Source organism: Burkholderia sp. LMU1-1-1.1, from assembly GCF_040675865.1.
Lineage (GTDB): Bacteria > Pseudomonadota > Gammaproteobacteria > Burkholderiales > Burkholderiaceae_D > Rugamonas.
On record NZ_JBEGHG010000067.1, the window covers coordinates 228,976 to 344,318 of the forward strand.

89 protein-coding genes, 4 tRNA genes and 1 pseudogene (2 of these 94 only partly in view) are annotated in these 115,343 nt (G+C 63.9%); 49 read left to right on the forward strand and 45 right to left on the reverse strand.

Features of this window, described 5'->3' with window-relative positions; translation table 11 throughout:
- The 4 genes from MRBLMU1_RS28630 to hmpA form a co-directional block, all read right to left on the reverse strand.
- Positions 1 to 477 carry the 5' portion of an ABC transporter ATP-binding protein gene (locus MRBLMU1_RS28630; protein ID WP_363509228.1) on the reverse strand. Its footprint begins 264 nt before the window's first position, so the window shows 477 of its 741 coding nt (coding positions 1-477); the start codon lies at positions 475 to 477; the stop codon falls past the left edge of the window.
- On the reverse strand, positions 474 to 1,346 hold the full coding sequence (locus MRBLMU1_RS28635) for an ABC transporter permease (RefSeq protein ID WP_363509231.1): 873 nt from the start codon (positions 1,344 to 1,346) through the stop codon (positions 474 to 476). Before MRBLMU1_RS28635 ends, MRBLMU1_RS28630 begins: the two co-directional genes overlap by 4 nt.
- 13 nt (positions 1,347 to 1,359) lie before the next feature.
- Positions 1,360 to 2,352: an aliphatic sulfonate ABC transporter substrate-binding protein gene (locus MRBLMU1_RS28640; RefSeq protein ID WP_363509234.1), complete on the reverse strand. Its 993-nt coding sequence runs from the start codon at positions 2,350 to 2,352 to the stop codon at positions 1,360 to 1,362.
- Positions 2,353 to 2,445: 93 nt separating this feature from the next.
- A complete protein-coding gene (gene hmpA / locus MRBLMU1_RS28645; RefSeq protein WP_363509237.1) occupies positions 2,446 to 3,627 on the reverse strand; it encodes an NO-inducible flavohemoprotein in 1,182 nt (393 codons plus the stop codon).
- A gap of 207 nt (positions 3,628 to 3,834) precedes the next feature.
- Here hmpA and MRBLMU1_RS28650 point away from each other — a divergent pair, with 207 nt between their 5' ends.
- Both MRBLMU1_RS28650 and MRBLMU1_RS28655 read left to right on the forward strand, forming a co-directional pair.
- A complete protein-coding gene (locus tag MRBLMU1_RS28650) occupies positions 3,835 to 5,880 on the forward strand; it encodes a TonB-dependent receptor family protein (protein ID WP_363509616.1) in 2,046 nt (681 codons plus the stop codon).
- Between the two features lie 247 nt (positions 5,881 to 6,127).
- A complete protein-coding gene (locus MRBLMU1_RS28655) occupies positions 6,128 to 6,901 on the forward strand; it encodes a Crp/Fnr family transcriptional regulator (RefSeq protein WP_363509240.1) in 774 nt (257 codons plus the stop codon).
- A gap of 10 nt (positions 6,902 to 6,911) precedes the next feature.
- On the opposite strand, the gene MRBLMU1_RS28660 is transcribed toward MRBLMU1_RS28655, so the two are convergent.
- Positions 6,912 to 7,139, reverse strand: coding sequence for a hypothetical protein (locus MRBLMU1_RS28660; RefSeq protein ID WP_363509243.1), 228 nt, complete (start codon positions 7,137 to 7,139; stop codon positions 6,912 to 6,914).
- A gap of 204 nt (positions 7,140 to 7,343) precedes the next feature.
- Here MRBLMU1_RS28660 and MRBLMU1_RS28665 point away from each other — a divergent pair, with 204 nt between their 5' ends.
- Positions 7,344 to 8,792, forward strand: a complete 1,449-nt coding sequence (locus tag MRBLMU1_RS28665; RefSeq protein WP_363509246.1) for a SulP family inorganic anion transporter — start codon at positions 7,344 to 7,346, stop codon at positions 8,790 to 8,792.
- A 113-nt stretch (positions 8,793 to 8,905) separates the two neighbouring features.
- Here MRBLMU1_RS28665 and MRBLMU1_RS28670 read toward each other — a convergent pair whose 3' ends face one another.
- From MRBLMU1_RS28670 to MRBLMU1_RS28685, 4 genes are all read right to left on the reverse strand, one after another.
- On the reverse strand, positions 8,906 to 10,345 hold the full coding sequence (locus MRBLMU1_RS28670) for a catalase (RefSeq protein ID WP_363509248.1): 1,440 nt from the start codon (positions 10,343 to 10,345) through the stop codon (positions 8,906 to 8,908).
- 147 nt (positions 10,346 to 10,492) lie between these two features.
- The gene (gene pal / locus MRBLMU1_RS28675; RefSeq protein WP_363509251.1) at positions 10,493 to 11,026 is read right to left on the reverse strand and encodes a peptidoglycan-associated lipoprotein Pal; all 534 of its coding nucleotides are present in this window, start codon (positions 11,024 to 11,026) and stop codon (positions 10,493 to 10,495) included.
- 113 nt (positions 11,027 to 11,139) lie between these two features.
- Positions 11,140 to 13,311 carry an ATP-dependent helicase gene (locus MRBLMU1_RS28680; protein WP_363509254.1) on the reverse strand — a complete coding sequence of 724 codons (2,172 nt, stop codon included), beginning with the start codon at positions 13,309 to 13,311 and terminating at the stop codon, positions 11,140 to 11,142.
- 3 nt (positions 13,312 to 13,314) lie between these two features.
- The gene (locus tag MRBLMU1_RS28685; protein WP_363509257.1) at positions 13,315 to 14,451 is read right to left on the reverse strand and encodes a LacI family DNA-binding transcriptional regulator; all 1,137 of its coding nucleotides are present in this window, start codon (positions 14,449 to 14,451) and stop codon (positions 13,315 to 13,317) included.
- 240 nt (positions 14,452 to 14,691) lie between these two features.
- Between MRBLMU1_RS28685 and MRBLMU1_RS28690 the strand changes: the two genes are divergently transcribed.
- From MRBLMU1_RS28690 to MRBLMU1_RS28700, 3 genes are all read left to right on the forward strand, one after another.
- On the forward strand, positions 14,692 to 15,942 hold the full coding sequence (locus tag MRBLMU1_RS28690) for an Hsp70 family protein (protein ID WP_363509260.1): 1,251 nt from the start codon (positions 14,692 to 14,694) through the stop codon (positions 15,940 to 15,942).
- Positions 15,943 to 15,976: 34 nt separating this feature from the next.
- Positions 15,977 to 16,597, forward strand: a complete 621-nt coding sequence (locus tag MRBLMU1_RS28695; protein WP_363509263.1) for a 3'-5' exonuclease — start codon at positions 15,977 to 15,979, stop codon at positions 16,595 to 16,597.
- Between the two features lie 116 nt (positions 16,598 to 16,713).
- Positions 16,714 to 18,111, forward strand: a complete 1,398-nt coding sequence (locus MRBLMU1_RS28700; RefSeq protein ID WP_363509266.1) for a tetratricopeptide repeat protein — start codon at positions 16,714 to 16,716, stop codon at positions 18,109 to 18,111.
- A gap of 14 nt (positions 18,112 to 18,125) precedes the next feature.
- On the opposite strand, the gene MRBLMU1_RS28705 is transcribed toward MRBLMU1_RS28700, so the two are convergent.
- Complete coding sequence (locus MRBLMU1_RS28705) at positions 18,126 to 19,925, reverse strand: GGDEF domain-containing protein (protein WP_414646132.1); 1,800 nt, start codon at positions 19,923 to 19,925, stop codon at positions 18,126 to 18,128.
- A 202-nt stretch (positions 19,926 to 20,127) separates the two neighbouring features.
- On the opposite strand from MRBLMU1_RS28705, the gene MRBLMU1_RS28710 reads away from it, so the two are divergent.
- The 6 genes from MRBLMU1_RS28710 to MRBLMU1_RS28735 all read left to right on the forward strand — a co-directional run bounded on the left by MRBLMU1_RS28710 (position 20,128) and on the right by MRBLMU1_RS28735 (position 30,589).
- A complete protein-coding gene (locus tag MRBLMU1_RS28710; protein ID WP_414646125.1) occupies positions 20,128 to 20,769 on the forward strand; it encodes a methylamine utilization protein in 642 nt (213 codons plus the stop codon).
- 15 nt (positions 20,770 to 20,784) lie between these two features.
- Positions 20,785 to 23,190 carry a putative bifunctional diguanylate cyclase/phosphodiesterase gene (locus tag MRBLMU1_RS28715; protein WP_363509272.1) on the forward strand — a complete coding sequence of 802 codons (2,406 nt, stop codon included), beginning with the start codon at positions 20,785 to 20,787 and terminating at the stop codon, positions 23,188 to 23,190.
- Positions 23,191 to 23,315: 125 nt separating this feature from the next.
- Entirely contained in the window at positions 23,316 to 24,398 is a 1,083-nt protein-coding gene (locus tag MRBLMU1_RS28720) for a DUF5694 domain-containing protein (RefSeq protein ID WP_363509275.1), read from the forward strand.
- Positions 24,399 to 24,487: 89 nt separating this feature from the next.
- Positions 24,488 to 26,692: a prolyl oligopeptidase family serine peptidase gene (locus tag MRBLMU1_RS28725; RefSeq protein WP_363509278.1), complete on the forward strand. Its 2,205-nt coding sequence runs from the start codon at positions 24,488 to 24,490 to the stop codon at positions 26,690 to 26,692.
- Positions 26,689 to 29,193 carry a zinc-dependent metalloprotease gene (locus tag MRBLMU1_RS28730; RefSeq protein ID WP_363509281.1) on the forward strand — a complete coding sequence of 835 codons (2,505 nt, stop codon included), beginning with the start codon at positions 26,689 to 26,691 and terminating at the stop codon, positions 29,191 to 29,193. The genes MRBLMU1_RS28725 and MRBLMU1_RS28730 overlap by 4 nt, the downstream gene beginning before the upstream one ends.
- Before the next feature lie 193 nt (positions 29,194 to 29,386).
- Positions 29,387 to 30,589 (forward strand): ammonium transporter, encoded by a 1,203-nt coding sequence (locus MRBLMU1_RS28735; protein WP_363509284.1) that lies wholly within the window; start codon positions 29,387 to 29,389, stop codon positions 30,587 to 30,589.
- A 96-nt stretch (positions 30,590 to 30,685) separates the two neighbouring features.
- On the opposite strand, the gene MRBLMU1_RS28740 is transcribed toward MRBLMU1_RS28735, so the two are convergent.
- Positions 30,686 to 31,261 carry a helix-turn-helix domain-containing protein gene (locus MRBLMU1_RS28740; RefSeq protein ID WP_363509287.1) on the reverse strand — a complete coding sequence of 192 codons (576 nt, stop codon included), beginning with the start codon at positions 31,259 to 31,261 and terminating at the stop codon, positions 30,686 to 30,688.
- A gap of 191 nt (positions 31,262 to 31,452) precedes the next feature.
- On the opposite strand from MRBLMU1_RS28740, the gene kbl reads away from it, so the two are divergent.
- The 3 genes from kbl to MRBLMU1_RS28755 are packed head-to-tail and all read left to right on the forward strand — an operon-like array spanning position 31,453 to position 35,080.
- Entirely contained in the window at positions 31,453 to 32,658 is a 1,206-nt protein-coding gene (gene kbl / locus MRBLMU1_RS28745; RefSeq protein WP_363509289.1) for a glycine C-acetyltransferase, read from the forward strand.
- A 17-nt stretch (positions 32,659 to 32,675) separates the two neighbouring features.
- Positions 32,676 to 33,644, forward strand: a complete 969-nt coding sequence (locus MRBLMU1_RS28750) for an NAD-dependent epimerase/dehydratase family protein (protein WP_363509291.1) — start codon at positions 32,676 to 32,678, stop codon at positions 33,642 to 33,644.
- A 44-nt stretch (positions 33,645 to 33,688) separates the two neighbouring features.
- Positions 33,689 to 35,080 (forward strand): L-serine ammonia-lyase, encoded by a 1,392-nt coding sequence (locus tag MRBLMU1_RS28755; RefSeq protein ID WP_363509294.1) that lies wholly within the window; start codon positions 33,689 to 33,691, stop codon positions 35,078 to 35,080.
- Between the two features lie 9 nt (positions 35,081 to 35,089).
- Here MRBLMU1_RS28755 and MRBLMU1_RS28760 read toward each other — a convergent pair whose 3' ends face one another.
- Positions 35,090 to 38,236, reverse strand: coding sequence for a bifunctional diguanylate cyclase/phosphodiesterase (locus MRBLMU1_RS28760; protein ID WP_363509297.1), 3,147 nt, complete (start codon positions 38,234 to 38,236; stop codon positions 35,090 to 35,092).
- Positions 38,237 to 38,498: 262 nt separating this feature from the next.
- Between MRBLMU1_RS28760 and thrC the strand changes: the two genes are divergently transcribed.
- Genes thrC through moaD form a run of 3 tightly spaced genes read left to right on the forward strand, consistent with a single transcriptional unit; the run spans position 38,499 to position 41,478 of the window.
- Positions 38,499 to 39,977 (forward strand): threonine synthase, encoded by a 1,479-nt coding sequence (gene thrC, locus MRBLMU1_RS28765; protein WP_363509300.1) that lies wholly within the window; start codon positions 38,499 to 38,501, stop codon positions 39,975 to 39,977.
- A gap of 2 nt (positions 39,978 to 39,979) precedes the next feature.
- Entirely contained in the window at positions 39,980 to 41,224 is a 1,245-nt protein-coding gene (glp, locus tag MRBLMU1_RS28770) for a gephyrin-like molybdotransferase Glp (protein ID WP_363509303.1), read from the forward strand.
- A complete protein-coding gene (gene moaD / locus MRBLMU1_RS28775) occupies positions 41,224 to 41,478 on the forward strand; it encodes a molybdopterin converting factor subunit 1 (protein WP_363509305.1) in 255 nt (84 codons plus the stop codon). Before glp ends, moaD begins: the two co-directional genes overlap by 1 nt.
- 69 nt (positions 41,479 to 41,547) lie before the next feature.
- On the opposite strand, the gene MRBLMU1_RS28780 is transcribed toward moaD, so the two are convergent.
- Positions 41,548 to 41,796: a hypothetical protein gene (locus MRBLMU1_RS28780; protein WP_363509307.1), complete on the reverse strand. Its 249-nt coding sequence runs from the start codon at positions 41,794 to 41,796 to the stop codon at positions 41,548 to 41,550.
- Between the two features lie 23 nt (positions 41,797 to 41,819).
- Between MRBLMU1_RS28780 and MRBLMU1_RS28785 the strand changes: the two genes are divergently transcribed.
- Positions 41,820 to 43,091, forward strand: coding sequence for a TIGR03862 family flavoprotein (locus MRBLMU1_RS28785; RefSeq protein ID WP_363509310.1), 1,272 nt, complete (start codon positions 41,820 to 41,822; stop codon positions 43,089 to 43,091).
- Between the two features lie 89 nt (positions 43,092 to 43,180).
- Here the strand turns inward: MRBLMU1_RS28785 and MRBLMU1_RS28790 are convergent, their stop codons facing one another.
- The 4 genes from MRBLMU1_RS28790 to hpnD form a co-directional block, all read right to left on the reverse strand.
- Entirely contained in the window at positions 43,181 to 43,987 is an 807-nt protein-coding gene (locus tag MRBLMU1_RS28790) for a head GIN domain-containing protein (RefSeq protein WP_363509313.1), read from the reverse strand.
- 11 nt (positions 43,988 to 43,998) lie between these two features.
- Positions 43,999 to 44,802: a DUF1700 domain-containing protein gene (locus MRBLMU1_RS28795; protein WP_363509316.1), complete on the reverse strand. Its 804-nt coding sequence runs from the start codon at positions 44,800 to 44,802 to the stop codon at positions 43,999 to 44,001.
- A 129-nt stretch (positions 44,803 to 44,931) separates the two neighbouring features.
- On the reverse strand, positions 44,932 to 46,335 hold the full coding sequence (hpnE, locus tag MRBLMU1_RS28800) for a hydroxysqualene dehydroxylase HpnE (protein WP_363509620.1): 1,404 nt from the start codon (positions 46,333 to 46,335) through the stop codon (positions 44,932 to 44,934).
- A 7-nt stretch (positions 46,336 to 46,342) separates the two neighbouring features.
- A complete protein-coding gene (gene hpnD / locus MRBLMU1_RS28805; RefSeq protein WP_363509319.1) occupies positions 46,343 to 47,176 on the reverse strand; it encodes a presqualene diphosphate synthase HpnD in 834 nt (277 codons plus the stop codon).
- Between the two features lie 108 nt (positions 47,177 to 47,284).
- Between hpnD and MRBLMU1_RS28810 the strand changes: the two genes are divergently transcribed.
- Entirely contained in the window at positions 47,285 to 47,695 is a 411-nt protein-coding gene (locus MRBLMU1_RS28810) for a VOC family protein (RefSeq protein ID WP_363509321.1), read from the forward strand.
- Here the strand turns inward: MRBLMU1_RS28810 and MRBLMU1_RS28815 are convergent.
- Positions 47,670 to 47,897, reverse strand: coding sequence for a hypothetical protein (locus MRBLMU1_RS28815; protein ID WP_363509324.1), 228 nt, complete (start codon positions 47,895 to 47,897; stop codon positions 47,670 to 47,672). The genes MRBLMU1_RS28810 and MRBLMU1_RS28815 overlap by 26 nt on opposite strands.
- A gap of 256 nt (positions 47,898 to 48,153) precedes the next feature.
- Between MRBLMU1_RS28815 and MRBLMU1_RS28820 the strand changes: the two genes are divergently transcribed.
- On the forward strand, positions 48,154 to 49,284 hold the full coding sequence (locus tag MRBLMU1_RS28820; RefSeq protein WP_363509326.1) for an FIST signal transduction protein: 1,131 nt from the start codon (positions 48,154 to 48,156) through the stop codon (positions 49,282 to 49,284).
- A gap of 3 nt (positions 49,285 to 49,287) precedes the next feature.
- Positions 49,288 to 50,382 carry an ATP-binding protein gene (locus MRBLMU1_RS28825; protein WP_363509328.1) on the forward strand — a complete coding sequence of 365 codons (1,095 nt, stop codon included), beginning with the start codon at positions 49,288 to 49,290 and terminating at the stop codon, positions 50,380 to 50,382.
- A gap of 38 nt (positions 50,383 to 50,420) precedes the next feature.
- On the opposite strand, the gene MRBLMU1_RS28830 is transcribed toward MRBLMU1_RS28825, so the two are convergent.
- Complete coding sequence (locus MRBLMU1_RS28830; RefSeq protein WP_363509331.1) at positions 50,421 to 52,397, reverse strand: glycoside hydrolase family 97 protein; 1,977 nt, start codon at positions 52,395 to 52,397, stop codon at positions 50,421 to 50,423.
- Positions 52,398 to 52,639: 242 nt separating this feature from the next.
- Here MRBLMU1_RS28830 and MRBLMU1_RS28835 point away from each other — a divergent pair, with 242 nt between their 5' ends.
- Genes MRBLMU1_RS28835 through MRBLMU1_RS28845 form a run of 3 tightly spaced genes read left to right on the forward strand, consistent with a single transcriptional unit; the run spans position 52,640 to position 54,079 of the window.
- On the forward strand, positions 52,640 to 53,176 hold the full coding sequence (locus tag MRBLMU1_RS28835; RefSeq protein WP_363509334.1) for a dihydrofolate reductase family protein: 537 nt from the start codon (positions 52,640 to 52,642) through the stop codon (positions 53,174 to 53,176).
- Positions 53,173 to 53,730, forward strand: coding sequence for a TetR/AcrR family transcriptional regulator (locus MRBLMU1_RS28840; protein ID WP_363509337.1), 558 nt, complete (start codon positions 53,173 to 53,175; stop codon positions 53,728 to 53,730). Before MRBLMU1_RS28835 ends, MRBLMU1_RS28840 begins: the two co-directional genes overlap by 4 nt.
- A gap of 25 nt (positions 53,731 to 53,755) precedes the next feature.
- A complete protein-coding gene (locus MRBLMU1_RS28845) occupies positions 53,756 to 54,079 on the forward strand; it encodes a hypothetical protein (RefSeq protein ID WP_363509340.1) in 324 nt (107 codons plus the stop codon).
- Between the two features lie 136 nt (positions 54,080 to 54,215).
- Here the strand turns inward: MRBLMU1_RS28845 and hpnC are convergent, their stop codons facing one another.
- Positions 54,216 to 55,058 (reverse strand): squalene synthase HpnC, encoded by an 843-nt coding sequence (gene hpnC, locus MRBLMU1_RS28850; protein WP_363509343.1) that lies wholly within the window; start codon positions 55,056 to 55,058, stop codon positions 54,216 to 54,218.
- A 156-nt stretch (positions 55,059 to 55,214) separates the two neighbouring features.
- Here hpnC and MRBLMU1_RS28855 point away from each other — a divergent pair, with 156 nt between their 5' ends.
- The 12 genes from MRBLMU1_RS28855 to MRBLMU1_RS28910 all read left to right on the forward strand — a co-directional run bounded on the left by MRBLMU1_RS28855 (position 55,215) and on the right by MRBLMU1_RS28910 (position 69,101).
- Positions 55,215 to 56,357 carry an efflux RND transporter periplasmic adaptor subunit gene (locus MRBLMU1_RS28855; RefSeq protein WP_363509345.1) on the forward strand — a complete coding sequence of 381 codons (1,143 nt, stop codon included), beginning with the start codon at positions 55,215 to 55,217 and terminating at the stop codon, positions 56,355 to 56,357.
- Positions 56,354 to 59,458, forward strand: coding sequence for an efflux RND transporter permease subunit (locus tag MRBLMU1_RS28860; protein WP_363509348.1), 3,105 nt, complete (start codon positions 56,354 to 56,356; stop codon positions 59,456 to 59,458). Before MRBLMU1_RS28855 ends, MRBLMU1_RS28860 begins: the two co-directional genes overlap by 4 nt.
- A 233-nt stretch (positions 59,459 to 59,691) precedes the next feature.
- Positions 59,692 to 59,778: transfer RNA gene (locus MRBLMU1_RS28865), tRNA-Leu, on the forward strand.
- Positions 59,779 to 59,810: 32 nt separating this feature from the next.
- Entirely contained in the window at positions 59,811 to 61,151 is a 1,341-nt protein-coding gene (gene tig / locus MRBLMU1_RS28870; RefSeq protein WP_315219062.1) for a trigger factor, read from the forward strand.
- A gap of 96 nt (positions 61,152 to 61,247) precedes the next feature.
- The gene (gene clpP, locus MRBLMU1_RS28875; protein ID WP_209712779.1) at positions 61,248 to 61,874 is read left to right on the forward strand and encodes an ATP-dependent Clp endopeptidase proteolytic subunit ClpP; all 627 of its coding nucleotides are present in this window, start codon (positions 61,248 to 61,250) and stop codon (positions 61,872 to 61,874) included.
- Between the two features lie 172 nt (positions 61,875 to 62,046).
- Positions 62,047 to 63,315, forward strand: a complete 1,269-nt coding sequence (clpX, locus tag MRBLMU1_RS28880; protein WP_090319072.1) for an ATP-dependent Clp protease ATP-binding subunit ClpX — start codon at positions 62,047 to 62,049, stop codon at positions 63,313 to 63,315.
- Between the two features lie 276 nt (positions 63,316 to 63,591).
- Positions 63,592 to 66,003, forward strand: coding sequence for an endopeptidase La (gene lon / locus MRBLMU1_RS28885; RefSeq protein ID WP_363509352.1), 2,412 nt, complete (start codon positions 63,592 to 63,594; stop codon positions 66,001 to 66,003).
- Positions 66,004 to 66,215: 212 nt separating this feature from the next.
- Positions 66,216 to 66,488, forward strand: a complete 273-nt coding sequence (locus MRBLMU1_RS28890) for an HU family DNA-binding protein (protein ID WP_090319067.1) — start codon at positions 66,216 to 66,218, stop codon at positions 66,486 to 66,488.
- A 60-nt stretch (positions 66,489 to 66,548) separates the two neighbouring features.
- Positions 66,549 to 66,624 (forward strand) — tRNA-Val (locus tag MRBLMU1_RS28895).
- Positions 66,625 to 66,671: 47 nt separating this feature from the next.
- A tRNA-Asp gene (locus MRBLMU1_RS28900) sits at positions 66,672 to 66,748 on the forward strand.
- Positions 66,749 to 66,776: 28 nt separating this feature from the next.
- Positions 66,777 to 66,853: transfer RNA gene (locus MRBLMU1_RS28905), tRNA-Asp, on the forward strand.
- A gap of 337 nt (positions 66,854 to 67,190) precedes the next feature.
- A complete protein-coding gene (locus MRBLMU1_RS28910) occupies positions 67,191 to 69,101 on the forward strand; it encodes a SurA N-terminal domain-containing protein (RefSeq protein WP_363509354.1) in 1,911 nt (636 codons plus the stop codon).
- Between the two features lie 65 nt (positions 69,102 to 69,166).
- Here MRBLMU1_RS28910 and MRBLMU1_RS28915 read toward each other — a convergent pair whose 3' ends face one another.
- The 3 genes from MRBLMU1_RS28915 to MRBLMU1_RS28925 form a co-directional block, all read right to left on the reverse strand.
- Positions 69,167 to 71,644, reverse strand: a complete 2,478-nt coding sequence (locus tag MRBLMU1_RS28915) for a TonB-dependent receptor plug domain-containing protein (protein ID WP_363509357.1) — start codon at positions 71,642 to 71,644, stop codon at positions 69,167 to 69,169.
- Positions 71,645 to 72,201: 557 nt separating this feature from the next.
- Positions 72,202 to 73,263: a tRNA 2-selenouridine(34) synthase MnmH gene (gene mnmH, locus MRBLMU1_RS28920; RefSeq protein WP_363509360.1), complete on the reverse strand. Its 1,062-nt coding sequence runs from the start codon at positions 73,261 to 73,263 to the stop codon at positions 72,202 to 72,204.
- Positions 73,260 to 73,922, reverse strand: coding sequence for an arylesterase (locus MRBLMU1_RS28925; RefSeq protein ID WP_363509362.1), 663 nt, complete (start codon positions 73,920 to 73,922; stop codon positions 73,260 to 73,262). The genes mnmH and MRBLMU1_RS28925 overlap by 4 nt, the downstream gene beginning before the upstream one ends.
- Here MRBLMU1_RS28925 and MRBLMU1_RS28930 point away from each other — a divergent pair.
- Complete coding sequence (locus MRBLMU1_RS28930) at positions 73,921 to 74,691, forward strand: ABC transporter ATP-binding protein (RefSeq protein ID WP_414646126.1); 771 nt, start codon at positions 73,921 to 73,923, stop codon at positions 74,689 to 74,691. The two genes, MRBLMU1_RS28925 and MRBLMU1_RS28930, sit on opposite strands and share 2 nt — an antisense overlap.
- A 27-nt stretch (positions 74,692 to 74,718) precedes the next feature.
- On the opposite strand, the gene MRBLMU1_RS28935 is transcribed toward MRBLMU1_RS28930, so the two are convergent.
- A complete protein-coding gene (locus MRBLMU1_RS28935; protein WP_363509365.1) occupies positions 74,719 to 76,242 on the reverse strand; it encodes an NAD(P)H-hydrate dehydratase in 1,524 nt (507 codons plus the stop codon).
- A 106-nt stretch (positions 76,243 to 76,348) separates the two neighbouring features.
- Between MRBLMU1_RS28935 and MRBLMU1_RS28940 the strand changes: the two genes are divergently transcribed.
- The gene (locus MRBLMU1_RS28940) at positions 76,349 to 79,957 is read left to right on the forward strand and encodes a hydantoinase B/oxoprolinase family protein (RefSeq protein WP_363509368.1); all 3,609 of its coding nucleotides are present in this window, start codon (positions 76,349 to 76,351) and stop codon (positions 79,955 to 79,957) included.
- 10 nt (positions 79,958 to 79,967) lie between these two features.
- Here MRBLMU1_RS28940 and MRBLMU1_RS28945 read toward each other — a convergent pair whose 3' ends face one another.
- Together MRBLMU1_RS28945 and MRBLMU1_RS28950 are read right to left on the reverse strand one after the other, a co-directional pair.
- Complete coding sequence (locus tag MRBLMU1_RS28945) at positions 79,968 to 81,962, reverse strand: acyltransferase family protein (RefSeq protein WP_363509371.1); 1,995 nt, start codon at positions 81,960 to 81,962, stop codon at positions 79,968 to 79,970.
- A gap of 421 nt (positions 81,963 to 82,383) precedes the next feature.
- Entirely contained in the window at positions 82,384 to 84,024 is a 1,641-nt protein-coding gene (locus tag MRBLMU1_RS28950) for a response regulator (RefSeq protein ID WP_363509374.1), read from the reverse strand.
- 278 nt (positions 84,025 to 84,302) lie between these two features.
- Here MRBLMU1_RS28950 and purL point away from each other — a divergent pair, with 278 nt between their 5' ends.
- Positions 84,303 to 88,358 (forward strand): phosphoribosylformylglycinamidine synthase, encoded by a 4,056-nt coding sequence (gene purL, locus MRBLMU1_RS28955; RefSeq protein WP_363509377.1) that lies wholly within the window; start codon positions 84,303 to 84,305, stop codon positions 88,356 to 88,358.
- Positions 88,359 to 88,418: 60 nt separating this feature from the next.
- On the opposite strand, the gene MRBLMU1_RS28960 is transcribed toward purL, so the two are convergent.
- Both MRBLMU1_RS28960 and MRBLMU1_RS28965 read right to left on the reverse strand, forming a co-directional pair.
- The gene (locus MRBLMU1_RS28960; protein ID WP_363509380.1) at positions 88,419 to 89,051 is read right to left on the reverse strand and encodes an FxDxF family PEP-CTERM protein; all 633 of its coding nucleotides are present in this window, start codon (positions 89,049 to 89,051) and stop codon (positions 88,419 to 88,421) included.
- A gap of 199 nt (positions 89,052 to 89,250) precedes the next feature.
- On the reverse strand, positions 89,251 to 89,919 hold the full coding sequence (locus MRBLMU1_RS28965) for a DNA alkylation repair protein (RefSeq protein ID WP_363509383.1): 669 nt from the start codon (positions 89,917 to 89,919) through the stop codon (positions 89,251 to 89,253).
- Between the two features lie 154 nt (positions 89,920 to 90,073).
- Between MRBLMU1_RS28965 and MRBLMU1_RS28970 the strand changes: the two genes are divergently transcribed.
- Complete coding sequence (locus MRBLMU1_RS28970) at positions 90,074 to 90,508, forward strand: YeeE/YedE family protein (protein WP_363509622.1); 435 nt, start codon at positions 90,074 to 90,076, stop codon at positions 90,506 to 90,508.
- An 11-nt stretch (positions 90,509 to 90,519) separates the two neighbouring features.
- Positions 90,520 to 90,939, forward strand: coding sequence for a YeeE/YedE family protein (locus tag MRBLMU1_RS28975; RefSeq protein ID WP_363509386.1), 420 nt, complete (start codon positions 90,520 to 90,522; stop codon positions 90,937 to 90,939).
- 82 nt (positions 90,940 to 91,021) lie between these two features.
- Here MRBLMU1_RS28975 and MRBLMU1_RS28980 read toward each other — a convergent pair whose 3' ends face one another.
- The 6 genes from MRBLMU1_RS28980 to MRBLMU1_RS29005 form a co-directional block, all read right to left on the reverse strand.
- Positions 91,022 to 91,798 (reverse strand): peptidylprolyl isomerase, encoded by a 777-nt coding sequence (locus MRBLMU1_RS28980; protein ID WP_363509389.1) that lies wholly within the window; start codon positions 91,796 to 91,798, stop codon positions 91,022 to 91,024.
- 99 nt (positions 91,799 to 91,897) lie between these two features.
- Positions 91,898 to 92,674, reverse strand: coding sequence for a peptidylprolyl isomerase (locus MRBLMU1_RS28985; protein ID WP_363509392.1), 777 nt, complete (start codon positions 92,672 to 92,674; stop codon positions 91,898 to 91,900).
- A 120-nt stretch (positions 92,675 to 92,794) separates the two neighbouring features.
- Positions 92,795 to 93,067, reverse strand: coding sequence for a BolA family protein (locus tag MRBLMU1_RS28990; protein ID WP_363509394.1), 273 nt, complete (start codon positions 93,065 to 93,067; stop codon positions 92,795 to 92,797).
- Positions 93,064 to 93,693 carry a septation protein A gene (locus MRBLMU1_RS28995; RefSeq protein ID WP_363509397.1) on the reverse strand — a complete coding sequence of 210 codons (630 nt, stop codon included), beginning with the start codon at positions 93,691 to 93,693 and terminating at the stop codon, positions 93,064 to 93,066. The genes MRBLMU1_RS28990 and MRBLMU1_RS28995 overlap by 4 nt, the downstream gene beginning before the upstream one ends.
- A 22-nt stretch (positions 93,694 to 93,715) precedes the next feature.
- Positions 93,716 to 94,114 (reverse strand): peptide-methionine (R)-S-oxide reductase MsrB, encoded by a 399-nt coding sequence (msrB, locus tag MRBLMU1_RS29000; protein WP_090319019.1) that lies wholly within the window; start codon positions 94,112 to 94,114, stop codon positions 93,716 to 93,718.
- Between the two features lie 15 nt (positions 94,115 to 94,129).
- Positions 94,130 to 95,599 carry a protein adenylyltransferase SelO gene (locus tag MRBLMU1_RS29005; RefSeq protein WP_422653183.1) on the reverse strand — a complete coding sequence of 490 codons (1,470 nt, stop codon included), beginning with the start codon at positions 95,597 to 95,599 and terminating at the stop codon, positions 94,130 to 94,132.
- A gap of 206 nt (positions 95,600 to 95,805) precedes the next feature.
- On the opposite strand from MRBLMU1_RS29005, the gene MRBLMU1_RS29010 reads away from it, so the two are divergent.
- The gene (locus MRBLMU1_RS29010; protein WP_363509626.1) at positions 95,806 to 97,431 is read left to right on the forward strand and encodes a 3-(methylthio)propionyl-CoA ligase; all 1,626 of its coding nucleotides are present in this window, start codon (positions 95,806 to 95,808) and stop codon (positions 97,429 to 97,431) included.
- Positions 97,432 to 97,554: 123 nt separating this feature from the next.
- Here the strand turns inward: MRBLMU1_RS29010 and MRBLMU1_RS29015 are convergent, their stop codons facing one another.
- The 3 genes from MRBLMU1_RS29015 to MRBLMU1_RS29025 all read right to left on the reverse strand — a co-directional run bounded on the left by MRBLMU1_RS29015 (position 97,555) and on the right by MRBLMU1_RS29025 (position 99,854).
- Positions 97,555 to 97,983 (reverse strand): DoxX family protein, encoded by a 429-nt coding sequence (locus tag MRBLMU1_RS29015; protein ID WP_363509401.1) that lies wholly within the window; start codon positions 97,981 to 97,983, stop codon positions 97,555 to 97,557.
- A gap of 89 nt (positions 97,984 to 98,072) precedes the next feature.
- Positions 98,073 to 98,498 carry a winged helix-turn-helix transcriptional regulator gene (locus tag MRBLMU1_RS29020; protein WP_363509404.1) on the reverse strand — a complete coding sequence of 142 codons (426 nt, stop codon included), beginning with the start codon at positions 98,496 to 98,498 and terminating at the stop codon, positions 98,073 to 98,075.
- Positions 98,499 to 98,738: 240 nt separating this feature from the next.
- Positions 98,739 to 99,854 carry an NADH:flavin oxidoreductase gene (locus tag MRBLMU1_RS29025; protein WP_363509407.1) on the reverse strand — a complete coding sequence of 372 codons (1,116 nt, stop codon included), beginning with the start codon at positions 99,852 to 99,854 and terminating at the stop codon, positions 98,739 to 98,741.
- A 99-nt stretch (positions 99,855 to 99,953) separates the two neighbouring features.
- Between MRBLMU1_RS29025 and MRBLMU1_RS29030 the strand changes: the two genes are divergently transcribed.
- Positions 99,954 to 100,355, forward strand: a complete 402-nt coding sequence (locus tag MRBLMU1_RS29030; protein ID WP_363509410.1) for a winged helix-turn-helix transcriptional regulator — start codon at positions 99,954 to 99,956, stop codon at positions 100,353 to 100,355.
- An 85-nt stretch (positions 100,356 to 100,440) separates the two neighbouring features.
- On the opposite strand, the gene MRBLMU1_RS29035 is transcribed toward MRBLMU1_RS29030, so the two are convergent.
- The 6 genes and pseudogenes from MRBLMU1_RS29035 to MRBLMU1_RS29055 all read right to left on the reverse strand — a co-directional run bounded on the left by MRBLMU1_RS29035 (position 100,441) and on the right by MRBLMU1_RS29055 (position 105,847).
- On the reverse strand, positions 100,441 to 101,142 hold the full coding sequence (locus MRBLMU1_RS29035) for a DUF4197 domain-containing protein (RefSeq protein ID WP_363509413.1): 702 nt from the start codon (positions 101,140 to 101,142) through the stop codon (positions 100,441 to 100,443).
- A gap of 65 nt (positions 101,143 to 101,207) precedes the next feature.
- Positions 101,208 to 101,744, reverse strand: a complete 537-nt coding sequence (locus MRBLMU1_RS32705) for a chemotaxis protein CheW (protein WP_414646133.1) — start codon at positions 101,742 to 101,744, stop codon at positions 101,208 to 101,210.
- 45 nt (positions 101,745 to 101,789) lie between these two features.
- Positions 101,790 to 102,746 (reverse strand): annotated as a pseudogene (locus MRBLMU1_RS32710) (chemotaxis protein CheW); the annotation flags it as partial.
- Positions 102,733 to 103,308 (reverse strand): chemotaxis protein CheD, encoded by a 576-nt coding sequence (locus MRBLMU1_RS29045; protein ID WP_363509419.1) that lies wholly within the window; start codon positions 103,306 to 103,308, stop codon positions 102,733 to 102,735. The pseudogene MRBLMU1_RS32710 and the gene MRBLMU1_RS29045, both read right to left, overlap by 14 nt.
- A complete protein-coding gene (locus MRBLMU1_RS29050; RefSeq protein ID WP_363509422.1) occupies positions 103,305 to 104,150 on the reverse strand; it encodes a CheR family methyltransferase in 846 nt (281 codons plus the stop codon). Before MRBLMU1_RS29050 ends, MRBLMU1_RS29045 begins: the two co-directional genes overlap by 4 nt.
- Positions 104,150 to 105,847, reverse strand: coding sequence for a methyl-accepting chemotaxis protein (locus MRBLMU1_RS29055; protein ID WP_363509425.1), 1,698 nt, complete (start codon positions 105,845 to 105,847; stop codon positions 104,150 to 104,152). Before MRBLMU1_RS29055 ends, MRBLMU1_RS29050 begins: the two co-directional genes overlap by 1 nt.
- A 293-nt stretch (positions 105,848 to 106,140) precedes the next feature.
- Between MRBLMU1_RS29055 and MRBLMU1_RS29060 the strand changes: the two genes are divergently transcribed.
- The gene (locus MRBLMU1_RS29060; protein ID WP_363509428.1) at positions 106,141 to 108,228 is read left to right on the forward strand and encodes a 3-hydroxyacyl-CoA dehydrogenase NAD-binding domain-containing protein; all 2,088 of its coding nucleotides are present in this window, start codon (positions 106,141 to 106,143) and stop codon (positions 108,226 to 108,228) included.
- 208 nt (positions 108,229 to 108,436) lie between these two features.
- A complete protein-coding gene (locus tag MRBLMU1_RS29065; protein ID WP_363509429.1) occupies positions 108,437 to 109,072 on the forward strand; it encodes a PEPxxWA-CTERM sorting domain-containing protein in 636 nt (211 codons plus the stop codon).
- Between the two features lie 71 nt (positions 109,073 to 109,143).
- Here the strand turns inward: MRBLMU1_RS29065 and MRBLMU1_RS29070 are convergent, their stop codons facing one another.
- Positions 109,144 to 110,376 carry a lipase family protein gene (locus MRBLMU1_RS29070; protein ID WP_363509431.1) on the reverse strand — a complete coding sequence of 411 codons (1,233 nt, stop codon included), beginning with the start codon at positions 110,374 to 110,376 and terminating at the stop codon, positions 109,144 to 109,146.
- A 126-nt stretch (positions 110,377 to 110,502) separates the two neighbouring features.
- Here MRBLMU1_RS29070 and MRBLMU1_RS29075 point away from each other — a divergent pair, with 126 nt between their 5' ends.
- Entirely contained in the window at positions 110,503 to 111,525 is a 1,023-nt protein-coding gene (locus MRBLMU1_RS29075; RefSeq protein ID WP_363509433.1) for a helix-turn-helix transcriptional regulator, read from the forward strand.
- A 206-nt stretch (positions 111,526 to 111,731) separates the two neighbouring features.
- On the opposite strand, the gene MRBLMU1_RS29080 is transcribed toward MRBLMU1_RS29075, so the two are convergent.
- A complete protein-coding gene (locus MRBLMU1_RS29080) occupies positions 111,732 to 113,429 on the reverse strand; it encodes an MFS transporter (RefSeq protein ID WP_363509435.1) in 1,698 nt (565 codons plus the stop codon).
- A 191-nt stretch (positions 113,430 to 113,620) separates the two neighbouring features.
- On the opposite strand from MRBLMU1_RS29080, the gene MRBLMU1_RS29085 reads away from it, so the two are divergent.
- Both MRBLMU1_RS29085 and MRBLMU1_RS29090 read left to right on the forward strand, forming a co-directional pair.
- Positions 113,621 to 114,799, forward strand: coding sequence for an acetyl-CoA C-acyltransferase (locus tag MRBLMU1_RS29085; protein WP_363509437.1), 1,179 nt, complete (start codon positions 113,621 to 113,623; stop codon positions 114,797 to 114,799).
- A 4-nt stretch (positions 114,800 to 114,803) separates the two neighbouring features.
- Positions 114,804 to 115,343: the 5' portion of an acyl-CoA dehydrogenase gene (locus MRBLMU1_RS29090; RefSeq protein ID WP_363509438.1), read on the forward strand. Its footprint extends 1,398 nt past the window's final position; only the first 540 of its 1,938 coding nucleotides appear in the window; its start codon is at positions 114,804 to 114,806; the stop codon falls past the right edge of the window.

The following is a 115,343-nucleotide window of genomic DNA, read 5'->3' on the forward strand; positions in this document are numbered from 1 at the left end:
GGAAAACGGCTCGTCGAGCAGCAATACCCTTGGATGGCTGAATAGCCCGCGCGCGATCGCGGCCCGTTGCGCCTGGCCGCCGGACAGATGTTTTGGCAGCGACAGCGCTTGCTCCTGCAAGCCAACCTCGGTCAACAGGCGGGCGGACAGTTTTTGGGCGGCGGCGTCGTTGTCGCTGTCGAAAGCGACGTTTTGCGCCACCGTCAGCCAGGGAAACAGGCGCGGCTCCTGAAAGATGAAGCCGATATCGCGGTGCACGCCATCGAGCGGCTGGCCATGCAGCTTGATCCCTCCTTGAAAATCCCGATCAAGGCCGGAGGCGATCGACAGCAGGCTGCTTTTGCCGCAACCGCTGGCGCCGATCAGGCTGACCACTTCTCCTTGCCGCAGGGCGATGTCGACGTCGCGCAGCACCGCGCGGGCGCCATAGCGCTTCTCGGCGATGCGTATATCCAGTGCGGGGCTGACGTGCTTCATGCGCCACCCGTGCTGGAAAAGCTGTCGCGCCAGGCCAAGCCGCGCCGTTCGATGGCCGCCATCAGGCTATCGCTGATTTTCCCCAGTATCGCCAGCAGCACGATCGCCGCCAGAACGATGTCCGCGCGGCTGGTTTCACGCCCGTCGGACAGCAGGTAGCCCAGGCCCTGGCTGGCGGCGATCAGTTCCGCCGCCACCATGAACATCCACGCCAGGCTTAATCCGTTGCGCAGCCCTGTGAGTATGGACGGCATGGCGGCCGGCAGCAGCACGCGCCGTGTCAACGCGACACCGCGCAGGCGGTACAGGCGCGCCACTTCGATCAGTTTGCGGTCCACGCCGCGTATGCCGGACGACACCCCCATGTAGACGGGGAAGAAGGCGCCGATGGCGATCAGCACCACCTTGGGCGCCTCGTCGATGCCCAGCCACAGGAGCAGCAGCGGCACCCAGGCCAGCGAAGGAATGGCGCGCAGCGCCTGGAATGTCGGATCGAGTATCGCTTCGGCGCGCCGATTCAGGCCGACGGCGGCGCCCAGCAGCACCGCCAGCGCGGCGCCGATGCCGAAACCCGCCGCCACGCGCAAGGTGCTGGCGCCGATGTGGCCCAGCAGTCCGCGCGCGCCGAGATCGGCCAGGGTTTCCAGTATCTGGGTCGGGGCGGGCAGCAGGTTGGACGGAATCCAGCCGGCGCGCGCGCCCACTTCCGCGCCGATCAGCACCGCCGATGGCAGCAATAGGCCAAGCAGGCCGCGCGAAATGTGGCGCGGGCGACGTTCGCGAGGGGAGGGCGCCGCCGCTGGCGGCGCGGCCACCGCGCCAGGGCCCTCAAAATCGGATTGCGCGCGCGCCGCCAGTTGACTGCTCATAACCGGAGCGCTCCTAGACGCGGGCGATGAAAGGCTGGGCGAAGCGCGTGTCGACCAGATCGAGTATGGTGCGGTTCAGGTCCGTGCCGCTCTTGACCAGCGCCTCGTCGCGCAGGATGGGCGCGGCGACCTGCAAGGCCTTCACATGTTCGCTACCCGGCTGCGGGTTGGTGAAATCCGTGCGCAGCTTGATTTGCAGTAGCGCCACCGGCAGCGACACCTTGGCTTCCTCCGACAGTATCTTGGCCGCTTCCGACGGATTGGCCCTTATCCACGCGCGCGCCTTTTCGTAGGCCTTGATCACGCGGCCTACCTCCGCCGGATGCGTGGCCAGGAAGTCTTCGCGCACGTTGAGAAATCCGTAGGTGTTGAAGGCGACGTTGCGGTAGATAAGGCGCGAGCCGCTCTCCAGTTCACTGGCTGCCATGTGCGGGTCGAGCCCCGCCCACGCATCGACCTTGCCTTGCTCCAGCGCCGCGCGGCCGTCCGCGTGTTGCAGGCCGACGTGTTCGATATCGCTGCGTTTCAGTCCCGCCGTCTGCAAGGAGCGCAGCAAGAACAGATAGGGATCGGTGCCCTTGGTGGCGGCGATCTTTTTACCCTTCAGATCCGCCAGCGTGCGCAGGTTCGAATCCTTGCGCACCACCAGCGCCGTCCACTCCGGACGGGAGAATATATAGGGTGTTTTGATGGGATTGCCGTTGGCCTTGGCCAGCAACGCGGCCAGGCCCGCGCTGGAGCCGATGTCGATGCTGTTGGCGTTCAGGTATTCGAGCGCGCGGTTGCTGCCGGCGCTCAGTACCCAGCGCACGCTGGTGCCGTCGGCCTTGAATTCGTCTTCGAGCCAGCCGAAGCGGCGCAGCACCAGGCTGGCCGGCGAATAATAGGCGTAGTCCAGGCGCAGCTCCTTGAGCGGCGCGGCGCCGAACACCAGCGGCGAGACACCGCCAAGGGAGGCAAGGGCGGCGCCATTGGCCGCCAGCTTTAATACAGTCCTGCGCTTCATGGTTTCCTTCGGATAGGCGTGATGCAAGCAGTATTGCATCGGCGCCTTCCGTCGTACACGAAGATATCCGGCTTTACATATCCGGAAAACGCATCAGGCCAGCGCCTCGGCCGGGCCGAAGAACTCGTAGTGCGTCTGCGCCTGCGGCACGCCCAATTCCAGCAGATGCGATTTGACGGCCTTCATGAACGGCGTCGGTCCGAGGAAATAGGCGTCGACGTCGCGCGTCGCCGGCAGCCATTCTCCGAGCTGTTGCCGATTCAAGTAGCCGGTGGCATGCGGTTGCGGGCCGGTGTCGCTGGCGGTTTCGTAGCAGTAGAAACGCTGAAGCTGGGGATGTTCGCTCGCCAAGGCGTCGATCTGGTCGCGGAAGGCGTGTACGCCGGCGTGGCGCGCCGCGTGGATGAAGTGGATGGCGCGGCCGGTGGACAGGGCCGCCGTCAGCATCGCCAGCGTCGGCGTGATGCCGACGCCGCCGCTGATCAGCACCAGCGGCTTGTCGCCGTCTCTCAGCGTGAATTCGCCCGACGGCGGGAACAGCTGGATGCTGTCGCCGACGTTGACTTGATCGTGCAGGAAGTTCGATACCGCGCCACCGGCCTCGCGCTTGACGCTGATGCGGTAGCTGGCGCCATTGGCGGCCGCCGACAGCGAGTACTGGCGGCGCGCCTCCTCGCCGCCGATGTTGACGCACATGCCGATGTACTGGCCCGGCTTGTGGACGACGACGGCGCGGCCGTCGGCCGGCTCCAGCACGAAGGAAGTGATCTCGTCGCTTTCGGCCTTTTTGGAGGCGACCTTGAATTCGCGGGAGCCGCTCCAGCCGCCCGGCGCGCGGGCGTTTTCGTCGTAGACGTTTTGTTCGGCGCCGGCCAGGATGTCGGCCAGTTGGCCATAGGCGGCCGCCCAGGCGTCGATCACGGCGTCGGTCGCGGTTTCGGCGCCGAGCACTTCGCGGATCGCCTTGAGCAGCGACGCCCCCACCAGCGGATAGTGTTCGCGCTGGATTTGCAGCGAGACGTGCTTGTTGACGATGGTCGACACCAGCGGTCCGAGTTGTTCGAGGCGATCGATATTGCGCGCATACATCAGCACCGCGTTGGCCAGGGCGCGCTGCTGGTTGCCGTCCTGTTGGTTGGCCTGGTTGAAAAACGGCTTCACATGCGGGAAGTCGCGGAACAGCGTCAGGTAGAAATGGCGCGTCAGCGCTTCGCCACCCTGTTCCAGGATGGGTACGGTCGCGGTGATGATGGCTTTTTGTTCTGCGCTCAGCATGGTGGTCTTTCGTCGTTGGGAAGTTGCGATGTAAAGAAGTATAACGCATACATCTTTAAAATGGTTAGGTCATTTTGCCCAGTTGGTCGCTGGCCAATGAGAATGAGAAGTGTTATCATCTTGCGTTTTAACGCCAACCAGATCCCGTCCATGTCCGATTTCGCCTTGTCCGCACCGCGCCCCGGCGCGCATTTCCCCCTGACTGCGATGGCCGCCGCCATTTCCCTGCTGCTGGCGCCGTCGTTATCGCGCGCCCAGGAGGGCGGGGCCGCCGCGCCGATCGAGTCGATTCAGGTGACGGGCAGCTGGCTCGGTTCGGGTTTGCAGAACAGCGTGAAAAACTTCCCGGGCGCGCGCACCGTCGTTGGCAAGGAGGAAATCGAGAATTCCGGCGCGCTCGACATCGGCGACGTGCTGCGCCGTATTCCGGGCGTACAGGCGACCGACAACTCCGGCACGGCCGGCAGCGCCATTTCGCTCAACATCGGCGTGCGCGGGCTGACCGGACGCTATTCGCCGCGTTCGACCATCCTGCTCGACGGCATCCCGCTGGCGGTGGCGCCGTACGGCCAGCCGCAACTGTCGTTCGCGCCGGTAAGCCTGAACAACATCGAATCGATCGACGTCGTGCGCGGTGGCGGCGCGGTGCGCTACGGCCCGCAGAACGTCGGCGGCATCATCAACTTCCGCAGCCGCGCGATTCCCGAAGGTCCGGGCATCAGCGGCGATGTCTCGGTGCGCTACAACGATTTCAGCGAAACCGGCCACAGCCGCCAGTACAGCGCCTTCGTCGGCAGCACGCTCGATAACGGCCTCGGCCTGGCGCTGATGTACTCGGGCATGGACGGCTCCGGCTGGCGCGTTGGCAGCGACGAAAAGGTCAACGATGTCGCGCTCAAGTTCCGTTACAAAATCGATCCCCAAAGCGAGGTGTACGGCAAGCTGACATACTTCGACGTCAACTCGCGCACGCCGGGCGGCCTGACGGTGGCGCAGTACAACGCCAACCCGTTCCAGAACACCCGTCCGACCGACTTCTGGAGCGGCGACCGCAAGGGCGCCGACGTCGGCTACCTGAACACCTTGTCGGCCACGCAGGAAGTCGAAATCAAGGCGTACTACAACGAGAGCTTCCGCCAGAGCGCGCTGATCAACGCCGCCCGCACGCAGCTGACCTACCAGCCGCGCAACTACCAGGTGCTCGGCATCGAGCCGCGCTACACGCAGCGTTTCGCCGCGTCCGGCATGACGCACGACGTCACGGTCGGCTACCGCTTCCTGCGCGAGCGGGGCGACGACAACAACTACGTGCAAAACGTCGCCACCGGCGTCAACGGCGCGACCGCGACCTTCGTCAACAGCACCGACGCGCACGCCGTCTACATCGACGACCGCATCGCGCTGGGGGCGTGGCGCGTCACGCCGGGCGTGCGCTACGAGCGCATCCGCTCCGAGCGTGACGACGTCAGCGGCAAGAACACCTTCGAATCGAACAACAACAAAGCGCTGCCGTCGCTCAATGTCGCCTACCTGGTGAACAAGGCGCTGACGGTGTTCGCCAACTATACGACCTCGTTCGGACCGGTGCAGAACACGCAGCTGAACTCGCAGACGCCGTCCAATCCGCTCAAGCCCGAGCTGGCGAAAACGGCCGAAGTGGGCGCGCGCTGGAAGACCGGCGCCGTCAGCGCCGAACTGACCGCGTTCAAGCTCAAGTTCGACAACCAGATCATCCAGGTGCCGGGCGTGACGCCGGCGACGTTCCAGAACATCGGCGCGACCGACCACGAAGGCATCGAAACGGCGGCCGACTACACCTTCAGCGACGCCAGCGCGCTGGCCGGGCTGAACGTCTACGCCAACTACACCTACACCAAGGCGATCCAGGAATCGGGCGCGACGTCGGGCATGGACGTGCCGTTCTACTCGCGCAACACGGACACGGTGGGCGCGCGCTACCGCGTGGGCGCATTCACCGCCAATTTGTCCAGTACGCATCAGGGCAAGCAATACTCGGACGCCGCCAACACGGTGGCCGAGTCCGCGAACGGCGGCGTGGGGCAGATCCCCGGTTTCCGCCTGTGGAACGCGCAGCTGGGCTGGAAACTGCCCGGCAAGCCGGGTTACGAGGTGATGGCCGGCATCAACAACCTGTCGGACAAGCGCTACTACACGCGCAACGTCGACGGCAACGCGGGCCGCATGGTCGGCGCACCGCGCACCGCCTACCTCCAGCTGCGCGCGACTTATTGAGCAACTGCGTAAAGCAACTCCGGCAATTCCACATCCCCTTTTTTGCCCGGGATGTGCGGTGACCCGCTTTGCGTAGGACAAAGATGACATTTTGCAATGTTCACAGCCTACATAGGACTACAAGGTGGTCCTATACCGCAGAGTTAGTCCCCTGGATATAGTGTCATCAACGGTGAGGCACAAATAAGCCACCGCGATCCACACGACATTATTCGAAGGATCAACACGATTTCCAGGGGCATAGACCATGAACGCTTTTGACACCACCACCTCCGCAACCCGCTCCATCAACGTTGGCGCCGCAGCACAACCGATCAGCTTGATCGGGGCGCAACAGAACGATTTGCTGCGCGCCTTGTCGCGTGATGATCTGCTGGCCCTGTTTAGCGATCTGGAGTTGGTGGCGTTGCCTGCTGGTAAGCACTTGTTCGACTACGGTGACAAGGTCGAGTACACCTACTTCCCGACCAATGCGATCGTTTCGCTGCAGTACGTGATGGAAGACGGCGCGACCACCGAGATCGCCGTCGTCGGCCGCGAGGGCGTGGTCGGCGTTGCCCTGTACCCCACCGAGCGCGCCAGCTACTCGGCCGTCGTGGAGGCCGACGGCTACGGCTACCGCCTGCGCACCGAGGTGCTGCGTGAAGCGTTCTACGCCGGCGGCCCGCTGGCCCAGCAACTGATGCGTTACACCAGCGCGATGTTCGCCCAGCTGGCGCAAAGCGTGGCCGGCAGCCGCCACACCAGCATCGAGCAGAAGCTGTGCCGTTGGCTGTTGGAGCGTCTCGACCGCTCGATGACCAGCGAACTGAAGGTGACCCAGGAAATGATCGCCAACATGCTGGGCGTGCGCCGCGAGAGCGTCACCGGCGCGGCCGGCAAACTGGCTGAGGAAGGGTTGATCATGTACCGCCGTGGTTGCGTGACGGTGCTGGATCGTGCGGGAATGGAACTCCGCGCGGGCAGTTGCTACCAAGCCAGCCGCAACAAGGCGGCAATGGTCGAACAGCGCGCGGCGTAAGAAGAAGGAATTAGTGCAGGACGCGGGAGGCCGGCGGCGTCACGATGAAGCCGCTGAAGTCCACCCGCGAAGCAGGACGGGCAGCCATATGATCTAACTTGCGCTGCACCAATTTATGCCAGGCGCTGGCCCAACGGGCGGCCAGCTGCGATTCCTCGGCGGAACGCGCATACAGCGTTCTTTCCACAGCGATTTTTTGTCTGTTCAGGGCGCGGGTGGCGGATGTCAGAGTAGTCATGGCGGTATGTCTTGCGGGCAAGTGGTTGAGAAGTTCGCAAGGTTATTTTGCCGCGCTCGCCGCATTTTGAATGTGCGCCAGTTCACCCATAACGATGAGAAACCGAACGCGGCCGTGTAAAATACGCGGACTGTTGCGTTTTTACCTCGCTTACGACGGCGTTCCCGCCCGACGTCGGCGCGTTTCCACCTCTTTTTCTCTCCTATGTGGTCATCCAATCTTTCTAAAAACGCACTAGCGGGCCTGACCACGTCCTTCGCTTTAGTTCCAGAATGCATCGCTTTCGCGCTGGTTGCGCACCTCAATCCGCTCACCGGCCTGTATGGCGCCTTCTTTATTTGCACACTGACGGCCATTTTCGGCGGCCGTCCCGGCATGATTTCGGGCGCCGCCGGCTCGATGGCGGTGGTGATCGTTGCCCTCGTGGCCCAGCATGGCTTGCAGTATTTCCTGGCGACGGTGGTGCTGAGCGGCTTCATCATGCTGTTGTTCGGCGTGCTCAGGATGGGCAAACTGGTCGGCATGGTGCCGCATCCGGTCATGCTCGGCTTCGTCAATGGTCTGGCCATCGTCATCGCTTGGTCGCAACTGCAGCACTTCAAGGCCGACGGCCAGTGGTTACAGGGCACCTCGCTGATGTGGATGTGCGCGCTGGTTGCGCTGACCATGCTGGTCGTTTATCTGTTGCCCCGCTTGACCAAGGCCGTGCCGCCCGCGCTGGTGGCGATCGTCGGCGTCGGCCTGCTGTCCGAGGGCTTGCACCTGCCGGCGCGCACCCTGGGCGACATGGCGCGCATCGCCGGCGGCCTGCCTGTCTTCCACATTCCCGAATTGCCGATGACGATGGAGACGCTGCGCATCGTGCTGCCGTACGCGCTGCTGATGGCGGTGGTGGGTTTGCTTGAGACGCTGCTGACCTTTAACCTGACCGACGAAATCACCGAAACGCGCGGCCTGCCGAACCGGGAGTGCGTGGCGCTTGGCGCCGCCAACGTGACATCGGGCCTGTTCGGCGGCATGGGCGGCTGCGCGATGATCGGCCAGACCATGATCAACCTGGGTTCCGGCGGCCGCACGCGCGTCTCCGGCGCCGTCAGCGGCATCATGATTTTATTATTTATACTGTTTCTGTCGCCGCTGATCGAGCGCATTCCGCTGGCGGCGCTGGTGGGCGTGATGTTCGTGGTGGCCCAGCAGACCTTCGCCTGGGGCTCGCTGCGGGTGCTGGGCAAGGTGCCCAGGCATGACGCGCTGTTGATCGTGGTCGTCACCTGCATCACCGTGGCGACCGACCTGGCGGTGGCGGTGCTGTGCGGGATCGTGATCGCGGCGCTCAGCTTCGCCTGGCGCCACGCCCGCGAAATCCGCACCGACGTGGCGCAGGGCGCAGACGGCGTCAAAACCTATACGCCGCACGGCACCTTGTTCTTCGCTTCCATCGCCCACTTCAACGATCTGTTCGATCCGCAGGGCGACCCGCGACAGGTGGTTCTCGATTGCCGGTATCTTCGCCTCGCCGACCACTCGGCGGTGGTCGCGGTGTCGACCTTGAGCGAACGTTATGCCAAAGCCGGCAAGACGCTGCAGGTTCGGCACCTGTCCAAACGTTGCGAACAATTGCTGGTGCGCGCCGGCGTTACGGTCGCCGCGTAACCCGCACGGCCAACCGGGGTCGGACCCCGCGGGTCCGCCCCCTTAAGGGGGCAGGGCATGCGTATCGCTGAAAGCATGGAGGGTTGCTGTGCGATCCGCCTCCCACCTGTCTTTTACTTCGCTTCCAGCGCGGCGATCGCCGCCGCCACGCCGGCGCCGTAGGCCGGATCGGCCTGGGTGCAGTTGAAGATGTGGCGCTCCTGCACCGGCTTCGACACGCCATGGATTGCGCGCGCCGTGTTCTCGAACAGCAGCCGCTTCTTCTCGTCCGTCAGCAGCCGGAACAGGTTGCCCGGCTGCGAGTAGTAGTCGGTGTCGACCCGGTGGTCCCAGTGCGCGGCCGCGCCTTCGAGCGACAGCGGCGGTTCGGCGAACTGCGGCTGCTGCACCCATTCGCCACGGCTGTTCGGTTCATACGAAGTGCCGGCGCCGTGGTTGCCGTCGGTGCGCATGGCGCCGTCGCGGTGGTAGCTGTGGAACGGGCACTTGGGCGCGTTGACGGGAATCGCGTGGTGGTTGACGCCCAGGCGGTAGCGCGCCGCGTCGCCATACGAGAACAGGCGCGATTGCAGCATCTTGTCCGGCGAGAAGCTGACACCGGGGACCACGTTGGCGGGCGAGAAGGCCGACTGCTCGACGTCCGCGAAGTAGTTCTCGGCGTTGCGGTTCAGTTCCAGGATGCCGACGTCGATCAGCGGATAGTCCTTGTGCGGCCAGATCTTGGTCAGGTCGAACGGGTTGTATGGCACCTTGGACGCCTCGTTTTCCGGCATGATCTGCACCGCCAGCTTCCAGCGCGGGAAGTCGCCTTTTTCGATGGCCTCGAACAGGTCGCGCTGCGAGCTTTCGCGGTCGTTGGCGACGACCGCCGCCGCCTCGGCGTCGCTGAAATTGGCGATGCCCTGCTGGCAGACGAAGTGGAACTTGACCCAGAAGCGCTCATTGGTGGGGCTGATGAAGCTGAAGGTGTGGCTGCCGAAACCGTGCATGTGGCGGTAGCCCTTGGGGATGCCGCGATCGCTCATGACGATGGTGATCTGGTGCAGCGCCTCCGGCAGCAAGGTCCAGAAATCCCAGTTGTTTTCCGCGCTGCGCAAGTTGGTCTTGGGATCGCGCTTGACGACGTGGTTCAGGTCCGGGAACTTGAGCGGGTCGCGGAAGAAGAACACCGGGGTGTTGTTGCCGACCACGTCCCAGTTGCCTTGCTCGGTGTAGAACTTGACGGCGAAGCCGCGGATATCGCGTTCGGCGTCGGCCGCACCGCGCTCGCCGGCGACGGTGGAAAAGCGCATGAAGATCTCGGTCTTCTTGCCGATCTCGGAGAACAGCGCCGCGCGCGTGTATTTGGAGATATCGTGGGTGACGGTGAAGGTGCCGAAGGCGCCCGAGCCCTTGGCGTGCATGCGGCGCTCGGGGATCACTTCGCGCGCGAAGTGGGCCAGCTTTTCAAGGTGCCAGACGTCCTGCAGCAGCACCGGGCCGTGCGGGCCGGCGGTCTGGGTGTTCTGGTTGTCGACGACCGGCGCGCCGGCGGCCGTGGTGAGGTTTTTCATGGAAGTCCTTCAGTGATTCGAAGTTGAATGGAGACTTCCAGCATAACTAACACGTTGCCTGCGCGCAGCTCTCTTTCGGGAGAGCCCAAAGTAAAAAGCCCGGCTATGAAGCCGGGCTTTTCATCACGCTACTGGTACTGCAAGCAATTACTTGCTTGGGTAGGCCAGGTCGGCGCGACGGTTCTGGGCGCGCGACTCTTCGTCGGTGCCGGCCGCTTTTGGCTTCTCTTTACCGAAGCTGACGGCTTCCATCTGGCTGTCTTTCACGCCTTGGGTTTTCAGGGCGGTGATGACGGCTTGGGCGCGCTTCTGGCCCAGGGCCAGGTTGTACTCGGCGCTGCCCTGGTCATCGGTGTTGCCTTCGACTTTGATCGACACGTTCGGGTTGGCGGCCAGGAATTTACCGTGGTCGGCGACAACGGCGTCGAACTCTGGCTTGACGGTGTACTTGTCGAAGTCGAAGTAGACGCTACGGTTTTTGTAGATCGAGCTGTTTGGGTCCAGGTACGCTGGCAGGGTGGCTGCCGCTGGAGCGGCGACTGGCGCTGCCGCTGGAGCTGGTGCCGCCGCTGGCGCAGGCGCAGGGGCTGGTGCCGGTGCTGGGGCTGGAGCAGGGGTGGAGCAGGCGCTCAGCAGGGCTACGGTGCAGGCTGCCAGCAGGGTGTTGATTTTTACGTTCATGGAAATACTCCCGAATTGTATTTTGTTATTGACACATTGGTGTAGTGAGGCTGTTCAGCCAGCCGCGAGCGGTATTATATAAGCATTTCTCTATTAGAAATTGGCGCAATGCATTATTTTTTCAGCCAGCGTGAGAATGGTGACATATCCCGGCCCGATTCGACATACCAGGCGCGCCGCGCGATGTCGAATTGCGCCCCCAGCGCCTTGACTTCGTCCTTTTCATGGAAGGTTGCGGTCAGATAGTGACGGCCCGGCGCCGCGGCCGGCTGGGCCTCGTTGCGGGCGATGGCCGCTTCGGCCGCCGCCGCCGATTGCTGCAGGCGCATATTGGCGATGAAGCCGCTGCGCAGCGCCGGGTCGGCCGGCGACAGCAGCGTCAGGCGGGCGCGGGCGCGGGTGGCGCCGACGTAGAACAGGTTTTCCTCGTCCCGCTTGGGTTGCATCGGGTGCGGGAACTCGTCGGCCTGCAAAAACGGCAGGATCACGTGTTCGAACTCCTTGCCCTTGGCGTTGGCCACGCATTCGATCAGCACCGCCTTGCGTTCGCGCTTGCGGCGGATGAAGGCTTCGCGGGCGTTCATCGCGGACCAGAACTCGCGCAGGCTCTGGCCGGAGGCGGCGGCCGATTCCAGCAGGCCGGCCACCGATTTATTGACGACGCCCGCCTCGTACGGCCGCACGAAGATGCGGCGCGCGGTCGCCACCAGCTTGACGCGCTCGCACAGCTCCGTCAGCACGGCGGCGGCCGGCGTGGCCGGATCGAGCGCCGACAGCCAGGCGATGGCGTCGATGACGGCCTTCTTGGTGGCCTGGCTGGCGACGTCGCGGTAGCTGATTTCCTCGCCGTCGCGGCGGTCGTCCTCGATCATGAACAATTCGCCCAGCAGCGCCGGGTCCTTGATGATCTGCGTCTTGAAGTTGTCCATGCGGCGCGCCGAGAATTTCATTTCGCTGAAGGCCGTCATGGCGTCGACGATGGCGGAGCGCACCTGTTCCGATTTGACGGCGGCGAAGTCCTTGAGGGCGATCGCCAGCATGCCGCGCAAGAACAGGATCTCGTCGCGCTGCAGGTAGCCGGCCATGGCCGGGGTGCGGTAGTCGATGTCGGCCTCGATCAGCGCGTTCTCGATCGCCATCGACTGGTGGCGGTCGCGGATCAGGATGGCGCAGCCGTCGTAGGCGTAGCCGTCGGCCTTCCATTGGCGGATCGCGGCGATCGCCTGTTGCGCGCATTCGGCCGGGGTGGCGTAGTGCGCCTGGCGGATCTGCGTGTGCACCGGCAGGCTCGATTCGACCGCCTTGTGCTTGAATTCGGCCATGGCGTAGGCCAGGTGCGGGCCGTGGCGGTAGCTGTAGGTCAGCGGGTAGCGCACCAGCTTGGGATGGCGTTCGGCGAAGCGGCGGTTCAGATACTCCTCGCTGGCGCCCAGTTTCGCGTGGATCACCTGGTCCTTGTCGCCGGCGCCGACGAAAAAGCACTGCGGGCGGCTGATCAAGGCGTCGAGGATGCGGAAGGCCGCCTCGTTCAGATCGTGCAGTTCGTCGCACAGCACCAGCCGGTAGTCGGGAAAGTGCTCGGCCAGGCGCGCGCCGGCGTCCAGATTGCAGGCCAGGTCGTAGGTGGCGTCGAACGGGCCGCGGAACACCGCCCCGGCGCCGCCGTCCAGGCGCAGGGTTTCGTATTCCACCGTCGTCAGGTAGTCGGCCAGCGGCACGCCGAGCAGCTCGGCGATCTCCTCGAGGCCCATGAAGTCGACGTCGGCTGCCAGCGCCATCGTCGCCTTCAACCCCAGCTGGGCGTCGAGGAACTGGCTCAGCGCGATGCTGTGGGTGTGCAGTTCCAGGCCCTCGAGCCGGCCGGCGTAGCGCGCGCCGACCCGGTCGACGGCGGCCAGCGCGTATTCCTTCAACTGGCGCGCCTCGCCGCAGCGGCGCAGGTTGTCGCCGTCGATGGCGTCCAGCCGCCAGGCGGCGAAGTCCTCGAACGTCATCACGGCCAGGCGCGCCACCAGCGCCTGCGGCACGCCGACATCGATCAGGCGCTGGCGCATGACGTCGCGCGCCTCCGGCGTGAAGGTCAGCGCGAGGATCTGTTCCGGGGGGAGCTTGCGCGCCAGCGCCTCGCCGATGCGGATCGCCAGCGTGGTGGTCTTGGCCGCGCCGGCGTTGGCGTCGACCTGCACCACCTTGTTCTGGGACAGCTGGATGGCCGTCTGTTCCGGCGTCGGGATCAGGCCTTGTGGCGTAAATCGGATGGGGTTTGGAGGTTGGGCTGCGTTCATCCGCTACATTATAGCGACCAGCGTGCGCGCGCCGGTCCCCAATGTGCCGGCGAGCGCCGGCGCCGGCGTCAATCTGGCCGTCGCGCCCTCGATGAACTGGGCGCTGAAGACGCGCCGTTCCGGCCGCGCGTCGCGGCTGTATTCCTGGCCGTCGATGACGGCGCACAGCAGGTCGGCCGCCGCCGTCGCCATCTTCGGCATCGGCTGGCGCAAGGTGGTGAGGTTGTAGCTCAACCAGTTGGACGGCTCGACGGCGTCGAAGCCGGCCACCGACAGCTGTCCCGGGACGTCGATGCCCAGCTCATGGCGGGCGCAATCGAGGCAGCCGATGGCCATCACGTCGCTGCCGCAGATGATCGCGTCGGGCACCTTGCCCATTTGCGCGATGATGGCCTTAAGGCCGGCGCCGCCGCTGCGGTAGTCGGATTGGCCGGGCACCACCACCGGCGGCGGCAGTCCCAGTTCGGCCAGGCGCTCGCTGGCGCCGCGCCGGCGTTCGTTGGCGACCGAGGAGTCCTCGGTGCCGGCGATGATGCCGAAGCGGCGGTGGCCGGCGGCGGCCAGGCGCGAGACCAGCATGCGGCCGGCCTCCAGGTGGTCGCAGGTGACCGTGTTGACGACGCGCTCGCGCAGGGTGCGGTTGAACAGCACCAGCGGCATGTGGCGGCGCTCGAATTCGGCGATGTGCTCGTCGCTCAGGCGGGCGGCGGCGATCACGCCGTCGACCTGGAATTGCCAGACGTCGGTCAGCACCCGGTCGACGTCGGTTTCGCGCGCCAGGGTGAACAGCAGCACGCGCTTGCCGCGCGCGGTGATTTGCTGGCTCAGCTCGGCGAGCAGCTCCGGATAGTACAGGTTGGCCTGGTTGGTGATGATCACCGCCACCATGTTGGAGCGGCGGGTGATCAGGCTGCGGGCGGCGGCGTTGGGGATGTAATCGAGCAGCGAGGCAGCTTTCATCACCCGGGCATAGGTCGCCTTGGAGACGCTGGCGCCCGGCTTGAAGCAGCGCGAGACGGCCGATTGCGATACCCCGGCCACCTGGGCGACATCATACGAGGTGACGCGGCGGGATTCGCGGGCGATGGTGGCTTTGTGTTCGGTGGCGCTGATCTCAACTGTCGGCTTGGATTTGGTCATTATCTCGTTATCGTCGTGGTGACCGCCGGTGTTGCCCAATGTGCTGGCCTTGCCGGCTTGGCATCGCCATTGTGTCGATTTGGCAGTCATGTCGAGGATAATCAAAAACTTACTCTAGGACAACAAATATCGTGTTTCCGTGTGGAAATTACTTACGTGGTGTGGCGGCACAGCAATTTTCCCTGATGAGGACGTTTTTCTGATAGCATAACGCCCCTTTATCACGTGTGAAGGGTCGACATGGCCAATGCTTGCGGCGTCGATTTCGGCACGTCAAATTCCACGGTCGGCTGGGTGCGTCCCGGCCAGGCCGTGATGTTGGGACTTGAGGACGGCAAGGCCACCTTGCCGTCGGTCGTCTTCTTCAACGCGGAAGACGAGCAGGTCACCTTTGGACGTGCGGCGCTGGCCGAATATCTGGCCGGCTACGAGGGGCGCTTGATGCGCTCGCTGAAGAGTTTGCTCGGGACCAGTCTGATCGACGGTCAGACCGAGGTGGGTGGCCGCGCGCTGCCGTTCCGCATGTTGCTGGCCCAGTTCATCGGCGAGGTCAAGCGCCGCGCCGAACAGTCGGCCGGGCGCCAGTTCACGTCGGCCGTGTTCGGCCGGCCGGTGCATTTCATCGACGACAGCAAGGAAAACGACCAGCTGGCCGAGGATACCTTGGCCGAGGTCGCCCGTTCGGTCGGCTTCAAGGACATCGCCTTCCAGTTCGAGCCGATCGCGGCCGCGTTCGACTACGAGTCGCAGATCGACCGCGAGGAACTGGTGCTGATCGCCGACATCGGCGGCGGCACCTCGGACTTTTCGCTGGTGCGCCTGTCGCCCGATCGCGCCCAAAAGACCGAGCGGCGCGACGACATCCTGGCCAACGGCGGCGTGCACATCGGCGGCACCGACTTCGACAAGTACCTCAGCCTGTCCTCGGTGATGCCTTTGCTGGGCTACGGCAGCCGTCTGCGCAACAACAGTGAAGTGCCGTCCAGCTACTTCTTCAACCTGGCGACCTGGCATACGATCAACCAGGCCTACACCAAGAAGATGTGGACCCAGCTGTCGGACCTGCTGCGCGACTCGGCCGAGCAGGAAAAGCTGGGCCGCCTGCAGCGGCTGATCGACGAGCGCGCCGGCCACTGGCTGGCGATGAAGGTGGAGGAGGGCAAGATCGCCTTGTCCGACGACGTCAAGGTGCGGCTGGAGCTGGACCGGCTGGCGCCGGGGGTGAGCCTGGAGCTCGACCGCGCCCAGTTCGACGCCTCGATCGACCACCTGGTCGGCTCGGTCGAGAATACGGTGCTGAGCCTGTTGCGCGACGCCGGCGTGGGGCCGGCCGATGTCGATACGGTATTCTTCACCGGCGGTTCGAGCGGCGTGCGCATGCTGCGCGAGCGCATCGGCGCGCTGGTGCCGGCCGCGCGCAAGGTCGAAGGCGACCTGTTCGGCAGCATCGGCGCCGGCCTGGCGCTCGACGCGGTGCGCAAATTCGGCTAACTTGGCGGTCTAATCAACAAGGGTAGGCAAGCAAATGCTCGACAAATCCATCGTCATGCTCGACTTCGAGACCACCGGCCTGTCGCCCGACATGGGCGACCGCATCACCGAGGTGGCGGCGTTGCGCATCGTCGGCGGGCGCGTCGTCGAGCGTTACGTCTCCCTGATCAACTGCAATGTGCGCATTCCTTCGTTTATCACCGGCCTGACCGGCATCACCCAGGCCATGGTCGACAACGCGCCGCCGGTCTCGCGCGTGGTGCCCGACCTGCTCGATTTCATCGGCGGCGACGCGCTGTCGGCCCACAATGCCAGTTTCGATGAGAAGTTCCTGCGCGCCGAGGCGGCCCGGCTCAACCTGACGCCTGGCCATCAAGCGCTGGTGTGCTCGCTCAAGCTGTCGCGCCGGGTGTTCCCGAACCTGGCCAGCTACAAGCTCGGCAATTTGTCCGGGCAACTGGGCATCCGTTTTAAAAGCGCGGCCCACCGGGCCGAGTCCGATGCCGAAGTGGCGGCCGAAGTGCTGATACACATCGGTAAGCACATCGGTTCGACCTACGGCATCGCCGGCGTCGATCCTGCTCTGCTCGTCTCGGTAAACAAGCTGGCGGCTGCGAAAGTGCACCAATTCCTGCAAAAACAGTCCCCCCAGTAAGTTCAGGCTTAAACGATAGCATTTCATCATCACTCGTTTGACGACGCTCAAATCTGAAGTCACTACGAGGCTTACACTTTAGTCAACATAGTTGGAGTGTTGGCAAGGGGTGCGCGATGAAAAACCAGAGCTCCGCCAGAGATGGCTACGACAGTTATCTGTGGTACAAGGAGGCGGCCGAGCGAGGTAATCCCTACGCGCAATTCAACCTTGCCATGGTCTATAAAAAAGGCCAGGGCGTGGCGCGGGACGACAACCGGGCCTTCCACTGGATGCACAAGGCCGCGGAGCAGGGGCTGGCATTCGCCCAGAACCATCTGGGCGCGATGTACTACAACGGCCGTGGCGTCGCCAACAACGACAAGGAGGCCGTGCGCTGGTTTCGCGCCGCCGCCCAGCAGGGCGACGCCTCGGCCCAGCAAAATCTCGGACAAATGTACAAAAAGGGGCGCGGCGTCGCGCGCAGCGACGAAATAGCGCTGTCATGGTTTTACCGCGCCTCGGAGCAGGGCATCGCCAGCGCGCAGACCTTGCTGGGCGAAGCCTATGTGCATGGCACCGGCGTGCGCCGCAATTATCCGTTGGCGCTGGCGTGGTTCCGCAAGGCCGCGCTGCAAAACGACGCCAACGCCCAGCTCAATCTCGGACTGATGTACAAGCACGGCCACGGCGTCACGCGCAGCGACACGCAGGCGCTGGCGTGGTTCCGGCAGGCCGCCGCGCAGGGGGACGCGGTGGCCCAGCGCCTGGTCGGCGTCGCCTATTCGGAAGGCTTGGGCGTGCCGGCCGATCAATTGCGGGCCTACGCGTGGTTGTCGCGCGCGGCCGAGCAGGAAGACGCCGACGCCCAGTTCAATCTCGGCATCATGCTGGCCAACGGCAAGGGCGTCGACCGGGACGACGAGCTGGCCTTTTCCTGGTATCGGCGCGCGGCCGAGTCCGGCCATGTGCTGGCGCAGTACAACCTGGGCGGGATGTATGCGCGCGGGCGCGGCGTGGGCCGCGACGAGCAGCGCGCGCTGGAATGGTATCGGATGGCGGCCGAGCAGGGCGCGCCGAACGCGCAGTTCAATGTCGGCGTGATGTACGCCAACGGCCATGGCGTGGCCAAGGACGAGGCGCGCGCCGTGGCCTGGTACCGCAGCGCCGCCGATCAGGGCGACGCCAGCGCGCAGAACAACCTCGGCGTGATGTACGCCAACGGCCTGGGCGTGGCGCAGGACGATGTGCAGGCGGTCAAATGGTACGGCAAGGCGGCCGAGCAGGGCCACGCGCTGGCGCAGTTCAATCTGGGCGGAATGTATGGCAGCGGGCGCGGCGTCAAGCGCGACGACGTGCGCTCCTTCATGTGGCTGACGTTGGCGGCGGACGGCGGCGATGTCGCCGCCGCCAGCAACCGCAAAAAGGTGGCGCTCGACATGACGCCGGCGGCGATGGCCGAGGCGCAGGAACTGGCGCGCCGCTGGCGCGCGCAGCACCGCAGGACGGTGGGGGTGCGCGAGCGACCGCGATGATGTGATCGCTGTAGCTAGTTCTGCGGCTGCTGCCGGCGGTCGAGGAACAGGCTGTTGCCGTGGATTTTCTTGGCCTGGCGCTTCGATTCGGCCGCCGCCGTGGCGATCTGGTGGTGCGAGTAGTACTGGCGCGGATCGACGCGGATCACGCCGATCGACAGACTCATCAACGAATAAAACACCTTCTTCCCCTGGCGGTCCTCGCTCAGATAGCCGCCGCGCTCGCGGTCCTCGATGCTGTAAAACTCTTGCACGTTCTGCTCGAAATCGGCCAGGATGCCTTCGCAGCGCGCCTCCCAGTCCTCGCTCTGGAACAGCACCATGAAGTCGTCGCCGCCGATGTGGCCGACGAAATCGCGGTTGGCGTCGCAGCGCTCGCTCAGCATGTTGCCGGTCAGCTGGATGACGTCGTCGCCCCGGCGATAACCGTAGACGTCGTTGAACGGCTTGAAGTGGTCCAGGTCGACATAGCAGGCCCAGAAACGCGTGCCGCTCTCCAGCAGCCGGTCGATGTGCTCGTTGATCGGCACATTGCCCGGCAGCTGCGTCAGCGGGTTGGCGTAGCGCGCCGCGTTGATCTGCATCTGCGTGATCTCGCGCATCAGGTCGTGGCCGGTGCCCAGGCCCAGATAGCGGCCCTGGTCGGTGATGATGAAGCCGTTGAACAGGTGGTGCGCGTCGGCCTGCACCATGCGGAAGCTCAGCTCTTGCAAGGTGGTGTCCTGCTCGGCGATCAGCGGCTTGGCGTCCATGAATTGCCGGCACGATTTCTTGCCGTACAACTCGCGCTGGTAGGGCCGGGCGAAGTGGTCGATCATCTCGAAGCGGCTGATCAGGCCCAGCGGCTGATCGCCGTCGACCACCGGAATGATCAGCAGCTTGGGCTCCTTCAGGAAGATCTCGTAGACCTCGTTGTTCGTCATTTTGGACGGCACGGTCTGCACCTCGTTCAGCAGCTTGAGGATGGTGGCGGCGTTCTTTTCCGCGCCGCGCTGCGGATACACGGCGACGCCGGTGCGCGCCAGCGCCTTGATCACTTCGGCCGAGGCCGCGCGCGCCGGCTGCGGGTGCGGCCTTCCCAGATGATAGCCCTGGCCGTAGGCGACGCCGACGTCGCGTATCACCAGCAGCTCGGCCTGGGTTTCTATGCCTTCGGCGATGACCAAGGTGTTCGATTTCTCGGCGATCTCCTGGATCGAGCGGACAAACTGCAGCTTCACCGGATCGTGGTTGATACCCTGGATGAAATGCATGTCGATTTTGACATACTCCGGCCGCAGCTCGGACCACAGCCGCAGGCTGGAGAAGCCTTCGCCCAGGTCGTCGATGGCGATCTGGAAGCCCATCTCGCGGTAGTGCCGCACCGCCTCGCGCATCAGCTCATAGTCGTAGGTCGGCTGGTTCTCGGTCAGCTCGATGATCACGCGGTCCGGGTTGATGCCGATGTGGTGGATGTACTCCAGCGTTTCGCCGTGGCGCGCGTCGCGCTGCAGCAGGCATTCCGGGCTCACGTTGAGAAACAGCTTGCCCGGCAGTTCGAGCTCGGCGAAGCGCTCGAGGATCACCCGGCGGCACAGGTGCTCGACCTGCACCGTCAGCCCGCTGGCGCGCGCCACCTTGAACAGGTTCATCGGCGCGTGCAGGGGGCTGTCGGACGGCCCCCGTATCAAACCTTCGTAGGCGATGATGTCGCCGTTCTGCATGTTGACGATCGGCTGGAACAGCGCGCTGAGCTGGCGGCGCGCAAGGATGTCGTACAAATGGGCGCGCAACACTGCCTCCTCGTCCTCGAGTTCGGGCCTGATGTATGTCACCGCAGCCGGTGCGGCGTTGCTACGGTGCAGCGGTTTGCTGGCAGTTTTCACGATTATCGCTTGCGAAATGTGGGTTTAACTGTACGATTCTATGACGTGTTTGTGACGGCATCATGAAATTCATCCTGTGGCGCAATTAGTATTTCCATGTAACATTGTTGTCGCGCTACAATAGTAAGACCACGTGCTTCCCGGGCCCACCATGTATTGTTTCAACAGCCGTCGCCTTGTTTTCAGCCTGATATGTGTGTGCGCCGCCTCGGCGGGCGCGACCGGCGTCGCCGTGCAGGTGCAGGACGCGGCTGGCAATCCGCTAGCCGATACGGTGGTCTATGTCGAAGCCGACACCACTCCGGCCGGCGGCAAGGCGCCCGCCAACGCGGAGATCGAGCAGAAGGGTTTGAAGTTCCTGCCGCTGGTCACCGTGGTGCAGACCGGCGGCAAGGTGTTCTTCCCGAATAACGACAAGGTCCGCCACCACATCTATTCGTTCTCGGCGGCCCACAAGTTCGACCAAAAACTGTATTCGGGCCAGTCGGCGGCGCCCCAGGTGTTCGACAAGGCGGGCACCGTGGTCCTGGGCTGTAATATTCATGACAAGATGCTCGCCTACGTCAAGATCGTCGACACGCCTTACTTCGCCAAGACCGACGGCGCCGGCGCGGCGCGCATCACGCTGCCGGCGGGCGGCAAGTACGTGGTCAAGGCCTGGCACTACAACACCGCCGGCGGCGCCACCCCCGAGCAGGTGTTGACGGTGAAGGCGGGCGACGCGCTATCGACGGCCGTCTTCAAACTGCCGATGAAGCCTGCGGCGGCCGACGCCGCTTCGTCGCTTAATTAAAGGATCGTCCCGAGCATGCGTATGCGTTTTCGCAGCCTGGAAAGCCGGATCGTCGCGCTGTTCCTGGTCCTGATCGTCGCCGTGCAGCTGGTCGGCCTGGGGGTGATCCAGCGCGGCATCGATAACAACGCGCGCCTGGCCATCGGCGGGGAACTCAATAACGGCACCAAGGTATTCCGCCGCCTGCTCGATCAAAACGCCCAGAACCTGCGCTTCGGCGCCCGCCTGCTGGCGCGCGACACCGCGTTCCTGGCCGCCATCGGCAACAACGACGAAGGCGACCGCGCCACCATCGAATCGGCGCTGGCCAACAGCGGCCGCCGCATCAAGGCCTCGCTGACGATGCTGATCAACGCCGAGCGCAAGATCAGCGTATCGACCAACACCAGCCAGGCCGCCGGCCTGGAGAAAATGGCCGTCAGCATGCTCGACGCGGCCGAGGCGGCCGACGGCGCCAACGGCATCGCCATCATCGAGCGCCGCCCGTACCAGATCGTCGTCATGCCGGTCAAAGCGCCGGTCACCATCGGCTGGATCGTGATGACGTTCCCGATCGACCGCCAACTGGCCAACGAGATGCGCGAGGTCAGTTCGCTGCACACCACCGTGCTGACGCGCGACTCCCGGGGCAAATGGATGTCGGCCGGCTCCACCTACGTCGGCGCCTCGGCGCAATCGGTGGTCGACCAGCTGCAAGCCTTGCCGGCCGCGCCCACCGGGCCGTTCGACATCGAGGTGGAAACCGGGCGCTATAGCGCGCGCCTGATGTCGATCGGCCAGGACGACGGCCAGACCGCCAGCGTGCTGCTGGCGCGCTCGATCGACGAGGCCACCGCCGAATACGCGCGCCTGGAGCGTTGGCTGATATTCCTCACCGCCGGCGGCATCGCCATCTCGGCGCTGGCCATCATCCTCACCGCCAAGCGCATCGCCCAGCCGATCAGCGAACTGGCCGACACGGCCAAGCGCCTGGAGCGGGGCGATTACAAAGGCCAGATCGACACCAGCCGCGAAGACGAGATCGGGGCGCTGGCCCGGGCCTTCGATTCGATGCGCGAGGGGATCGCCAAGCGCGAACAGGAGATCCGCCGCCTGGCGTATTGGGACACGCTGACGAACCTGCCCAACCGCGCCCAGTTCCTGCTGCTGCTGAACGATGCGATGGAGGACGCCCGCAAACGCGAGGAAGCCGTGTTCGTGCTGATGATGGACCTCGACCGCTTCAAGCACGTCAACGATGTTATGGGCCACAGCTTCGGCGACGCGCTGCTGCGCCAGGTGGCGGGCCGGTTGCAGCTGCTGCTGGCGAACCGCCGGCAGTCGTCGGCGCAGGTGGCGCGGCTGGGGGGCGACGAATTCGCGGTGCTGCTGCCGGCGTCCGACGTCGAAGCTGCCCAGCGCATGGCCGCCGAAATCCTGCAGGCGCTGGAGACGCCGCTGTCGCTGGAAGAGCAGATGGTCGACATCGGCGCCGGCCTGGGGATCGCCGGTTATCCCGTCCACGGCAGCGACGGCGAAGCCTTGCTCAGCATGGCCGAGGTGGCGATGTACGCGGCCAAGCAGCGTAACGACGGCGCCGTGGTCTACGACGCGGCGATGGACAAGTCCAGCGAAAAGAGCCTGTCGCTGCTGACCGAGCTGCGCAACGCCATTGAGCGCAACGAGTTCCGCCTGCACGTACAGCCGAAGATCATGCTCGATACCGGCAAGGTGGTCGGCATGGAGGCGCTGGTGCGCTGGGTGCATCCGGAGCGCGGCAACGTTTTCCCGGACGAGTTCATTCCGTTCGCCGAGCAGACCGGCTTTATCCGCGTGCTCACGCGCTGGGTGATGGAGCGCTCGGCCGAGCTGTGTCGGGAGCTGGCCGCCAGCGGTCATCACCTGAAGGTGTCGGTCAACCTGTCCACGCGCGACCTGCTGGACCAGGACCTGCCGGCCAAATTCGCCGACCTGCTGGTGCGCCACGAGCTGTCTCCCGGCTCGTTCTGCCTGGAGATCACCGAGAGCGCCATCATGGACGATCCGGTGCGGGCGCAAACCACGCTGGAGCGCCTCAGCGCCATGGGCTTCGATCTTTCGATCGACGATTTCGGCACCGGCTATTCGTCGCTGGCGTACCTGAAGCGGCTACCGGTCGATGAGCTCAAGATCGACAAGTCCTTCGTGCTCAATATGGAGCACGACGTCGGCGATACCAAGATCGTGCGTTCGACCATCGACCTGGGTCACAACATGGGCCTGCGCGTGGTGGCGGAAGGCATCGAGAGCGAAGCCGTATGGCGCCTGCTGGCCGACCTGGGATGCGACCAGGGGCAGGGCTACTTCATGAGCCGCCCGATTCCGGGCGACCAGTTGATCGCCTGGCTGGAGAAGTGGCAGGCGCCGTCCCTGGAGGCGGCACCGAACCACGTTTTCATCTAAAGCAGGCCTGCGGTCCATCCACGTTATTTGCATTTCATGCAAGCGCTTTCGCCGTACGTCGCAAGCTCATTCATTGGCACGCCGCTTTCCGCATACACTCCTGAAACACCCTTACAGGAGCCCCTATGCATCGTTTGCTAGCCATTGTTTTTGTCACGGCCGTCTGCCAAGTCCCCGTGTCCGCCACCGAAGCGCCCACGTCACGATTCGCCCCGGGCGCCCACAAACTGAAAAACGGCCAAGCCAACGAGCTGATGGTGCTCGGGTCGCCGCACCTGTCGCAGATGTCGAAGTCCTTCGATCTCGCCAAACTGAGCCTACTGAACGAGCGGCTAGCGGAGTGGCAACCGCAGGCCGTCGCCATCGAAGAGATGTCCGGACTGCGGTGCGCGTTTATGCGCAGCTATCCGCAGCGCTATGCCAACACCACCAAGACCTACTGCTGGGACCCGGCCGTTGCCAAAGCGGCGACCGGCCTGGATGTGCCGGAGGCGAACGCGCAGGCCGAACGCTTGCTGGCCGCTTGGCCGGCGGCGCCATCGCCGGCCGAGCGCCGCAAGCTGGCGGCGTTGTTTTTGGCCGCCGGCGAGCGGGCGTCCGCCCTGGTGCAATGGCTGCGGTTGCCGGTCGGCGAACGACGCGCCGGTGACGGCCTGCCGGACAGCTTGACGGCGGTGTTGAATGGATTGGCGCAGCGGCGGGACGAGAGCTACCAGATCGCCGCGGTGGTCGCCGCGCGCGGCGGGCATGATCGGGTCTATCCGATCGATGACCAAACGGCGGCGTCGCCCGATGGTGACGTGAAGGCCTACTCCGCCGCGATCGGTAAGGCCTGGGACAATCCCTACACGGCCGCGCGTGCGCGGCAATCGAAGGAACTGGAAAGCCGCCTCGATACGCCGGCGGACATGGTCACCATGTACCGTGCGTATAACGACGCCGGTGCCGCCGAGCAGGCCTTCCACAGCGATTTTGGCGCCGCGTTGGAAGAACCGTCGCCGCAGCATTTCGGGCGCGGCTACGTCGGCTACTGGGAGACGCGCAATTTGCGGATGGCCTCCAACATTCGCGACGCGATGACCGCGCGGCCCGGCCTGCGCATGCTGGTGGTGGTCGGCGCCTCCCACAAAGCGTATCTGGAGGCTTACCTCGACCAGATGCACGACGTGCGCATCGTCCCCACGGACCGGGTGCTGCGCGCCGAATAAAACACGACGGGATCGCTCGCCTAACGTTGCTTATTTGTTACAAGGCAAGCTATCATCGATATATCATCCTACGACCCACGGAACCACGCATGAAGCAATTGAAACGCGCCGCATTGGCGGCCGCCGTCCTGTTGGCGCAAGGTGCCATGGCTCAAACCTGCGCCAACGCTGGCCCCGGCCTCACCTATCCAAGCACCCGCACGGTCGACCAGACAGACGATTACCATGGCGTCAAAGTGGCCGATCCCTACCGCTGGCTGGAGGACGCCAACAGCGCCGACACCAAGGATTGGGTCGACGCCCAGAACAAGCTCACGCAAGGCTACCTGTCGCAGATCCCCGGCCGCGAGACGATCAAAACGCGCCTGACCAAACTGTGGAACTTCGAGCGCTTCAGCGTGCCGTTCAAGGAAGGCGGGCGCTATTTCTATAGCCGTAACGACGGCCTGCAGAACCAGTCCGTGCTCTACACGATGAAAACGCTGGCCGACGTGCCGCGCATGCTGCTCGATCCGAACAAGCTGGCCGCCGACGGCACCGTGGCCCTGGCCGGACTGGCCGTCAGCCCGAACGGAAAATACCTCGCCTACAGCACCGCCGCATCAGGCTCCGACTGGAACGAGATCAAGGTGCGCGACATCGACAGCGGCAAGGATATCGAAGACCATATCAAGTGGGTCAAGTTCTCCAACACCGCGTGGATGCACGACGGCTCCGGTTTCTTCTACAGCCGCTACGACGAGCCGAAGGAAGCGACCAAACTGGCCGACGTCAACTACTTCCAGAAGCTGTACTTCCACAAACTCGGCACGCCGCAAAGCGCCGACACGCTGGTCTACGACCGCCCGGACCACAAGGACTGGGGCTTCAGCGCCGACGTGACCCAGGACGGCCGCTTCCTGATCATCACCGCCTCGCAGGGGACCGAGAACAAGAACCGCGTGTTCTACAAGGACTTGAGCCGCAAGGACTCCAAGGTGGTTGGCCTGCTGGAGGACTTCGACGCGGTCTATAACTTCGTCGGCAACGACGGTCCGGTGTTCTGGTTCCACACCGAGCGCAACGCGCCGCGCGGCCGCATCGTCAGCATCGACACGCGCAAGCCGGCGGTGCTGAACTGGAAGCAGATCGTGCCGGAAAGCTCCAACACGCTGGTGTCGGCATCTGTCGTCAACAACCAGCTGCTGGTCGACTACCTGAGCGACGCCCACAGCCTGGTCAAGGTGTTCGACCTGAAAGGCAAGCCGCTGCACGATATCGAACTGCCGGGCCTTGGCACCGCCGGCGGCTTTAGCGGCAAGCGCGCCGACACCGAAACCTTCTACTCGTACACCAGCTTCACCACGCCGACCACGATTTATCGCTACGACCTGAAGGCCAACAAGAGCAGCGTGTACCGCCAGCCGAAGGTCGATTTCGATCCGGCCGGCTTCGAGACGCGCCAGGAATTCTTCACCAGCCGTGACGGCACCAAGGTGCCGATGTTCATCGTCGCGAAGACGGGCTTGAAGCTGGACGGCGGAAATCCGACCTACCTGTATGGTTACGGCGGCTTCAACGTCTCGCTGACGCCGACATTCTCGGTCGCCAATCTGGCGTGGCTGGAAATGGGCGGCGTCTACGTCATGGCCAATCTGCGCGGCGGCGGCGAGTATGGCGAATCGTGGCACGAGGCGGGCACCAAGCTGCAAAAGCAGAACGTGTTCGATGATTTCATCGGCGCGGCCGAATGGCTGATCGCGCACAAGGTGACGTCGCCGGCCAAACTGGCCATCGGCGGCGGCAGCAACGGCGGCCTGCTGGTCGGCGCGGCGATGACGCAGCGTCCCGAGTTGTTCGCCGCCGCGATCCCGCAGGTGGGCGTGCTCGATATGCTGCGCTTCCACAAATTCACCATCGGCTGGGCGTGGACCTCGGACTACGGCTCGTCGGACAATCCGGAGGAGTTCAAGGCGCTGGTCAAGTACTCGCCGCTGCACAACCTGAAGAAGGGCACCTGCTATCCGGCGACCATGATCACCACCGCCGACCATGACGACCGCGTGGTGCCGGCGCACAGCTTCAAGTTCGCCGCCGCCGCGCAGGCCGACCAGGCCGGCACCGCGCCCATCCTGATCCGTATCGACACCAAGGCCGGTCACGGCGCCGGCAAGCCGACCACCAAGCAGATCGAGGAAGTGGCGGATCGCTGGGGCTTCCTGAGCCGCGCGCTGCACATGGACGGCGCGACGCCGGCGGTGCAAACCACCTCGGCGCCGGCGACCGCGGCTGCCAAGACGGCGGGCCCGCAATGAGGGCCGCGCCAGCCGCCGGGCCGCTGCTGCTCGCTCTCCTGATGTTTGGCGCGGCGCCGGTGGCACCGGTGCTGGCGCAATCGAACAATCCCGGCGGCGTGCCGGCGTCCGCCAAATCGCTGGCGGATGTTACGCGCGGGCTGCAATCGCAACCGGGCTTCATCGACGTCTGGCGCGATGCCGCCAAGGGCAGGGTGCTGCTGTCGGTGGCGTCGCTGGAGCAGCCGTTCCTGCTACTGAGTTCCCTGCCATACGCACTGGGCTCGAACGACGTCGGCCTCGATCGCGGGCAGGCCGGCGACATGCGCATGGTCCATTTCGAAAAGCACGGCGCCAAACTGTTCCTGGTTCAGGACAACACCGCCTACATCGCCGCGTCTGCGGACAAGGACGAACGGGCCGCCGTCAAGGAATCGTTCGCCAACGCCGTGCTGTGGTCGGGCGACATCCTGGCCAGCGAAGGCGGCGCGCACCTGGTCGACTTCTCCGGCTTCCTGCTGGCAGACCGCCACGGCATCGCTGCCCGGCTGGCCGCCGCCAAGCAAGGCGCCTATCAGGTCGACCCGGCGCGCAGCGCGGTGCTGGCCGAACAGGCCAAGGCTTTCCCCGATAACGTCGAACTCGAATCGTTGCTGACCTTCGCCGGACCTGGCCAGGCGGAATATGTGCGCCAGGTCGCCGCCGATCCGGCCAGCCTGTCGATGCGCCAGCGTATCAGCATGGTGCGCCTGCCGAAGATCGACGGCCAGGCCGGCTGGCGGCCGCGCACGTACCATCCGTTCTCCGGCGGCTTCGATGTCAACTACTACGACTTCGCCACGCCGCTCGCCGACGCCATCGACGTGCACTGGCAGGTGCGGCACCGGCTCGAAAAGACCGATCCGTCGGCGGCGGTCAGCGCGGTCAAGAAACCGATCGTGTACTACGTCGACCGGGGCGCGCCGGAACCGGTGCGCAGCGCGCTGCTGCAGGGAGCCTCGTGGTGGGCCAGCGCCTTCGAAAAGGCCGGCTTCAAGGATGCCTACCGGGTCGAGCTGCTGCCGGAAGGCGTCGACGCCATGGACATCCGCTACAACGTGATCCACTGGGTGCACCGCGCCACGCGCGGCTGGTCCTACGGCAACGCGCTGGCCGATCCGCGCACCGGTGAGATCATTCGCGGCGCGGTCACGCTTGGATCGCAGCGCGTGCGGCAGGACATCCTGATCGCCGAAAGCCTGCTCGCCCCTTACGGCAAAAACGCACCGGCGGACAAACACAAACTGGCCGAGGAGATGGCATTGGCGCGCCTGCGCCAATTGTCGGCGCACGAAGTCGGCCACACTTTGGGCTTCGCGCATAACTTCGCGGCCAGCCGCGCGGGCAAAGGCAACGGCTCGGTGATGGATTACCCGCATCCGATCCTGAAGCTCAACGCCCAGGGCGAGGTCGATCTGGCCGACGCGTATGGCGTCGGTGTCGGCCCCTGGGACGACTACATCGTCAAATATGTGTACGGCGATTTCGGCGGCGGCGCGCAGGAGCAGGCCGCGCTGGCCAAGCTGCGCGCCGACGCCAAGGCCGCCGGCCTGTCGTACTCCAGCGACCAGGACGACCGCACGCCGGGCGCCAGCCACCCGGACGGCCTGTTGTGGGACTTCGGCCCGGATACGATCAAGACCTGGGATCAACTGGGCGCCGTGCGCCAGCGCGCGCTGCAAACCTTCTCGGTCGACGTGCTGCCCGACGCCCGCCAGATCGGCGAGCTCGAAGCGCGCCTGGTGCCCGTCTATCTGCTGCAGCGCTACCAAGGGGAGGCGGTGGCGCGCCTGATCGGAGGCGGCGAGTTCGATTACACCACCAGCGGCGACGTCAAAGCCGGCATCGGCAAGGCTGGCGTCAAGATCACGCCGGCGACGGTTCAGCGTCAAGCGTTGAACCGGTTGGCGGACGGCCTGCGGGCCGAGTATCTGGCGCTGCCCGCCAGCGTGCTCGATGTTCTGACGCCGCCGGCGATGGGGCACGATCGTGGCCGCGAATACTTCGCCACGCGCATGGGGTCCGTGTTCGACGCCTTCTCGATCGCCGAGGCGGGCGCCGCGCAAACGGCCGGCTTCCTGCTGGACTCGGGCCGCATCAACCGTCTGGCGTGGCAGCATGCGCGCGACGCGCAGCAGCCCGGCGTGGAGGAGGTGCTGTCGCTGCTGCTGCAAAAGACCTGGAAGCGCGAGCCGGTGCCGGCATCGGTGGTTGGCGGCGAGGCGGTGCAGCTGGCGGCCAACTGGGTGCTGGTCGACGGGGTGCTGAATCTGCTGGACGGCGGCAAACTGCATCCGAACGTGGCGGCCGAAGTCACTCAGTCGGCGCGCGATCTGGCGCAGTGGCTGCAGAAAAATCCAGGCAAGGGCGTGACGGCCGCCAGCCGCAAGGAGGCCGCCGAGCTAATTGTCGGCTATCTGAAGGACCCGCGCAGCGTCAAATTGCGCGCCGCGCCACCAGTTCCGCCGGGAGCGCCTATCTAAGGCGAAATGACAACGCGAAACGCGTGCGCACCAAAATGATGCCATTTTTAGGTGCGCACGCTCATGGTGCGGGTGTCGGCGTAAAAACAAAATACAGTTAAATCATAGACTTAAAATTTGCACCAAACTGGAACAAATATTGCTTGTATAGATATTCGTTTTCAATTCGTGCATTATTTTGGGGAGTGATTTGATGGGTTTACACAAAGACGGCGCCGATGCATTGTTCATTTTGCTAGGTGCCATCATGATTTTGGCGATGCACGCCGGTTTCGCGTTCCTGGAGTTGGGCACCGTGCGCAAGAAGAACCAGGTCAATGCGCTGGTCAAGATCCTGGTGGATTTCGCGGTATCGACCATCGCCTACTTCTTCGTCGGTTACAGCATCGCCTACGGCGTCAATTTCTTCTCCTCGGCCGACGTGCTGGCGGCCAAAAACGGCTATGAGCTGGTCAAGTTCTTCTTCCTGCTGACGTTCGCGGCGGCCATCCCGGCCATCATCTCGGGTGGCATCGCCGAGCGGGCGCGCTTCCATCCGCAGTTGATCGCGACCGCGCTGCTGGTCGGATTTGTGTACCCGTTCTTCGAGGGGATCGTCTGGAACCGCCGCTTCGGCATCCAGGAATGGCTGCTGCAGGCCTTCGGCGCCGAGTTCCACGACTTCGCCGGTTCGGTGGTGGTGCACGCGGTGGGTGGCTGGATCGCGCTGCCGGCGGTGCTTCTGCTGGGCGCCCGGCGCGGGCGCTATATGAAGAACGGCGCGATCGCCGCCCATCCGCCGTCGTCGATTCCGTTCCTGGCGCTGGGCGCGTGGATTTTGACGGTGGGCTGGTTCGGCTTCAACGTCATGAGCGCGCAGTCGCTGGACAAGATGAACGGCCTGGTGGCGGTCAACTCGCTGATGGCGATGGTCGGCGGCACGCTGGTCGCGCTGCTGATGGGGAAAAACGATCCGGGCTTCGCCTACAACGGGCCGCTGGCCGGGCTGGTGGCGGTGTGCGCCGGCTCCGACCTGATGCATCCATTGGGTGCGTTGGTGACGGGCGGGATCGCCGGCGCCATCTTCGTCTGGATGTTCACGCTAGCGCAGAACAAGTGGAAGATCGACGATGTGCTGGGCGTGTGGCCGTTGCATGGGCTGTGCGGCGCCTGGGGCGGGATCGCGGCGGGGATCTTCGGATTGAAAGCGCTGGGCGGAATGGGCGGGGTGTCGTTCACCGCGCAGTTGGCCGGGACGGTGCTGGGTGTGGTGATCGCGTTGGCGGGCGGCTTCGCGATTTATGGCCTGCTTAAAGCCACGATGGGCCTGAGGCTCGATCCCGAGGACGAGTTCCAGGGTGCCGATCTCGCCATCCACCGCATCAGTTCCACGCCGGAGCGCGAGTCGAACTGGTAGGGCGGCAATCCAAACCCGCCACCCTTTGGCGATACGCACGCGTTACCGCTTAGGGGTCTGACCCGGTTGGGTCATACCCCGCCGGGCAGTGCAGGTTCAACGATGTATCACAACCAACAAAGCCTTCGCCTCGGTCTTGCCGACGTTGCGGATGGTGTGCTGCTGGTCGCCGGGGTAGCGCGCCGTGCCGCCCAGCTTGACCTTCTTCTTCGTGTTCCCCACTTCCACCTCCACCGACCCATGCAGCAAGGTGACATGCTCCTGCGCCCCCGGATCATGTCCCTGCGACGCCAGCTCGCCACCGGGCGACAAGGTCAGCTCATACCATTCATACTTACCCGCCAGCTCCATCGGTCCCAGGATGCGCAGCACGTAGCCGGCGTGGTTGCCGGGCAGGGTGGGGGTCTCGTGCGCGTCGAGCACGCGGATGGTCTCGGCTTCCTTCTCCGCCGTCGCCAGCAGTTCGCCGATCTGCACCCCCAGCGCGTTCGATAGCCGCCAGGTGATGGCGATGGTCGGATTGGCCTTCTCGCGTTCGATCTGCGACAGCATCGATTTGGAGACCCCCGCGATGCGCGACAGATCCTCCAGCGTGAGGCCGCGCGCCAGGCGCAGGCGTTGCAGGGCGGCGCCGACCTCGGGTGGTGCGTTCGTCGAAACGGGTGTTTTCATTGTTTTATTCGGCGGATGGGCTAAATTCTAAGTAAATCTGTCGGAAAAACGCGGTCAGAACCACATGCTTCCTTCTTGCGCTGTTCACTGGTTCTCTGTAAGATTCGATATATTGAATTTGAGTTCGACATAACGGATTTCGCATAACGCAGTGAAAATGTGCCGAAATCGTACCACATACAAGGACCATCATGAGCGACCAAGCAAAAAGCACCTTCTTTAGCGGCCTGCAGCAAAACCTGGATCAATTGCGCGATCAGGGCCTGTACAAGCCGGAGCGCGTGCTCGCTTCGCGCCAGGGTTCCGAAGTGGTTGCCCAGGATGGCCGTACCCTGATCAATATGTGCGCCAACAACTACCTCGGCCTGTCCGGCGAGGAGTGGGTGGCCAAGGCGTCGATCGAGGCCACCGAAAAATACGGCTACGGCCTGTCGTCTGTGCGTTTCATCTGCGGCACCCAGACCGTGCACAAGCAACTGGAGCAGGCGATCTCCAAATTTCTCGGCACCGAGGACACGATCCTGTACGCGGCCGCGTTCGACGCCAACGGCGGCGTGTTCGAGCCGCTGTTCGACGAGAACGACGCCATCATCTCCGACGCGCTGAACCACGCCTCGATCATCGACGGCATCCGCCTGTGCAAGGCCGCGCGCTTCCGCTACGCCCACAACGACATGGCCGACCTGGAAGCGCAACTGCAAGCCGCCGCCGACAAGCGCCACAAAGTCATCGTCACCGATGGCGTGTTCTCGATGGACGGCACCATCGCCCAGCTGGACAAGATCTGCGACCTGGCCGACAAATACGGCGCGCTGGTGATGATCGACGAATGCCACGCCTCCGGCTTCATGGGCGCGACCGGCCGCGGCACCCACGAGCACCACAACGTCATGGGCCGCGTCGACATCATCACCGGCACGCTGGGCAAGGCCCTGGGCGGCGCGATGGGCGGCTTCACCTCCGCGCGCAAGGAGGTGATCGACATGCTGCGCCAGAAATCGCGTCCTTACCTGTTCTCCAACACGCTGGCGCCGTCGATCGCCGGCGCCTCGCTGGCGGTGCTGGAGCGCCTGTCGCAGTCGACCGAATTGCGCGACCGCCTGCACGAGAACACCGCCTACTTCCGCAAGGAGATCGAGCGTATCGGCTTCACCATCAAGCCGGGTACGCACCCCGTGGTTCCTGTCATGTTGTTCGATGCGCCCGTCGCGCAGAAATTCGCGGCACGAATGTATGAGCTGGGCGTTCTGCTCAGCGGCTTCTTCTACCCGGTGGTCCCGATGGGCCAGGCGCGCGTGCGTGTCCAATTGTCTGCCGCGCATACCCGCGAACAGCTGGATACCGTGCTTAAAGCATTCGAACAGGCGGGCACAGAGCTCGGCCTGCTTAAAAAATAAAACAGTCAGGAATCAAAATGGAACAACAACGCATCCTCGTCATCGGCGCCAACGGCCAAATCGGCAGTGAACTGGTGGAGGCGCTGGCCGCCAAACACGGCGCGCAAAACGTCATCGCCAGCGACATCAGCCCGACCAATCTTTATCACGCGGCGCGCTACACGCCGCTCAACGTGCTGGACAAGCAGGCGCTGTCGGCGCTGGTGACGGAGGAGGGCATCACGCAGGTGTACCAACTGGCGGCGATGCTGTCGGCCACCGGCGAAGCGGCGCCGTTGAAGGCGTGGACCCTGAATATGGACGGCTTGCTGAATATTCTGGAAGTGGCGCGCGAGCGCGGCATCGTCGGCAAGCCGCTCAAGGTCTTCTGGCCGTCGTCGATCGCCGCTTTCGGCCCGAACACGCCGGCCGTGAACACGCCGCAAACGACGGTGATGGACCCGACCACGATCTACGGCATCAGCAAGCTGGCCGGCGAGCGTCTGTGCGAGTACTACTTCATCAAGTACGGCGTCGATGTGCGCAGCATCCGCTACCCCGGCATCATCAGCTACAAGTCGCCACCGGGCGGCGGCACCACCGACTATGCGATCGCGATCTTCCATTCGGCGCTGCGCGGCGAGCGGTATGAGTGCTTCCTCGGCCCGCAGACCACACTGCCGATGATCTACATGCCCGATGCGATCCGCGCCACCATCGAATTGATGGAAGCGCCGGCCGAACAGGTCAAGGTGCGCTCGGCTTACAACGTCGCCGGCGTGTCGTTCAATCCGGAGCAGCTGGCCGCCGCCATCACGCGCGCCGTGCCGGACTTCAAAATCGCCTACAAGCCGGACAGCCGCCAGGCCATCGCCGATACCTGGCCGCAAAGCCTGGACGACGCCACCGCGACGGCCGACTGGGGCTGGAAGGCCCGCATCGGTATCGAGGAGATGGTGGCCGACATGCTGGCCAACGTCGATGTCCGTCTCGGCAAAGCCGCGTAGTTCGGCCACACAAACAACCACACTATAAAAAAGAGAGACATCAGATGGACATGAGCGTATTCGATTTGTTCAAGATCGGCATCGGGCCGTCGAGTTCCCACACGGTGGGACCGATGGTGGCGGCCCGCCGCTTTCTGCTCGACTGCGCTCCGCTTGACGATGTCACCGAGGTGAGCGCCGAGCTGTATGGCTCGCTGGCGCTCACCGGTATCGGTCACGCGACCGACAAGGCGGTGATCCTCGGCCTGATGGGCGAGACGCCGCAGGACGTGGTGCCGACCCGGGTCGACGCGCAACTGGCCGAAGCCGAAGCGGCGGGGGAACTGATGCTGCTGGGAACCCACGCGGTGCCGTTCAAACGTGGCAAGAACTTGATTTTCCACATGGCCGAGTCGCTGGCCGAACACCCCAACGGCATGCGCTTCACGTTGACCCGCGCCGATGGCGCCACCATCAGCAAAGTCTATTACTCGGTCGGCGGTGGCTTCATCAAGGAGGAGGGCGAGGCGCCGCAGATGCCCTCAAGCGGCGACGGCGCCGCCCCCGCGATTCCGTACCCGTTCGATACGATGGACCAGCTGCTGGCCCATGGCGAAGCGAGCGGCCTGACGATCCCGCAAATGCTGCGCGCGAACGAACGCCGCAAGCGCAGCGAGGATGAACTGAACGCCGGCATCGACAAGATCTGGCAGGTCATGCGCGATTGCATCGCCCATGGTTTGGACACGGCCGGCCGCCTGCCGGGCGGCTTGAACGTCAAGCGGCGCGCGGCCGACTTGTGGACGCAATCTCAATCCAGCGCCAGCCAGGCGAACCAGCTGCCGCACGATGCGCTTCATCAGGTCAGCCTGTACGCGATGGCCGTCAACGAGGAAAACGCGGCCGGCGGGCGCGTGGTTACGGCGCCGACCAACGGCGCGGCGGGCATCATTCCGGCGGTGCTGCGCTACTACGCGGAGGACTGCAAGCCGAGCGACCCTGTCACCGGCATCCGCGACTTCATGCTGACGGCTGCGGCCATCGGCATGCTGTGCAAGCGCAATGCATCGATCTCGGGGGCGGAAATCGGTTGCCAGGGCGAGGTTGGCGTGGCGTGCGCGATGGCGGCCGCGGGTTTGGTGGCGGCGCTGGGCGGCTCCAACAACCAGATCGAGAACGCCGCCGAAATCGGCATCGAGCATCATCTGGGCATGACCTGCGATCCGATCGGCGGTCTGGTGCAGATTCCATGCATCGAGCGTAACGGCATGGGCGCGGTCAAGGCGATTACGGCGGCGTCGCTGGCGTTGAAGGGCGACGGCACGCATTTCGTCAGCCTCGATGAAGTCATCGAAACCATGCGGCAGACCGGCGCCGACATGCAGGCCAAGTACAAGGAAACCTCGCTCGGCGGCCTGGCGATCCACGTCATCACCGTCAACCACGCGGCCTGCTGACGCGGGAACCTACGACACCACCTCCAGCATCAACTGCCGGAACGCCTGTTCCGGCACCGGTTTGCTGAAATAATACCCCTGCATCTCGTTGCAATGCTGCTGCTGGAGGAACTCCAGCTGCTCGGCGGTCTCCACGCCTTCCGCGATCGTCTTCAGCCCCAGGCTGCGCGCCATGTTGATGATGGCGCTGACGATCGCCTTGTCCTCGGCGTCGGTGCTGATATCGCGCACGAACGACTTGTCGATCTTGAGCTTGTACACCTTGAACTTCTTCAAATGGCTAAGCGACGAATAGCCGGTGCCGAAATCGTCGATCGACATCCTGATCCCGCGCTCGTGCAGATTGTTCATCATGGCGATCGCGCCTTGCGGGTCGTTCAGCGCCACGCCCTCGGTCAGCTCCAGCTCCAGATACTCCGGCGGCAAGCCTTCCTCCTGCAGTATCTGCGTGATCAGCTCCGGCAGGTCGGTGTTGCGGAACTGCGTGGCCGACAGGTTGACCGCCATGACCAGCGGCGGCAGGCCATCGTCGAGCCACGCGCGCGCCTGACGCACCGCCTGGCGCAACACCCACGCGCCGATCGGCAATATCAGTCCGCTCTCCTCGGCGGCGGGAATGAATTCGGCCGGCGATACCACGCCCAGTTCCGGCGTCGACCAGCGCAGCAGCGCCTCGGCGCCGATGATGCGCTGGTCAGGCAGCGACACCTGCGGCTGATACACCACCTGCATCTGGTCGCGCTCCAGCGCATAGCGCAGCGCGTTGATCAACTGCAGATGGCGCGCCGCGCGCTGCTGCATGGCGGCCGTGAAGAAGCGGAAGTCGTGCCGGCCGGCGTGCTTGACCTGGTACATGGCGGCGTCGGCGCGTTGCAGCAGCGTTTCCATGTCGGCGCCGTCGGCCGGATACATGGCGATGCCGATCGACGCCGTCACCTTCAGGTCGTGGGTGCCGACGCGGAACGGCTGGGCTATCAGTTCCATCAGCTTGCGCGCCACTTCGGCGGCGTCCTTCGACTCCGCTTTTTGCAGCACGAAGATGAATTCGTCGCCGCCGAGGCGCGCCACGATGTCCTCCTCGCGCAGACCCTGGCGCAGGCGCTTGGCCAGTTCGCACAGCAGGCCGTCGCCGACGCTGTGGCCGAGCGAATCGTTGATGTCCTTGAAGTGGTCCAGGTCGAGCATCATCAGTGCCATCGATTCGCGGTTGCGGCGCGCCAGCGCCAGCGAGTGCAGCGTGTGCTCCTGCAGCTGTGCGCGGTTCGGCAGGCCGGTCAGCGGATCGAAATGCGCCAGATACTGAATCCGCTCGTCGGCCAGCTTGCGGTCGGTGATGTCGCGCGTGATCCCGAGCAGCATGCGCTGCTCGCCGTCGGCGCCGTTCATCGGCGCTGCATGGGTCTCGAGCCAGCGCTGGCCGCCCTTCAGGCCCCGGATCCGGAATTCCAGGTGGCCGTTCTCGCCGTTGACGACGCGCTGGTGCAGCGCGATGAAGGCCTCGCGGTACTCCGGCAGGATCAGGTCCGTCAGCACGTGCTTCTGCAGCTCTTCCAGCGACTCCGCCTCGAGGATCTTCAGGCCCGCCGCGTTCATCTCCAGCAGCCGGCCGTGGGCGTCCACCACCTTGATGCACTCCGGTTCGGTCTCGATGATGGTGCGCAGATGCTGTTCGCTTTTGCGCAGCGAGGCCTCGGTCAGCTCGCGTTGGCGGTCGTGGTCGAAGTTCTTCAGGGCGAACTCGATGTCGAGCGCCATCTCGATGAACAGGTCGCGCACTTCGGCGTCGAACACCCCGGTGGTGGTGGAGTAGGCGGAGAAGAAGCCGACGATCCGGCCTTTGCGACGCAATGGCAGCGACGCCGAAGCCGCCCAGCCATAGCGTGCGGCGCGCGCGTGCCACGGCGCGGTTTCGGGCGCCTGCAGGAAGTCCTGGCACCAGTACGGCTCCCCGCTGCGATAGCAGGCGCCGATCGGCCCGCGTCCCTCCGGCAGTTGTTCATCCAGCGAGATAACCAGATTGTTCAGGTATTCGGTGCCGTCGCCGGCGCTGGCGGCTGGCGATACCGTATCCGCCTGGCCGTCGGCGGTCGCATCGATCATGCCCACCCAGGCCATGGACATGCCACCATAGGCGACCACCGCGCCGCAGATGTCGTCGAACAGTTCCTGCTCGCTGGTGCTGCGTACGATGGACTGGTTGCACTGGCTCAGGGCCGCATATAGCCGGCCGACGCGCTGCGAGCGCGCCAGCGCCAGTCCCCGCTCGCCATCCAGCCTGGCCAGGTTTTTCTGCATGCCGGCCAGCCAGGTCCAGACGCTCTCCCTGGCGCCGTCCCGCACCGCCAGCGGCTCGCTGACATCGCCACGGCCCAGCCGCTCGATGGCGGTCTGCAGCTGCTCGACCGAGCAGCCCAGCGCCGCGTCGAGGTTGCGCTTCGCGCGCCACAACAACGCCAGCAGCATCAGCGCGACCAGCATGAAGCCGGCCCTGGCCAGGTTGGCCTCGGCCGACGTCGAGCGGATCGCCTCCAGGCTGCGCCGCTCGACGCTCTCGTTCACCTGCGCGATCGGCTCCATGATGGCCGCCTTGGCGTGGTGATAGTTGTCGTCGAAGAGCAGGGCCAGGGCGGCGGCGACGGCCAGCGGATCGTCGCCGCCGAAGTCGCGCATCGCCAGCGCCTTGTTCTCGATCGCCGTCAGGCGGTCCGATTCGTCCTTGGCCCTGGTGAGCAGCGACAGCTCGGCCGGTGTGAACGGGGTCTTTTGAATGAGCTCCATCAGCGCGACCGGGTGGCCGTCGCGCCTGGGCCGCTGCTGCTGTTCCAGCACCAGGTCCCAGTACACGTTGTCGTAACTTTGCGGGCGCGCCTGCCGGCCGTCGCGGATATCGATGATTTCCTGATAATTTTTTCGATAGCGGGCATCGCCGGTGGCCACGTAGGTGCGCGCCATGCGCGTCAGGTCGTCCGAGGATTGGCGCAATTCCTCCACTAGGCTGCGCGAGACATAACGCAGCTCGTTGGCGCGGTCGATGCGTTTCTCGGTCCAGACATAGAGCAGAAACGCGATGGTGACAATGAACAAGGCGCTAAAGCAGGCCCACAGCATGCGGGCGAAAGGGGCGGCCTTGCGGGGTTCGGGGGACTTGATCATCATCGGTTGCGGCGGCTGCAAAAAAGGAAACGGCGAGGTAACGGCGAGGAAACGGCACGCGGGGTAGCGCTTCCAGTATATTGCCGGAATGACAGACAAACCAGTGCGCGACAACCGAACGCGCCCGCCGGGGGCCGCCCATAGCCATAAAACAACGGCAATCGCCCCCGAAACGGCGAGGCGCACTATAATATCCGCTCGCTTTGTAACGTTCTGCCAATAGCTGCCAGCCAACCTTGTCAGCCCAACCGGACTTTTCTAATCTATGCAATACGTGTCTACCCGCGCCGCCGCATCGGCCGCTTCGTCGTCTCCCCAACAATTTTCGGACATTCTGCTCGGCGGCCTGGCCGCCGACGGCGGCCTGTTCCTGCCTTCGGCCTACCCGCAGGTGAGCGGCGCGGAGCTGGACGCGTGGCGCCAGCTGTCCTACGCCGACCTGGCTTTCGAGATCCTGAAGAAGTTCGCGACCGACATCCCGGAAGCGGACCTGCGCGCGCTGACCGCCAAGACCTATACCAAGGAAGTCTACCGCAACGCCCGCGCCGGTGAAAAGGCCAGCCAGATCACGCCGTTGCGCGTGCTGGAAGAGGGCGACAACGGCACCAAACTGGTGCTGCAGGCGCTGTCGAACGGCCCGACCCTGGCCTTCAAGGACATGGCGATGCAATTGCTGGGCAATCTGTTCGAGTACACGCTGGCCAAGCAGAACGCGGAACTGAATATTTTCGGCGCCACCTCCGGCGACACCGGCAGCGCCGCCGAATACGCGATGCGCGGCAAGAAGGGCATCCGCGTCTTCATGCTGTCGCCGCACCAGAAAATGAGCGCCTTCCAGACCGCGCAGATGTTCAGCCTCCAAGACCCGAACATTTTCAACATCGCCATCGAGGGCGTGTTCGACGACGCCCAGGACATGGTCAAGGCGGTCTCCAACGACCTGCCGTTCAAGACCAAGCAGAAAATCGGCACCGTCAATTCGATCAACTGGGCGCGCGTCGTGGCGCAGGTGGTGTACTACTTCCGCGGCTACCTGTCGGCCACCACCTCGAACGACCAGAAAGTCTCGTTCACCGTCCCGTCGGGTAACTTCGGCAACATCTGCGCCGGCCACATCGCCCGCATGATGGGCCTGCCGATCGACAAGCTGATCGCCGCCACCAACGAAAATGACGTGCTCGACGAATTCTTCCGCACCGGCGTGTACCGCGTGCGCAAGTCGGCCGAGACCTACCACACCAGCAGCCCGTCGATGGACATCTCCAAGGCGTCCAACTTCGAGCGCTTCATCTACGATCTGGTCGGCCGCGACGGCGAGCGCACCCGCGCGCTGTTCCATAAGGTGGAGACGCAGGGCGGCTTCGACCTGTCGGGCAAGCCTGGCAGCGACGGCGACGAATTCAAGCTGGTGTCCAAGTACGGCTTCAAGTCCGGCAAATCGACCCATGACGACCGCCTGAACACGATCCGCGACGTCGCCGACGACTACGGCATCGTCATCGACACCCACACCGCCGACGGCATCAAGGTCGCGCGCGAAAACCTGGAACCCGGCGTGACGATGATCGTGCTGGAGACCGCGCTGGCGGCCAAGTTCAACGAAACCATTCTCGACGCGCTGGGCGAGGACGCGGAACGTCCGGAAGGCTTCGAGAACATCGAAGACCTGCCGCAGAAGTTCGTGGTCATGAAGCCGGACGTCGAGAAGATGAAGGCTTACATCGCCGCCAACACCGGTCTGTGATCATGAGCGCGCAGCAGCCCCCGTCCCAACAACAACGGCAACCGAAGCCGATGCTGGCCGTCGCCGAGGCGCTGGCCCTGATGCTGGCCGCCGCGCGTCCCGTGGCGCAAACCGAGACGGTGCCGACGCTGAACGCCAACGGCCGCATCCTGGCCCACGCGCAGGTGTCGGGCATGAACGTGCCGGGCATGGACAACACGCAGATGGACGGCTACGCGGTATGCGCCGCCGATTGCGCCAGCGGCGACGCGGTGTTGACGGTGTCGCAGCGGATACCGGCCGGCCATGTCGGCCAGCCCTTGTTGCCGGGGACCGCCGCGCGCATCTTCACCGGCGCCCATATTCCGGAGGGCGCGGACGCCGTCGTCATGCAGGAGCAGTGCGAGTTGGTCGGCAACCTGGTCACCATCAAGCACACGCCCAAGCCCGGCGAATGGATACGCCGCGCCGGCGAGGACATCACCAGCGGCAGCGTGATCCTGCCGGCCGGCGCGCGCCTGCGCAGCCAGGAGCTGGGGCTGGCCGCGTCGGTCGGCCTGGCCGAATTGCCGGTCAAGCGCAAGCTGCGCGTGGCCGTGTTCTTCACCGGCGACGAGCTGACCATGCCGGGCGAGCCGCTGGCGCCCGGCGCGATCTACAATTCCAACCGCTTCACCTTGCGCGCGCTGCTGGAGAACCTGGGCTGCGAGATCACCGATTTCGGCATCGTGCCCGATTCGCTCGAGGCCACGCGTTCGGTGCTGCGCGAAAGCGCGCTGGCGCATGATCTGATCATCACCTCCGGCGGCGTGTCCGTCGGCGAGGAGGACCATATCAAGCCGGCGGTCGAGGCGGAAGGGAAGCTCAATATGTGGCTGATCGCCGTGAAACCGGGCAAGCCGCTGGCGTTCGGCGAGGTCAAGGACGCCTTCTTCCTCGGCCTGCCGGGCAATCCGGTGGCCAGCTTCATCACCTTCCTGATGTTCGTGCGGCCGTTCATTCTGCGTTTGCAGGGCGTGTCCGGCGAGATCGCACCTCGCGCCTTCTCGATGCGCGCCGATTTCGACCTGCCCAAGGCCGACAAGCGCAATGAGTTCCTGCGCGCGCGTATCAACGCCGGCGGCGGACTCGAATTGTTCAGCAACCAGAGCTCCGGCGTGCTGACATCGACCGTCTGGGGCGATGGCGTGATCGACAACCCTCCCGGCACCACCATCTCCGCCGGAGACACGGTCCGTTTCATCCCGTTTAGCGAGTTAATGTACTGATGGCTGTCACCGTAAAATTTTTCGCCAGCGTGCGCGAGGCCGTTGGCGCCTCGTCGGAGACGCTGGACTTGCCGGCATCGGTGAAAACGGTCGGCGAGCTGCGCGCCCATCTGGCCGCGCGGGGCGACGCATGGAGCAACGCATTGGGTAGTCCGGCCCTGCGCATGGCCTGCAACCAGGTCATGTGCGGCGCGGATAGCGCCGTTGCCGACGGCGCCGAAGTGGCGTTCTTCCCGCCGGTGACCGGCGGCTGAGCCAACTGGCCGCCGGGGAAACCCGCACCGCCAACCGGGGTCGGACCCGGTGAGGCCGCCCCCTTCGGTTTAGGGTTTGCGGGTTTGGGCGGCCGCGGCGCGTGCTTCGGCTTCGCGATAGCGGCGCCACGCGCTCCATGTGAACAACGCGGCCGCCAATAGCGCCCAGGCCGCGGCGCTCAGATAGTCGTTGCGCGAGGTCGAGCCCTTGAACCACTCGACGGCGGCCAGTATCGCGAACAACGGCACGGCGGCCAGCAAATAGCGTTTAATCCAAAAAGTCGCGCCCATCATGTCTCCATTTATATTGTTCTTCATCTCGATCGTATCGGACCGAATGCATGCAGTCTAGTTTGACACCTTTTCGCGTCGCCGTCATCGGTGGCGGCCCCGCCGGCCTGATGGCCGCGCAAACGCTGGCGCAGGGCGGGGCCCAGGTGGACGTATATGACGCGATGGCGTCGGTCGGCCGCAAGTTCCTGTTGGCCGGACGGGGCGGGATGAACATCACCCACGCGGAGCCGTATGCGGACTTCGTTCCGCGCTACGCCGGCGCCGCCGCCGCGCTGCGGCCGATGCTGGACTCTTTCGGGCCGCGGGACGTGCGCGATTGGGTGCATGGCCTGGGCGTGGACACCTTCGTCGGCACCTCCGGCCGCGTTTTCCCGACCGATATGAAGGCGGCGCCTTTGCTGCGCGCCTGGCTGCACCGTCTGCGCGAGAGCGGCGTGCGGTTTCATATGCGTCACCGCTGGCTGGGCTGGCGCGACGGCGCCTTGCTGCTGCAAACCCCCGACGGCGAGTTGCCGGTGCACGCCGACGCGGTGGTGCTGGCCCTGGGCGGCGGCAGCTGGGCGCGACTGGGGTCGGACGGCGCCTGGGTGCCGCTGCTGGCCGAACGCGGGGTCGACGTGGCGCCGCTGGCGCCGGCCAATTGCGGCTTCGATGTCGACTGGAGCGAGCATTTCAGCGGTCGTTACGCGGGCGAGCCGCTGACCACCGTCGCCATCATCTCGACCGGCGCGGATGGGAAGGAATTCCGAAAGCAGGGGCAGTTCGTTGTCACTGCGGGTGGGGTGGAGGGCAGCTTGATCTATGCGTTGTCGGCGGCTTTGCGCGACCAGATCGCGGCCAACGGTAGCGCGACGATTTATCTGGATTTGCTGCCGGATTTGTCGGCGGAGCGGGTAGCCGATGAAGTCGCGCGGCCGCGTGGCGCGCGGTCGCTGGCCAGTCATTTGCAAAGCCGGTTGGGGATCAAGGGTGTGAAGGCGGGGCTGCTGCGGGAGTGTTTGAGCAAGGAGGAGTATGGCGATCCGGAGCTGTTGGCGCGGGCGATCAAGAGGTTGCCGGTGCGGCTGTTGCGGCCACGCCCGATCGACGAGGCGATCAGCAGCGCGGGCGGGGTGCGTTGGGATGCGCTGGAGGGCACGATGCTGAAGGCGGCGCCCGGAGTGTTCGTGGCCGGCGAGATGATCGATTGGGAGGCGCCGACGGGCGGGTATTTGCTGACGGCGTGCCTGGCGAGCGGCCTTGCGGCCGGACGCGATGCCTTGGCGTGGAGCGCGGCCCGAGGCGCCGGAAATCACGAGGAAACACGTAGGGCTGATTAGCGCAGCGTAATCGGCCATTGCGTGCGTCGCGGGGACGCACACATGGCCGATTACGGCGTTCCGCCTAATCCGCCCTTGTCTCCACAGGGTTATTCCCAGCTGACGTCACCCGAACCGCTGCGGTTGACGTTGCGCTGATCCGGATTGCCCAGCACCCGGATGTCGCCGCTGCCGCGCAAGGTCAGATCCGCCGACTGCTTGGCAAACACATGGCTGGTGCCCGAACCCTTCAAGTCCACCGTCACCTTGTCCGCCGCCAGATGGCGCGCATCCAGGTCGCCCGAGCCGGTCAACTGCGCGTCCAGCGTCTTGCAGCTGCCGGAGGACTTGATCTCGCCCGAACCGACCAACTCCAGCTCCACATGCTCGCTGCTGCCCGCGTTCAGATGCAGGTTGCCGCTGCCATGTGCCCCGGCGATCAGATTGCGATAACGCCCCGAGAAGTTCACATTGCCCGAGCCGTGCAGCCGCAGTTCCAGCTTGTCGCCGCTGAAACCGGACACCTTGGTGTCGCCGCTGCTGCGCACCGTCAGCTCCTCCAGCATCGGCAGCACCAGCTCCACCTGCAAGCGGTGCTTCGGATTGAGCAGCATGCCCTTGGTGCCGATGTGCAGATCGCGGCCGTCCTGGATGGTTTCGATATTGGCCAGCGAACGCTGCTCGCCGCGCACCTTCATTGACGCCGTCGGCCCCTGGGTCAGGATCAGGTCGATCGGTCCCTCCAGCACCACGGTCACCGCCATGGCGTCGACCTTGCGGGTTTCGCCGCTCAAGGTGCGGCCGGCCACGCTGGTTGGACTGGTGGTGCCGTATGCCTTGAGCATGCTGTACGTCACGCCGATCAGCAAGAACGACAGCAGCAACAGGCCGATTCCGATTTTCAGTAATGCACGCATTGAATGCCTCCTTAGCGTCCGCGCAGCAGCGACATGTTCATCGCCGCGTAGCGCCTCAAGCCGATCACGGTGTAGCGCGTCAGCACGATGCTGATCAGGCACAGGCCGATGCCGGCCAAAATCAGGCCGAAGCCGATGAAGGTCTGCGTGGTGCGGGCGCCGCTGTCGAAATCGGTGGTGATGTGGACGTCGCCCGTGGCCACCGCCTCGGCGCGGTCGAACAGGCGGCTGGCGCGGCTGGTTCCCTGCACGGTGTCGGCGCCGGCTTCGTCTTCGCTGTCGGGCGCCTTGCTGACCTGGATACCCATGTCGTTGATGGCGATGCGCCAGCTCTTGGCCTCGGCTTCCTCTTCCTTGGTGTCGAAGCGGGAATGGGTCAGGGCCATGACGTGGTGCAGCGGACCTTCGAGCGACAGCTCGTTCTGGCCCGACAGGCCGCTGGCGGTCAGCGCCACGCCGCCGATGTAGAACGCGAACGCCGACACGTAGACCGCCATCAGCATGGCCGCGTAAACCATTGCCGGAATGACCATGAACAGGTTGAAGACCGCCAAGCCGACGAACGACACCATCACGCGGACCAGGTTGGCGGGGGTTTTCTTTTGCTCAAAAGAATGTAAGTGGGCCGAGGCGCGCAGGGTCATCGCGATCTTGCGCGGTTCGTCGAGCTCCTTGTAGACCTCGGCTTCGCTTTTGCCGGCCACCAAGCCGTCGATAAAGCGCTGCTCGTAGTAGGCGAGGGTCTTGGCCACCGTTTCCGGTGGCAGGCCCTGCATCGCCTGCTTGAGCGCATCGAGGTATTGTTGCTTACTCATGATGTGTTCCAATTACGTCTTTGTCGATGGTGCAACTGTACGCAGATCGGCGTCCGCATGCCAACGCCATGTGACAGGCTGCACAAATCGCGGGGCAGGCGACGGAAACCGCGCACCGGACGGGGAGCGCTACGTGACGCCCTTCAAATGCGCCGCCGCCGCCACGCCGCTGCGCACCGCCGATTCCAGGGTGGCCGGGTAGTCGCCGGCCGTGTAGTCGCCCGCCAGCGCCAGCCCCGGCAGGCCGCTGGCGTTGCGCGGACGCGCCAAACCAGGCGAACTGGCGTAGGTGGCGCGCTTTTCGGTGATCACCTTGAACCAGTTCGGCCGGCCCAGTTCCGGCCGCTGGAACGCCGCCGCCAGCTGCACGGCGACCGCTTCGGCCAGCAAATCCTGCTCCTGCGCGGCCACGCCGGCCGAGGCGCTGATGACCACCGCCAGCAGCCCCGCCTGGCCGGCGTCGAGCTGGCCGCGGTCGAACACGAACTGGCCCCACTGGTAATTGTCAGGGTCCTCCAGCAGCGCGAAGAACGGCAGCGCCAGCCGGGTGGCGGCATCGTATTGCAAATACACGGTGGTGATGGCTTCCGACTCGAACGCCGTCAATTGGGCGCACACGTCCGTGGTGTCGCAGTCGGGCACGGCGTGCAGCAGCGCGGCGGCCTGGGCGGCGCCGGTGGCCAGCACCACGCCGTTGAAATAGGTGCTCCAGGTGCCGCCGACGGCCGCGCCGCTGACGTCGGCCTGCCACAGGCGGCCTTCGATCGAACGCAGCGCCTGCACCTTGGCGCCGGTGCGCACCGCGCCGCCATGCGCCCGCAGGAACGCCGAGGCGGCATCCGGGAACAGCGCCGACAGGTCGGCGCGCGGCAGCAGCATGTCCGACGCGCTGCGTTTGGCGCCCAGGCTGTCGCGCAGCACGTTCAGGAAGACCTGGGCCGAGGCGCGCTCCGGCGGCGTGTTCAGCGCGGCCAGGCATAGCGGGCGCCACATCAGCTGGATCAGGCGCGGCGTCTGCTCGAAGCGTTGCAGCAGTTCGCTGACGCTGCAGTCGTTGTTGAGCCGCCAACCCATCCAGCGCGCCGTGCTCGAGAAGCGTGCCAGGCTCATTTTGTCGGCGCGGTCCAGGCCCTTGCTGCGCAGCAGCGCGATCGCCACGTGCAGCGGGGCGGGCAGGCGCGGCGCGACGAAGTCCATGCCGCCGGCGCCGGGCGGATAGCGCATTTGCAATGGCAAGGTCAGCAGGGTCTGGTCGGGGTCGACGCCGACCAGTTTCATCAGGCGCAAGGTTTCGCTGTAGGCGCCCAGCAGGATGTGCTGGCCGTTGTCGAGCTGTTTGCCCTCGATTTCGACGCGCCGGCCCCGCCCGCCGAGGGTGCGCGCCGCCTCGAACAGGGTGACCTTGAAGCCGGCCCGCGCCAGCTCGACGGCCGCGCTGCAACCGGCCCAGCCGCTGCCGATGACGGCGACCGAGCGCGAAGGGGAGCAGTCGGCCTTTGCGGCCGAGCGTTTTTCTTCCGGCGACCCGGTCACGGCGTCGTTAGCCACGAATATAGGTCTTCCAGGCGAGCCACAGTTTGCGGATGGGCGTGAGCGAAATGCGCTGGGTGAGCACGTGGTAGCCGTCGTCCTGCACCTCGGTCAACAGGGTGCGGTAGATGGCGGCCATCATCAGGCCGGGCCGCTGGGCGCGCCGGTCTTCCTTCGGCAGCAGCGCGAAGGCGTCGTCGTACGCCTGCTGGGCGCGGGCGACCTGGAAGGCCATCAGCTTTTCGAAGTTCTCGCTGTGGCGGGCGTTGAGCAGGTCTGCCGCCGTCACGTTGAACTGCTGCAGCTCGTTGATCGGCAGATAGATGCGGCCCTTGCGCGCGTCTTCGCCGACGTCGCGGATGATGTTGGTCAGCTGGAAGGCGTGGCCCAGTTTTTCGGCGTACTTCAGCGTCTCGGGCCGGGTCGCGCCGAAGATGCTGGCCGACAGGATGCCGACCACCGAGGCCACGTGCCAGCAATACGTGGTCAAGGCCGGATAGTCGAGGTAACGCGTCTGGTTCAGGTCCATCTCCATGCCGTCGATGATGGCTTGCAGATGCTGCTGTTCCAGCTTGTAGAGGGCCAGGTGGGGCTGCAGCGCCTGCGTGACGGGATGGGTCTGCTTGCCTTCGTACATGTTGACGATTTCCTTGCGCCACCACGCCAGCTTGATGCGGGCCACCGATTCATCGGTGCATTCGTCGACGGTGTCGTCGACCTCGCGGCAAAAGGCATACAGGGCGGTGATGGCTCGGCGACGCTCCGGCGGCAGGAATAGAAAACTATAGTAAAAACTGGAGCCGCTCTGGGCGGTCTTTTGCTGGCAGTAGTCGTCGGGGGACATGAATAAAAAAGCAAGGAATGACTATCGAAGCCGCTATTCTATAGTGTTAAGCGCGCGGATGGGGGCTGGGTTATAGTCGCCATTTCCTTATTTGACGGGAGCGGCACGATGATACGGATCCGGGAAATAGACCATATCGTTTTGCGGGTGATCGAACTGGAGCGGATGCTGCATTTCTACGGCACCGTGCTTGGATGCCCGGTGGAGAAACGGCAAGACGCCATCGGCCTGGTGCAATTGCGTGCCGGCGCCTCGATGATCGATCTGGTGCCGGTCGACGGCAAGCTGGGCAGTATGGGGGGCGCGGCGCCGGGTGCGCAGGGCCGCAATCTGGACCACTTTTGTTTGCGTGTGGAACCGTTCGACGAGGCGGCGATCCGGGCGCATCTGACGGCGCACGGGGTGGCGGCGGGTCCGCTCGAGTCGCGCTACGGCGCCGAAGGCGAGGGGCCGTCGGTCTACCTGACCGACCCCGAGGGCAACGTGGTGGAGCTTAAAGGCCCGCCGGCATCCGGCTAGCGCGGCGGCGGCCCGGCGGATCGGACAGCACGCGGACGATGACGCTGACCGGGATCGCCCGGCGGACCAGGAATTCCGACGCGAACGCCTTGCCATGGCTTTGCTGCAGGCGCACGCCCAGCTCCACGATTTTGGACGTTTCCGTATCCGGACGCTGCGACTGGCCCATCGCCATGCCGAAGTAGGGGTTATGTGACAACATGATGACACCTCGTAATTTTCCCCGAACATAACACGAGAAGTCATTATTGTGCAGTGGCAACGATTTAATTGTGCGCGGCTTGCAGGTTACTGTCGAGTCAGACGGTGTGTCAAAGCGTCGCCGGTCGCGAAAATGTTGCATGGCATCCTTAAACGTGCCTGTCCTTGGGGAAATTAAGCGACAGCGGGAAGCGATTTCACTACAATCGATTTCAGGTCCACACTGCGGCCCTTGCACGTCCCCACAGGAGATTTCCATGCGCATGGCTCAATTCCACACTTCCGACGTCGGGGCGGTTGGCGGCCTCGCGCTGCCGGCCGATGCCGATCTGCTGCTGGTGTTCGGCGCCCGGGCCTTGCTGCAGGCGGAAACCCTTTTCCCGGCGCTGCGCGGGGCTTGTCCGGACGCCGTGATCGCCGGCTGCAGCACCGCCGGCGAGATTTGCGGCACCGAAGTGCACGATGACAGCCTCGTGATCACCGCCGTCAGTTTCGCCGCGACCCGCGTCGTGCTGGTCTCCGCCACGTTGGAGCTGGCGGCCGACAGCCGCCAGGCCGGCGCCACGCTGTCGGCGCAACTGCTCGGCGACCAGCTGCGCCATGTGCTGGTGCTGTCGGACGGGCTGGCCGTCAACGGCAGCGAGCTGGTGCAGGGGCTGCGTACCTCCCTCCCGGCCGGGGTCAACGTCACCGGCGGTCTGGCCGGCGACGGCCCGGATTTCGGCGTCACGGTCGTCATCGCCGACGCCCCGGCCGCCTCGCGCCGCATCGCCGCCATCGGTTTCTACGGCGAGCGCTTGCGCGTCGGCTACGGCTCGCTGGGAGGATGGGATTCCTTCGGGCCGGAACGGCTGATCACCCGTGCGGAGGGCAATACCCTGTTTGAACTGGACGGCGAGTCGGCGCTGGCCTTGTATAAAACCTACCTCGGCAAGCAAGCCGAGGACTTGCCATCGTCCGGGCTGCTGTTTCCGCTGGCGTTGCATCTGGCCGATGCGGATACCTACGTCGTGCGCACCATCCTGGGCGTCGACGAGCAGGCGCAAAGCATGACCTTTGCCGGCGACATGCCGGTCGGCGCCCGCGCGCAGTTGATGAAGGCCAATTTCAACCGCCTGGTCGACGGCGCCATCGGTGCGGCCGAGGACACGCTGACCCAGCTCGACGGCCACGCGCCGGAGCTGGCCATCCTGATCAGCTGCATCGGCCGCAAACTGGTGCTGCAGCAGCGTATCGAGGAGGAAACCGAGGGCGTCGCCGAGGTGCTGGGCGCGCGCACAACGTTAACCGGTTTCTACTCCTATGGCGAGATCGCGCCCCACAGCGCGCTGACCCGGTGCGAACTGCACAATCAAACCATGACCGTCACCACCTTCAGCGAGGAATAGGCCATGCATCCATTGCTGGCGCGCCAGCTCAAGAAGTATTGCCGCGACGGTCAGGTCGACCTGGACGGCTTGAGCAAGGCGGTCGACGACGCCTATGCCAGCTTCGAGCACGACCGCTTGCTGATCGAAAATTCGCTGGAGGTGATGTCGCAGGAGCTGGGCAAGCGCAACCGCCAGTTGGCCGAGCAGCTGTCGGACAAGCAGCAGATGATGGATCAGCTCAGCATCAGCAACGTCGAACTGCGCGAACTGAACGGCAAGCTGGAGGCGACCCGCCACCAGCTGCTGCAATCGGACAAAATGGCGTCGATCGGCCAGCTGGCGGCCGGCGTCGCGCACGAGATCAACAACCCCATCGGCTACATCAACTCCAATTTCTCCACCTTGCAGCGCTACGTCGGCAGCCTGTGCGACATGCTCAGCGCCTACGAGGAGGCCGAGTCGGCCATCGAGTCGGCCGAGGTGGTGTCGCGCTTGAAGGCGATGCGGGCGGAAATGGATCTGGGTTACCTGCGCAGCGATATCCCGGAACTGATGGCCGAATCGACCGAGGGGCTGGAACGGGTGCGGCGCATCGTCCAGGACTTGAAGGATTTCTCGCACGCCGATTCGCAGAAGGAATGGCAGTTGTTCAATCTGCACCAGGGCATCGACTCGACCTTGAACATCGTCGCCAATGAAATCAAGTACAACGCCGAGGTCGTCAAGGAGTACGGCGACATTCCGGAGATCGAATGCCTGTCGTCGCAGATCAACCAGGTGGTGATGAACCTGGTGGTCAACGCCGCCCACGCGATCCGGCCGGGGCACGGCAAGATCACCCTGCGCACCGGCGTTGAGGGCGATCACGTCTGGTTTTCGGTCACCGACACCGGCAGCGGCATCGAACCGGACAACCTGAAACGCATCTTCGACCCGTTCTTCACCACCAAGCCGATCGGCAAGGGCACGGGGCTGGGACTGTCGGTGACCTACGGCATCGTGCAAAAACACGGCGGGAGCATCGAGGTCGACAGCGAAGTGGGACGGGGCACGACGTTCCGCGTGGTGCTGCCCATTGGGCACCGCGACGCCGGCGGCGCCGGCGCGGAGGACTAGGCGCCGCCCCGAGGGACGGCGCCGGTGCCGCGGCCGGCCTACGGTTTGATCACCGCCACCGCGCCGCCGGACGGCGCCAGTTTCAACTTCAGGCTTCCCGTCGCCGAGACTTTGCTGTCGCCCGCGTTCAGGCGGGTCGGATCGGCGCCATCCTGCAGCACGTGGGCGTTGAACGCGCCCTTGCCGAGGAATGACAACGGCACTTTCAAAGTGCGGCCGGCTTCGTTGGTCATCGCGCCGATGTACCAGGTGTCGCCCTTGCGCCGCGCCGAGACGATGTACTGGCCGATATCGCCCGCCAGGATGCGGGTTTCGTCCCACGATGTCGGCACCGTCTGGATGAACTCCGCGCCGTCGGCGTTGGCGTACGCGGCCGGCGCGTCCGACACCATCTGGAACGGGCTGTCATAAACCACGTACATGGCGACCGCCTGGCCGCGCGTGGTCATCACCATCGGCTCGTGATTGCGGTGCTGGAACTTGGCCGGGGTGGTGTTGCGGAAGCCGCCCGGCGTGTAATCCATCGGCCCCAGGATCATGCGGGTGAACGGCAGCGTGACGTTGTGGCCGGCCGTGATGCGCGCGCTCCACTTGTTGTTCTCGGCGCCCAGCACGCCTTCCTGCGTGATGTAGTTCGGCCAGGTGCGGTTCAGCCCGGTCGGAGGATAGGCGCCGTGCAGGTTGACCATCAGGTGGTGCTTGGCCGCCTTCTCCAGCACCTTGTGGTACCAATCGACCATTTCCTGGTCGTTGCGGTTCATGAAGTCCACCTTCACGCCCTTGATGCCCCAGGCTTCATACTGCTTGAAGGCCGCGTCCATCTGGTTGTCGAGCTGCTGCCATTGCAACCACAGCCAGACGCCCACGCCTTGCGATTTCGCGTACTGGAGCAGGGCGGGCATGTCTATTTCCGGCTTGGCGCGCGTGACGTCGGCGTCCGCGTTCGGTTCGATGTCGCTGCCGACGGACCAGCCTTCGTCGATCAGGATATCGTCCAGCTTCATCCGCTTCGAAAAGTCGACGAAGGCCTTGTAGGTGGCGGTGTTGACGCCGGCGTTGGGCACGTCGACGGCCCAATCGTTCCACCAGTCCCACGACGTCTTGGCCGGCTTGATCCAACTGGTGTCCTTGATCTGCGACGGCGCGGCCAAGGTCGGAATCAGCGACGAGGCGGCCAGGTCGCCCGGCGCGTCGGCCAGCATCACCACGCGCCACGGCGTTTGGAAGCCCTGTCCCTTCAGCTGCACGCTGGCGGAGATGGTTTTGCGGGAGCGGAAGTTGCGGTCGTTGTCGAAGCGCGGCGGCAAGGTGACCGCCACGCCCAGTCCGGCGTCGCCGCGTCCGGCCAGGAAGAATCCGGGATAGTCCTTGACGTCGGACTCGGCGATGGCGAAGGTGGTCTGGCCGGCGCCGGTCTTGCAGACCAGCGGCGAGATGTAGTGGTGGAAGTTCCGGAACCTCGACGCCTTGGTCTGGTCGTACTCGGCCTCGAAGCTCGTGTCGAAGCGGCCCATGTTGGCGCCCCAGCAATCGTAGTCCTTGGCGAAGTTGAACTGGGTGGTCTCGCTTTTCACCTTGACCGCTTTCAGGCCGGCCTGTTCCGGCAAGGTGTAGCGGAAGGCGACGCCATCGTCGTAGGCCCGCACCAGCAGATGGAAGTTGAACGGTTTGCCGGCGGCGGCGAACGCCAGGTCGGCGTGGTTGTAGCGGTCGGGCGCGCTGCGCGCCTTGCCGACGACGATGTCATAGGTATCGTTGACGCTGCCGCCGGTGCGGCCGGTCAGCTTGGCGCCGGGGCCGATCGTGCCGATGTCCAGGTTGAGTCCGAGCGGCGAAGGCTCGATGATGATCTTGCCGTTGCGGCTTACCGAATAGGTCAATTTATCGCTGTCGATGGTCACCACATTGCCGCCGCCGGGTGATTTGACGGTAATGGTCTCGGCGCTGGCGCTCGCCATTGCCGCAACAACGGTGGCCATCGCGATCAGTGTGGCCGCGCGGACGTGATCTGTCATGGTTGTGTGTCTCCGATTTATGGGTGGTTGGTCTAATGCCCCGCCATTTTGCGAGATGCTTGCCACTGTGGCAATTGCGAAATTCACCAATCGATCGCATAGAAATCCGCAAGTATCGGCCAGTCTCCCGTCCGGCGCAATATTGCCTGGCTGCTTACACCGAGACCCCCATGGTGGTGGCTGTTGAATGTGACGGGGCCCATCCTATAAAATATACGCTGTACATTTAAAAGGGGGATTCGATGACAACCGGGCACGTTTTTATTGCGACCAGCCTCGATGGTTACATCGCGCGCGACGATGGCGACATCGACTGGTTGCTGCAGCGGGATGATCCCGCGGAAGATCACGGCTATGCCGATTTCATCGCGGACAAGGATCTGATCGTGATGGGGCGTGGTAGCTACGAGAAGGCGCTGTCGTTCGACAAATGGCACTACGATCGGCCGGTGCTGGTGCTGTCCAGGCAACTGGCGGGGCGCTCGGTGCCCGGTTCGCTGCAAGGAAAGGTGCGATTCTCCAGCCTCTCGCCGGTGGAGACGATGAGGGCCCTGACGGAGCAAAACCTGCGCCGGATCTATGTGGACGGCGGGCAGGTGGTGCAGTCCTTTTTGCGCGGTGGGTTGATCGAGGACATGGTGGTGACCACCGTTCCGGTACTGATCGGCTCCGGCAGGCCTTTGTTCGGGGCGCTGCCGCAAGACGTCGATTTGACGCTGGTGTCCAGCCGCGCTTTTCCTTCGGGCCTGGTGCAAACGACGTATCGGATCTCGCGGTGACGCGCCCACGCGGCCGTCCGAAGCAGGGAACGGGGCTGGCGCGGGACGACATTCTCGACGCGGCCATGCAATTACTGGGGCAGGGTGATGGAAAAGGGCTGTCCATGCGCGCCCTTGCCGCGCGGCTGGGCACCACGCCGATGAGCCTTTACCACCACGTCGCGGACCGCGCCGGGCTGTTAGTGGCGTTGTCGGATCGTGTGTATGGCGAAGTGCTGGGCGCGATCCCGGCCTCAACCGACGGGTGGGGTGAGATCCGGATCCTGCTGACCCGTTACCACGAGGCCGTCGGCAGGCATCCGCAGCTTACCTTGGAGATCTTTGCCGAACCCCAGGCCTTTGCCGGGGTGAGCCGAGCGATCACCGATCGCCTGGACTCGCTGCTCGCCGCGATCACCGGGGAGCACCTTCTTTGGCGCGATATCCTGATCGACCATGCGCATGGGAGCGGCTTGGCTCAAGCCGATCAGGAGCGCAGCGGCTTGCTGTGCGCCCAGTACGGGCAGGCGCTGGATTGCTTGTTGGCGTGCCTGCGGGGCGCCACGGTAAAATAATGGTTTATCCTTGACTGGTTAAGTCATGCTGCACATCGAAGAATCGGACTGGAGACACCTGCGCGATCTGCAACCGGTTTTACTAGACCGTTGTTGCCGTCGGATACTGTCGGCAGCCGAAGAAATAGTGGCCAAGCACGAGGAGGCGGCGCATCCGCGCTACCTTGCCATGTACAAACTGATCCATGATCGCGACCGCGAGCTTGCCGACATATTTAATGACGTGAGACGCTCGAACGCCTTTGTGCGCATTTTATTGTTGCGACGAAACGGCTTGTTCACCGACGAAGAATTTGCCGGCTTCGGCGCTGAGACCAAGAGCAGAATTATCGCTTTGCAAGGTTCCTGATTAGAGCAACCGGGGTTGCTTGGCTATCTCGCGAAATTCCTGAAGGTACAGCGTGGTGACGTCGACGGCATAGCTTTGCTCGACGACTGCCGCAACAGTTGAGATCGTGTCCGAATGACAGACTTGACCCCCGCTTTTACGCCGCGCTCAGCACCCGTTTCATCTGCCTTTTCATGCGCACCGACGCCCAGAACACGCCCAGCCAATCCCGCCTGGTCAGCTTCGGGCGATGCAGGAAGACATCGTATTCCGCGTCCTCGATGGCGTCGAGGATGCGCAGGCCGCCTTGCACCATCATCCTCAGCTCGAAGCCGATCCGGCCCTTCAGCCGCAGCGCCAGCGGCGCGCCGCTCAGCATCAGGGCGCGCGCGCGCTCGACCTCGAACTTCATCATCGAACGCCAGCGGGGACGGGCGCTGGCCTGGTCCAGCGCGCCAGGCAGGATGGCATAGCGGCCGAGGTCTTCCAGCGGTAGATAAATACGCTCCTTTTGCAGGTCGATCGCCACATCCTGCAGGAAGTTAATCAGCTGGAGCGCGCTGCAGATGGCGTCCGAGTCGCGCACGTTTTGCTCGTCGGCCGCGCCGTACAGATGTAGCATCAGATGGCCGACCGGATTGGCCGACCGCGAGCAATAGTCCAGCACCGCGTCATAGGTCTGGTAGCGGCTCACCACAACGTCCTGTTTGAAGGCCGACAGCAACTCGTACATGGGCTGGAGCGGCAGCCCGTACTCGCGCACCACCTGCGCCAGCCGTTCGAACATCGGCGCGTGGCCGCTGTCGCCGGCGGCGATGCGGTCGAGCGCGGCTTCGTAGGCGCTCAGCGCGGCCAGCCGCTGCTCCGGCGTGGCGTCGCCCTCGTCGGCGATATCGTCGGCGCTGCGGGCAAAGGCGTAAATGGCTTCAACCGCTGGACGTAGACGACTTGGTAACAAAATGGAAGCAACAGGGAAATTCTCGTAGTGATCAACTGACATACACACCCAGCCTAAAGCAATATTTTTAGATTAATGACGCAAAAGTCATTTGCAAACGAATTTGCTCGGCTTATAATTAATTAACGGAAAGTCATTTATTTCCAACCCGTAATAGTAGTGCCAACTACCCTCCAGAGCAAGAAAAAGGACAGTACTGTGGTCGCCCCCAAAATCCCGCGTCAGATTTCCCCACTTTTAATTGCGTTGCTGATGGCCGCCACCCTGGCCGCCTGCTCCAAGCCCGCCGAGAAAACCGAAGATATCCGTCCGGTGCGCGCGATCGTGCTCAGCAGCAGTGATGTCGACGTCGATGCCGAGTTCTCCGGCGAGGTCCGGGCCCGCGTCGAATCGCGCCTCGGTTTCCGCGTCGCCGGCAAGATCGTCAGCCGCAAGGTCGATGTCGGCGCGCTGGTCAAGCGCGGCCAGGTGCTGATGCAGCTCGATCCCCAGGATTTGCAATTATCGCAAGCCCAGGCGATGGCCGCGCTGCGTTCCGCCGAGACCAGCCGCGATCTGGCCAAGGCCGAGCTGAAACGTTACCAGGAACTGCGCAGCAAGAACTTCGTCAGCCAGGCCGTGCTCGACGAGAAGGAGTCGACCTTCAAGTCGGCGCAGTCGAATGTCGATGCCTCCCAGGCCGCCTATCGCGGCCAGTCCAACCAGGCCGGCTACGCCGCGCTGGTGTCCGATGTCGACGGCGTCGTGACGTTGGTGTCGGCCGAGGTTGGCCAGGTGGTGCAGCCGGGCGTGGAGGTGGTGCGCGTGGCCAAGGCCGGCGAGAAGGAGATCGTTATCGGCTTGCCGGAGGATAAGGTCGAGACGCTGCGTAAGATTTCGGACGTGCAGGTGCGCCTGTGGGCCGACCCGACCAAGTCGGTGGCCGGCAAGATCCGCGAGATTTCACCGGTCGCCGATCCGTCGACCCGTACTTATACCGCCAAGGTGGCTATCCCCGACAGCCTGGCGGAAGCCAAGCTGGGCATGACGGCCGTGGTCAAGTTCGCTTCCAGAACGGCTGCGCCGCAGATCAAGGTGCCGCTGACGGCCTTGTTCAGCGAAAAATCGGTGACCTCGGTATGGGTGGTGGAGGGCGGCGCGGTCAAGCTGGCGCCGGTGACCATCGCCGGCGTGGCCGGCAACGAGCTGATACTGGGCAGCGGCGTCAAGCCCGGCCAGACCATCGTCACGGCGGGCGTGAACCTGCTCAAGCCGGGCCAGAAGGTCAAGATCCTTGGCAGCGAGGTGGCGGTCAAGCCGGCTCCGCCGGCCGCTCCCGCCGTCGTCGGGGCCGCCAAATGAAGGAAGGATTCAACCTCTCGCGCTGGGCGCTCGAACACATCCCGCTGACGCGCTACCTGATCGCCGTGCTGCTGATCGGCGGCGCGCTCAGCTACAGCAACCTGGGGCAGGACGAGGATCCGCCGTTCACCTTCCGGGCGATGGTGGTGCGCGCCAGCTGGCCGGGCGCGACCTCGCTGCAGATGGCCGAACAGGTCACCGACAAGCTGGAAAAGAAACTGCAGGAGACGCCGGGCATCGACGAGATCAGCAGCTACTCCAAGCCGGGCGAGAGCCTGATCACGCTGAAATTGCGCGAATCGACGCCGCCCAAGGACGTCGCGCAATCCTGGTACCAGGTGCGCAAGAAGATCGGCGACATCCGCGGCACCTTGCCGCCGGGCGTGCAGGGGCCGTTCTTCAACGACGAGTTCGGCGATACCTACGGCTCGATCTTTGCGCTCTCCGGCGACGGCTTCACCTACGCCGAGATGAAGGAATATGCCGACTTCGCGCGCCAGCAGTTGCTGGGCGTGCCGTCGGTGTCCAAGGTCGAGCTGTTCGGCGTCCAGGACGAGAAGGTCATCATCGAGTTCTCGCACAAGAAGTTTGCCCAGCTGGGCATTCCGATCGAGGCCATCGCCAACCAGATCGCCACGCAGAACACCATCGAGTCGACCGGAGTGCTGGTCACGCCGACCGACAACCTGCAGGTGCGCGTCACCGGCGCGCTGAAAACCGTCAAGGACCTTGAGGGGCTCGAGCTGCGCGCCAACGGCACCGCGTTCCGGCTGGGCGACTTCGCCACCATCAAGCGCCAGTACCAGGACCCGCCGGGCGACAAAATGCGCTTCAACGGCAAGGAAGTGATCGGCCTGGGCGTGTCGATGGAGAAGGGCGGCAATATCATCGAACTCGGCAAGCACATGGAGAAAACCGTGGCCGAGATGAAGGCCAAGCTGCCGGTCGGTATCGAGCTCGAGCGCGTGTCCGACCAGCCGGCGGCGGTCACGGCCTCGGTGGGCGAGTTCGTCCACACCTTGATCGAGGCGGTGCTGATCGTGCTGGCCGTCAGTTTCGTCGCGCTCGGCCTGCACAGCAAGCCGTTCCGCCTGGACGTGCGTCCCGGCCTGGTGGTGGCGCTGTCGATTCCGCTGGTGCTGGCCGTGACGTTCCTGTTCATGCGCATGCTCGACATCGACCTGCACAAGATCTCGCTGGGCGCGCTGATCATCGCGCTGGGCCTGCTGGTGGACGACGCCATCATCGCCGTCGAAATGATGGTGCGCAAGATGGAGGAGGGCATGTCGCGCTTCGACGCGGCCACCTTCGCCTACACCTCGACCGCGATTCCGATGCTGACCGGCACCCTGATCACCGTCGCCGGCTTCCTGCCGATCGGCCTGGCCAAGTCGGCCGCCGGCGAATACACGTTCTCGCTGTTCTCGGTCAACGCGCTGGCGCTGATCATTTCGTGGGTGGTGGCGGTGACGTTCACGCCCTACCTCGGTTTCATCCTGCTCAAGGTCAAGCCGCACGCGGCCGGCGGCAACGACCACGACCTGTTCGATACGCCCGGCTTCCGCCGCTTCCGCGCCGTCGTCAACTGGTGCGTCGAGTACCGCAAGACCACCATCGCGCTGTCGCTGGCGGTGTTCGCGCTGGGCGTCTACGGCTTCAACTTCATCGAGAAGCAGTTCTTCCCGGATTCGAGCCGGACCGAGCTGATGGTCGAGATGTGGACGCCGGAAGGCACGAGCTTCGCCGCCAACGAGGCCCAGGTCAAGAAGTTCGAGGCCTTCATCCGGCGCCAGCCCGGCGTGGTCAGCGTCACCAGCTACGTCGGCACCGGCAGCCCGCGCTTCTATCTGCCGCTGGACCAAATCCTGCCGCAGACCAACGTCTCGCAAATCGTCGTGCTGCCCAAGGATTTGGCGGCGCGCGCCGACTTGCGCAAGAAGATCGTCGACGTGTTCAAAAACGATTTCCCGGAGGTGCGCGGCCGGGTCAAGCTGCTGCCGAACGGCCCGCCGGTGCCCTATCCGGTGCAGTTCCGCGTGACCGGCACCGAGGTGGCGACGGTGCGCGCCATCGCCGACCAGGTCAAGGACATCATGCGCGCCAATCCGAACGCGGTCGGCGTCAACGACAACTGGAACGAGTCGGTCAAGGTGCTGCGCCTCGACCTGGACCAGGACAAGATGCGCGCGGTCGGCGTGACGTCGCAAACGGTGATGCGGGCGGCCAACACGATTCTTTCGGGCACGACCGTCGGCCAGTTCCGCGAGAACATCAAGCTGATCGACATCCAGATCCGCCAGCCCCTCGACGAGCGCAACACGATTTCGATCCTGAACGACACCAATATACCGACCGAGAGCGGCAAGTTCGTGACGATCAGCCAGCTGGCGCGCGCGCACTTCGTCTGGGAGCCGGGCGTGGTGTGGCGCGAAGGACGCGAGTGGGCGATCACCGTGCAATCGGACGTGGGCGACAACATCCAGGGGCCGACCGTGTCCAGCCAGATCGAGCCCAAGCTCAAGGCGCTGCGCGACTCGCTGCCGGCCGGCTACCAGATCACCACCAAGGGCGCGGCGGCCGACAGCGGCACGGCCGAGGCGTCGATCGCGGCCAACCTGCCGCTGGCGATCTTCATCATCTTCACCTTGCTGATGCTGCAGCTGCATAGCTTCTCGCGGGCGCTGCTGGTCTTCCTGACCGGTCCGCTGGGCGTGGCGGGGGCGGCGATGGCGCTGCTGTTGCTGGGCCGTCCGCTGGGCTTCGTCGCCAACCTGGGCATCATCGCGCTGTTCGGCATGATCATCCGCAACTCGGTGATCCTGGTCGACCAGATCGAGCAGGACATCAAGGCCGGCCACGATCCGTGGACCGCGATCGTCGAATCGGCGGTGCGCCGTTGCCGTCCGATCATCCTGACGGCGGCCGCCGCCGCGCTGGCGATGATACCGTTGTCGCGCTCGGTATTCTGGGGTCCGATGGCGGTGGCGATCATGGGCGGGCTGATCGTGGCGACCGCGCTGACCTTGTTGTTCCTGCCGGCGCTGTACGCGGCGTGGTTCCGGGTGAAAAAGCCGACCGGCGACGCCGTTAAAACCCATTAACAGCGGGGTCGTACCCCACCGGGTACGACCCCAAAAAGCGGTCGCTTTGCGGGTTAAACAGGCAAAAATGGACGAAAAACAGCCGAATACCCTGGTTAGTTTAAAAATCACCACATTTCGCTAAAAAACCCGTTAGAATACCGCGTTGAAGTTGAAAGCTCCCACGAAGAATAGTGGGGCCAGGGCGACCGTTTTCACTTACGAGTCGCCCTTTGCTTTTGTGCAAACATGCCGCGAGGATGGCGAAATTGGTAGACGCACCAGGTTTAGGTCCTGACGCCAGCAATGGTGTGGGGGTTCGAGTCCCCCTCCTCGCACCAACTGTATTACTATTTTTTTGGACGATTTTTACATGGCAACTGCAGTCGAAACCTTGGGCAAACTCGAACGTCGTATCACGATCTCCTTCCCGCTGACCGAAGTACGCAGCGAAGTTGAGAAGCGCCTGAAAGTGCAAGCCAAAACGGCTAAGGCACCAGGCTTCCGTCCGGGTAAAGTTCCTCTGAAAATGGTCGCAGCACAGTACGGTTATCAGATCGAGACCGAAGTGTTGAACGACAAAGTTGGCCGCGCTTTCAACGACGCCGCAAACGAAGCCCAGCTGCGCGTAGCTGGCTACCCGAACATCGTCCCGAAGGAAGACTCGCCAGAAGGCGTGCTGACCTTCGACGCGACGTTCGAAGTCTACCCGGAAGTCGTCGTTGGCGACCTGACCACGGTGGAAATCGAAACCGTCAAGGCCGACGTCTCGGAAGCTGAAATCGACAAGACCATTGAAATCCTGCGCAAACAGCGCGTGCACTTCCACACCAAGGGCGAAGCCGGCGAACACGGCGACGGCGGTGAGCCGGTCGCGGCCAATGGCGACCGCGTCACCGTCGACTTCGTCGGTTCGATCGACGGTGTCGAGTTCCCAGGCGGCAAAGCCGAAGACTACCCGTTCGTGCTGGGCGAAGGCCGCATGCTGCCGGAATTCGAAGCCGCGACCGTCGGCCTGAAGGTTGGCGAAGCCAAGACCTTCCCGCTGGCTTTCCCGGAGGACTACCATGGTAAAGACGTCGCCGGCAAAACCGCATCGTTCACCATCACGCTGAAAAAGCTGGAGTGGGCGCACCTGCCGGAAGTCGACGCCGAATTCGCCAAGTCGCTGGGCGTGGCCGATGGCGACGTCGCCAAAATGCGCGAAGACATCAAAGTCAACCTGGAACGCGAAGTCGCCGGCCGTGTCAAAGCCCGCAACAAGGAAGCCGTCATGGATGCGCTGGTGAAAACCGCCACCCTGGACGTGCCACAGTCGCTGATCGCCCAGGACAGCGAGCGCCTGGCCGAAATGACCCGCCAGGACATGGAACAGCGCGGCATGAACGTCAAGGACGTGCCATTCCCGCAAGAACTGTTCGCCGAAAAAGCCGAGCGTCGCGTGCGCCTGGGCCTGATCCTGTCGCAATTGGTCGGCGAGAACAAGCTGCAAGCCCAGCCCGAGCAGGTCAAGGCGCAAGTCGAGGACTTCGCCCAGAGCTACGAAGACCCGCGCGAAGTGCTGAAGTACTACTACAGCGATCGCCGCCGTCTGGCCGAAGTCGAGGCCCTTGTATTGGAAGAAAACGTCGTCAACTACGTCCTGGGCCTGTCGAAGACGTCGTCCAAGGTTGTGGCCTTTGACGAACTGATGGGAAGCAACGCTCAAGCGTAATTCAGCACCGGCCGCAGTGACAAACAGCCGCAAGTTTGCCGTAACGATTTGTAGTAGTATTGTCACTCCGGCCTAGCTGCTTCACAAGGAAATAGAATGACTGGTTTTAACCGTAATCCGGCGCTGGACACTGAAATGCTCGGCCTGGTGCCGATGGTGGTCGAACAAAGCGGTCGCGGCGAGCGTTCGTACGATATCTACTCGCGCCTGCTCAAGGAACGCATCATCTTCATGGTCGGTCCCGTCAACGACCAGATGGCGAACCTGGTGGTCGCGCAGCTGTTGTTCCTGGAAAGCGAAAATCCGGACAAGGATATCTCGCTGTACATCAATTCGCCCGGCGGTTCGGTCTCGGCCGGCCTGGCGATTTTCGACACGATGCAGTTCATCAAGCCTGACGTGTCGACGCTGTGCACCGGCATGGCCGCCTCGATGGGCGCCTTCCTGCTGGCCGCCGGCGCCAAGGGCAAGCGTTTCTCGCTGCCGAACTCGCGCATCATGATTCACCAGCCTTCGGGCGGCTCGCAGGGCATGGCGTCCGACATCGAGATCCAGGCCAAGGAAATCTTGTATCTGCGTCATCGTCTGAACGCCATCATGGCCGAGCGCACCGGTCAAACGATCGAACAGATCGCCAAAGACACCGATCGTGACCGTTTCATGTCGGCGGAAGAGGCTGTAGAGTACGGATTGATCGACAAAATGTTGTCCAACCGGGCTTGATGCTTTCATCGCAGCGTTGCTGCGCAGTATTGCTGTAAAACGCGCCCGGGCGATCAATCGTTCGGGCGTTTCGTTTTTATTTCGGGTAGCATGTAGTGGTAGGCGGACTTTTCCGGAACGCCACACACGCTGCAACAGCAAAGCCATTCTGTAACTCAAAGAAAACTGCCCCATGTCAGACAAAAAATCCTCCAGCGGCGAAAAATTACTGTACTGCTCGTTTTGCGGCAAGAGTCAGCACGAGGTAAAGAAACTCATCGCCGGCCCGTCGGTCTTCATCTGCGATGAATGTATCGACCTGTGCAACGACATCATCCGCGACGAGACCTCGGCCATCGAATCCGTCGCCGGCGCCAAGTCGGACCTGCCGACCCCGCATGAAATCAAGGACTTGCTGGACCAGTACGTCATCGGCCAGCAAACCGCCAAGCGCATCCTGTCGGTCGCCGTGTACAACCACTACAAGCGTCTGAAGCACCTGGGCAAGAAAGACGACATCGAACTGGCCAAGAGCAACATCTTGCTGGTCGGTCCGACCGGCTCGGGCAAGACCCTGCTGGCGCAGACCTTGGCGCGCATGCTCAACGTGCCGTTCGTCATCGCCGACGCCACCACGTTGACCGAAGCGGGCTATGTGGGCGAGGATGTTGAGAATATCATCCAGAAACTGTTGCAGAGCTGCAACTACGACGTTGAGAAGGCTCAACGCGGCATCGTCTATATCGATGAGATCGACAAGATCTCGCGCAAGTCCGACAACCCGTCCATCACGCGCGACGTGTCGGGCGAGGGCGTGCAGCAGGCGCTGTTGAAACTGATCGAGGGCACGATGGCGTCGGTGCCGCCGCAAGGCGGGCGCAAGCATCCGAACCAGGACTTCGTGCAGATCGACACCACCAACATCATGTTCATCTGCGGCGGCGCGTTCGACGGCCTGGCCAAGGTCATCGCCAATCGTTCGGAAAAGTCGGGCATCGGCTTCTCGGCCAGCGTCAAGAGCAAGAAGGAGCGCAACGCCAGCGAGGTGCTGCTGGAAGCCGAGCCGGAAGACTTGATCAAGTTCGGCCTCATTCCCGAGCTGGTCGGCCGTCTGCCGGTGGTCGCCACCTTGTCGGAGCTGACCGAGGAGGCGCTGATCCAGATCCTGATCGAGCCGAAGAACGCGCTGGTCAAACAGTACGCCAAGCTGCTCGACATGGAAGGCGCCGAGCTGGAGATCCGTCCGGCCGCCCTGCACGCCATCGCCAAGAAGGCGCTGGCCCGCAAGACCGGCGCGCGCGGCCTGCGTTCGATCCTGGAACACGCCTTGCTGGATACGATGTACGAGCTGCCGAATGAAACCAATGTCACCAAAGTGGTTATCGATGAAAATACGATAACCAGTGGCGCCAAACCTTTATTGATATACCAAGACCAGGCCAAAGCGTCTGGTGAGAATTAAATAACTTGTGCACACTTGCCTCATGCCGTAGCAAAATTCATTTCGCATCCGTGAGGCAAGGCGGTACAATTTAAATCAATAAAAGAGCAGGCTTCATTCGAAAAGCCACACGTGACAGCCGCTGTCGCGCGTGGCTTTTTTATTGGATGGTTCTTTTAGAATGGGCTGGCCGCTTTGAAAAGACTCTTTTTTAAGAGAATTATTTCTTGCGGTCCGGTCTTGTGATTCGGCATATCAGCGCCCACATCATAATCACGCTTTCACATAAGGTACGCCATGACAACTTCCAAATTAACAGAGCAAACTCAACTGCCGTTATTGCCCCTGCGGGACGTTGTAGTTTTCCCGCATATGGTGATACCGCTGTTCGTAGGCCGACCAAAGTCGATCAAGGCGTTGGAAGCCGCAATGGAGCAGGGCAAGAGCATCATGCTTGCCGCGCAAAAAGCGGCCGCCAAGGACGAACCTTCTGCCTCCGATATCTACGAGATCGGCTGCGTGGCCAATATTCTGCAAATGCTGAAGCTGCCGGACGGCACCGTGAAGGTGCTGGTCGAGGGTTCGCAGCGCGCGCGCATCAACCGCATCACCGACACGCCGACGCACTTCGTGGCCGACCTGACGCCGCTCGATTCAGAGCTGGGCGACGATTCGGAAATCGAAGCGATGCGCCGCGCCATCGTTCAGCAGTTCGACCAGTACGTCAAGCTGAACAAAAAGATCCCGCCTGAAATCCTCGCTTCGCTGTCGGGCATCGACGACGCCGGCCGCCTGGCCGACACCGTCGCCGCGCACCTGCCGCTGAAGCTCGAGCAGAAACAGGTGATCCTGGAGATCTTCAGCGTCGCCAAGCGCCTGGAGCACCTGCTGGGCCAGCTGGAAGGCGAACTCGACATTCTGCAGGTCGAGAAGCGCATCCGTGGCCGCGTCAAGCGCCAGATGGAAAAGTCGCAGCGCGAGTACTACCTGAACGAGCAAGTCAAGGCCATCCAGAAGGAGTTGGGCGAGGGCGAGGACGGCGCCGACCTGGACGAGCTGGAGAAAAAAGTCGCGCTGGCCAAGATGCCGAAAGAGGCGCTGGACAAGGCCACCGCCGAACTGAAAAAGCTGAAACTGATGTCGCCGATGTCGGCCGAGGCGACCGTCGTGCGCAACTATATCGACACCCTGGTCAGCCTGCCATGGAAGAAAAAATCCAAGGTCAACAACGACCTGGCGAACGCCGAGAAGGTGCTCGAGGGCGATCACTACGGCCTGGACAAGGTTAAGGAACGCATCCTGGAATACCTCGCGGTGCAACAACGCGTCGACAAGCTGAAAGCGCCGATCCTGTGCTTCGTCGGTCCTCCGGGCGTGGGTAAAACCTCGCTGGGCCAGTCGATCGCCCGCGCCACGAACCGCAAGTTCGTGCGCATGGCGTTGGGCGGCGTGCGCGACGAGGCCGAGATCCGCGGCCACCGCCGTACCTACATCGGCTCGATGCCGGGCAAGGTGCTGCAGTCGCTGGCGAAGGTCGGCGTGCGCAATCCGCTGTTCCTGCTGGACGAAATCGACAAGATGGGCGCGGACTTCCGCGGCGATCCGTCGTCGGCCCTGCTCGAGGTGCTGGACCCTGAACAGAACCACACGTTCTCGGACCACTACATCGAAGTCGACTTCGATCTGTCCGACGTGATGTTCGTGGCGACGTCGAACTCGTACAACATCCCGCCGGCGCTGCTGGACCGCATGGAAGTGATCCGCCTGTCCGGTTACACCGAGGACGAGAAGACCAGCATCGCCCAGCGCTACCTGCTGCCGAAACAGATCAAGAACAACGGTCTGAAGGAAGACGAGATCGCCGTCAGCGAAGCCGCGTTGCGCGACATCATCCGCTACTACACCCGCGAAGCCGGCGTGCGTTCGCTGGAACGCGAAGTGTCGAAGATCTGCCGCAAGGTCGTCAAGATGCTGCTGCTGAAGAAGTCGGAGAAGAAAGTCGCCGTCACGCCGAAAAACCTGGACAAGTTCCTGGGCGTGCGCCGCTACGACTTCGGCGTGGCCGAGAAAGAGAACCAGATCGGCCAGGTCGTCGGTCTGGCATGGACCGAGGTGGGCGGCGATCTGCTGACCATCGAGGCCGTGCAGATGCCGGGCAAGGGCGGCGTGATCCGCACCGGCACCCTGGGCGACGTGATGAAGGAGTCGATCGAAGCGGCCCGCACCGTGGTGCGCAGCCGTGCCAACCGCCTCGGCATCAAAAACGAAGTGTTCGAGAAGAGCGACATCCACATCCACGTGCCGGAAGGCGCGACGCCGAAGGACGGTCCTTCGGCCGGCGCGGCGATGACGGTGGCGATGGTGTCGGTATTCACGGGCATTCCGGTGCGCGCCGACGTGGCCATGACGGGCGAGATCACGCTGCGCGGCGAAGTATTGCCGATCGGCGGCCTCAAAGAGAAACTGCTGGCGGCCCAGCGCGGTGGCATCAAGACCGTGCTGATCCCCGAGCAGAACGTCAAGGACCTGGCCGACATCCCGGACAATGTCAAAAACAAACTGGAAATCGTGCCGGTGCGTTGGATCGACAAAGTGCTGGAAATCGCCCTGGAACGCATGCCGGACCCGTTGACCGAGACCGCGCCGGTGGAAGCGGTGGCCGCGGCCGCCGCCAAAGCCGACGGCCAAACAGAAGTGGTAAAACACTAACTTTTGTTCAGCATTAGTATCTGGTATTGCAAAAACAGGCGCTTTTATAGCGCCTGTTTTTTATTTTGGCCTACTTTTCTACAGTGCAGCGCTTGACACGACACCGGGCTGGCTTGTTTAATACGGCCTGAGATTTTTCTCGGCCGGCGCTGCGGTTTTAAATACCGGAGTTTAGCGGCTAAACGATATAACCTTTGTGACGGGGAATTGCTTTGAATAAGACTGAATTGATCGACCATATTGCCACTTCCGCTGACATCTCGAAAGCCGCCGCCGCGCGCGCGCTGGACGCGGTGATCGACGGCGTGACCACGACCCTGCAAAACAACGACAGCGTGACCCTGGTCGGCTTTGGTACCTTCTCCGTGAGCGAACGCGCTGCCCGCACCGGCCGCAATCCGCGCACCAAGGAAGAGATCACCATCGAAGCAGCAAAAGTTCCTAAATTTAAAGCTGGTAAAGCTTTGAAAGATGCTGTAAACTAACGGACTTCGGTGAGCAGCTCATGTAAATGAGTGGCTCACTTGATGAAAAAACGGCAAAACGGGCGGTTAGCTCAGTTGGTAGAGCGGAGCCCTTACAAGGCTTAGGTCGGGAGTTCGAGCCTCTCACCGCCCACCAGTTTTGCGGTAGCAGCAAGCAGTAAAAGCAGTGCCCAGTGTTTTGTTGGAGCGGTAGTTCAGTTGGTTAGAATACCGGCCTGTCACGCCGGGGGTCGCGGGTTCGAGTCCCGTCCGCTCCGCCAACAAAATGCTAAATGAGTCAGACCCAAAGGAGCGGTAGTTCAGTTGGTTAGAATACCGGCCTGTCACGCCGGGGGTCGCGGGTTCGAGTCCCGTCCGCTCCGCCAAGAACAAGATACCCCGCAGCTTATAATGAGCTGCGGGGTTTTTCTTTTGCGCCAAGGGTTTATTCCGCCGCCCCAACTTGAATATCGCGAACCCGGCTTTATATTAGCCGCATCGTGAATCGATATTAACTTTGTGGTGAATATGTCCACGCCGCCGATCGACTGCGGACAGGGGCGCGCGGCGGGGGTGTTGCGGCGGACGGCGGCGGTGCCGTTCTGTCATGATTTACCCTTGCTATAGAGGGTGCCTCACTGTAAAATCCGCCAACCGGAATTGGCGAACGCGAGTTCGCCTTTTTTGTATGTGCAAGTTCCACTCAATCCGAATTGGCAGACCATGTTTGAATTTATTCGTACCCATCAACGCTTGATGCAGATTCTCCTGGCGATCATCATCGTCCCTTCGTTCGCGTTAGTCGGTCTCGAGGGCTACAAAGGCTTCGGCGACGACGCCACCACGATCGCCAAAGTCGCCGGTCAACCGGTGAGCCAGCAAGAGTTCGACAACGCGCTGCGCAACCAGCTCGACAGCTATCGCCAGCGCATGGGCGAGCAGTTCGACCAGAAGATGTTCGACACCCCCGAATTCAAGCAGAACCTGCTCGACCAGCTGATCGCCGAACGCGCGATCGCCGCCGAAGTGACCCGTTCGAACCTGAGCGTCAGCGACGTCCAGCTGCAAAAGGCCATCACCGAGCTGTTCGGCGGCCCGGGCACCTTCGACATGGAGCGCTACAAGCAGATCCTGGCCGCCCAGGGCTTGACCCCGGCCATGAACGACGCCCGCATGCGCCGCGACATGGCCCTGCAGCAGCTGGCCGGCTCGGTGCAAAGCACCGGCTTCGCCCCGCGCACCGTCGCCAAGACGCTGTCGGACATCGGCGCGCAGGAACGCGAAGTGCAGGAACTGCTGCTGCCGATCGCCGATTTCGTGCCGCAGGTCAAAGTCACCGACGAAATGGTCAAGGCGTACTACGAAAAGAACGGCAAGTTCTTCGAAGTGCCTGAACAGGCCAAGATCGAATACGTGGTCCTCAACAGCGATGCCGTGATGAGCCAGATCGCCGTCACCGACGCCGAAGTCGCCACCTACTACAACGCCAACCAGGCCGCCTTCACGACGCCGGAAACGCGCCGCGCCGCGCATGTGCTGATCACCTTGAAGAAAGGCGCCAACGCCGCCGAGACCGCCGCCGCCAAGGCCAAGGCCGACGCCATTGTCGCCGAGCTGCGCAAGAACCCGGCCGACTTCGCCAAGGTCGCCAAGGCCAAGTCGGAAGATCCGGTATCGGCCGAGCAGGGCGGCGATCTGGACATCGTCACCAAGGGCGTGCTGCCGGCACCGGTCGAAGCGGCCGTCATGAAGCTCAAGCAGGGCGAGATCAGCGACGCCGTGCAGTCGGAGTTCGGTTTCCACGTGCTGACCGTCAGCGCGCTGACGCCGGCCGTCGTCAAGCCGCTGGACGCCGTCAAGACCGAAGTGGCCGAGGCGCTGAAAAAGCAGAAGGCCGCCAAGAAGTATTCGGAAATGGCTGAGACGTTCACCAACACCGTCTACGAGCAATCCGACAGCCTGAAGCCGGTCGCCGACAAGCTGGGCCTGAAGATCGAAACCGCCGCCAACGTCTCGCGCAATCCATCGCCGATGGCCGGCCCGGCGCCGTACAACAACGCCAAGTTCCTGGCCGCGCTGTTCTCGAACGACTCGATCAGCAGCAAGCGCAACACAGAAGCCGTCGAAGCCGCGCCAAGCACCCTGATCGCCGGCCGCATCGTCGAATTCAAGCCCGCCGCCAAGCGTCCGCTGGCCGAGGTCGATGCCGCGATCCGTCAGCGCGTGACGATGGAAGAAGCCGGCAAGCTGGCCACCAAGGCCGGCGCCGACAAACTGGCGGCGTTCAAGAAATCGGGCGACGCCGCCGGCTTCGGCGCGGCCAAGCTGGTCTCGCGTTCCAAGGCCGAAGGCATCAACGGCCTGGCCATGCAGGAAGTCATGAAGGCCGACACCACCAAGCTGCCGGCGTACGTCGGCGTGGACGTGCCGGGCATGGGTTACGGCATCTACCGCATCGGCAAGGTGCAGCAGCCTGCCGAGCAGGACGCCGAGCGCCGCAAAGCGGAAGCCGAGCAGATCAACACCATCGTCGCGCAGCAAGAGATGTATGAATACATCCAGTTGCTCAAGCAGCGCGCCAAGGTCAAGATCCTCAAGCCGATCCAGACCGCGGCGGTCACCGAAGTAAAGTAAGCCAAACGCAGCAAGAAAAAAAGCCCCGAACGCCAAAAACGTTCGGGGCTTTTTCGTGGGGCCGATCAGAAGGTGTAACCCACCCGCGCGTAATAATACCCACCGTTGATCCCGATCGGCGAGAACGACGGATACTGCGTCACCGCCGCCGTGTTCAGCGCCGCGCGCGCCGCCGCCACATACTCCCGATTTACCTTGTCCGGATACTTGTTGAACAGGTTGTTGGCGCCGGCCGACACCGTCACCGCCTTAGTCACCCGATACGACACCTCCAGATCCGTCGTGAACAAGGTATCGATCTTGGTTTCGAAGTAGGTGACGTTGTTGAGCGAACTATAGCCCGACGACGGCCCGTAGATCGATTCGCGCAGATTGACCGTCCAGTCTCCCTTCTTCCACAATCCGCCCAGGTTGACGCGTACCTTCGGCGACGAGTTCTCCAGCGAGGCGATGGCCGACTGGTCCAGCAGGCGCTGCGGCAGCAACTGCGATGGCGCCTGGTTGACCTTGGTCACCGTCACCTTGTTGTAGTTGGCCGCCGCCGACCAGTCCACCCGGCCCAGGTCGCCGAAATTGCTACCGTACGACAGCACCGCCTCGATCCCCTTGTTGCGGGTATTGGCCGCGTTCGAGAACACGCTGATGCCGGTGCGCGTGACGGTCGGGTCGAGGATGTTGCCGTTGGCGCGGATGGCGGCCACCACCGCCGGCGAATTGACCGTGTTGCCGGACCCGAACAAGGTGCCGCTGCCGACGATGCGGTCGTGGATGCTGATGCTGTAGGCGTCGACCGTGACGGTGGCTTTCGGCACCGGATGGAACACCATCCCCAGGCTGTAGTTCTGCGATTTCTCCGGTTTCAGACCATTGATGCCGACCAGCGCGGCGGCCGGCGAGTTCGGCGCCAGTTGTACCGACGCCTGCGTCGGCGAGACGTTGGTGGCCGAGTAGTATTGTTCAGCCATGGTCGGCGCGCGGAAACCGTTGCTGACCGTGCCGCGCAGCGCGAACGCCGGCGTGAAGTCGTAGCGGCCCGTGAACTTGCCCACGCGCGCACTGCCGAAGTCGCTGTAGTCCTCGAAGCGGGCGGCAACGTCGATCTTCAAATTGGCGATCGGCGAGCCGGCGACGTCGATGTAGACCGATTTGTTGTTGCGGTCGTGCTTGCCGGCGTCGGTCAGCGAGAAGCCCGGATACGATTGCGAGCCTTCCTTGTAGCGCGAGGCGGGGTCGCCGGCGCCGATCTCGTAGCCGTCGCGGCGGTACTCGACACCGCCGGCCACCGACAGCGGCGAGGCCCAGCCGACGGCGAACTCGCGGTTCACCTCCAGCGACGTGGTCCACTGGGTGGCGGTGAACGTGCCGGCGTGGAACAACGTCGGCGAGGCGCCGGTGTCGTTGAACAGCGAGATGTTGCCGGAGTTCTTGACGCCGATCTTGGCCTCGTCCTTGCCGTAGGTGCTGCTCAAATCCCAGTTCCAGCCGGCCAGCTCGCCCTTGGCGCCGCCGGTGAAGCCGTAGTCGGTCTCGTCCAGGGTCTGCTTCGGGTTGAAGCCGTTCGGGTACATGCGCGGAATGCGGTTCGGCACGCGGTAGTTCTGGAACGAATCGGCCTCTTTCTTGCCATAGGTGGCGATGGTGTACAGCTCGGTGCCGCCCAGGTCGATGCCGCCGTTCAGGGACAGCAGGTTCAGGTGGTAGGCGGCGTCGCCGGAGATCTTGTTGGCGTACGGGTAGCCGTCGGCCTGCGTCAGGGTCGGCATGGACGCCAGGTTGGCGGCGTTGGTCACGCGCGGGTCGATGTCCGAGCGCATGCTGTGGCCGTGGTACTTGGTTTCGCCGGTCAGGTTCAGGTAGCTGTTGGCGCTCGGCTCGAACCCGATGTTGAAGCTGGCGTCGCCGGTCTTGCCGCCTTCGTCGAAGTAGCGGCCGGCGGTGCCGGTCAGCGAGCCGCCCGAGCTATCCTTCTTGAGGATGATGTTGATCACGCCGGCGATTGCGTCGGTGCCGTATTGGGCGGCGGCGCCGTCCTGCAGCACCTCGATGTGGTCGATGGCGGCCACCGGGATGAAGTTCAGGTCGGTCGCGGCGCCGCCCTGGAACGGGCCTGCCAGCACGGCCAGGTTGGAGGTTGTGTGGCGGCGCTTGCCGTTGACCAGCACCAGGGTATTGTTCGGGCTCAGGCCGCGCAGGCGGGCCGACAGGGTCATGTTGGCGGTGTCGCCGCCGAAGGCCTGGGCGGTGAAGGAGGGCAGGTTCTGCGCCAGCGCCTGGATCAGGTCGGGCTGGCCGGTGCGTTCCAGCGAACCGGAATCGAGCACCTGGATCGGCGATGCGCTGTCGACGGCCTTCAGGCCGCCGCGCCGGGTGCCGGTGACGATGACGGCGGAGATGTTGTCGCCGGCGGCCGGGGCCGGGGCGGGCGCCGCGGCTGCTGCGGCGTCGGCGGCGGTATCGGCGTCGGCCGCGAAGACGTTCGCGGCCGCGCCGGCGGTCAGTGCCAGCAGTACGGCTTGGGTCAACAGGCGTTTTTTCGTGTGCATCGGATGCTTCATTGGTGCCGCTCCTTCTGGTTTAAAAAATTTAGGCGCAAGTGTCCCCAGACCCCGTCGCGGGGTTTTCTTTTGGGTTCGTGGTGGGTGGACGCCGGCATGAAACTGGCGTAAGGGACAATTACCTTATCGCAAGATGTGTGCCAAGATAGCAAACTGAAAGCTATGTAAATACTTTAGCGGATTGGGCGGAGCGGCCGCCCGTGGAGGTGATTTTTTGTGCGGAAATCGGCATGCGGCGCTTTGTAACAAAGTTGTTACAAGCGGGGCTTGGGAATGCACTGATTTGGGGGATGCACTACGGTGGGTGGTTGTCGGATGGGTCTCCGGCGGCGGATACATGGCGGATTACGCTGCGCTAATCCGCCCTACGTGTCTCCGCGTCGAATCGGCGTTCCGTGGTCCGCTGTCATCGGGATTTGTGGTCGGCTTTCATCATCGCCATCGCCTGACCATGGAGACACGTAGGGCGGATTAGGCGGAACGCCGTAATCCGCCATCGTTGAGCCGTCGCCGAGCGTAATATCCCTAAGGCGGTGTAGAGATGTTTATCGCGCTGTGGCGATCAGCTCCGCCGCCGCCTTGTCGAACGCGGTTGTGTCGATATCGTCAAGCTCCAGCACCGTGGCCTCGCCGAATTTGACGAAGTTGCGGTCGATCGAGCGCAGGTAGGCCGGGTCGTAGTGCCGCTCCAGCAATTCCTCCACCAGCGGCGCCATTTGGCCGCCGTTGGACATCGACTGCCAGCGGGTGATGGTTTCGCGCCCGTGCAGCGCCGTCAAATGCTCCAGCTGCTCGTTCAACGATGCCGGGCTGACCAGGAAATGCTGGTAATCCTCCATCAGCAGCCGCACGCGATTGGCGCGCGACAAGGTCAGCGAGATGCAGTCCGACGCCCGCATCGTCTCCATCAATGCCGTGGGCACGCGCAGGTTGCCGACTTTCTTGCTCTCCGACTCGACAAACACCGGCAGCGCCGGGTCGAAGCGCCGCAAGATCTCCCAGATGCTGGTTTCGAACGCCTTCTGGCTGGGCTGCGGCTGGCTGGGCAGGTTGCCCAGCACCGAGCCACGGTGCGCGGCCAGCTGTTCCAGATCCAATACCTGCGCGCCATGCGCGTGCAGCACCTCCAGCAAACGGCTTTTGCCGCTGCCCGTCGTGCCGCACACGACCTTGAAGCGCAGCGGCGGCGCCACCTCCAGCGCGGCGCTGACGTGCGCGCGGAAGGCCTTGTAGCCGCCGTCGAGCTGCACCACCGGCCAGCCGATCTTGGCCAGGATGTGCGCCATCGAGCCGCTGCGGTTGCCGCCGCGCCAACAATAGACCAGCGGCCGCCATTCGCGCGGCTTGTCCAGCCACAGCCGCTCGATGTGGTTGGCGATATTGGCCGCCACCAGCGCCGCGCCGACCTTCTTGGCTTCGAAGGAATTAACCTGCTTGTACATGGTGCCGACGCGGATGCGTTGCTCGTCGTCGAGCACCGGCGCGTTGATGGCCCCGGGCAAGTGGTCGAGCGCGTATTCGGACGGGCTGCGCGCGTCGATGATGGCATCGAAACTGTTCAACTGACGCAGCACGTCGTCGATGCCGAGAATTTCCGGATACTTCATTTTGCCTTGATGGTTTTTTGCAGCACGGGCCAGATATTGGCCAGGATAGTCGGGTGGGCCTGGGCCAGCGGGTGCAGGCGGTCCGCCTGGAACAACTGGGTCTTGTCGGCAACCCCGTCGAGCATGAACGGCACCAGCGGCGCCTTGAATTCTTTGCTCAACGTGCCATACATGGCGAAGAACTTGTCGGAGTAGTCGCGTCCGTAGTTTGGTGGGATACGCATGCCGACCAGCATGACCTTGGCGCCGGCCTTGGTGGCGGCCTCGTTCATGGCGCGCAGGTTGGACTCGGCGGCCTTGACCGGCAGCCCGCGCAGGCCGTCGTTGGCGCCCAGTTCGATGACCACCAGCGCCGGCTGATACTTGGCCAGCAACGCCGGCAGGCGGGTGCGGCCGCCGCTGGTGGTCTCGCCGCTGACGCTGGCGTTGACCAGCACGGCGTCGATCTTCTCGTCCTTGAGCTTTTTCTCGGCCAGCGCCACCCAGCCGGCGCCGCGCGCCAGGCCGTACTCGGCCGACAGGCTGTCCCCGAGCACAAGCACGGTTTTTGGTGCAGAATAGGCGCTCGCCGCTGCCGACAACATGAGCAGGGCGGCCAGTACGTGTACACTTAGTTTCTTCGATAAATCTGTTGCCAACTTACTCAATACATTTCGCATGCCCGATTTCCCTAAAGCGTCTTCCAATTTCGTCCCGGATGGTCCCGGCGGCGGTTATAACACGGCGGGCACGGCGGCTGCCGTGGAGCCGGCCTCCCTGCTCGATAGCCCCGCCATCGCTGTCAGCGGCCTGGCCAAGCGCGTCGCCGACGCCAGTGGCGAACTGACGATTTTGCACGAGGTGGATTTTACCGTGCAAAAAGCCGAGACGCTTGCCATTGTAGGCGCTTCCGGATCAGGCAAGTCCACATTGCTCGGTTTGCTGGCCGGCCTGGATACCCCGAGCGCCGGCAAGGTGGTGCTCGACGGCGTGGACATCTACGCGCTGGACGAGGACGGCCGCGCCGCGCTGCGCAAGGAAAAGCTGGGCTTCGTGTTCCAGTCGTTCCAGTTGCTGGCGCATTTGACGGCGGTCGAGAATGTCATGCTGCCATTGGAATTGAGCGGCGCCACGCATGCGCGCGAGAAGGCCGAGGCAATGCTCGACCGGGTAGGGTTGTCGAGCCGGTTGAAGCACTATCCCAAATATCTGTCCGGCGGCGAGCAGCAGCGGGTGGCGCTGGCGCGCGCGTTCGTCACCGAGCCGCCGCTGTTGTTCGCCGACGAGCCGACCGGCAGCCTGGACGCCGCGACCGGCGAATCGGTCATCAAATTGATGTTTGAATTGAACCGCCAGCATGGTTCGACGTTGGTGTTGGTCACCCACGACCAGTCGATGGCGGCGCGTTGCGGCCGCACCATCACCATCGCGGCCGGGCGGTTGGTCTAACAAGCGGCGTTGGCGGCGGCATCACCGTCATCTCCCGTGATGCTGCACCATCCGGTTCAACGCCACCCGTATCGCCGGTATCAACTCTCCCGCCGTCAAACCGATTGGCCCGGCGCCGTCGGCGACCAGCACATCGGCCGCCATGCCGTGCAGCCACACGGCGCCCAGCGCCGCCTCCCACTGCGGCCAGCCCTGCGCCATCAGGCTGCCGCATAGCCCCGCCAGCACATCGCCGGTTCCGGCCGTCGCCAGCGCCGGATTCCCGGTGGTGTTGATGACAACCCCGCCGGTGGGCGCCGCGATCACCGTTCCCGATCCTTTCAGCACCACCACCGCGTTCAACGCGGCCGCCAGCTCGCGCGCCGCCAGCACCCGGTCCGCCTGCACCTCGGCGACCGAACACTCCAGCAAGCGCGCCGCCTCCAGCGGATGCGGGGTCAGCACCGCCGGCTGCTTGCGCCCCGCCAGCGCCTCCCGCAGCGCCGGCGTGGCCGCGATCAGATTGAGCGCGTCCGCGTCGGCCAGCAAGGCGCCGTCGCAGGCGATGGCGCGCGCCAGCAGCCCGGCCGCCGCCGACGACGCCCCCAGCCCCGGCCCGATCACCAGCGTGGCCGTCTCCAGATCGAAATCGCCGGCGGCACGGCACATCAACTCCGGCTGGCCGGCGTCGCAGGGCAGCGGTTCGTCGACAAACAGCGCGTAGACACGGCCGGCGCCGCTGTGCAGCGCGGCCCGCGCGGCCAGCAACGGCGCGCCGCGCATGCCGGACGCGCCGCCGATCACAGCCACGTTGCCGTAACTGCCTTTGTGCGAACTGTGCTGGCGCGGCCGCAGATGGCGCGAGAACAACTTGACGTCGTTCACATGCATGCTGGCCGGCGGGAACAGGGCGGCGTCGATCTCCAGCCGCGAGACGTCCACCAAGCCGGCGTAATCGCGGCCCTCGCAGGTGTGCAGGCCCGGCTTGTCGCCGATGAAGGTGATCGTGTGCGTGGCGCGCACGGCCACGCCGTCCGGGCCGACGATGGCGCCGGTGTCCGCGTCCAGGCCGCTGGGCACGTCCAGCGCCAGCACCTGGCACTTGAGCAGGTTGACCGCCTCCACCAGCGCCCGCATCGCGCCGTCCAGCGGCCGCTTCAGGCCGATGCCGAACAGGCCGTCGACCACCAGGTTCCAGTCGGTGCCGGCCACCAGCGCCTCGGCGGAATTGTCGATATCGGTGAGCTCGGCGAACGACGCGTCGCTGACGCGCGCGCGCTGCAGCGCGGTCTGGCGCTCGATCGAGGGCTCGCCGGTGGGCGGGTAGTGCAGCACCGTGACGCTGGCGCCGGCGTAGGCCAGATGGGCGGCCGCCTCCAGCGCGTCGCCGCCGTTGTTGCCGGGACCGGCAAGCACGAGCACCCTGGCGTGGTTGGTGGAGAACGGCAGCATGTCGAGCGCGGCGTTGGCGCCGGACTGGCCGGCGCGCTGCATCAGCGCGCCGTCCGGGAGCACCGCTGCGGCGCCGTGTTCGATGGCGCGGATTTCGGCGACGGAATAGAGTGGGTTCATGGTGCCATCTTAGCATCAAAATTTGTTTGGACACCGCAGGAACGCGCTTCCAAGCGCGCCGCCCACACACTACAATAGAAGCTTCACTAGGCGTTTTGAGGCAGGCATGGATTGGCAATTCTGGATCGACCGCGGCGGCACGTTCACCGACATCGTGGCGCGTCCGCCCGACGGCCATTTGCGCACGTTGAAGCTGTTGTCCGAGAATCCGGAACACTACGCCGACGCCGCCATCGCCGGCATCCGCCAGATGATGGGCGTCGCCAAGGGCAAGGCGATCCCCGTGGCGCAGATCGGCGCCGTCAAGATGGGCACCACGGTGGCCACCAACGCGCTGCTCGAGCGCAAGGGCGAGCCAACCGCGCTGGCCATCACGCGCGGCTTCGGCGACGCGCTGCGCATCGCCTACCAGAACCGTCCGCGCCTGTTCGACCGCCACATCGTGCTGCCGGAGCTGCTGTATCAACACGTGATCGAGATCGACGAGCGCGTCGGCGCCCACGGCGACACCGTGACCGCGCTCGATCTCGACGCCGCCCGTGCCGGCCTGCAGGCGGCCTACGACCAGGGCCTGCGCTCGCTGGCGATCGTCTTCATGCACGGCTACCGTTACCACGAGCACGAAAAACGGGTGGCCGAGGCGGCGCGCGCGATCGGCTTTACGCAGGTGTCGGTGTCGCACGAAGCGAGCCCGATGATGAAGCTGGTGGCGCGCGGCGACACCACCGTCGTCGACGCCTACCTGTCGCCGATCCTGCGGCGCTACGTCGACCAGGTGGCCCGCGAGATGCCGGGCGTGAACCTGCAGTTCATGCAGTCGAGCGGCGGCCTGACCGACGCGCGCGCCTTCCAGGGCAAGGATAGTATTTTGAGCGGCCCGGCCGGCGGCATCGTCGGCATGGTGCGCGCCAGCAAGCTGGCCGGCTTCGACAAGGTGATCGGCTTCGACATGGGCGGCACCTCGACCGACGTGTCGCATTACTCCGGCGAGTTCGAACGCGTGTTCGAGACCCAGGTGGCCGGCGTGCGCATGCGCGCGCCGATGATGAGCATCCACACGGTGGCCGCGGGCGGCGGCTCGATCCTGCATTTCGACGGTAGCCGCTACCGCGTCGGCCCGGACAGCGCTGGCGCCAATCCCGGGCCGGCCAGCTACCGGCGCGGCGGGCCGCTGGCGGTCACCGACTGCAATGTCATGCTCGGCAAGATCCAGCCGCAGCATTTTCCGCACCTGTTCGGCGGCGACGGCCGCCAGGCGCTCGACGCCGAGACGGTGCGGGCCGGCTTCCGCGAACTGGCGGCGCACATCGCCGCCGCGACCGGCCTGGAGACGACCGCCGAGCAGGTCGCCGAGGGCTTTATCGAGATCGCCGTCGGCAACATGGCCAACGCGATCAAGCAGATCTCGGTACAGCGCGGCCACGACGTGACCGACTACACGCTCACCAGCTTCGGCGGCGCCGGCGGGCAGCACGCCTGCCTGGTGGCCGACGCGCTGGGCATGAAGACGGTGTTCGTTCATTCGCTGGCCGGCGTGATGTCGGCCTACGGCATGGGCCTGGCCGACCAGACCGCGATGCGCGAGGCCGCCGTCGAGGAGCGCATGACGGAGCCGCTGCAACCGGAGCTGATCGCGCGCCTCGACGCGCTGGGCGAACAGGCATGCGACGATCTGTACGACCAGGGCGTGGCCGACGAGCGCATCACGTTGATACGGCGCGTGCATCTGCGCTACGAGGGCACCGATTCGGCGCTGATCGTACTGTTCGACAACATCCATGGCATGAGGTCCCAGTTCGAGGCGGCCTACCGCAAGCGCTATTCCTTCCTGATGGAAGCGAAGGCGCTGATCGTCGAGGCGGTGTCGGTGGAGGCGGTCGGCAAGTCCGACGCCCCGGCCGAGCATGTCGAGCCGGCGCCGCGCCGCGTTTCCGGCCTGGCGCCGGACGCCGTCGTGCCGATGTACTCGGGCGGCCGCTGGCGCCAGACCAGCCTGTATCAGCGCTCGGCCACGCGCATCGGCGACATCGTCAAGGGCCCGGCCATCATCGCCGAGGCCAACGCCACCACCATCGTCGAGCCGGGCTGGCAGGCCGAGGTCTCGCCGCACGACCACCTGGTGCTGCGGCGCGTGGCGGCGCTGCCGGAGCGGCGCGCCATCGGCACCAGCGCCGATCCGGTGATGCTGGAGATCTTCAACAACCTGTTCATGTCGATCGCCGAGCAAATGGGGCTGCGGCTGCAGAACACCGCTTATTCGGTCAACATCAAAGAGCGGCTCGACTTCAGCTGCGCGATTTTCGACGCCGACGGCAACCTGATCGCCAACGCGCCGCACATGCCGGTGCACCTGGGCTCGATGGGCGAGAGCATCAAGACCGTCATGCGGGAGAACGCCGGCAAGATGCGCGCCGGCGACGTCTACATGCTCAACGATCCGTACAATGGCGGCACCCATCTGCCCGATGTCACCGTGATCTCGCCGGTGTTCGATGAGGCGGGCGAGGACATCCTGTTCTATGTCGGCTCGCGCGGCCACCACGCCGACATCGGCGGCACCACGCCGGGCTCGATGCCGCCGGATTCGCGCGTCATCGAGGAGGAGGGCGTGCTGATCAATAATTTCAAGCTGGTCGACGGCGCCGACGGCGGCCGCCTGCGCGACGCCGAAACGCGCGCCTTGCTGGCCGGCGCGCGCTACCCCGCGCGCAATCCGGACCAGAACATGGCCGACCTGCGCGCGCAGGTCGCCGCCAATCAAAAGGGCGTCGACGAGCTGCGCAAGATGGTCGCGCACTTCGGCCTGGACGTGGTGCAAGCCTACATGGGCCACGTGCAGGACAACGCCGAGGAGGCGGTGCGCCGGGTAATCGGCTCGCTCAAGGACGGCGCCTACACGCTGCCGCTCGATAACGGCGCGCGGATCCAGGTGGCCGTGCGGGTCGACCAGGCCAATCGCGGCGCCGAGATCGACTTCACCGGCACGTCGGCCCAGCTGGACAACAACTTCAACGCGCCGTCGGCGGTGTGCATGGCGGCGGTGCTGTACGTGTTCCGCACCTTGGTCAACGACGAGATCCCGCTCAACGCCGGCTGCCTCAAGCCCTTGAAGGTGATCATCCCGCCCGGTTCCATGCTCAATCCGCACTATCCGGCGTCGGTCGTCTCCGGCAATGTCGAAACCTCGACCTGCATCACCAACGCCCTGTACGGCGCGCTGGGCGTGATGGCGGCGGCGCAGGGCACGATGAACAATTTTACTTTCGGCAACGCCAAATATCAGTATTACGAAACGATCAGCGGCGGTTCCGGCGCCGGGCCCGGCTTCGACGGCACCAGCGTGGTGCAGACCAATATGACCAATTCGCGCCTGACCGATCCCGAGATACTGGAGTTCCGCTTCCCGGTGCGGCTGGACGGCTACGAGATCCGCCACGGCAGCGGCGGCGCCGGACGCTGGCGCGGCGGAGATGGCGGCGTGCGCAAGGTGCGCTTCCTGGAGCCGATGACGGCGGCCATCCTGTCGAACAACCGCATCCACGCGCCGTTCGGCATGGCCGGCGGCGAGCCGGGCGCGCTCGGGCGCAACACCGTGCTGCGCGCCGGCGGCGGCGTCGAGCAGGTCGGCCATATCGGCAAGGTCGATATGCATGCGGGCGACGTGTTCGTCATCGAAACGCCCGGCGGCGGCGGCTACGGCGAGCCGGACCGCTAAAACAGACGTGTCAGAGGTCGGTACCGCGCCGCGCCGCAAACATCGTCGAGAACATCGGCTTCAGGAAACCCGCGCCGTAGCGGCTCAGGTGATCGTCGTCGAAGTACATCGAGCGATGGTTCACCAGCGCGTCGCAGCGCTCCTTGCCGCACAAATAGGGCAGTGGATCGAGGATGGTGACGCCGCACTGGTCGCGGGCGGCATCCTGCGCCTGCCATACCAGCGCGTGCCGCTTGGCGTATTCGTCCATCGGCATGGAAATCGTCTTGTCCGCGCCCAGCACCATCGCGTGGCCCAGCGCGTTGGGCACGTGGACCCGCATTTCCGCGACCGGCCGCATCATGTAGACCTTGCGGTGCCTGGCGATGGCGCAGGCGGTGTCGATCATGTTCTGGCGCACCTCGCGGTAAAACGCCGGGCTGCGCGAGGCGTAGTGCTGGTTGAAGTAGAAGTCCGGCGCCGTGACGTCCTCGTCTGCGTCATCCTCGTTCGGTCCCTGCATGTACAGCGAGCTGCGATTGATGATCAGCACCGGCACCGACGCCGGCACCGTCGCCAGGTGTTTCATGACCCAGGACATGAATTGGTCGCAATGGAAGGACGCATCATTGCTGCTGTGCAGGTTCAGCATCGACGGGCAGCCTGACATGGTCCAGCGCAACGCCCCCATGTCGGCCCGCGGCAGCGCGCTTTTGACCGCGCCGAACAGCGCGGCCGCGTGGCTGTCGCCCAGCACGATGACGCCCAGTGTCGGCCCGCCCGCCACGCAGCCCTTGTCGTTGCCATGTTCCATGATGCGGCAGTCCGGGAAACCATCGTCCTTTTCGGCCGCGACGGCGAACATCTGCTGGGCTTCGCTGGACAGGCGGGCGGGCACGCCGCCCAGATGGGCGATCAGGGTACCGGGCAGCACGATGGCCGCGCAGGCGGCGGCGAGCGCGGCCGAACCGGCGCCGCGCGGCATGGCGTCGAGCGGGCGTCGCATCCGCGTTTCGACCAGCACGTACGACAGGTGGCCGAGCACGAACGTCAGCGCCACGCAACAGGCGGTCAGGACCAGATTGCGTTTGTCGCCGAAATGGTAGATGCCGACCACCAGCGGCCAGTGCCACAGGTACATCGAATACGACCGCTCACCGATCCAGCGCAGCGGCGCCCAGTTGGTGAGCACGGAGTTTTCCTTTGCCGCGAGTAGCACCATCACCGTGCCGAGCACCGGCACCAGCGCGCGCCATTGCGGCCAGACCAGGTGCCCGAAAGTGAGGATGGCGTAGGCGATCAGGGCCAGGCCGCCGACCTCCAGTCCGTGGCGCAGCGCCGCGGAACGCGGCGGACGGATGGCCGTCAGCGCCACCACGCCGCCGGCGACCATCTCCCAGGCGCGGAACGGCAGCAGGAAAAACGCGGTTCCAGGTTTGTTGGCGGCCACGTACAGGCACAGGCCGAGCGACAGCAGGCCGCCGGCGACCAATAGCGCGAGCAGCGCGCGCGGCGACGGCCGGATTTTCCATGTCAGCAGCATCGCCACCGGCAGCAGCATGTAGAACTGCCATTCGACCGACAGCGACCAGGTGTGCATCAGCCAGATGCCGTGGGCGTTGCCGGTGAAGTAGCCGGTCTCGCGCCAGAATTTCATATTCGACCAGAACAACACGGCGCTGCGGGCCTGTTCGCCGTACGCGGAGAATTCCTCCGGCGACATGACAAACCAGCCCACCACGAACAGCGTGGCGCACATGACGATCAGCGCGGGCCAGATCCGCTTGCCGCGCGCCAGGAAGAAATGCCACAGGAAGGCTAGCGGCGCGGCCGCCGCGCCGCCTTGCAAGGCGCGCGCGATGATGCCCGTCATTAAAAATCCGGAAATGACGAAAAAGATGTCGACGCCGACATATCCGCCATTGAAGCCGCGTACTTTAAAGTGGAACAGGATAACAGCGAGTACCGCCCACGCCCGCAACCCGTTGATGTCCGCGCGAAAGCCGCGATGCGCCGCCTTGTTCATGTCTGGCCCCGTAAAATTGCAAATAAATCACTATCATCGTGAAAGATGCCAATTTTACTATATTGGGTACCAAATCGCTAATAGAAATTTACTAATGGAAATTGGTGCGGGGCATCATGGCGCGTGGGGATGCACGCTCTGACGGAGGCGGGACGCGATACCCCGGGGCGCGTCCGGCGATACCGCGCATTCGGCGCTTGTTGAAAAGATAGGCGATCAGTACAGTTTGTTTTTGTCCAACGACGAGACAACCATGCGTACGCTCTTCAGACTCTTGCGCGGACACGGAACGCCCAACTCGGCGGTCGTTTCCGCCTTCGTTTTATGCGGGCTTTACTTCGTGTCGTGGTATCTGATCAGCCATTGGTCGGATTTTCCGGCGTCGCCGATTTTTTACCGTTAAGAGGGCCTTGCGCCCATCTCAGGCGGTGGTGGCGATACCGTACTTGCGCTGGGTGTGATAGTACTGCGCCTGCAGCGCTTCCAGCGACGGATGGGCCGGGTCGATCTTGCGCATGCGTTCCAGCAGATAGGCGCATTGCTCGGCCAGCGGCACTTCCCAGCCCAGATCGTCCAGCTGCTTCAACATCGCCGACGCCGCCGCCGGCAGCAGCGACATGTTGGCCGGCGCCTTGCGCAGGCCGGCGTTGAGCGTGTCGACCGCCGCCCGCAGGTCGCCCTGGCCGCGCATCGCGGCCGCGTCGGCCAGCAGTTCCCCGACCTGCATCTTGATCTGTTCGCCCATGCCCTCCGCCAGGTCGTGGCGGCCGGCCCGTTCGAACACCTGCACGGCGTCGTCCATCGTCACGCCGCTGTCGGTGTCGTTCATCAGGTTGAGCATGACGTTCGACGCTTGCTGGTCGAGCTTGACGTTCAGGCAGCTGTGCACCAGGCCGATCTTCAGGCCGGTCGACAGGCCGCGCGCGTTCTCGATGGCGTTGACGGCCGTGGTCAGCTCGGTCGCGGCGCCGGCCAGGTTGCCTGTCATTTCCTGCACCATCCCGGCGGCGATGGCGCGGCAGGCCTCGGTGTTGGCGTTGCCGCGCAGCGAGCGCTCCATGTCGCGGATCACGCCGCTGGCCTGGTTGGCGTCGCCTTTCTTGACCAGGGTCTTGACCAGCTTGACGTGGTCCTCGGGGTCGCGGAACTCGGAATACTTGGCCTTGGCGACGACCTGCTTGAAGGCTTTCTCGGCGACGCCGACGTCGCCCGTCTCCAGCGCCACCTCGCCCAGGTGGCGCAGCCGGCGCACCATGTTGGGCGAGATGCCGACCGCGTCCTCCAGCACCTTCTTGGCCGACTCCTGCTGGCCCAGCGCTTCGTGGGTGCGCGCCAGCAGGTCGTAGGCGGCCATGAATTTCGGATGCTGTTCCAGCAGGTCGACCAGGGTGCGCTGCGCCTCGACGAATTTCTGCAGCCCGAACTGGCAGCGCGCCATGCCCAGGTGGGCCCAGGCGGTGGGGCGGGTCAGCAGGATGGTCTGATAGACGAATTCGGCCTCGACCAGGTCGTCGATCGATACCAGCAGCTCGGCGCGCAGCCGGGCGTAATCGTTGGCGTAGCGGGGATGCTTGTCCTCGCCTTCCTTGCAGCTGGTGATGGCCTTGCGGATGCTGCCGGCGGCCAGTTGCTGGTACACCGGCCAGAACACCTCGCGCCGTTCGACGGCGCGGCCGATGCGCTGCAGCAGTGAATCGACGGTGAACGGTTTGAGGATGTAATCGGTCGGCGCCAGCTCGACCGCGCCGATGACCTTGCTGTAGACACCCTCGGAGGTGAGCATGATGAAGATGGTCCACTGGGCGATCAGCTTGTGGTGGCGCAGGTCTTCGAGCAGTTGCTGGCCGTCCTGGCCATTGGCTTCGCCGCTGCCGTTGCCCAGGTCGTATTCGCACAGCACGATGTCGTAGGGCTTTTTGGACAACTGCCGGATGGCGGTGCCGGAGCTGACCGCGTATTCGATCTTGGTGATCGACGACTGGTTCAGCATATTGTGCAGGCTGCCGCGCATACCCGGGTTCGGGTCGACGATGAGCACCGATAAGTCGCTATATTCTGCCATGATGCAAACCCCTGCTTATGTTCCCCTGCCTATTCGGCCTAGCATACTCCAAGGCAAGTAAAAATGTTACAGAAACCCCGCGCCCGGCGCGCAAAGAAGGGGTTTTCTTGGGCAAATCGCCCTTGAATGTTGCTTTGGCGGCAGTTTTTGGGTGGAAATGGCGCTGTATGGCGAGGCTGCTAACGGGTATAATGCGCGCAAAGGAACACTGCAAGAATTAGCCTCATGCCTCATCGCCCTTTAATCCGCAGCCTTGCTGCATCAACCATCCTCCAAATATGTTGATTCTGCCGGGCTCCAACGCCCTGTCCGCATTCCGTAGCCAACGCCTGTTAACCCAATTGCAAGCTGCGCTGCCGTCCGTCGCCGCCGTCCAGGCGCGCTATGTCCACTTCATCGACGCCGCCCAGCCGCTGTCGGCCGACGACACCGGCCGCCTTGGCGCGCTGCTGACCTACGGCGAGCCGGCCCACGCCGACAACACCGAGGGCGCGGTCGAAGAGTTCTTCGTCATCCCGCGTTTCGGCACGATCTCGCCGTGGGCCTCCAAGGCCACCGACATCGTCCACAACTGCGGCATGGCGCACGTCAAGCGCGTCGAGCGCGGCATCGCCTTCCGCATCAACCTGAAGACGGGCATTCTGGGCAGCAGCATCGGCGCGCCGAAGAAGCTGTCGGAAGAGGAAGTGCGCACCGTCGCCGCCTTGCTGCACGATCGCATGACCGAGTCGGTGCTGCGCTCGTCGGAGGAGGCTGCCGGCTTGTTCCGTACCTTGGATGCCAAGCCGCTGGAGTCGGTCGACGTGATCGGCATGGGCAAGAACGCGCTGGAGAAGGCCAACACTGACCTGGGCCTGGCGATGTCGGACGACGAGATCGAGTACCTGGACGCCGCCTTCACCAAGGCCGGCCGCAATCCGACCGACGTCGAGCTGATGATGTTCGCGCAGGCTAACAGCGAGCATTGCCGCCACAAGATTTTCAACGCCGACTGGACCATCGACGGCGTGGCGCAACCGAAGTCGCTGTTCGGCATGATCAAGAACACCCACCAGTTGCAGCCGAAGGGCACCATCGTCGCCTACAGCGACAACTCGTCGATCATGGAAGGCGCCGAAGTGATGCGCTTCTTCCCGCAGGGCGAGGCGCAGCAGTACGCGCCTATGACCGAATTGACGCACACCCTGATGAAGGTGGAAACCCACAACCACCCGACCGCGATTTCGCCGTTCCCGGGCGCCTCCACCGGCGCCGGCGGCGAGATCCGCGACGAGGGCGCGACCGGCCGCGGCGCCAAGCCGAAGGCCGGCCTGACCGGCTTCACGGTGTCGAACCTGCTGCTGCCGGGCGCCGTACAGGCCTGGGAAAACGACCTCGACGTCACCGCCCCGGTTTCCGGTTACCGCGACAGCGCGACCGCCAAGGCCTATGGCAAGCCGGACCGCATCGCCTCGGCGCTGCAGATCATGATCGAAGGCCCGCTCGGCGGCGCCGCGTTCAGCAACGAATTCGGCCGTCCGGTGCTGGGCGGTTACTTCCGCACCTACGAACAGAATATCGGCAAGCAGTTCGCCGGCGCCCAGGACACCGTGTTCGGCTACCACAAGCCGATCATGATCGCCGGCGGCATCGGCAACATCTCCGGCCAGCACACGCACAAGAACGACATCCCGGTCGGCAGCCTGCTGGTGCAGCTGGGTGGTCCCGGCATGCGCATCGGCATGGGCGGTTCGGCCGCGTCGTCGATGGCGACCGGCACCAACACGGCCGACCTGGACTTCGACTCGGTCCAGCGCGGCAACCCGGAGATGGAACGCCGCGCCCAGGAAGTGATCAACGGCTGCTGGCAGCTCGGTCCGAAGAACCCGATCATCTCGATCCACGACGTCGGCGCCGGCGGCCTGTCGAACGCCTTCCCGGAGATCACCAACGACGCCAAGCGCGGCGCGATCTTCGACCTGCGCAAGATCCCGCTGGAAGAAAGCGGCATGGCGCCGAAGGAAATCTGGTCCAACGAATCGCAGGAACGCTATGTGCTGGCCATCGCGCCGGAGAGCCTGCCGATGTTCAAGGCGCTGTGCGAGCGCGAGCGCTGCCTGTTCGCCGTCGTCGGCACCGCCACCGAGGAACGTCAACTGAAGCTGATCGATCCGGAGCTGGGCAACGAGCCGGTCGACATGCCGATGGACGTCCTGCTGGGCAAACCGCCGAAGATGCAGCGCGACGCGCATCACGTGCAAAACGACTTCCCGGCGATCGACCTGACCGGCATCGAACTGGAGGAGGCGGCCAAGCGCGTGCTGCTGCTGCCGACCGTCGGCGACAAGTCCTTCCTGATCACCATCGGCGACCGCACCGTGGGCGGCATGTCCGTGCGCGACCAGATGGTCGGCCCGTGGCAGGTGCCGGTGGCCGATTGCGCCGTTACCGCGATGAGCTTTGAAGGTTATCTCGGCGAAGCGATGGCGATGGGCGAGCGCACGCCGCTGGCCGTCATCAACGCCGCCGCTTCGGGCCGCATGGCCGTCGCCGAATCGATCACCAACATCGCCGCCGCCCCGATCAAGGACATCTCCGACATCAAATTGTCGGCCAACTGGATGGCCGCCTGCGGCCAGCCGGGCCAGGACGCGGCGCTGTTCGACACCGTCAAGGCGGTCGGCATGGAACTGTGTCCGGCGCTGGGCATCAGCATCCCGGTCGGCAAGGATTCGCTGTCGATGCGCACCACCTGGAAGGACGACGGTGATTCGAAGGCCGTCACCTCGCCGGTGTCGCTGATCGTCTCGGCCTTCGCGCCGGTGTACGACGTGCGCAAATCGCTGACGCCGCAGATCAAGACCGATGCCGGCGACACCGCCATGATCCTGATCGATCTGGGTCGCGGCAAGAACCGCCTGGGCGCCTCGGCGCTGTCGCTGGTCCTGGGCCAACTGGGTAACGAAACGCCGGACGTCGACAACCCGGAAGACCTGAAAGCCTTCTTCGCCGCCATCCAGCAGTTGAACGCGGACGGCAAACTGCTGGCCTACCACGACCGTTCCGACGGCGGCCTGTACGGCACCCTGACCGAGATGGCCTTCGCCGGCCGCGCGGGCCTGTCGATCAACCTCGACATCCTGACCCTGGAACAGGGCCACGGCGCCGACCAGGGCGACGCCAAGAACTGGGCCGGCCAGATCGCCGAACGCCGCAACGAGCAAACCTTGCGCGCGCTGTTCTCCGAGGAGCTGGGCGCCGTGATCCAGGTGCGCGCCGACGAGAAGTCGCTGGTCATGGACGTGCTGCGCTCCTTCAACCTGGGCGCGTGCAGCCATATCATCGGCAAGCCGAACGACCGTGGCGTGATCGAATTCACCCGCGACGCCAAGATTATCTACAACCAGCCGCGTTCCGCGCTGCACCGCCTGTGGAGCGAAACGAGCTGGCGCATCGCCCGCCTGCGCGACAATCCGGCCTGCGCCGACGCCGAATACGACCGCATCCTGGACGAAGCCGAACCAGGCATGACGCCGAAGATCACCTTCGACCTGTCCGAGAACGTGGCCGCGCCGTTCATCGCGACCGGCGTGCGTCCGCGCGTGGCGATCCTGCGCGAGCAGGGCGTCAACTCGCACATCGAAACCGCGTACGTGATGCACCAGGCGGGCTTCAACGCCGTCGACGTGCACATGAGCGATCTGATCGCCGGCCGCGTCAAGCTGGACGACTTCCAGGGTATCATCGCCGTCGGCGGCTTCTCGTACGGGGACGTGCTGGGCGCCGGCGAGGGCTGGGCCAAGACGATCCTGTTCAACGCCGCGCTGTCCGAGCAGTTCGCCCGCTTCTTCGCGCGCACCGACAGCTTCGGCCTGGGCGTCTGCAACGGTTGCCAGATGATGAGCAATCTGAAGTCCATCATCCCGGGCGCGCATGCGTGGCCGAAGTTCACCACCAACAAATCGGAGAAATTCGAAGCGCGCTTCGCGATGGTGGAAGTGCTCGATTCACCGTCGATCTTCTTCAACGGCATGGCCGGCACGCAAACCCCGATCGCCATCGCCCACGGCGAAGGGTATGCGGACTTCACCCAGACCGGCAACATCGCCGAGGCGGTAGCGGCGATGCGTTTCGTCGACCAGCGCGGCGCGGCCACCGAGGCTTATCCGTTCAACCCGAACGGCTCGCCGCAGGGCTTGACGTCGGTGACCACGGCCGATGGCCGCTTTACCGTGATGATGCCGCATGCCGAGCGCGTGTTCCGTTCGGTGCAGCAGTCCTGGCATCCGGAGGCGTGGGGCGAGGATTCGCCTTGGATGCGCATGTTCCGCAATGCCCGCAAGTTCGTGGGCTAAATAAAAAGAGCCGGGTTTATAACCCGGCTCTTTTTTTGTGCGGTGTCGCCCGGATGAAGCTTAGGCGGCGTTGCGGGCCCGTTTGCGGCGGCTCGCCAGTCCGATCAGCCCCAGGCCGGCGGCCATCATCGCGTAGGTCTCCGGTTCCGGTACGGCCGCGACCAGCAGATTGCCGCCGTAGTAGCCGGTCTGCGCGCCGCTCAGGTATATGGGAAAGTCCAGGCCGCTTCCGTTGACGTAGGCCGAGCCGAGGTAGCTGATGCCCCAGGTCGTGGTGACGGTGCCGTCATAGCCATAAGGATCTTCGACGCCGAAGTTGCTGGCGCCGACGTAGTAGACACTCCCGGCGGTCAGGTTCACAGCTGAAATGTTGTTGTAGCGGAAATCACCGATCAGCGTATCGCTGCTGGCCACGCTCGTGGAGGCCAACAAGTTGCCGTTTTCATCCCACAAGCCGACCTGATGATTGGCGGCGAAGCCATCATGGTCCCAGTCGAACGCGCCCAGGGCGGTCACCGCCGCCGACTGGTCGGCCCTGAAGGTGTAGCCCAGTGTCCAAGGGCCGTCACCGTTAAAGAGCGCGTAGTCGGCGGGCGTGACTGCCGGCCTCGGGTCCAACTGCGCGTGGGCCTGGCCGGCAAGAATTGCCAACAAAGCAAGCGCGATCACACTGGATTTCTTCATCATCATCATTTTCCCCTGGTTATGTAGATAAGAGCTGGCGTGCCGACGCGGGGATGCCGGTCGTTCACAGAATTTGTGAGGTAATTGCAATAATAACACTAACATTGTGTTAGGTGCATTTTTTATTGTTTTATATTTTCGTCCAGCACAAAGGCGCTTGACGGTCACGATCGCCGTCGCTGCGAAGCTGCGATGTGCCAAGCGCGGTTCAAATGTCGGAGGCGAGATGCTTATTCGCTTCCCGATAACTCAGGGGGGAAAGCCGGGCTTTTTCCGCCAAGATAAATGCCCGCACCGCTTGCGGATCGTGGCGCGCGTAATCCCTGAGCGCCCAGCCGATGGCTTTCTGAATAAAGAACTCTTTTTCATGCGCGCGCTGAAGGGAATAGGAAAAGAGCAAAGCCTGATCGGTTTTATCCCGCCACCCCAATTGATGCAGTATCGCCACCCGTCGAACCCACATGTTTTCATGGCCGATGGCTTGATCCATGCCGTCGTGCCGATAGCGCAAAACCTTGCCGATGACGGAGGCAATGGCGTCGACCGTATCCCACCAGGATTTTGACTGTACCAAACCGATCAAAAACGGCAGATGTTGAATATCGAGTTTATTGTTGTGCGCGGCCAGCAAATCGATGGCCGCGTATTGATATTCGCGGGCGGGATAATCCCATAATGCCTGGGCCAGCGCCGTTATCTGATCCGCAGTCTTCAGTTTCAAATTCTGGTACAGCGCCCTGGTAGCGTTGCGGCGCGCCGGCGTGGGGACGCCGAGAAACTCGAATTGACCGCGCATATAGGCAGCCATGGGAATGGCGCGCGCCGGGTCGGCGGCGCGTTGCAAGGCGAGGATGATGGCTTCGAGATCGCGATTCACAGGCGTGCAGGGGCTGAAATGTGTGTGAGTAAGCCAAATGTTAGCATGTAATAGCCAAGATCTGGCGTAGCGACACTCCGGGAAAAGCAAGGTGCTATAGTATAAACCCACACACCCAATCCGGGTTGCCGTCCTAAACCTAAAAGGAGCAATGATGTCTATTGATTGGCCATCCTTCACGCCGTGGGCATCGCTTGCCGGTGGAATACTAATTGGCGTTGCGGCGAGCGTGTTAATTTTATTTAATGGGCGAATAGCCGGCATCAGCGGAATTCTCGGCGGCTTGTTAAAGCCAGTCGCCGGGGACGCGGGCTGGCGAATCGCTTTTATCGGCGGCTTGCTCGGTGCACCACTTATTTACGGTTTAATCACGGAATTACCGGCAATCCAAATCGACGCCGGCTACGGCATTCTTATAATCGCCGGCTTATTGGTTGGTGTGGGAACGCGATATGGCGCCGGCTGCACCAGCGGCCATGGCGTCTGCGGTTTATCCCGCCTGTCGCCCCGTTCATTGGTGGCGACGATAACCTTCATGGCGGCCGGATTCGCGGCCACGTATATGGTCCGACATTTGATACTCAATTAGGGGGAGGGCGCATGCCTATATTAACGGCTTTGCTGGCCGGCCTGATTTTCGGCTTCGGCCTGATAATGTCGGGGATGGCCAATCCCGCCAAGGTGCTGGGTTTTCTCGACTTGGCGGGCGCCTGGGATCCGTCGCTGATGTTCGTCATGGGCGGCGCCATAGGTGTGGCTTTTTTCGCGTTTGCCGTGGCGACCCGGCGCAAGCTGACGCTGACCGGCGAGCCGATCAGCTTGCCGACATCGCGTCAAATCGACCGCCCTCTGGTGATCGGATCGCTGCTGTTCGGCATCGGCTGGGGCATCGCGGGCTTTTGTCCCGGCCCGGCGCTGGTCGGGGTCGGCCTGTTGCAGCCGAAGGCGCTGTTGTTCGTGCTGGCGATGCTTGCCGGCATGGGCCTGTTCGAGTGGCGTCGGCGGGCAAGGGGGGAATAGCGGGCCTGAAAAGCAAAACGCCCGATGACTTCACCGGGCGTTCGCGGGGGCCAGCGGCCGGGCCGCGCCGCTTGTTCCAGTATTACTGGACCTTGGCTTTCTTGATCAGTTCGTCGCGGTAGGCGGCGATCTTCTTCTGTTGCAGCGCTTCGGCAACCTGGCCTTTGACTTCGGCCAGCGCCGGCAGCTTGGTGGCGCGCGATTCTTCCAGCTTGATGACGTGGTAGCCGAACTCGGTCTTGACCGGGGTTTCGGTGATCGCGCCTGGTTTCAGGGCGATCATGGCGTCAGCGAAAGGCTTGACCAGCTTGGCCGGAGTCATCCAGCCCAGATCGCCGCCGTTGTTGGCCGAACCATCCTTCGATACCTTGGCCAGTTCTTCGAACTTGCCGCCGGCTTTCAGCTTGGTGATGATGTCCTTGGCTTCCTGTTCGGTCGCGACCAGGATGTGGCGCGAGTGGTATTCCTTGTCGCCGACGGCGGCCTTGTATTTGTCGTATTCGGCCTGGATTTCAGCATCCTTGACCGGGTTCTTCTTGACGTAGTCCGCCAGCATGGCGTTGATGGTGATGCTCTGCGCGGCGTTGTCGATGGCCGACTTCACTTCCGGCTTGGCGCCATAGCCTTGCTTGCTGGCTTCCTGCAGCAGCACTTCGCGGCCGATCAGTTCTTTCTTGACCATTTCGCGCAGCTGCGGGCTGTCGGGTTGCTGGCCTTGGGCGACCACTTGCTTGACCATCTGGTCTACCTTGGCGGCAGGAATAGCCTTTCCATTGACGGTCGCGGCGTTTTGCGCGAAAACCGGGGCTGCAACGACAGCGATCAGTGCTAACAACAGACGGGCTGGCTTCAACATCATTATTAAATCCTATAAAAAAACAAGAAATCGCACTCGGCGGTGCATTGTACCAACGCAAAATCAAAAACGGCGCCCCGCAGGGCGCCGCCTTCTATAACATTACTGCACTTTTGCTTTCTTGACCAGTTCTTCCTGATACGCCTGCAGCTTCTTCTGCGCCAGCGCTTCGGAGATCTGCGGCTTGACTTCTTCCAGGGTCGGCAGCTTGGCCGGACGGATGTCGTCGACCTTGATGACGTGGAAGCCGTTCGGGGTCTGCACCGGCTTCTCGGTCACGGCGCCTTTTTGCAGGGCCACGAAGGCGGCCGAGAACGCTGGTGGGAAGGACGAAGGCGAGGCCCAGTCCAGATCGCCGCCGTTGGCAGCCGAACCGGTGTCTTTCGAGTTCTTGGCCAGGTCTTCGAACTTGGCGCCGGCTTTGAGCTTGGCGATCACGTCGTTGGCTTCGGCTTCGGTCGCCATCAGGATGTGGCGCACGTGGTATTCCTTGTCGCCGGCCTGGGCCGTGAAGCGGTCGTACTCGGCCTTGATGTCGGCGTCGGCGATCGGGTTCTTCTTGATGTAGTCGGCGATCATCGCGTTGATGATGATGGCCTGGCGGGCGTTGTCGATCTGCGCTTTGACGGCCGCATCCTTGCCGAAACCTTGTTTTTCCGCTTCCTGCATCATCACTTCGCGGCCGATCAGGTCTTTCTTGATCAGTTCGCGCAGTTGTGGCGAGTCCGGTTGCTGGCCCTGGGCCACAACCTGCTTGACGACGGCTTCGACGCGCGAGGTCGGGATGGCTTTGCCGTTAACTACGGCAACGTTCTGTGCGAAAGCAGGCACGGCGATAACGAGAAGTGCAATCAGCAAACTGGCTGGCTTGAAAGTCATTATTAATTCCTGTAAGGGGAAAGTTTTAGCGAAATTGCCTGGAAGGAGTTCGGTCAGCTATCTGTCTTTGTGTTCAGTTATTCTTGAAACCGATAGGACCGCTCCTAGCCGGGCGCTACATCATACTTCGGACGGAGCCAATGCGGTAATGGCCAATGCATGTATTTCACTATGCATCATATCGTGCACGGAATCATACACGAGTCGATGTCTTGTGACGAGTTTCAGGCCCTCGAATTGTAACGAAACGATTCTGACATTGTAATGACCGCCGCCGGAGGCCGCGCCGGCGTGTCCGGCGTGCATAGCCGAATCGTCTTCCAGCACCAGTTCCACCGGCGCCAGCGCGGCCTGGAAGCGGCTGCGCATGCGGTCCATACGGGTATCGCTCATGTCGGATCCTTCATGTGGCGCGACAAATAAATCGTTTGCGCGACAATAAACACAAACATGATGGCCGTCGAGCCGAAGGCCTTGAAGCTGACCCAGGCGCTGGTATCGCCTTTAAACAGGACGAAGGCGACATACCAATTGAGGATGCCCATGGCGGTGAAGAATCCGATCCAGGCCAGATTGAGGCGCGACCAGATCAAATCGGGCAGCTCGATGATTTCGCCCATTGACTTGCGCATCAGATTCTTTTTAAAGACGAATTCGCTTACCAGCAAACCGACGGCAAAGAACCAATAGACGATACTTAGTTTCCATTTGATGAATACTTCATCGTGTAAATAAATCGTCAGGCCGCCGAAAAACACAAACATGCCCAGCGAGAACCACATGAGGAATTCGACTTTGCGTCCGCGCAGCTTCAAATAGGCGATCTGGGCGACCGTGCCGATGATGCCGACCAGGGTGGCCAGCACGATCGGCGACTGGTCCGGCGTGACCGAACCGCCGGAGATGATGCCGCTCAGATAGGTGTTGATGAAGTGCTGCGAGGCCTCGGCATTGGCGCCCGAGAGCTTGTAGGCGCCGAAGAACAGCAGGACCGGCAAAAAGTCGAACAAAAATTTCATGGTGTCTTATTTACTAGCGTTATTAGTCTTGTGGATCGAATCGCAAGGAGGCCGAATTGATGCAATAGCGCAGGCCGGTCGGCGGCGGGCCGTCCGGGAACACGTGGCCCAGGTGGGCATCGCATACCGCGCAAATGATTTCGGTGCGCAGCATACCATGGGTTCGGTCGGTTTTCTCGATCACGTTGGCCGGGTCCAATGCCTCGAAATAGCTCGGCCAGCCGCAGCCGGAATCGAACTTGGCGTCGGAACGGAACAGCGGCGTGTCGCAACACACGCAGGTGTAGATGCCGTGCTCGTGATGATCCCAGAATTTGCCGGTAAATGCACGCTCGGTGGCGGCGTGCCGCGTCACCTGGTATTCCATCGGGTCCAGCATGTCGCGCCATTCGGCGTCGGATTTGGTCACTTTATTGGTCATGGGATTTGTGCTCGCTTAAGAAGAACAGCTGACTTCGAGATGGCTTGCCCAGTCCGGCGGCAAAGCGGCGTAGTGGTTGTGCTCGGGCTGTTCGTCGTAGGGGCGCTGCAATACCGCCAGCAGGCGCTCCACCTCGGAAAAGTCCTTGTTTTGCGCTTTCTCGATGGCCACCTGGGCCAGATAGTTACGCAGCACATATTTGGGGTTGATTTTGTTCATCGCAAGCTGGCGTTGGGCATCATCACTGGCCTCGGCTTGCAGCCGTTCGCGGTACTGGAAGGCCCAGGCGTCGAAGGCGGGACGGTCGATGAACAGGTCGCGCAGCGGTTCGTCGCCGCTGGCGTCGGCGGCCTTCACGCCGCTAAGGCGGCGGAAGAAGAGGGTGAAATCGACGCCGTTGGCCTGCAATAGCGCGAACATGGCGTCGAACAGCGCGCGGTCGGCATCCGCATACCTCTCCAGCCGGGTCAGTCCCAGCTTGGCGTGCAGCAGCTCGTCCAGCTTGGCGGCGAACGCCGGCTGGTAGACATCGAGCGCGGCTTGCGCGGCCTCGACCTCGCCGATCAGCGGCAGCAGCGCCTGGCCAAGCGCGTAGCAGTTCCAGTGGCCGACCTGCGGCTGGTTGCTGTACGAATAGCGGCCCTGCTGATCGGTGTGGTTGCAGATATGGTCGGGATCGAAGGCTTCCATGAAGCCGAACGGCCCGTAATCGATCGTCAGGCCCAGGATCGACATATTATCGGTGTTCATCACGCCGTGCATGAAGCCGACCGCCTGCCAGTGCGCGATCATGTGCGCGGTGCGGACGCTGACTTCGCGCAGCAGGCCGACATAAGGGTTGTCCTCGCCGCGCAGCTCCGGATAAAAACGGTCGATCACGTAGTCGGCCAGGATTTTCAGCTCGTCCGGCTTGTTGCGGTAGAACCAGTGCTCGAACGAGCCGAAGCGCACGAAGCTGGGCGCCATGCGCACCACGACGGCCGAGGTCTCGACCGTCTCGCGCATCACGCCCTGGTCCGAGCCGGCGACCGACAGGGCGCGCGAGGTCGGAATGCCCAGCGCGTGCATCGCTTCCGAGCACAGGAACTCGCGGATCGACGAGCGCAGCACCGCGCGGCCATCACCCATGCGGGAATAGGGCGTCAGGCCGGCGCCTTTCCATTGCAGTTCCATCGGGCCTTCGGCGGTGTCGACCTCGCCCAGCAGGATGGCGCGGCCGTCGCCGAGCTGGCCGGCCCAGACGCCGAACTGGTGGCCGGAATAGACAGCCGCCAGCGGCAGCGAGCGCTCCGGCACGGCGTTGCCGACCAGGATATCGACGCTGCCGGCCAGTTGTTCGGGCGTCAGGCCAACCAGCGCGGCGGCCGGTTCGCTGACGGCGACCAGATAGGGCGCGGGCAGCGGGGTAGGCATGAGCCGGGTATAAAAAGCGGGCGGCAAGGACGCGAATGAGTTGTCCAGCGGCAGATTGGAGGCAGTAATAATAGTGTCCGTTCAAGTAGGCTCGGCGGGGCTACCGCCGGTGATGTCGATGATTTTACCGCAGGCTCCAGGTGCTGCGTTGCAGCATCGAAAACCGTTGACGGTGCTCGTGCGGTCCATCCACACTGGTTTGCATAAATAACCATGTTGCGGAGCGTGCCATGCCAGTCAAGAGTTCGGAGAATCCAGCGGTTCCAGCTGCTCCATTAATGGGGCAGATGATGAGCCAGCCCCTGCTGATCTCCAGCATTATCGAGTTCGCCGCGCGGCACTACGGTGGCAGCGAGATCGTCTCGCGGCGGGTGGAGGGCGACCTGCACCGCTACACCTTCCGCGAATGCCACCAGCGCGCCAAGCGGCTGGCGAACGCGCTGCACGGACTCGGCGTGCGGCAGGGCGAGCGCGTCGCTACATTGGCATGGAACGGCTACCGCCACCTGGAAGCTTACTACGGCGTCTCCGGTTCCGGTGTCGTCTTGCACACGATCAACCCGCGTCTGCATCCCGAACAACTGGCCTACATCTGCAATCATGCGGAGGACCAGTATCTGCTGTTCGATTTCTGTTTCCTTCCCCTAGTTGAGGCCATCGCTCCCCATTGCAAGACGGTAAAGGGTTTCATCCTGCTGGGCGACGCCGACCGCATGCCGGCGGAGACGAAGATCCCCAATCTGCTGTGCTACGAAGACTTGATCAACGCGCACTCGGACGACTATGTCTGGCCGCAGTTCGATGAGAACACGGCCTCCACCTTGTGCTATACCTCCGGCACCACGGGCAATCCCAAGGGCGCGTTGTACTCGCACCGCTCGACGGTGCTGCACGCGTACGCGTCGGCGATGCCGAACGCGCTCAACGTCTCTTCGCGCGACGTGGTGATGCCGGTCGTGCCTATGTTCCACGTCAACGCCTGGGGGCTGCCGTATTCGGTGCCGCTGTCTGGGGCGAAGATGGTGTTCCCCGGCGCCGCGCTGGACGGTAAATCGGTCTACGAGCTGTTCGAGAGCGAGCGCGTGACCTTCTCGGCCGGCGTGCCGACCGTGTGGCTGGGACTGATCAACTACGCGTTGCAGAACAAGCTGAAGTTCTCGACCTTCCGCCGCACGGTGATCGGCGGCTCGGCCTGTCCGCCGGCGATGATGAACACCTTGATCGACGAGTTCGGCGTCGAGGTCATCCACGGTTGGGGTATGACGGAAATGTCGCCACTCGGCACCACCGGCGGCTTGCTGAGCAAGCACACCGAATTGCCGAAGGAGCGGCAGCGCGCCATCCTGCAAAAGCAGGGCCATGCGATCTTCGGTGTCGACATGAAGATCGTCGACGACGATGGCAAGGAATTGCCGTGGGATGGCGTCAGTTACGGACACTTGCTGGTCAAGGGGCCGTGGGTGGTGGCGAGCTACTTTAAGGACGAGGGCGGCGATGTGCTGGAGGACGGCTGGTTCCCGACCGGCGACGTCGCCACCATCGACGCCGACGGCTTCATGCAGATCACCGACCGCAGCAAGGACGTGATCAAGTCCGGCGGCGAGTGGATCGGCACCATCGACCTGGAAAACGTCGCCATGGCGCACCCGGCGGTGATGCAGGCGGCCTGCATCGGCGTCGCGCATCCGAAGTGGGATGAGCGGCCGTTGCTGGTGGTGGTCTTACGGCCGGGGCAGCAGGTCGGGCGCGACGAACTGCTGGCGCACTTCACCGGCAAGGTCGCCAAATGGTGGTTGCCGGATGACGTGGTGTTCGCCGAGGCCTTGCCCGTCGGCGGCACCGGCAAGATCCAGAAAAACAAATTGCGCGAGCGGTACAGGGACTACAAATTGCCGACGGCTTGAACCTGACGATTAACGCTCCCCCCTGAGGGTAGAGACTGGCTTCTCGGTTTCGCCCTTCTCCACCATGGTGAGAAGGCGTTGCAGTTCCGTGCATCGTGACAGGCAGCACGACTTGTCTGGGGTTTAGGCTTTTGGGTAAAGTGGGTGCCTGCTCCATCTGCCCCAGGCGATGAAGATTGCGGTGGCGATGAAGACGATATTGACGGGTAACGCTGCAAGCTCGTCACGCGATGCATGGAAGGCCATTGCGCATAGTTGGAGTGCGATGCTTGCGATAGCGGCTACTACCGTCAAGCGCGGTTTGATGCGTGTGAGCGATGGCAGCAGCACGCCGAGCCCACCGAGCAAGTCGATGACGCCGAGCAGCCTGATGAGCGTTGGCGCGAGCTCGCCGGTCCATGGCCAGATCGTCGCCAACTGCGCGATCGGCATGGCTAACTTCATCAAGGCCGCGCCAACGAACGAGGCGGCGAATAGCCATTGGGCGATCCACAGGCCCATGTTAAGCGCGCCACCGCGCATGCCGGACGATGATAAGGTAGGTGCAGTCATGCGGTGGTCCTTCGGTGGTTTTGTTCGGACCATTATAGGAACTGGAAAAACCGCGACAAGGAGGCACACGCGTGATACTTGGTGCAACGTCAGCGCACCTTCGTGGCAATAAGGTGGATTCCTGGCGGCGGCGCCGCCACCGCTGCGTCGGCCAAAGCACGATCGAAGTTCACGCGTGACGCTTCAATTGGCAAGCGATGCGCGCGCGCCCATTCGCCCAATGAGAACAGCGGGCCTAGCAGAGAGAGTCCGCGATCAGTGAGCGCGTAGTCGACGGCTGGCGGAACTGTTGGATATTGGGTGCGCTTGACCAGGCCATCGCGCTCGAGCGCGCGCAGTGTTAACGTGAGCATGCGTTGGGTGATGCCGTCGGCGGCGCGGCGCAGATCGTTGAAGCGCAGTGGTCCTTTACTCAGATGCCCGATGACAAGCATAGTCCAGCGGTCGCCCACGCGTGCAAGGATCTCGCTGAGGGCGCGGCAGTCTTCGGGGCCATAATCGGCATGTTCGAGCATGGGAAGTCCTTGGGGAAATTTGCACAACGCATGCAACGCACGTTATTACACACGAATGTTCTGTGCGATTGTATCGCACAGGTAAACCCATGCGAGGCGGTGATATCTGCAGCAGCGTGCCCGACTGAAGGGCGGGGGCAGTCTTGCCTGTCCGCCTTCCGTCATAGCCGGCGGTTCCGCTTAGTGAATAGGCTGTGTACGAATGCCAGACTGCCCCCCGTCGTACGCTGTCGGCTCCGGTTAAACGAGCGCGGCGAGCGAGGCCGGGTCGAAACCTTTCAGGTTATCGAACTTGCCGGCCTCGATCTTCGCCACCCAGTCGGGATCGGTGAGCAGGACGCGGCCCACCGCGATCAGATCGAACTCGTCGCGCTCCATCCGTTCGATCAGGCGGTCGATGCTCATGACCCCCGAACCCTTGCCGGCGAAAGCGTTCAGGACGTCGCCGTCGAGTCCGACCGAGCCGACGCCGATGGTGACGGCGCCAGTCAGCTTTTTAGCCCAGCCGGCGCAATTGAGGCCGTTTTCACCGTCGATTTCCGGGAACTCCGGCTCCCAGAAACGTCGTTGCGAACAATGCAGCACATCTACGCCGGCCTCGACCAACGGTAGCAGCCAGTCCGTCATCTCGGCCGGCGTTGCGGCCAGGCGAACGCTCAGGTCCTGCTGTTTCCATTGGCTGATCCGCATCAGGATCGGGAAGTCCGGACCGACCGCCTTGCGTACCTCGGTGACGATCTCCCTGGCGAAACGGGAGCGTTCCTTGAGCGTCGCGCCGCCGAAGCGGTCGGTGCGCAGGTTGGTGCCGGACCAGAAGAATTGATCGATCAGATAGCCGTGCGCGGCGTGGATCTCGACGGTGTCGAAGCCGAGGCGCTTGGCGTCGGCCGCCGCTTTGGCGAAGGCGGCGATGGTGTCGGCGATGGCGCCGTCGCTCATGGCCTGGCCGCGCGGTTTGCCGGGGGCGTCGAGTCCGGAAGGGCTCTCGACCGGTGCCTCGGGTTCCCATTCGCTGGAGCGGGTGGCGCCGGTATGCCATAGTTGCGGTCCCATGCGGCCGCCGGCGCCGTGCACCGCGTCAATCACGCTTTTCCATCCGGCCAGCGCCGGCTCCCCATGGAAGAAGGGGATCTGGGGATCGTTGCGGGACGCCGGGCGGTCGATGACCGTCCCTTCCGAAAGGATCAGTCCCACCTGTCCGGCCGCGCGGCGCTGGTAGTAGGCGGCGCTCGCTTCCGTTGGTACGCCGTCGGGGGAGGCTGTGCGGGTCATGGGGGCCATGACGATGCGGTTTTTCAGTTGCAGCGATTTGATGGTGAGTGGGCGGAAAAGTACGCTGGTATCGATGGATGACATTGTTTTAGCTCAATTGTGGTTGGAAATGGCATGGTATATGAATTATACTTAGAGTCAATTAGGCACCTTGAGGTGCCTAGGTATCCCCAAGGAAACCCCATGCCCGATCCGCTTGAACCTTCTATCCAATGCTTTTCCGCCGATTGCCCGAGCCGTTCGCTGTTCGATCAGATTTCCGATAAATGGTCGATGATGGTGCTCATCACCCTGGAGGACGGGCCGGTGCGTTTCAACGCCGTCAAGCGGCGTCTGGAAGGCATCACCCAAAAGGCGCTCACGCAATGCCTGCGAAGACTGGAGCGCAACGGGCTGTTGACGCGGCACGTGATTCCCGTGTCGCCCATCGCGGTGGAGTACGCGATCACGCCGCTAGGGCGCACGCTGCTGCACCCGATGAAGGTGATGCATGGCTGGACCATGGACAATTTGCCGGCTGTGGAGGAGGCACGCCGCGCCTTCGATCAGCGCAATGGGGGAAGCTCGTTTAATTTGGCATCATGAATATTGATGATTTGCATATGACCTCGCTATTGGCTTAGTCGAGTCTAGTCCACACCGATGCCGCATGCGACTCTTTACCCTTTGATCATTGCGGCTTGATCGCCCCAAACACCTTGCCGATCAACTTGCTCCCGGCGCCCAGCGGATCGGCACGGATCGCTTTCTCCTCTTCGGCGATCATCGTGTACAGCCCATCCAGCGCGCGCTTGGTCACATAACCCTCGACCGTCCTCTGGTCTTCCGACACCAAGCCCATGGTCGGCGCCAGCGCCATCGTCGAGTTGTATTGGGTGGACAGTTTCGAGCGGTCGGTGACCTTCTTCACGATCGGCAGAAATTGCACGGCCAACTTGGCCGACGTCTTCTCGCGGAAGAAATCCGTCACCGACGTCTCGCCGCCGGTGAGGATGTTCTTGGCGTCGGTCACGCTCATCGACTTGACCGCATCCATCAACAACGGCTTGGCCATCGGCACGGCCGCTTCGGCGGCATGGTTCATCTGTACCACCAGCTCCTCGAGTTTCTGGCCCTTGCCGGTCATTTGCAGCAGCGGACGCGCCTGTTCCAGGATCTTCGGCAGCTGGATGCGGACCTTCTCATTGTTCAGAAAGCCGTTCTCGGCGCCCAGCTTGGCCACCGCCAGGCTCGAGCCTTGCTCCAGCGCCGCCTTCAAACCGCCGGTGGCGTCCTTGTTACTGAGGTCGGACAGCGAGAGGGCGAAGGCGCTGGCGGCGATCAGCCCGAGCGGGAGCAGCGCGATGGCGCGAAGGGAAGTAGCGGCGGACATGGTGGACCTCGATAAAAAAGCGGCACCGGCGGTCGCCGGCACCCGCTACTTTACCCGACCCCGTATCAAGCCGCCAGTGCGGGCATTTCGCGCGCCAGACGCTGCAGCAGGCGGTCGCATTCGAACACGCTGAGCGTCTTGTGGCTGTCGCCTTCGCCTTCGATGTCGATCACTTCCTCCATCTCGCCGCGCGGGCCGTCGTTGACGCTGCTGTTGCGCATCATCTTCGGCGCGGTGAAGCGGCGGTTGTCGTTGACGGTCATGATGTTCTCGACCGCGTCGACCAGCAGCCCGTAGCGCTCCTGGCCGCGCTCGATGACCAGGATCTTGGCCTGGCCGCTCTGTTTCGCCGGCGCCATCTGGTACAGGCTGCGCAGGTCGATCACGCTGATCATCTGCTGGCGCAGGTTGAGCATGCCGCGCATGAACGGGGGCATGCCGGGCGCGTGGGTGACGGCGTCCGAATAATCGATGATCTCGCGCACTTGCTTGATCTCGACCGCGTAGGTGTTCTCCAGCGCGAAGGTGATGTAGACCTGGCGCTGGTTGCGGCGCGCGCGGCTGTCTTCCCGGCCCGCGCACGGCTCGTCCTTGGGATACAGGTTGGCGTGGCCGGTGCGCATCGCCACGATCTCGGCGCTCGACAGGATCTGGCGGTGTTCCAGCAGGATGATGTCGCCCAGCTCGGGCTTGGAGATGCAGCCGCCGAACATGCCGGCGCGCGCCTTGCCCAGCATCGGGATCGGCATGATCTCCTCGCTGAAGAAGTTGACGATGTTGTCGACCGAGTCGACCAGGAAGCCGATCGTGGCGTCGTCGATGCGGGCGATCACCACCCGCTGGTCCGGGTGGACCACGCGTTCGCCCGGCGGCGGGGCGCTGGTGGCGCCCGGGGTCAGCAAGGTGTGGAAGCAGACCACCGCCACCGGGCTGCCACGGAAGTTGACGCGGCCGAGGCACAAGGCGCTGTTCAGCACCGAGGCCTGGATCTCCGGCACGCGGATGATTTCCTGGATCGCGCCCATCTCCAGCGCGAACGACGAGCTGCCGACGCGGAAGCTGACGCACTGGCGCCGCTCGCCCTGGTGCCGGCGCGCCGCCTGGCGTCCCGCGCCTTGCAGCGCCAGCACCTGCGGCACGTTTTCGATGCGCGCCAGCGCGGCCGGGTCGAGCACCTGCAGCAGCCGCGCGCCGTCCTCCAGCAGGATGGTGCCGGCGACCACGCCGTGGCTTTCGCCGGACGCGTAGCTCAGCGTGCTGCGCTGTTCCGGGCGCACGCGCAGGATTTCGCCGGTGGCGTGGAACAGGATGCCGACCAGCACGCCGTCGTAATCGAGGATGGCGATCTTGTGCGCCGGGTCGGCGGCCGGCGCGGCCGGGTTGAACACGCGCCCCAGGTTGACCACCGGGATGACGCAGCCGCGCAGGGTGAACATGCCTTCCAAAAACGGCGGCGACAGCGGCAGCGTGGTCATCTTGTCGGGGAAGTTGACCACTTCGCGGATGCACAGCGCGGGCAGGGCGAATTCGTCGGGGCCCAGCACGAACGAGCCGAACAGCTCGGTGGGGCCGGCGGCGGGCGTTTTCTTTTCAAGCATGTGCATGGCGGCGTTCCGGTGGCTGGACGGTGATGTCGTCGATCTGATAACTACAAGTGGCGCAGTCGACCGCCAGGGTGCGGCCGGTCTTGCCGCCGAGGCGGCACTCCAGCACGTTCAAGCCGTACAGGTCGAGATACTTGCGGGCGGCGTCGGCGTTCTGCTGGCCGATCTGGAAGCGCGACGAGAAGGCTTCGAGCATCATGCCGCCGCCGGCCACCACCACCTCGATGTCGGCGTAGTCGGCGGTGGTCGCGCCCATCAGGCGCAGCAACGACGGCACGGCCTGGCTGACGTAGCGCGCGCCCGGTTCCCATTGCGGTTCCGCCGTCTCGGGCAGCAGACAGTGGGCCAGGCCGCAGCGGCCGCGTTTCTTCCACAGGAAGGCGATGCCGACGCAGGAACCGAGCAGGGCCTTCAACTGCCCGCCGCGGCTGCCGATTTTCAGCTCGCCGATGCCGACGTGCTGGAACGGCCCGGCGAGCCGGGTGGCCGGGTCATCGGAGGTGTCCCACGGTAAGGTCGGAAGGATCAGGGTGTCGCCGATCGTGGGGAGGAGTGCAATCATGGTGGTAGGCTGCCGAGCGTGTAGATCAATGGCCGCTCGAACTGCCAGGCGGTATCGAGGCCTGTGATCGATTCGGATTCGCCCAGGATTAACCTGGCTTGGGGCGCCATACTGTGGCGGACTTGCTGGAGCACGGCCTGTTGGTGTTCCTGGTCGAAATAGAACAGGACGTTGCGCAGGAACACGAGGTCGAACTTCTGCTGCTTGAACGGCGCCGGCGGCCGCAACGGCTTGAGCAAATTATGCTGGGCCAGCGTGACGTGCCGTTTCAGCGCGTCGACCACCTGCAGGCCGTCGGCGCGCGCCGTGAAATATTTGTTGAGCCAATCCGGGTGCGAGGCCAGCAGCCGCTCGACTGAGCGGCCCGCGTACTTGCCGGCGCGCGCCTGCGCCAGGATCTGGTGCGAGATGTCGGTGCCGAGGATCTGGTAGCGGAAACCCGGCGTCTTCGCCCCGAACTGGTCGCAGAGCATGGCGATCGAATATAGCTCCTCGCCGCTGGAGGCCGCCGCCGACCACACCGTCAGCGTCTCGCCCGGACGTTCGCGCCACCAGCGCGGCAGGAACTCGCGCCCGACGTACTCCCAAACATGGGGCGTGCGGAAAAACAGCGTGTCGTTGGTGGTGACCAGGTCGATAAAGTGCGGCACCTCGGCGCCGTCGTCGCGCACCCGCTGCACATAGCCCTGGTAGCTGCCGATGTCGAGTGCGAGCATCCTCGGCCGCAAGCGCCGCTCCAGCAGCAGGCTTTTGCGGTCGTTCATGGCGATGCCGGTGTGCTCGCGCACCAGCGCGATCAGCGCCGACAAGGTCGCCGGTTGAATGCCCGCGCCGCCTTCCATTACACGACGAAGCCGGAAACGGTTTTGTTCAGGTCCCCGGCGCGCTCGTTCAGCCCCTCGGTCGAGCGGGCGATGCTGTCGCAGGCGGCGGCGGTCTTCTCCGCCTCCTCGGCGATGTATTGCACCGCCGTGCTCACTTCGCGCGCGGTTAACAGCTGCTCGTTGGTGGCCTTGGAGATGTCGGAAATGGCCATCGTCGTCTTGGCCACGCCGGCGACGATCTTGTCGAAGGCGTCGCTGGCCTGGCGCGAGATCTCGCTGCCGGCCGAGACGCGCTTGACCGATTCGTTGATCAGCTTGGAGATCTCCTTGGTCGCCTGCGAGGAGCGCTCGGCCAGCTTGCGCACCTCGTCGGCCACCACCGAGAAGCCCAGGCCGTGCTCGCCGGCGCGCGCGGCCTCGATGGCGGCGTTGAAGGCCAGCATATTGGTCTGGTTGGCGATCTCGCTGATGACCTTGACGATCTCGCCGATGTCCTCCGACGAGCGGTTGATCAGGTCCATCGCCTCGATCGACTTGGCCACCGCCTTGGCGCCGGCCTCGGCCTCGTGCTGGGTGTCCTTGGCCAGCGTGTCGGCGTTGGAGGTGTTGCCGGCGATGATGTTGATCGAATTGGTCAGGCCGTCGATCGAGGCGTTCATCTCCTCGACGGTGGCGCCCAGCGCCTGGGTGCCCATGGCCACGCCGCCGGAACGCTCGGCGATGGTGGTCGAGGCGTCGGCGAAGCCGTTGGCCGAGGCCACCACCTCGCCGATCACCTTGCGCAGGTCGGCGATCATCTTGCCGATGCCCTCGGCCAGATGGTCGAGCGGCTCGTCGCCGTCGACGGCGACGGTGTTGGTCAGGTCGCCGGAGGCGGCGCGCTCGACCGATTCGAGCAGGCGCTTGATCTTGGCGCCGTCGGAGGCGGCCTGGGCCGCCACGGAGGCCTCCAGATTCACCTGCGCGGTAATATCGCTGGCGAATTTAACCACCTTATATGGTTTGCCATTCAAATCGAGGATGGGATTATAAGTCGCCTGTATCCATACTGTTTTGCCATTATTACCGATGCGTTTATAACGGCCGGAATCGAATTCCCCGCGATTGAGCTTTTGCCAGAAACGTTTATATTCCGACCCGGTGGCGTATTCGGGCTCGCAGAACATCCGGTGATGCTCGCCGTGGATATCGTCGATGGTGTAGCCCATCACGTCGAGGAAGTTGTCGTTGGCGCACAGCACGTGGCCGGTCATGTCGAACTCGATCACCGCCTGCGCCTTGGACATGGCGGCGACCTTGCTCTCGTACTCGGCGTTCTTGAGCTTGCTTTCGGTGATGACGGTGGCGAACTTGATGATCTTGTAGGCCTTGCCGTCGGCGCCGATGATCGGGTTGTAGGACGCATTGATCCACACTTCGCGCCCGCCTTTGCCCACGCGCTTGAAGTCGCCGCGGTTGTATTCGCCGCGCCCGAGGCGCGCCCAGAAGTCCTTGTACTCGGCGGTCTTGACGTACTCGGGATCGCAGAACATGGCGTGGTGGCGGCCCTGGACCTCGGCCAGCGTGTAGCCGACCGTGGCAAGGAAATTCTCGTTGGCATGCAGGATAATGCCTTCGAGATCGAATTCGATCAGCGCCTGCACCCGGTTCAGCGCGGTATTAATGGCCTGTAAATCCTGATCGCCCGATTGAATCGCCTGAGTATGCACGTCCATAAGAAATCCTATATCTTAAATAATAATAATGTGTAGATAATGTTGTGCGCTGATTGCATCGCGGGCGCGGCCATATATTATTTCCCTTAATCAAGGTGGAAAACAAGCCAGGCCATTCAATTCGCATCGGCCGGTGTACCTTATTTTCCACGCCCGGCCGGATTTTCTCCGCTTTTAAAAGCCTGGCCGCCGCATTCAAAGGCCGGCGCCCGCCGATGCGATTTTCCGGTACGATCGTTCTTTTTTACGGTATAGTGAGTTCGTTCCGTTTCACACAACAATAAGGAAGAGACATGACCGCTGAATATCAAGTCCACGGCGCCGTCGCCGTCGTCACCCTCAACAATCCGCCGGTCAACGGCCTCGGCCTGGCCACCCGCACCGCCGCCGTCAAAGGCATCCAGCAGGCGCTGGCGGACGACGCGGTCAAGGCGATCGTCATCACCGGCGCCGGCAAGGCGTTCTCGGGCGGCGCCGACATCAAGGAATTCAATTCGCCCAAGGCGCTCGCCGAGCCCAGCCTGCACACCCTGATCGCGACCGCCGAGGGCTCGACCAAGCCTGTGGTGGCGGCGATCCACACGGTGTGCATGGGCGGCGGCCTGGAGCTTTCGCTCGGCTGCCACTACCGGGTCGCCATGCCTGGCGCGCAGATCGCGCTGCCGGAGGTCAAGCTGGGCCTGTTGCCGGGCGCCGGCGGCACGCAGCGCCTGCCGCGCGTGCTGGGCCTGGAGATGGCGCTCAACATGATCGTCTCCGGCACGCCGGTGGCGTCCGACAAGCTGGCCGGCACCGCGCTGTTCGACGAGGTGTTCGCGGCCGACGCCGACCTGCTGGCCTCGGCGATCGCCTTCGCCGGGAAAATCGCCGACGTGCGTCCGCTGCCGAAGGTGCGCGAGCGCAAGGTCGACTACCCGAATCACGAAGCCTTCCTGCAGTTCTCGCGCAACACGGTCAAGGCCATGGCCGGTCCGTTCCCGGCGCCGCTGGAGTGCGTGGAGACGGTGGCCGCCTCGGTGACAATGAAGTTCGAGGACGGCATGAAGTTCGAGCGCGAACGCTTCATGCATCTGATCCAGACCACCGAATCGAAGGCGCTGCGCCACGCCTTTTTCGCCGAACGGGTCGCCAGCAAAGTGCCGGACGTGCCGGCCGATACCCCAACGCGCGCGATCAAACAGGCGGCCGTGGTCGGCGCCGGCATGATGGGCGGCGGCATCGCCATGAACTTCGTCAACGCCGGCATCCCCGTCAAGCTGCTGGAGACCAGGCAGGAGGCGCTGGACAAGGGCCTGGCCACCATCCGCAAGAATTACGAAAGCACGATGAAGAAGGGCAAGCTGACGCAGGAGAAGTTCGACCAGCGCATGGCCCTGGTCAGCGGCACCCTGGCTTACGAGGACATCGCCGACGCCGATATCGTGGTCGAAGCCGTGTTCGAGGAAATGGGCGTCAAGGAGGCGGTGTTCCGCAGGCTCGACGAGGTGATGAAGCCGGGCGCGATCCTGGCCACCAATACCTCGACCCTGGATGTCGACCAGATCGCCGGCTACACCAAACGGCCGCAGGACGTCGTCGGCACCCACTTCTTCAGCCCGGCCAACGTGATGAAGTTGCTGGAGATCGTGCGCGGCGCGCAGACCGGCAAGGACGTGCTGGCGACGGCGCTGGCCTTGTCGAAAAAACTCAAGAAAACGGGCGTCGTCTCCGGCGTGTGCGACGGCTTCATCGGCAACCGCATGATCGAGCAGTACAGCCGCCAGGCCGGCTTCCTGCTGGAGGAGGGCGCGCTGCCGGAGCAGGTCGACAAGGCCGCCGAGAAGTTCGGCTGGGCCATGGGCCCGTTCCGCATGGCCGACCTGGCCGGCAACGACATCGGCTGGGCGATCCGCAAGCGCCGCTATGTCGAGAAGCCGGAGATCAGCTATTCGAAGACGGCCGACCTGCTGTGCGAGATGGGCCGCTACGGCCAGAAAACCGGCGGCGGCTGGTACGACTACAAGCCGGGCGACCGCAAGGCCTACCCGAACGCCGAGGTCGACGCGATGATCGTCGCCCATTCGGCCGAGCTCGGCATCGCCCGGCGCAAGATCGGCGACCAGGAGATCGTCGAGCGGCTGGTGTACGCGCTGGTGAACGAGGCCGCCAACATCCTGGAGGAGGGCATCGCCCTGCGCGCGTCCGACATCGACATGGTGTATTTGACCGGCTATGGCTTCCCGCTGTTCCGGGGCGGACCGATGTTCTACGCCGATACCGTCGGACTGCCGAACGTATTGGCCGCCATCAACAAGTACGCGCAGGGCCGTCACGGCGAGGCGTGGCAGCCGGCGCCGCTGCTGGTGCGGCTGGCCGGCGAGGGTAAGGGTTTCAATAGCTGACCGCTTCCCCGGCGCTTCGATGTTGCCAGATGCTCACATGCCATAAAGAAAATTTAATGGCCTGTGAGCATTTGTCTTGAAACCTCGGTATAATTCTCGAAAGCACAATTTTCATCGAAGCCCTAAAAAACGGTTCGAGTCGCAGCGTGAGCAAGTCGGCATCCCCATCGATGCCCCACGTTACCACCCAACTTTTTTAGAGGCACACATGAAACGCACCATCATCTCGGCGGTACTCGCCATCAGCGCATTCTCGACCGTCCAGGCGGCCAACATCAACGGTCTGGTCAACACCGGCGTCGGCGCCAGCGGCACGGCCGACACCCACTACGCCCTCAGCTCGGCCAGCACCGCCAACACCGTCCCGGTCATCACCTACAACAACCAGTGGCCGATCAGCCCGTGGATAGGCAACGACGGCACCTCCAAGTGGATCACGCCGACGGCCGACCAGGCGCAAAGTTTCGACCCCTGGAGCGCGGGCACCTACACGTATTCGCTGTCGTTCGACCTGAGCGGCTACAAGGCCGACACGGCCGGCTTCAGCGCTCGCTTCGCCGCCGACAACTCGGTGGCGGTCCTGCTGAACAACCAGTTGGTCTCCAGCGCCGCCGGCTTCACGGGCTGGAGCAGCTTCACCGCGAACGGCGGCTTCATCGACGGCGTTAATAAACTCGACTTCGTGGTCACCAACTGGGCGCAAAACGGCGGCAACCCGACCGGCCTGCGCGTCGAATTCACCGACAGCACCGTCACTCCGGTGCCGGAGCCGGAAACCTACGCCATGATGTTGGGCGGACTGGCACTGGTCGGCGCCATCGCGCGCCGCCGCAAGACAAAATAATAACAAGTGGGTTCAGCCTTGGGGCCGCCAGCGATGGCGGCCCTTTTTTCGTCCCGCGACGGCCGGCTCGGCTATGGCGCGCCGCAGTTGCTGGCGGCCGCGCGTCCGCTGAAGCGCTCCTCAAACCAGGCCGGCAGCACCTTGGCCGCCTGCCCGACCACCGCCTCGTGGTCCAGTCCCGGGAACTCCTGGTAGTCGACTGCCGATCCGGCCGCGCACAGGGCGGCGCGCTCGCGCTGGGTCAACGACACCGGGGTGGTGGTGTCGGCCGCGCCCTGATAGATCTTGAACGGCATCGAGCCGCGCGGGATGAAGTTGTCGACCTCCGTCATCGCCGTCCACCAGGCCGTGCCCGGGGACAGCGCGCCCGGCACGTAGGCGTCCTTGACGCCGGCGGCGGCGCTCCACACGTCGAAACAGCCGCTGGCCAGCACCGGCAACTGTTCCATCGCCTCCGGTGTGAGGAAATCGCGGTATTTCAACGTTGGGAAGTAGGCCTGGATGCCGGGCAGGGTCGAGATCACATAGCCGGCGTTCTCCGTGCTGGTCATCGAATTCAAGGTCAGATCCTTGATGCGCACGGCGGGCGCCATCAGCGCCGCGCCCAGGCCGGTGAACTCCGGCGCGTAGCTGGCGGCGATATTCTCGGCCCACATCGTGGTCTGGCCGCCCTGCGACCAGCCGTACATGGCATAGCGCCGCGAGGCGTTGGCCTCGCTGAATTTCTGCGCCACGCGCAGCATGTCGAGCGAGGCGCGGGCGTTCGGCTGGCCCGCCATGTAGAAGGCGGGGCCGGGCAGGCCGAGTCCCGGATAATCGCTCATGACCACCACATAGCCCTTGGCCAGCAGCGCCTCCAGCGCCGGCGCGCGCTCGCGGCCCGCTTCGACCCGGCTGCGGCGGGACGGCGCGCAGGCGTCGGCCAGGCCGGCCGTTTCGTGGTTCCACAGCACCACGTCGCGCCGGCCGCCCGCGGACCCGGCGGGGATGTAGATTTCCCCCGATACGTAGGCCAGTTTGCCCGGTTGGATTTCCGACACGTAGACCACGTCCCAGGCCTTGGCGCCAGCCGGGGCGTCGGTGCGCAATTGGGCCTGCAGGATGTCGCCTGCGGCGGAACCGGCAGGCGGCGCGGCCGTGATGTCCCAGAAGGAGGTGCCGAGCGACACCTCCTTGAATCCCGCCACGTTGGCCGCGTGGGCGTTGTTGTCGCCGCAGCCGCTGAGCATGGCGGTCGACAGCGCCGCGCCGCAGGCGAGCGCCAGCGCGCCGGCCCGCACGACTGTTGGGTGAATGATTGCCATGAAGAGTCTCCTTTATCGTTATGGATGATATTTATCAGGTGGCCTGATATTATCGATACTACCGGCTGGGTTGCCGGATCGGCCCTCCGCAGATGCGGGGGGTGGCCGGCCAATCGGGGAGGGCGCGTGCGGGACCAACATCCATGGATCAAGACCGGCTGCGGAACGGCGGCCGCCGTGCCGCAGGCGGCGTATCTGGCGTTTAGCGGCGCGGTGCTGGCGCTGGGCGAGCTCGCGCGGGAGGCCGGACCGGAGCAGTTCCTGCACGGGTCCTTGCTGATACTGCGGCGCTGCATCGGCTTCGACTCGGCCTGGTGGGGCGAGGTGTGTCCGGCCACGGCCGTGCGGGCGCCGCGCAACCTGCTGCACGCGAGCATAGGCTTGAGCCCGGACTTCGCACGGGAATGGAACCAGACGGTGGCCGCGTCCGACAGCTTCGCCCGCGCGTCGATGGACAGCCTAGGCGTGGTGGTGCGCGAGGGCGGCGGCCAGTGTCCCGACGATGCGCAGGAGATGGCCGCGTTCGTCGAGCGGCACGGGCTGCGCACGATCATGGCGATCACCGAGGAGTTGCCGGGCAGCGGCTTGCTGTTTTTCGTCTGCCTGTACCGCAATTGTGCGCGCTCGCCGTTCAGTGATCTGGAGAGCATGCTGTTCCACGCGTTCAGCCGGCATTTGCTGCAGTACTGGGCGCACCGTTTGGCCGACATGCGGGCGGCGAGCAAGGCCACGTCGCTGGCGTCGCTGGCGATCTCGGATATGCAGGGGCGGTTGTCGTTTCTGGGCGGCGGCGTCGGCCGGCTGTTGTGGAGCGCTTGCGAGGATTGGCAGGGAACGATGTTGCCGGCGCGGGTGGTCGACGGCCTGACGCGGGCGCCGTGCAGCATCGCGCTGGCGGGCGGGCGGCTGCTGCTGGACCGCAGCGGACCGCTGGCGGTGCTGTCGCTGGTCGACGACGCCACGCGCGCGTCGCGGGTCTCGCCGCGCGAGCTGAGCGCCGCCATGTTGTACGCGCGCGGGCACTCGTACAAGGAGATCGCCCGGCTGATGGGGCTGACGCCGGCGACGGTGCGCAGCTACCTGAAGAACGCCTATGGCGGCCTGGGCGTGTCCAACAAGATCGAACTGCTGGCGGCGTTAAACCAGTAAGCGTGTGGCCGCCAACCTATGCGTCTTCTGCGTGCCGCCTAATCCGCCCCACGTGGTTCAGAATATTTCAGCGCCGCATTAAACAGCGCCGCCGCATGCCCACGACGGACCAGCCCGTGTAGAAATGGTGGACCTGACCCCGGAGCGAAAAGAAGGCCGGGTCCGCTCAGCGGAACCCGGCCTCTTCGCGCTTTAGCGCGCCAACCTTAGTCGTTGGCGTAGATGTTGTTGTCCTTGGTTTCGCGGACGAACAGCCCGCCGATCACCGCGGTGATCAGGGCGATGATGATCGGATACCACAGGCCATAGTAGATGTCGCCCTTGAACGCGACCAGCGCGAACGAGATCGTCGGCAGCAGGCCGCCGAACCAGCCGTTACCGATGTGGTATGGCAGCGACATCGAGGTGTAGCGGATACGGGTCGGGAACATTTCAACCAGCATCGCGGCGATCGGGCCGTACACCATCGTCACGTACAGCACCAGGATAAACAGGATGCCGACGATCATCGGCTTGTTCATCTGCGCCTCGTCGGCCTTGGCTGGATAGCCGGCGACCTTGATCGCCGCCGCCACATCCTTCTTCAGCGCGGCTTCGGCTTTCTTGCTGTCGGCGTCGAAGTTCAGGCCGTCAGGCGTCATGACCGCGTTGAACGCTGGCACTTCCTTGTCGCCGATCTTGATCTTGGCGACGCTGCCGGCCGGTGCCGCTTCCTTGGTGTAGGCGACCGAGGCGTTCGACAGGATGCCGGTGGCGATGTCGCACGACGATGGGAATTTGGTGGTGCCGGTCGGGTTGAACTGGAAGTGGCACGATGCCGGATCGGCGACGACCACCACTGGCGAGTTCTTCAACGCGGTTTCCAGCGCCGGGTTGCCGTAGTGGGTCAGCGCGCCGAACAGCGGGAAGTAGGTCGCCGCTGCAATGACGCAACCGCCCAGGATGATCCATTTACGACCGATCTTGTCCGACAGCATGCCGAAGAAGATGAAGAACGGCGTGGCCAGGGCCAGCGAGATCGCGGTCATGATGTTGGCGCTGGCGCCATCGATTTTCAGGGTTTGCGTCATGAAGAACAGCGCGTAGAACTGGCCGGTGTACCACACCACCGCCTGGCCCATGGTCAGGCCGACCAGCGCCAGGATCACCACTTTCAGGTTTTTCCATTGGCCGAACGCTTCGCTCAGCGGCGCTTTCGAGGTCCTGCCTTCGGCTTTCATTTTGGCGAAGGCCGGCGATTCATTCATCGACAGGCGGATCCAGACCGAAACGCCCAGCAGCAGCACCGACACCAGGAACGGCACGCGCCAGCCCCAGGCGTTGAACGCTTCCTCGCCGATGGCGGTGCGGGTGCCCAGGATCACCAGCAGCGACAGGAACAGGCCCAGCGTCGCGGTGGTTTGAATCCAGGCGGTGAAGGAACCGCGTTTGCCGTTCGGCGCGTGCTCGGCGACGTAGGTTGCCGCGCCGCCGTATTCGCCGCCCAGCGCCAGACCCTGCAGGATACGCAGGGCGACCAGGATGATGGGCGCGGCGATGCCGATCGCCGCGTAGCCGGGCAACAGGCCGACGATGAAGGTGGACGCGCCCATGATCAGGATGGTGATCAGGAAGGTGTATTTACGGCCGATCATGTCGCCGAGGCGGCCGAACACCAGCGCGCCGAACGGACGCACGATGAAGCCGGCGGCAAAGGCCAGCAGCGCGAAAATAAAGGTGGTGGTGGGGTCGCCGATGAAGAACTGCTTGGCGATGATCGATGCCAGCGCGCCGTACAGATAGAAATCGTACCATTCAAAGACCGTGCCCAGCGACGAGGCGAAAATCACCTTGCGTTCTTCCGGAGTGATCACCGTCGATTTGGGCGGGTTGCGCAGGTCTGCAGTGCCTGATGGGGTTGCCATATATGTCTCCTGTAATTATTTGAACTTCACTAGCCGCGATAGTTATTACTCCGTCAGCTTGAATGCAGTGTGGCCGCCGAACCTTACGTCATGCTTGCTCCAAACTTACGCGAAACTGACAAATTGAATTAAGAACGGTCGTACTAAATATGCTATTCTGGCCCGACTAAAATAAACCACAGGAGATTTCCATGATAGATGCCGTCATCGTTTCGACCGCCCGCACCGGGCTTGCCAAATCGTGGAAGGGCGCGTTCAACATGACGCACGGCGCCACCCTGGGCGGCCATGTGCTGCGGGCGGCCATCGCCCGCGCCGGCATCGAGCCCGGCGAGGTCGAGGATGTGCTGGTCGGCTGCGCCAACCCGGAAGGCGCCACCGGCGGCAACATCGCGCGCCAGATCGCGCTGCGCGGCGGCTGCCCGGTGACCACCGCCGGCATGACCATCAACCGCTTCTGCTCGTCCGGATTGCAAACCATCGCCACGGCGGCGCAACGCATCATCGCCGGCGAGGGCGACATCTACGCCGCCGGCGGCGTCGAGTCGATCTCCTGCGTGCAGCAGGAAATGAATACCCACATGTACAAGGAAGTGTGGCTGTCCGAGCACAAGCCGGAACTGTACTGGCCGATGCTGCAGACGGCCGAGACCGTCGCCAAGCGCTACAACATCAGCCGCGAGCGCCAGGATCACTACGGCGTGCAAAGCCAGCAGCGCGCCGCCGCCGCCCAGGCCGCCGGGCTGTTCGACGCCGAGATCGTGCCGATGACCACGGTGATGGGCGTGGCCGACAAGGAATCCGGCATGCTGCTGAGCCGGGAAGTGACGATCTCGGCCGACGAAGGCATCCGCGCCGACACCACCTACGAGGGCGTGGCCAAGATCCGCAGCGCCGTGCCGGGCGGGGTCATCAGCGCCGGCAACGCCAGCCAGTTCTCCGACGGCGGCTCGATGGCCATCGTCATGAGCGCGCAGACCGCCGCCGCCAAGGGCCTGGCGCCGCTGGGCATTTTCCGCGGCTTCGCCGTGGCCGGCTGCGAGCCGGACGAGATGGGCATCGGCCCCGTGTTCGCGATTCCCAAGCTGCTCAAGAAAGCCGGCCTGAAGGTCGAGGACATCGGCCTGTGGGAATTGAACGAGGCGTTCGCCGTGCAGGTGCTGTATTGCGCGGACAAGCTGGGCATTCCGATGGACCGGCTCAACGTCAACGGCGGCGCGATCGCCGTCGGCCATCCCTACGGCGTGTCGGGCGCGCGCCTGACCGGCCACGCGCTGCTGGAAGGCAAGCGGCGCGGCGTCAAATACGTGGTGGTGACGATGTGCATCGGCGGCGGCCAGGGCGCGGCCGGCCTGTTCGAAGTGGTCTAAGCCCATGCAATCGAAACTGCTGTCGCGCCGCGACATCGACTTCATGCTGTACGAATGGCTGGACGTGGAATCGCTGACCACGCGCGAACGGTTCCAGGACCACAACCGTGAAACCTTCGACGCCGCGATCGACACGGCCGAACAGCTGGCGGCCGACCTGTTCGCGCCGCACAACAAGAAAAGCGACAACCAGGAGCCGCACGCGGTGCCCGGCGAGCACTGCCTGAACGTCAGCATGATTCCCGAGGTGAAGGTGGCGCTGGACGCCTACTCGGCGGCCGGCCTGATGGCGTCCGGCCAGGACTACGAGCGCGGCGGCATGCAGCTGCCGTGCGTCGTGGAGAAGACGCTGGCGTGCTATTTCACCGCCGCCAACGTCAGCACCACGGCCTACACCTTCCTGACCACCAGCAACGCTGGCACCTTGCTCAAGTGCGGCACGCCGGAGCAGGTGCGGCGCTTTGCCGATCCGATGTTTGCCGGCCGCTACTTCGGCACCATGTGCCTGTCCGAGCCGCAGGCCGGTTCCAGCCTGTCGGACATC

Bases quoted from the DNA above. Each gene is read 5' to 3' on its own strand.
- MRBLMU1_RS28635 (WP_363509231.1), bottom strand. From the start codon at position 1,346: ATGAGCAGTCAACTGGCGGCGCGCGCGCAATCCGATTTTGAGGGCCCT.
- MRBLMU1_RS28640 (WP_363509234.1), bottom strand. From the start codon at position 2,352: ATGAAGCGCAGGACTGTATTAAAGCTGGCGGCCAATGGCGCCGCCCTT.
- hmpA (WP_363509237.1), bottom strand. From the start codon at position 3,627: ATGCTGAGCGCAGAACAAAAAGCCATCATCACCGCGACCGTACCCATC.
- MRBLMU1_RS28650 (WP_363509616.1), top strand. From the start codon at position 3,835: ATGGCCGCCGCCATTTCCCTGCTGCTGGCGCCGTCGTTATCGCGCGCC.
- MRBLMU1_RS28655 (WP_363509240.1), top strand. From the start codon at position 6,128: ATGAACGCTTTTGACACCACCACCTCCGCAACCCGCTCCATCAACGTT.
- MRBLMU1_RS28660 (WP_363509243.1), bottom strand. From the start codon at position 7,139: ATGACTACTCTGACATCCGCCACCCGCGCCCTGAACAGACAAAAAATC.
- MRBLMU1_RS28665 (WP_363509246.1), top strand. From the start codon at position 7,344: ATGTGGTCATCCAATCTTTCTAAAAACGCACTAGCGGGCCTGACCACG.
- MRBLMU1_RS28670 (WP_363509248.1), bottom strand. From the start codon at position 10,345: ATGAAAAACCTCACCACGGCCGCCGGCGCGCCGGTCGTCGACAACCAG.
- pal (WP_363509251.1), bottom strand. From the start codon at position 11,026: ATGAACGTAAAAATCAACACCCTGCTGGCAGCCTGCACCGTAGCCCTG.
- MRBLMU1_RS28680 (WP_363509254.1), bottom strand. From the start codon at position 13,311: ATGAACGCAGCCCAACCTCCAAACCCCATCCGATTTACGCCACAAGGC.
- MRBLMU1_RS28685 (WP_363509257.1), bottom strand. From the start codon at position 14,451: ATGACCAAATCCAAGCCGACAGTTGAGATCAGCGCCACCGAACACAAA.
- MRBLMU1_RS28690 (WP_363509260.1), top strand. From the start codon at position 14,692: ATGGCCAATGCTTGCGGCGTCGATTTCGGCACGTCAAATTCCACGGTC.
- MRBLMU1_RS28695 (WP_363509263.1), top strand. From the start codon at position 15,977: ATGCTCGACAAATCCATCGTCATGCTCGACTTCGAGACCACCGGCCTG.
- MRBLMU1_RS28700 (WP_363509266.1), top strand. From the start codon at position 16,714: ATGAAAAACCAGAGCTCCGCCAGAGATGGCTACGACAGTTATCTGTGG.
- MRBLMU1_RS28710 (WP_414646125.1), top strand. From the start codon at position 20,128: ATGTATTGTTTCAACAGCCGTCGCCTTGTTTTCAGCCTGATATGTGTG.
- MRBLMU1_RS28715 (WP_363509272.1), top strand. From the start codon at position 20,785: ATGCGTATGCGTTTTCGCAGCCTGGAAAGCCGGATCGTCGCGCTGTTC.
- MRBLMU1_RS28720 (WP_363509275.1), top strand. From the start codon at position 23,316: ATGCATCGTTTGCTAGCCATTGTTTTTGTCACGGCCGTCTGCCAAGTC.
- MRBLMU1_RS28725 (WP_363509278.1), top strand. From the start codon at position 24,488: ATGAAGCAATTGAAACGCGCCGCATTGGCGGCCGCCGTCCTGTTGGCG.
- MRBLMU1_RS28730 (WP_363509281.1), top strand. From the start codon at position 26,689: ATGAGGGCCGCGCCAGCCGCCGGGCCGCTGCTGCTCGCTCTCCTGATG.
- MRBLMU1_RS28735 (WP_363509284.1), top strand. From the start codon at position 29,387: ATGGGTTTACACAAAGACGGCGCCGATGCATTGTTCATTTTGCTAGGT.
- MRBLMU1_RS28740 (WP_363509287.1), bottom strand. From the start codon at position 31,261: ATGAAAACACCCGTTTCGACGAACGCACCACCCGAGGTCGGCGCCGCC.
- kbl (WP_363509289.1), top strand. From the start codon at position 31,453: ATGAGCGACCAAGCAAAAAGCACCTTCTTTAGCGGCCTGCAGCAAAAC.
- MRBLMU1_RS28750 (WP_363509291.1), top strand. From the start codon at position 32,676: ATGGAACAACAACGCATCCTCGTCATCGGCGCCAACGGCCAAATCGGC.
- MRBLMU1_RS28755 (WP_363509294.1), top strand. From the start codon at position 33,689: ATGGACATGAGCGTATTCGATTTGTTCAAGATCGGCATCGGGCCGTCG.
- MRBLMU1_RS28760 (WP_363509297.1), bottom strand. From the start codon at position 38,236: ATGATGATCAAGTCCCCCGAACCCCGCAAGGCCGCCCCTTTCGCCCGC.
- thrC (WP_363509300.1), top strand. From the start codon at position 38,499: ATGCAATACGTGTCTACCCGCGCCGCCGCATCGGCCGCTTCGTCGTCT.
- glp (WP_363509303.1), top strand. From the start codon at position 39,980: ATGAGCGCGCAGCAGCCCCCGTCCCAACAACAACGGCAACCGAAGCCG.
- moaD (WP_363509305.1), top strand. From the start codon at position 41,224: ATGGCTGTCACCGTAAAATTTTTCGCCAGCGTGCGCGAGGCCGTTGGC.
- MRBLMU1_RS28780 (WP_363509307.1), bottom strand. From the start codon at position 41,796: ATGAAGAACAATATAAATGGAGACATGATGGGCGCGACTTTTTGGATT.
- MRBLMU1_RS28785 (WP_363509310.1), top strand. From the start codon at position 41,820: ATGCAGTCTAGTTTGACACCTTTTCGCGTCGCCGTCATCGGTGGCGGC.
- MRBLMU1_RS28790 (WP_363509313.1), bottom strand. From the start codon at position 43,987: ATGCGTGCATTACTGAAAATCGGAATCGGCCTGTTGCTGCTGTCGTTC.
- MRBLMU1_RS28795 (WP_363509316.1), bottom strand. From the start codon at position 44,802: ATGAGTAAGCAACAATACCTCGATGCGCTCAAGCAGGCGATGCAGGGC.
- hpnD (WP_363509319.1), bottom strand. From the start codon at position 47,176: ATGTCCCCCGACGACTACTGCCAGCAAAAGACCGCCCAGAGCGGCTCC.
- MRBLMU1_RS28810 (WP_363509321.1), top strand. From the start codon at position 47,285: ATGATACGGATCCGGGAAATAGACCATATCGTTTTGCGGGTGATCGAA.
- MRBLMU1_RS28815 (WP_363509324.1), bottom strand. From the start codon at position 47,897: ATGTTGTCACATAACCCCTACTTCGGCATGGCGATGGGCCAGTCGCAG.
- MRBLMU1_RS28820 (WP_363509326.1), top strand. From the start codon at position 48,154: ATGCGCATGGCTCAATTCCACACTTCCGACGTCGGGGCGGTTGGCGGC.
- MRBLMU1_RS28825 (WP_363509328.1), top strand. From the start codon at position 49,288: ATGCATCCATTGCTGGCGCGCCAGCTCAAGAAGTATTGCCGCGACGGT.
- MRBLMU1_RS28830 (WP_363509331.1), bottom strand. From the start codon at position 52,397: ATGACAGATCACGTCCGCGCGGCCACACTGATCGCGATGGCCACCGTT.
- MRBLMU1_RS28835 (WP_363509334.1), top strand. From the start codon at position 52,640: ATGACAACCGGGCACGTTTTTATTGCGACCAGCCTCGATGGTTACATC.
- MRBLMU1_RS28845 (WP_363509340.1), top strand. From the start codon at position 53,756: ATGCTGCACATCGAAGAATCGGACTGGAGACACCTGCGCGATCTGCAA.
- hpnC (WP_363509343.1), bottom strand. From the start codon at position 55,058: ATGTCAGTTGATCACTACGAGAATTTCCCTGTTGCTTCCATTTTGTTA.
- MRBLMU1_RS28860 (WP_363509348.1), top strand. From the start codon at position 56,354: ATGAAGGAAGGATTCAACCTCTCGCGCTGGGCGCTCGAACACATCCCG.
- tig (WP_315219062.1), top strand. From the start codon at position 59,811: ATGGCAACTGCAGTCGAAACCTTGGGCAAACTCGAACGTCGTATCACG.
- clpP (WP_209712779.1), top strand. From the start codon at position 61,248: ATGACTGGTTTTAACCGTAATCCGGCGCTGGACACTGAAATGCTCGGC.
- clpX (WP_090319072.1), top strand. From the start codon at position 62,047: ATGTCAGACAAAAAATCCTCCAGCGGCGAAAAATTACTGTACTGCTCG.
- lon (WP_363509352.1), top strand. From the start codon at position 63,592: ATGACAACTTCCAAATTAACAGAGCAAACTCAACTGCCGTTATTGCCC.
- MRBLMU1_RS28910 (WP_363509354.1), top strand. From the start codon at position 67,191: ATGTTTGAATTTATTCGTACCCATCAACGCTTGATGCAGATTCTCCTG.
- MRBLMU1_RS28915 (WP_363509357.1), bottom strand. From the start codon at position 71,644: ATGCACACGAAAAAACGCCTGTTGACCCAAGCCGTACTGCTGGCACTG.
- mnmH (WP_363509360.1), bottom strand. From the start codon at position 73,263: ATGAAGTATCCGGAAATTCTCGGCATCGACGACGTGCTGCGTCAGTTG.
- MRBLMU1_RS28930 (WP_414646126.1), top strand. From the start codon at position 73,921: ATGCCCGATTTCCCTAAAGCGTCTTCCAATTTCGTCCCGGATGGTCCC.
- MRBLMU1_RS28925 (WP_363509362.1), bottom strand. From the start codon at position 73,922: ATGCGAAATGTATTGAGTAAGTTGGCAACAGATTTATCGAAGAAACTA.
- MRBLMU1_RS28935 (WP_363509365.1), bottom strand. From the start codon at position 76,242: ATGAACCCACTCTATTCCGTCGCCGAAATCCGCGCCATCGAACACGGC.
- MRBLMU1_RS28940 (WP_363509368.1), top strand. From the start codon at position 76,349: ATGGATTGGCAATTCTGGATCGACCGCGGCGGCACGTTCACCGACATC.
- MRBLMU1_RS28945 (WP_363509371.1), bottom strand. From the start codon at position 81,962: ATGAACAAGGCGGCGCATCGCGGCTTTCGCGCGGACATCAACGGGTTG.
- MRBLMU1_RS28950 (WP_363509374.1), bottom strand. From the start codon at position 84,024: ATGGCAGAATATAGCGACTTATCGGTGCTCATCGTCGACCCGAACCCG.
- purL (WP_363509377.1), top strand. From the start codon at position 84,303: ATGTTGATTCTGCCGGGCTCCAACGCCCTGTCCGCATTCCGTAGCCAA.
- MRBLMU1_RS28960 (WP_363509380.1), bottom strand. From the start codon at position 89,051: ATGATGATGATGAAGAAATCCAGTGTGATCGCGCTTGCTTTGTTGGCA.
- MRBLMU1_RS28970 (WP_363509622.1), top strand. From the start codon at position 90,074: ATGTCTATTGATTGGCCATCCTTCACGCCGTGGGCATCGCTTGCCGGT.
- MRBLMU1_RS28975 (WP_363509386.1), top strand. From the start codon at position 90,520: ATGCCTATATTAACGGCTTTGCTGGCCGGCCTGATTTTCGGCTTCGGC.
- MRBLMU1_RS28980 (WP_363509389.1), bottom strand. From the start codon at position 91,798: ATGATGTTGAAGCCAGCCCGTCTGTTGTTAGCACTGATCGCTGTCGTT.
- MRBLMU1_RS28985 (WP_363509392.1), bottom strand. From the start codon at position 92,674: ATGACTTTCAAGCCAGCCAGTTTGCTGATTGCACTTCTCGTTATCGCC.
- MRBLMU1_RS28990 (WP_363509394.1), bottom strand. From the start codon at position 93,067: ATGAGCGATACCCGTATGGACCGCATGCGCAGCCGCTTCCAGGCCGCG.
- MRBLMU1_RS28995 (WP_363509397.1), bottom strand. From the start codon at position 93,693: ATGAAATTTTTGTTCGACTTTTTGCCGGTCCTGCTGTTCTTCGGCGCC.
- msrB (WP_090319019.1), bottom strand. From the start codon at position 94,114: ATGACCAATAAAGTGACCAAATCCGACGCCGAATGGCGCGACATGCTG.
- MRBLMU1_RS29010 (WP_363509626.1), top strand. From the start codon at position 95,806: ATGGGGCAGATGATGAGCCAGCCCCTGCTGATCTCCAGCATTATCGAG.
- MRBLMU1_RS29015 (WP_363509401.1), bottom strand. From the start codon at position 97,983: ATGACTGCACCTACCTTATCATCGTCCGGCATGCGCGGTGGCGCGCTT.
- MRBLMU1_RS29020 (WP_363509404.1), bottom strand. From the start codon at position 98,498: ATGCTCGAACATGCCGATTATGGCCCCGAAGACTGCCGCGCCCTCAGC.
- MRBLMU1_RS29025 (WP_363509407.1), bottom strand. From the start codon at position 99,854: ATGTCATCCATCGATACCAGCGTACTTTTCCGCCCACTCACCATCAAA.
- MRBLMU1_RS29030 (WP_363509410.1), top strand. From the start codon at position 99,954: ATGCCCGATCCGCTTGAACCTTCTATCCAATGCTTTTCCGCCGATTGC.
- MRBLMU1_RS29035 (WP_363509413.1), bottom strand. From the start codon at position 101,142: ATGTCCGCCGCTACTTCCCTTCGCGCCATCGCGCTGCTCCCGCTCGGG.
- MRBLMU1_RS29045 (WP_363509419.1), bottom strand. From the start codon at position 103,308: ATGATTGCACTCCTCCCCACGATCGGCGACACCCTGATCCTTCCGACC.
- MRBLMU1_RS29050 (WP_363509422.1), bottom strand. From the start codon at position 104,150: ATGGAAGGCGGCGCGGGCATTCAACCGGCGACCTTGTCGGCGCTGATC.
- MRBLMU1_RS29055 (WP_363509425.1), bottom strand. From the start codon at position 105,847: ATGGACGTGCATACTCAGGCGATTCAATCGGGCGATCAGGATTTACAG.
- MRBLMU1_RS29060 (WP_363509428.1), top strand. From the start codon at position 106,141: ATGACCGCTGAATATCAAGTCCACGGCGCCGTCGCCGTCGTCACCCTC.
- MRBLMU1_RS29065 (WP_363509429.1), top strand. From the start codon at position 108,437: ATGAAACGCACCATCATCTCGGCGGTACTCGCCATCAGCGCATTCTCG.
- MRBLMU1_RS29070 (WP_363509431.1), bottom strand. From the start codon at position 110,376: ATGGCAATCATTCACCCAACAGTCGTGCGGGCCGGCGCGCTGGCGCTC.
- MRBLMU1_RS29080 (WP_363509435.1), bottom strand. From the start codon at position 113,429: ATGGCAACCCCATCAGGCACTGCAGACCTGCGCAACCCGCCCAAATCG.
- MRBLMU1_RS29085 (WP_363509437.1), top strand. From the start codon at position 113,621: ATGATAGATGCCGTCATCGTTTCGACCGCCCGCACCGGGCTTGCCAAA.